The following is a 115,343-nucleotide window of genomic DNA, read 5'->3' on the forward strand; positions in this document are numbered from 1 at the left end:
CTTCAACGACCACAAGCAGTGGCGAGGGATCGCCACCCGCTACGACAAGCTGGCTGTCGTCTACCGAGGCGGCGTCGTGCTCCGCACCATCACCATCTGGCTACGCGAATAACCAGACACTCCCTAGCCGCGATGCGCGCCCACCCCTACGGCCTGGGCGCGACCGCCATCGGCACCGTCGTCGAGGAGCACCCGCGGATGGTCGTCGCCCGCACCGGCCTCGGCGGCACCCGCGTCATCGACCTGCCCATCGGGGAGCAGCTGCCGCGCATCTGCTGAGGCCCCGCCGGCTGAAGGGGCGGGCGGACGAGGGGATACGACCCACCACATGCGTGGTTTTGCGTCGGCAGAACCACGAATGTGGTGGGTCGTACCCCGTACGGCCCGCACCCACCCGTCCCGCCGAGGTGACCGCGCGTCCGATCAACGGTCGCGCTCGTCCGATGAGAGGACTGAAGTCCCTGCCCCGCCTTTACCTTCCTGGGGTTCGCTGGAGCCCAGGACGAGAGCGGCCCAGGACGAGGGGCCGAGGACGGGGCAGCACGATGAGCGTGGACATCTCCACCGAGACCAGCACCAGCCAGGACACGGGCCAGGACAGGGGCCAGGACACGGCCCAGGACACGGCCCAGGGCATGGGCCAGGACACCGCCGGCCCCGTGAGCGTGGCCGCCGTCAACGAGGCGCTCGACGTCGGGCGGGTGACGAACCCGTACGTGCGCGCCTACGTGCAGTACTGGGCGACGATCACCGAGCCGGCGCGCGTGGAGGTGGTCTCGGCCCTCGACGACGCGCGACTGGTCGCCGAGGCGCTGGACGCCGGTGAGCTCCAGCCGGCCGGGCACGGCCTCTACTACTCGCGCAGCTACTCCAAGGACACCGCGCGCAGCGAGGAGCGCACGATCGTCGCCACCGACGACGAGACGGACGCCGGGGTCTACAACAACTGGCGGCGCGGCGACGAGATGGTCGCGGCGCAGATCCACCGGATGGCCGGGCAGTCGGCCGGCCGCACGATGTACGTGGTGCCGTACCTGATGAGCCCGGAGGGCTCGCCGCTGGCGCAGTACGCCGCCGGCGTCCAGCTGACCGACAACCGCCCCGTCGTGCTGCACATGATCCGCATGGCGCGCGTGGGCATCGAGCACCTCGACGAGCTGCCCGACCCGATGGACTTCGTGAAGGCCGTCCACGTCACCGGCGACCTGCCGAACCTCGGCCAGGGCACCCCGGAGGACCAGCGGTACTTCGTCACCGTCGCCGACCGGCGCACGATCCTGCACTTCGGCTCCAGCTACGGCGGCAACGCCCTGCTCGGCAAGATCGCCCACGGCCTGCGCCAGGCCTGCTTCGACGGGCGGGCCAGCGCCGAGCACGGGGTCGGGGGCGGACGCGGCTTCCTGGCCGAGCAGTTCATGCTGCTCGGCATCACCGACACGGTCACCGGCAAGCGGTGGCACGTGGCCGGCGGCTTCCCGAGCGCGTCGGGCAAGACCAACCTCGCCATGACGCTGGCCCCCGACGCCCTGGGCGAGCGCTACCGCGTCGACTTCTACGGCGACGACATCGCCTGGCTGTGGGTCGGCGACGACGGCCGCCTGTACGCGATGAACCCGGAGTTCGGCGTCTTCGGCGTCGCGAAGGACACCAACGCCGCCACCAACCCCACCGCCCTGGAGGCGATCACCCCGGGCAGCGGCGCGATCTTCACCAACGTCGCCTACAACCCCACCACGCAGGAGGTCTGGTGGGAGGGGCGGACGCCGGAGCCGCCGACCGACGTGACCGGCTGGCTGGACTGGAAGGGCGAGGCGATCGCCGACCGCGAGCCGGGCGACACCTCGCCCTGGGCCCACCCGAACAGCCGGTTCACCACCACGCTGGCGAACGTGCCGAACGTGGCGGCCGACTTCGAGGCCCCGGCGGGCGTGCCGGTCGACGCGATCATCTTCGGCGGCCGCACCCGCGACCGCGAGCCGCTGGTGCGGGCCGTCACCGACCTGGCCGAGGGGGTCTACGACGGGCTCACCCTCGGTGCCGAGGCCACGTTCGCCGCCGACGGCCTCGACGGCCAGCTGCGCTACGACCCGATGTCGATGCGCCCGTTCCTGGCCTACGGGGAGGGCGACTACGCCCGGCACTGGCTCGAGGTCGTCGGCGCGGCCACCGAGCAGCCGATCTTCGCGCACGTGAACTGGTTCGCCAAGGACCCCGAGGACGGTCACTTCCGCTGGCCCGGCTACCGGGAGAACCTGCGGGCCCTGCTGTGGCTGCTCGCCCTCAAGGACGGCGAGGTGACCGGCCACCGGACGCCCGTCGGGATCGTGCCCACCGCCGAGGAGCTGGACCTGACCGGCCTGGAGGTGCCGGAGGCGGACCTCGAGGCGCTGCTGAGCATCGACACCGAGCGGTGGCGCCAGGAGATGGCCTTCCGCGCCGACCACCTCGCGCAGTTCGAGCGGCTGCCCGAGGAGATCTGGGCGGCGCACCGCCGGGTCGCGCAGGCGCTGGAGGACGCCGCCGAGACCGCGGCCGACCTGGAGGAGTAGAGCCGGAGCGACGGACCCCGAGGAGCGGGCCTACAGCCGCGCCGGCAGCGTCGCCCACCCGCGCAGGATGCGGGTCGGGCGGCGCCGTCGGTCGCTGCTCAGCACCAGGTCCGGGTGGGTCTCGAGCAGGGTGCGCAGCCCCACCTCGCCCTCCATCCGGGCCAGCGCCGCCCCCAGGCAGTAGTGGCGGCCGCCGGAGAAGGAGACGTGGTCGCGGGCGTTGGCGCGGGTGACGTCGAAGGTGTCGGGGTCGGTGAACACGGCGGGGTCCCGGTTGGCCCCGGCGAGGACGGCGGAGATCATCTCGCCCGCGCGGACCTGCTGCCCGGCGACCTCCGTGGCCGTCGCGGCCGCCCGTCCGGTGAGCAGCACCGGCGGGTCGAAGCGCAGCACCTCGTCCACGGCGTTGCCCCACAGGTCGGGGTCGGCGGCCAGGGCGGCGCGGGCGGCGGGGTGGCCGGTGAGCAGCACGAGCCCGTTGGAGAGCAGGTTGACCGTCGTCTCGAACCCGGCGGCGAGCACCAGGCCGGCGGTGGCCAGCAGCTCGTCCTGGCTCAGGCCCTCGCCGGTCTCCTCGTCGCGCGCGGCCACGAGCCTGCTCATGAGGTCGTCGCCCGGGTGCTCGCGCAGGTGCTCCAGGTGGCCGACCAGCCAGGTGCGGAAGTCGTCCAGCGCCACCTCGACCCGGCGCATCTGCGCCCAGCTCAGGCCCAGGTCGAGCGACGGCGCGGCGGCCTGCCCGAAGGCCAGCACCCGCTCCCGCTCCTCGGCGGGCACCCCGAGGATCTCGCAGATCACCGTGACCGGCAGCGGGGCGCAGTAGGCCTCGACCAGGTCGACCTCGCCGCGCGCGTCGACGTGGCGCGGCAGGTCGGCGGCCAGCTGCGCGGCCACCTCCTGCGTGCGCGCCCGCAGCGCCTCGACGGCGCGGGCGCTGAACACCCGGGTCACCAGCCGGCGGTAGCGGGTGTGGTCGGCGCCGTCGGTGACCAGCAGTGACGGCGGCGTCAGCGGGCCCAGTCGGTCGGGCTCGCCCGCCCAGGCCGCCAGCCGCGCCACCGGGCCGCGCTCGGGCTCCGGGAAGCCGCTGCGCAGGTCGGGGTGGGCCAGCACCTCGCGGACGACGGCGTGGTCGGCCGTCGTCCACGCGTACCGCGAGCGGTGCAGCGACGCGCTCTCGCGGATGTCGCGGGCGATCTCGTAGGGCGCCTCCAGCGAACCCGCGGTCCGGGTGACCATCAGGCCCTGGAGGTCGCCGTCGGCGGCCGCGCGACGCAGGACGGCGGCGGCCAGACCGTGCTGGGTGGCCCACCGGACCGTGCGTCGCAGCTCGGCGCGCGGCGAGGGCAGGGCGGCGAGGGCGGCCCGGGCGGCGCGCGGCCCCCGGGTCGCCCAGCTGAGCACGGGGGCGGTGGTCGGGGTGGTGCGCAGGGGGGAGAGGTGCACGGCTGCTCCTGTGGGGACGGCGTCGTCATCCTGCCTCGCGGGGCCGCGGACGTCACGCGTCCCGCTGCGACGGAGGCCCGACGGGGGTGGTGGCACCACCCCGGCCCCGTCCCCCGGGCGCGTGGAACGGCCGGGCAGCGGGGTGGCAGAAGTGGTCCGGACCTGAGGTCCAGTCCGCGCGAGACCTCCCACGGGACCCCCGCAGATCCGGGCTGATCGTGACGAACGTGCAGGTGAGGGGCGGATCAGCCTGCCCCGAGACCCGCGCCCCCCAGGGTGCATGACCCGATCGGGCCATGCGCCCGGCCGGGAGTGATCAGTCACGCTGGCCGAAGAGGGGACGTAAGTCCCTACCGGCGGGATAAAGAATGGACAGCAGGAGATGCAGCCGCGTCTCGCCCTCCGCCCCGTCCGAACCGGGGCCGACCACCGGAGCACGACCGTGACCGACCCCGACTCCCCCCAGCCCGTCCAGCACGACCTCGACGCGCCCCCGCCGGGTGCGCAGGCCGTCGCCCGCGACCCCGAGGCCGGCCTCCGCGTCACCTACACGTTCCTCATCGCCTCGATGGTCGTGCTCGGCCTCGGCCTGGTGATGGGCTCGGCCGCGCTGGGCGCCTCGGTGGTCATCACCGTGCTCGCCGGCATCGTCGTGCTCGCCGGGATGAGCAGCGCCCGCACCTGGACGATCATCGGCTCCTCGCTCCTGGCGCTCGCGATCTGCATCGTGATGATCAGCTGACCCCTCCTCGAGCCACGCCGCCGGGGCCCCGCAGCCTCGGCGCGCATCCCTCGTGCCGCCGCCGCCCGACCCGGGTGGCACCGCTCCCTCCGCGGCACCCACGACAGCGGGCCCGCACCAGCGGGCCCGCTGTCGTGCGTCCGGGTCAGTCGGCGAGGTGCCGGGGGCTCCCGGCCTGCTGCCTGCTCCGGCCCGGGCGGGCCGGCCACCAGAACCGCTCGCCGAGCGTGAGCACGAGCGAGGGCACGATCACCGTGCGCACCAGCAGCGTGTCGAGCAGCACGCCGATGCCGATCACGACGCCGAGCTGGGCGAGCACGACCAGCGGCAGGACGCCGAGCACGGCGAACACCGCCGCGAGCAGGATGCCGGCGCTGGTGATGACGCCGCCGGTGGCCGACAGGGCGCGGAGCACGCCCTCGCGGGTGCCGTGCCGCTCCGCCTCCTCACGGGTGCGGGTGATGAGGAAGATGTTGTAGTCCACGCCCAGCGCCACCAGGAACAGGAAGGCGAACAGCGGCGTGGAGACGTCCAGCGCCGAGAAGCCCAGCACCTGCGTGAACAGCAGCCAGCCGAGGCCGAGCGCACTGCCGTAGGTGGCCACCACGGTCGCGACCAGCAGCAGGGGTGCGACCAGGGAGCGCAGCAGCAGCACGAGCGCGACCAGGACGAGCAGCAGCACGAGCGGGAAGATCACCAGCCGGTCGCGCCCGGCCGCGGCCGCCTCGTCGATCCGCTCCGCGTCCGAGCCGCCCACGTAGGTGCCGTCGAGGCCGGCGTCCGCGAGGTCGGCGCGCAGGGTCTCCACCGCCGTCCCGGCGGCGTCGCTGCCTGGCTCGGCGTCCAGGACGGCGTCGACCTGGGTGACGCCGTCGCCGCTCGCGCTCGGTTGGGCCGAGCTGACCGCGGCGGAGGCCTGGACCGTCGCCAGCACGGTGTCGGCGTCGTCGGTGCTGACCACGGTGGCCGGCTCCGAGGAACCGGAGGGGAAGGACTCCCCGAGCCGCTCGGCGGCGCTGATCGACTCGGGGGTGTCGAGGAACTGCTCGGCGGCCGAGAGGCCGGTGCGCAGGCCGAGCGCGGGGGAGGCGGCCAGCGCGATCACCACGACGCCGGCGGCCAGCACGGCTCGCGGGCGGCGGGCCACGGCGCGGCCGACACGGCCCCAGACCTTGGCGGTCTCCTCCGAGGTGGGGGTGCCCACGTGCGGCACCTTCGGCCAGAACACCCAGCGCCCGAACAGCACGAGCGCGGCCGGCAGCGCGACCATCACCATCACCGCGGCGACCACGACGCCGACGGCCGAGGCCAGGCCGAGCCCGCGGGTGGTCGGGGTGAGGGAGAGCAGCAGGCACAGCACGCCGACGACCACGGTCGAGGACGAGCCGAGCACGGCCTCGGCGGTGCGGTGCAGGGCGCGGGCCATCGCCCGGTGCCGGTTCTCCTCGCGCCGCAGCTCGTCGCGGTAGCGCGAGATGAGCAGCAGTGCGTAGTCGGTGCCCGCGCCGAACACGAGCACCGAGAGGATGCCGGTGGTCGACTCGTCCCACGCCAGGCCGGTGGCGGCCATCGCGTGGGTGGCGAGCACCGTGGCCAGCCGGTCGGCCAGGCCCACGACCACGAGCGGCACCACCCACAGCACGGGGCTGCGGTAGGTCAGCACGAGCAGGATCGCCACCACCGTCGCGGTCGTGGCCAGGAGGGTCACGTCGGCCCCGGAGAAGACCTCGGCGAGGTCGGCCTGGATGGCGGCGGGGCCGGTGACCGCCACCGAGACCGCGTCCGGCACGTCGGCGCGCAGGGCCTCGCGCAGCGCGGTGACCTGGTCGGCCACCGCCGTCGCCGAGCCGCCGGTCAGCGCCACGGGCAGGAACGCCGCCGTGCCGTCGTCCGAGGGGAGGGGGGAGCCCAGGGCGGCCTGCGCGTCGTCGGGGAGGTCGCCGAGCGAGGAGGCGAGCGCGGCGACCTGGTCGTCGGTGAGCTCGCCCTCGTCGGCGGTCCACAGCACGATCGCCGTGGCGCCGGTGTCGTCGGGCAGGGAGGCGGCCAGCGTGGCGGCCTCGGTCGAGCCGAAGCCCGCCGGCAGCGTGTCGGTCTCCGCGGAGGTCCGGGTCGCCGTGCCCAGCCCCACGATCAGGCCGGCGGCCACCAGCAGCGGCACCAGCGCGGCGACCCACGCCCACCCGCGCCGGGTGGTCCAGGTCGCCCAGGAGGGTGTCTCGCCCATGTCACACTCACCTGCATCATTCAGTCCGTTGATTGCTAAGCAGGTTAAGGAAACGATGGACGACGGCACGCCGGCCTCACCCGGACGGGGACCCGCGTCCTCCTCGGACGACTCGGGGGGCCCGGGCAGCGCGGGCGCCTCGGGCTTCGTCGACCGCTGGCAGCAGACCGACGCGCTCCTCGCCCTCCGTGCGGCCGTGCGAGCGGCGGGGCGCGTGCGGCCGGCCGTGGCCCGCCGCGCCGGGCTCGGTGAGTCCGAGCTGATCGCGCTCGAGCGACTCGTGGACGGCCCGGCCGGGCCCGCCGAGCTCGCCCGCCTGCTCGGCGTCTCCACCGCGGCCGCGACCGGCCTGGGCGACCGGCTCGAGGAGCACGGGCACGCCGAGCGGCGCCCCCACCCCAGCGACCGCCGCCGCGTGGAGCTGCACGTCACCGACGCCGGCCGCGAGGAGGTGCTCGGGCACCTGATGCCGATGTTCGCGGTGCTCGCCGAGCTCGACGCCGGCTTCAGCGACGACGAGCGCGCCGTGGTCGCCCGCTACCTCGACGGGGCACGGGCCGCCTTCGAGCGGATGGTGGAGCCGGACTGAGCCCGCCCAACGGGCTACCGGTCTCCGGGGAAGACCCACCGGTGGTAGGCGTAGAACCGGAACAGCGTGCCCAGCCCGACGCCGACGAGGTTGCCGCTGATGTTCTCCGCCAGCGGCGAGTCGAGGCCCAGCACGTAGGTGGAGAAGGCCAGGCAGCCCACGCCGAGCAGCAGCGAGACCCCGTTGACCAGCCCGAACATCAGGTAGGCGTGGTCGGTGCGGCGCTGCCGACGCTCGGCGAACGTCCACGAGCGCGACCCCACGAACGCCACGGTGGTGGCGAGCAGCACCGCGATCGTCTTCGAGGTGACGGGCCCGAGCTCGAGGGCGTGGCGCAGCAGGTTGTAGCCGCCGGCGTCGACCACGAACGAGAGCGCGCCGACGGTGCCGAAGCGGGCGAGCAGCCGGTAGCCGCCCTGCAGGAACCGCGTGGGGTCGAGCCGGCGCGCCGTCGCGGCCGCGCGGGCGGGCCTGGGGCTCACGGTGCCCTCGCCCGGGGTGAGGGTCTCCTCGTCGGTCCTGGCGCTCATGCGCCCTCCTCCGCGGCCGTCGCGTAGACGACCAGGTTGTCCTGGTAGCCGCCGGCGTCACTGTCGTAGTCGCCGGAGCAGGTGATGAGTCGGAGCTCCTCGTCCGGGGTGGGCCCGTAGACCGCGCGGGTCGGGAAGGAGTCCTTCGGGGAGTCGGCGAGCCGGGTCACGACGAAGACGTGCCGCGTGCCGGCCGCGTCCGTGACCACGACCCGGTCACCCGGGGCGATCGCGGACAGGCCCGTGAACGCCGCCGGGCCGGTGGGCGAGTCCACGTGCCCGGCGATGACGGCCGGGCCGGTCTCGCCGGGTCGGGGGCCGCCCGCGTACCAGCCCGCCCGCTGCCAGCGCGGTGGCGCCTCGAGCACGCCGTCGTCGCGCAGGCCCAGACGGCCGACGGCGACGTCGATCCCGAGGGCGGGCACCTCGACCCGGACGGGCCGCCCCGCCGCGTCCTCCTGGCCCTGGACGCTCAGGTCGTCGGGGGCGCTGCTCGCCGAGCCGCTCGGGGTGCTCGTCGCGGTGCCCGCGCCCCGGCTGGCGCCCGTGCCGGCGTCGGTGGGCGCCCCGGAGGTCGAGCCGCACGCCGTGAGCGCGAGCAGCAGCCCCGCGACGAGGACGGCGAGCGGTGCGCGAGCAGGACGACGACGGGCGGGCGCGCCCGTCACGGGCCGTCCCCGCCCAGCGGCGGGCAGCCGCCGAGGGCATCGGTGGTGAGCATCAGCGGGCCGAGCGCCGCCCAGGCGGCGCCGTAGTAGCTGGGCGAGGAGGCTTGCACGTCACGGGCCTGCTGGAGCCGGGCGTCGGCGGTGGCGGTGTCCCCACGGACCGCGGCCCCGGCCGCCATGCTCACCGCCATGAGGCTGGAGAGGTCGCCGGTCTGCGGCTGGGCGTCCAGCGAGTAGCTGCCGTACGGCTCACCGGTGCCGAGGACGCCGACCAGCGCGTCGGCGATCTCCCGGTCGGCGTCGCGGCACGACTCCGCGTTGCGGACGATGGTGCGCGCCGCGTCGTAGGAGAACACCGGCGCGGAGCCGTCCGGCGCCGAGGTCGGCCACGCGTTGCCGCTGTCGTCGACCTGGGCCCAGTCCGGCGTCAGCTGTCCGTCGACCGTGGCCGCACGCACGGCCTGCGCGGAGCCCTCCTCCAGCTGGGTCCAGCGCGGGTCGTCGTCGACGGAGGCGAGCACCTGGGTGGCCGCGGGCGAGACGTAGGAGGGGTTGAACCAGTACGGAGCGGACGAGGTGGCCCACTGGCCCGCCACGAGCACCAGCCCTGCCGGGGTGCTGACGGTCTCGTGGTCCAGGATCGCCTGGCCGAGGCTCACCCCTGCCTGCGTGTAGCCGTCGTCGCCCCAGAGCCGGCCGGCCAGCACCAGGGCGCGGGCGGCGTCCAGGTCGGCGTCCGAGGCGGACGAGGGGTCGGCGACCGCGCCGTCGGCCCAGCGCCAGGCGAGCAGCCCGTCGTCGGCCCGCACGAGGTGCTCCTGCGTCCAGGACCAGACGGCGTCGAAGGTGTCGCGGTCGTCGGTGCCGACCGCGACGAGCATCGCGTAGGCCTGGCCCTCGCTGACCGTGTCGCCGCCCTGGTCGTGGCGCACCACGCGGCCGTCGTCCTCCACGTAGTCGTCGAGGAACACCTCGGCCGCGGTGGGCGCGTCCGTGGCGGTGCTCGAGGCGGGCGCCGGGGCTGCGGAGTCGTCCCCCGCGGTCAGGACGAAGCCGGCGACCCCGACCACCAGGACGAGGCCGACGACCAGGATCGTCCAGGCGGGCGCGTTGATGCGGCTCATCGTCGGGCGCCTCCCGGGTCGGGTGCCCGGCGGCCGCGGGCGAGCGCCGGGGTGAGGGAGGCGGCGACGAGCGCGACCAGTGCGGCCAGGGCGGCCGTGCCCGCCACGGCGGCCGTGGAGGTGCCGGTGGTCGAGGCGTTCGCGGAGGTGTCGGCGGCGAGACCACCGCCGCCGGTGTCGACGCCGCCGGTGGGCATCGTGGAGGTGCCCTGGCTGTCGCGGACCGCCATGAGCTCCAGGCCGCCGTCGCCGTCGTCGAGGGCGAAGAGGGTGTAGACGCCGCCCGCGCGGACGGTCACCCGGCCGGACGCGGTGGCGTCACCGGAACGGGCGGAGAGGTCGATCGTCCACGCCTGGGCGGGGACCTCGGCGTACCCGGTGGCCCCGCCGGTGTTCACCGACCGCGCCAGCAGCGGGCCGTCGACGACCTGGGCGGTCACCGGCACCGTGGCACCGGAGACCAGCCGCACCTTGGCGTTGCCCGACGACGGGGGAGTGAGGTCGTCGTAGACGACCTGCACGCTCGCGTCGCCCTGGGCGCCGGTGGCGACGACGGTGGTGGCGGACTGCGCGCCCACCCGGATGCTGGAGCGGATCATCGGCTGGCTGTCCTCCCCGGAGCCGGTCGCCCGGAAGGCGACGGAGTAGGTGCCGGTCGGCACCTGCACGTAGTCGGTGACGTCACGGTACGAGACGTCCCTGAGCACCACCGGCTTCCCGCCCGAGAGCGGAGTGAGGGTGATGTCCGCGTCGGGCGTGCCCGGGGCGAGGTGCCCGGCGCGCACCCAGCCGGTGCGGTCGGCCGCCGCGGCGGGCGCGGCCAGCCCGGGCGCGAGGGCGACCAGGACGACGGCCAGCGCCGTGACCAGCAGGTTCCGGGCACGACGGGACGAGGAGCGGCCCGCTGCCGGCACGCCGCGGGGAGTGCGGTGGGGCTCGTGGTGGGGCTGGTGGAGGGACGTGGAGAAGCGGTGCACGGGGATACCTCCGGGCAGGGGTCGGGTGGTGCGGATCACGGGGTCGGTCACGGGGCCGGTCACGGGGTCGGTCACGGGGTCGGTCACGGGGCGGGCAGCAGGTAGTCGGGAGCGCCGAGCGGGAACGTGACCAGCAGCCCGTCGGCCGTCTCCTCCACGGAGGCGGGCGCGTACGAGCCGGTCTGGGCGCGCACCTGGGCCGCCAGTCGGCGGCCGGCCGCCGAGTCGAGCGGTCCGCCGTCGACGCCGGTGAGGAGCAGGCGGTGGGCCGGCAGCTCGTCGGTGCTCTCCCCGGCGGCGACGGGGAAGCCGCCGACGGTGAGGTCGAAGTCGGCCGAGAGCTGGGCCAGCAGCAGCACCGAGCGGGCGTCGGCGGTGCCGCGACGCAGCGCGCGGGCCGCGTCCTGCGAGAACGACAACGCCGGGTTGTCGAGCAGCTGGCGGCCCGCCGCGGTGCGGGCGCGCTCGTCGTAGTCCTGCGCGGCGTAGAAGGCGTCGATGCCGTCGGGCATGACGCGGACGACGTCCACGGTCTCCGGCCCGCCGTCGCCGAAGGAGGCCACGACGACGCCGTTGTCGCGGGCGGAGTCCATCACCGGCGAGGAGCCGGCGGCCTGCCGGACTCCTTCGGTGACCAGGGCGTAGTCGTAGTCGGACCAGCCGTCGGGGGCGAGGTCGTAGACGGCCGGGTCGGTGTCGGCCTTGTAGTACCAGACCACGTCCTCGCGGGGGATGCCCGCGCGCACCAGGTCCAGCCAGGCGGCGTCGTCGACCAGGATGCGCTGGCCGTCGGTGAGGTTGCCCTCGACCCAGGCCTCCGCCGAGCGCAGCGGGGCGTCGTCGTCCGCCGTCCACAGCCGCCCGAGCGCGGACGGCCAGGTGAGGGCGGCGCCGGCGAGCACGGCGAGCGCGAGGACGCCGGCCAGGCCCCCGGCCGCGGTGCGCCTGAGGGTGCCCGCGGAGCCGCGGGCGTGCCGCAGCCCGGCCTCGACCACGGCCGGGACCAGCAGCGCGGCCAGCGGCAGCAGGGCGATGACGTAGGGCACCGGGAGGTAGCCCGGCTTGAGCACGATCGCGGCCAGCACCAGGAACGCGGCGGCGTAGGGCCGCAGGCGACGCACCAGCAGGCCGCCCGCGGCGGCGGCGGTGCCGCCCAGCAGCAGCGGTGCACCGAGGTCGAGCCACGTGCGCAGCGACTGGCCGGCCTGCGTGGAGGCGGACAGGACGCTGCCCGAGGAGTCACGACCGACCAGCTGGAAGTAGATGCCGTCCCACAGCGAGACCCGGCCGGCGCCCGGCAGGAGCTCGCCCTTGAGCAGCGCCAGGGCCAGGTAGCCGACGCCGGCGAGCACGAAGAGCGCTCCGGCCACCGACAGCGTGTAGCGGCGCGTGTCGGGGGTCGCCGAGCGGAGCAGCTGCCAGACCAGGAACGGCAGGAGCAGCAGCGTCGTCTCCTTGGTCAGCACGGCCACCGCGAAGCAGAGGGCCGCCGCGGCGAAGGAGACCAGCTGGTGGCGGCGCGAGAGGGCGAGGACGAACGCGGCCAGCACCCACGGGGTCGCCACGTTGTCGAGGTAGACGGTGCGCGAGTACTGCACGACCAGCGGCGAGAGCGCGAACAGCAGCAGCGCGGTGGCCGCGGCCGGCCGGGACAGCCCGAGCCGGCGTCCGAGCACCCAGAGGAGCGCCGCGGAGACCGTCGCCGCGACGACCATCGCCTCACGCCCGGCGAGCACGCTCACCGAGTAGCGGCCGAAGCCGTCGGTGAGCGCCGTCCATCCGGCGATCTGGATCCAGCCGAGCGGCGGGTGGTCGTACCAGTAGGTGTAGTGGCCCAGCTCGCCGAGCGTCTCGACCGCCCACGCCTGGGCGACGTAGGTGCCCTCGTCGTCGATGCGCTGCGGGGAGCCGCCCATGTTCACCAGGCGGGCGACTGCGGTGAGGACCAGCAGGGGAGTCAGCCACGACGCGGAGGTGCGGTGGCGCGAGAGCCAGCCGCGGGCCCGGGCGAGTCGTCCGGGGCTCGTCGGCACGGCGGACGCGGCGGGGCCCTGCGTCCGGGGCGGGGTCAGCAGTGCGGTCATCGGGCAGCCACCTCCGGGACGGGTGCGGTGCCGGCGTCCGGGACGACGTGGGCGCCGGTGTGCTCGGTCTTCTCCCAGGAGGAGTCGCCGCGCAGCTCGCGCCAGGCGGCGCGCAGGGCGGCGAAGGCCAGGAGCACCTGGTAGGGGAACGTGCCGAGCACGAGCCGCAGGTAGTCCCACGGCCGCAGCCGGACGCCGTACGCGCGGGCGAACTCGCCCAGCCCGGCGGCCTCGACCACGATGGTCACGAGGGTCGGCACGACCGGCACGAAGCTCAGCAGCGCGACCAGCGTCGGGACCTTGGCGAACAGCACCAGGCCGATCGAGACCGGGATCATCACCCCGGTGAAGGCCTGCAGGAACGGCATGGCGAGCGTGTACCGGGCCAGCAGCCGCTGCCGGCGCGTGGGCAGCTGCTTCCAGATGCCCTTGCCGAGCACCTGGAGGAAGCCCTGGCTCCACCGGGTGCGCTGCTTGACCAGCGAACGGACCGAGCCGGGGGTCTCCTCGCGGGTGACGACGTCGGTGTCGTAGGCGACCGCGACGGTGGCACCGCCGGTCGAGAGGCGCACGCCCAGCTCGCAGTCCTCGGCCAGGCAGTCGCCGTCCCACCCGCCGGCCTCGCGCAGCAGGTCGGTGCGGACGAAGATCGTGTTGCCGCCCAGCGGGATGAAGTGCTGCTCGGCGTGGAAGTGCAGGCGGCTGCGGAACCAGAAGTAGTACTCCAGGCAGTTGCGCAGGCTCCACCAGGTGGTCTGCACGTTCATCAGCTGCACGCCGCCCTGCACCAGGTCGGCCCCGGTCTCGGTGAAGCGGGCGTCGACCAGGCTGAGCAGCCGCGGGTGCACCTCGTCCTCGGCGTCGAAGACCCCGACGACGTCGCCGGTGACGTGCGGCAGGGCGGTGTTCATGCCCCGCGGCTTGTTCTTGGGCTCGGAGTGGTCGATGACGACCTTCACCAGCGTCGGGTGCCGCTCCTCGGCGGCCCGGGCGACGGCCTCGGTACCGGGGTCGTCGTGCCCGATGATCACGATGATCTCGAGGTCGGGGTGGTCGGAGGCGGCCAGCCGGTCGATGGTGTGGCCCAGCACCTGCTCCTCGTGCCGGGCGGGCAGGAGCACCGTGAAGCGGCGCTGCGGCGGCACCGGCGCGGCCGCGAAGCCGGTGGTGCGCAGCGACTCCGTGCTGCGCCACGCGTGCAGCATCCACAGCAGGGTCGTGCCGGCCACGAAGGTCATCACGGCCGAGGCGAGCAGCAGGACGGCCCAGCCGGCGCGGGCGGCCCAGGAGGTGGTTCCGGCCTCGGCCGGGGCGTTCCCGGTGACGGAGCCGGTGCCGGTGCCGGTCTGGGTGTCGGTGTCCGGCTGCACCCGGACGCCGTCCTGGCCGTCGGGCAGCAGCGGCGTGCTGTCGGCGACCGGCTGGGCGGCTGCCCCCCGGTCGGCGGAGCCGGTCGTGGTGGACTCCGCCGCGCTCGCGGCGGGTGCGAGGGCAGCGGCGAGGGCCGCGAGCAGCAGCGCCGTCGCGGCGAGGAGGCGGGCGGGGCGATGCGCCCGGCGCGGGTGGAGGGCGTCGTGGCGACGCCGAGGAGGAACAGGCACGTGAGGGTCCTTCGGGGACGAGGACGGGCGGCCGCGGCCGGGCGCACAGGCGCGCCGGCGGGCCGGGGAGGCGGTCGCGGGACCGCGGGGGTCGACGGGGGTCGACCGTGGGTGGAGGTGGGCGGGCGCGGCCCGCGTCACCGGTGCCGCGGCAGCGCGACGACGGGCGCGGCCACCGGGACGGCGCGGGCGCGGCCGCGACGGTGCAGCCGGTCGGCCAGGCCCCACACGCTGACGCGCCACAGGGCCTCGCGGACGATGTCGCCCGTCATCTTCGAGGCGCCGTGCTCGCGCTCGTGGAAGTCGATCGGTACCTCGCGGACGGCGAGGCCCGCTTGGAGCACCCGGCGGGCGAGGTCCACCTGGAAGCAGTAGCCCGCGGAGGCGATCTCCGTGAGGTCCAGCGAGCGCAGGGCCTCGGCGCGGTACACGCGGTACCCGCCGGTCGCGTCCGTCAGCGGCACGCGCAGCAGGGCGCGGACGTAGACGTTGCCGCCGCGCGAGAGCAGCTCGCGGTGCCGCGACCAGCCGTGCACGGCGCCCTCGGGCAGCCACCGGGAGCCGAGCACGAGGTCGGCCCGGTCGAGGGCCTCCAGCAGGCGCGGCAGCTGCTCGGGCAGGTGGGAGCCGTCCGCGTCCATCTCGGCCACGACGTCGTAGCTGCGGCCGGCGCTGCGGTCCAGCGCCCAGGCGAAGCCGGCCAGGTAGGCCGGCCCGAGCCCGTTCTTTTCCGTGCGGTGCAGGACGTGGAGCCGCGACTCGCTCGCGGCGAGGGCGTCGGCGATCTCGCCGGTGCCGTCGGGGCTGCCATCGTCGACGACGAGCACCTCGACGTGCGGACCGACGGCGAGCGTGCGCCGCACGATCCTGGTGATGTTCTCGGCCTCGTCGTACGTCGGGACGACGACGAGCGTGCGTGGGTCGGTGAGTGGTGCGTGCGTGGTGTTCCCGGTCATGACGTTCCCCCCAGGTCGGCGGTCATGTGTCGGTGCGCGTACCGGGAAGTTCGGTGCGCCGGTGCCGGGCGGATGGGTGCCGACGGCACCTTTTCGTGGGCCTCGCCGCGAGCACGGCCCTCTGTGGCTCGGGAGCGGGGACGTCGCGGTGGGCCTGACCTGCACGAAGCCGACATCTGTCCCCTAGATGGGGGATCTGCACCTGTGGGAAGCCTGTGACCTGGCCGGTCCGCTTCTCACCCTTTGGTGGAGGGTGCTGAGGTGGCGGCATGAGCGAGAGCCCCCTCGTCGTCTCCCGGTCCGTCCTGCTGCGCACCGGCGCAGGTCTCGGCGGCCTGGCCGGGCTCGGCCTGCTGGGCGCCTGCAGCGCGGAGGAGTCGTCCGGTCCGGGGGCCTCGTCCACGTCCGGCGCGCCCTCCTCGAGCACGTCCGGCTCGGCGTCCGGCTCGGGGTCCGCCTCGCCATCCGCGTCCACGAGCACGAGCGCGAGCCCGACCGAGGACGCGACCGAGGACGCGGTGCCCCGCCGCGTCCGCGTGCGCGTCGCGAGCACGCTCGTGACCGGGCTCAACGTGCCGTGGGGCCTCGCGTTCCTGCCCGACGGCAGCGCCCTGGTCTCCTCGCGCGACACCGGCCGGGTGCACCGGGTGGGCCCGTCGGGGCGCCGCCGGACGATCGGTGAGGTGCCGAGCGTCTCCAACGTCGCCAGCGCCGGCGAGGCGGGCCTCCTCGGCCTCGCGCTGCACCCCGACTTCCCACGCCGGCCCTGGCTCTACGCCTACCGGTCGACGGCCACCGAGAACCAGGTCGTGCGGATGCGGTTCACGCCCCGCGGCGCCGGCGGCGGCACGCTCGGACGCCCGCAGGTGCTGCTCGACGGGATCGCGAAGTCCGTCCACCACAACGGTGGCGCCCTCGCCTTCGGGCCGTCCGGCCACCTGTTCGTCGCCACCGGCGACGCCGAGGTGCCGTCGTCCGCCCAGGACACCGGCTCCCTCAACGGCAAGGTGCTGCGCCTCGAGGCCGACGGCTCCGTGCCCGCCGGCAACCCCTGGGGCAACCCCGTGTGGTCGCGCGGGCACCGCAACGTCGAGGGGCTCGCCTTCGACGGTGCCGACCTGTGGGCCTCGGAGTTCGGCGAGAAGACCGCCGACGAGCTCAACCGGATCGTCAGACGCGGCAACTACGGGTGGCCTGACGTCGAGGGGTCCGACGGACGCGGCGGCTACCGCGACCCGCTCGTGCAGTGGGCCACCGACGACGCCTCGCCCGCCGGCATCGCGGTCGCCCACGGCCGTGCGTGGCTGGCCACGCTCCAGGGGCAGTGCCTCTACGCCGTCACCCTCCGCGGCCCCCGGAAGGGTCGCGTCGAGCGGTTCCTCACCGGCCGCTACGGCCGCCTGCGCTCGGTCGCCGCCGCGCCGGACGGCAGCCTGTGGCTCGGCACGTCCAACACGGACGGCCGCACCACCCCGTCGGCCGGGGACGACCGGCTCCTGCGGCTCGCCGTCCGGTGATCGAAGTGCGAGGCCGCGTGGCCGTCCGGTGATCGAGGTGCGAGGCGGCTCGCCGTCCGGTGATCGAGGTGCGAGGCCGTCCACGGCCGAGCCTCGAGATCGCCGCACCCGATCGTCGGTGCCCGACCCGCCGGTCTCGAGGCTCGTCGCCGGGGCTCCTCGCACCCCGACCACCGGTGGGCGGCCGCTGGTCGAGGAGGCCGTCCACGGCCGTCGCGAGACCGAGGCCCCGCGACCTCAGGTGACGAAGCGGAAGAGCGGGGAGTCCGGCTCCACGGGGGTCACGACCAGCGGGCTGGCGTCCATCCGCTCGAGCAGCCCCGCCAGGTCGGTGGCCGCGCCCAGCTCGACGCCGACGAGCGCGGGGCCGGTCTCGCGGTTGTTGCGCTTGACGTACTCGAACAGCGTGATGTCGTCGTCGGGGCCGAGCACCTCGTCGAGGAAGCGGCGCAGCGCCCCCGGCTCCTGCGGGAACTCCACCAGGAAGTAGTGCTTGAGCCCTTCGTGCACGAGCGCCCGCTCCACGACCTCGGCGTAGCGGGAGACGTCGTTGTTGCCGCCGGAGACGATCGCGACGACCGGCGAGCCGGGCGGCAGGTCCAGCCCGGCGAGCTGCTCGAGCATCCCGACACCGGTGGTGGCCAGCGCCCCGGCGGGCTCGGCGATGATCCCGTCGGAGGAGTACAGCGCGAGCATCTCCACGCACAGCGCGCCCTCGGGCACGGCCAGCATCAGGGGCGGGTGCGCAGCCACGACGGCGTAGGTGGTGGCCCCGACGCGGCGGACGGCGGCACCGTCGACGAACCCGTCGAGCCGCTCGAGCTCGACAGGCTCACCCGCGTCCAGCGCGGCCGCCATCGAGGCGGCACCGGCCGGCTCGGCCGCCACGACCTGCACGTGGGGCGCGCGCTCGGCGAGCACCGTGAGGCAGCCGGCCGCCAGGCCGCCGCCCCCGACGGGGACGACCAGCGCCGCCGGCGTCCCGACCCCCGCCTCGGCGAGCTGGGCGAGCACCTCGAGCGCCACCGTGCCCTGCCCGGCCACGATCCGCGGGTCGTCGAACGCGGGCACCGGGGTCGCACCGGTCTCGGCCGCGAACGCGGCGCTCGCGCGGGCGGCCTCGTCGTAGGTGTCCCCGCCGATGACGACGTCGACCAGGTCGCCGCCGAGCACCGCGACCCGCTCACGCTTCTGCCGCGGGGTGGTGCGCGGCAGGTGGACGCGCGCCCGGACCCCCGCCCGCGCGCAGGCCAGCGCCACGCCTTGGGCGTGGTTGCCGGCGGAGGCACAGGTGACCCCGCGGGCCTGCTCCTCGGCGGAGAGGCCGGAGATCAGGTGGTAGGCGCCGCGTACCTTGTACGAGCGGACCGGCTGGAGGTCCTCCCGCTTGAGCCACACCTCCAGGCCCGTGGCCTCGGAGAGGCGGTCGCTGCGGTGCAGCGGGGTCGGGGTGAGGACGCCGGCAAGGCTCTGCGCGGCGGCGTCCACGTCTGCGGCGGTGGGGAGGTGCACCCCGCCAGCCTCTCAGAGGCGCGCGGCGTGGTTCAGCGGGGCGCCATCCGCAGGGCGCCGTCCATGCGGACGGTCTCGCCGTTGAGGTAGTCGTGCTCGACGAGGAAGAGCGCGAGGTCGGCGTACTCGGACGGCTTGGCCAGGCGCTGCGGGAACGGGACGCCGGCGGCCAGCCCGGCCCGGAACTCCTCCGAGACGGTGGCCAGCATCGGCGTCTCCACGATGCCGGGCGCGATGGTGTTGACCCGGATGCCGTGCTGGGCGAGGTCGCGCGCGGCCGGCAGCGTGAGGCCGACGATGCCGCCCTTGGAGGAGGAGTAGGCGGCCTGCCCGACCTGCCCCTCGAACGCGGCGACGCTGGCGGTGTTCACGACCACGCCCCGCTGCCCGTCCTCGAGCGGCTCGGTCGCGGCCATGGCCTCGGCCGCGATGGTGAGGACGTTGAAGGAGCCGATCAGGTTGACCTGCACGACCTTGGCGTAGAAGTCGAGGTCGTGGCGGCCCTTGCGGCCCAGGATGCGCATCGACGGCCCGATGCCGGCGCAGTTCACCGCCACGCGCAGCGAGAGGCCGGACGCGACGGCCCGCGCCACCGCGTCGTCGACCTCGGCGGGGACGGTCACGTCGGTGGGCACGTAGGTGACGCCGTCCACCTCCGGCGCCGACTCGATCGAGGCCGGGAGGTCGAGCGCGAAGACCTGTGCGCCCGCGCCGGCGAGCCGGGCGGCGGTGGCCGCCCCGAGCCCGGAGGCGCCTCCGGTGACGATCGCGGCGGTGTCGGTGACCTGCATGGGTGTCCTTCCTGGACGGTTCGTGCTGTCGGTTCGTGCTGTCTGCTCGTGCTGGGCGACGCGGGGAGGCGTCAGTGGGCGAGTGCCGGCACGGGCAGCTGCTCCACCACGCCGGTGTCGCACCGCGCATCCTTGTCGAGGGAGCGGCTGATGACGACCCGCTGGATCTGGTTGGTGCCCTCGAAGATCTGCATCACCTTCGCCTCGCGCATGTACCGCTCGGCGGGGAAGTCGCGGGTGTAGCCGTAGCCGCCGAGCACCTGCACGGCGTCGGTGGTGACCTTCATGGCGTTGTCGGTCGCGACGAGCTTCGCGACGGAGGCCTCCCGGCCGTAGGGCAGCCCGGCGTCGGCGAGGCTCGCGGCGGAGAGGTAGGTCGCGCGGGCCGAGACGACGGCCGCCTCCGCGTCGGCCAGCAGGAAGGCGACGCCCTGGTGGTCGAGGATGCGCTGCCCGAAGGTCTCGCGGTCGCGGGCGTAGCCGAGCGCCAGGTCCAGCGCGCCCTGGCCGAGCCCGGTCGCCACGGCGGCGATGCCCAGCCGGCCGGCGTCCAGCGCCGCCAGGGCGATCCGCAGGCCCTCGCCCTCGGCGCCGATGCGGCGCTCGAGCGGCACCCGCACGCCGTCGAGCCGCATGGTGGCCGTGGCCGAGCCGGTCAGGCCCATCTTCCGCTCGGGCTTGTCGGCCGAGAGCCCCGGCGCGTCCGCGGGGACGAGGAAGCAGGAGATGCCGGTGCGCTCGTCGGAGGTCCGGGCCATGACCGTGTAGAAGTCGGCGTGGCCGCCGTGGGTCGTCCAGGCCTTGGCGCCGTCGAGCACGTACTCGTCACCCTCGCGGCGGGCGGTGGTGCGCATGGCGGCCGGGTCGGAGCCGGCGTGCGGCTCGGAGAGGCAGTAGGCCCCCAGCCGGTCGCCGGCCAGCATGTCGGGCAGCCAGCGGGCGCGCTGCTCGTCGGTGCCGAACCGGGCCAGCGGGAAGCAGGAGAGCGTGTGCACGGAGACGCCGACCGCCACGGAGGCCCACACCGAGCCCAGCTCCTCGAGCACCTGGAGGTAGGCGCCGTAGGGCAGGCCTGCACCGCCGACGTCCTCGGGGTAGGGCAGGCCGAGCAGGCCGGTGCGGCCCAGCGAGGCGAAGACGTCCCGGGGGAACGCCTCCTCGGCCTCGGCCTCGGCGGCGCGGGGCGCCAGCTGCTCGTGGGCGATGGTGCGGACGAGGCGCAGCAGGTCGACGGTGGTGTCGTCGGCGAGGACGCGGCGAGCGGGCATGGGTGGCCTCCCGGGCGGCTGGCGGAGCGGAGCGGTCGAGAACGTGAGGAGTACCACAGTACGCATCTCAGTACTGGCTGACCAGGTGGCTGCGCGGCCTACCCGCGGGTAGCCCTACAGTCGTGTCCCATGACCGCGCATGACCCGGACCCGGCGGCGCCGCCGGCGTCCGCCCGTCGGGGGGCGCGCCGCGACGAGCTCCTGGCCGCGCTGGTCGACCTCTTCCTCGCCGAGGGCTTCCTCGACCTCGGCATCGGCGACCTCGCCGCCCGGCTGCGCTGCTCGCGCACGACGCTCTACCAGGTGGCGGCCTCGAAGGAGCAGATCGTCACGACCGTGGTGGGGCGGTACTTCCGCGAGGCCACCCGGAAGGTCGAGCAGCGCGTCGCGGCCGAGCCCGACCCCGGCCTCCGCGTGACCGCCTACCTGCTCGCCGTCGCCGAGGCGCTCGCGCCGGCGGGGCCGCGCTTCTACGCCGACCTGGCCGCGCACGCCGCGGCCGGCGAGGTCTACCGCCGCAACACCGAGGCGGCGGCGGCCCGGGTGCGGCGGCTCGTCGAGGAGGGCGTGGCGGCCGGGCGCCTGCGGCCGGTCGACGGCGCCTTCGTCGGGGCCGCGGTGGCGCACCTGATGGAGGGCATCCAGGTCGGGACGCTGCGGGAGCGGACCGGCCTGGACGACGCCACCGCCTACCGGGCGCTGGCCGACCTCGTGGCTCGGGGCCTGGCGCCGGCCGCGCACTCCTGACAGGCCCCTCCTGCGTCCGCCTCCTGTCGGTGGCAGGGAGTGGCCGCGCCTGAGGAGAAGGGTGCGGGGATCGGTCACACCCGTTGCCTGTGAGGGCCCTGTAGCGCCCGTCACACGACCTCTGACCAGGGTGGACGCCCGTTCCTGTGCCCGAGTGACGGCATCGGTGACCGGTTTGGACCGGTCAGAAAAGTAAAGGCCTGCCGTTCCAGTCGGCGCGCTCCGCTGGGAGAGTGGTTGCCGAACCGCCACGTGGGGAGGCGGTGGGAAGGCCGCCAGGGCATGGTCACGGAACAGGCGCGAGGAGCTCCGCTCAAGCCGCTCGAGGACACCACACCGCTCAACGGTGCCGCCCTCGACGTGCCCGTGCGCGTGGGCTGGCTGCTGCGGATGGCCCGGCTGACCGCTGGTGACGCCGCCGCGTCCCGCCTCTCCGACATGGTCGAACGCCTCGGCGACGAGGGCCTCGCCACCAGCTCCTCCTCGCTCCACCGGCTCGAGACCGGGGTCGTGCGCGACGGTGGCCTGGTCGACGCCTACGAGCGCGTGCTGCACCTCCCGGCGTCCTCGCTGCGCGCGGCCGTGGACGTCATGTGCCGGGCCTTCCCCTACTCGCCCGCCGACCGCGACCCCGGCACGCCGGCCGGCACCGTCGAGGAGATGCAGCGCCTGCACGCGCCGGTGCTCGACGGCAGTGCCGCCGGGCACGAGTGGCTGGCCTGGGCGCGGGCCATGGCGCTGCCGGGCAACATCGGCCTGCCGCGCGGCCTCTCCCTCGACCTGTTCGGTCAGCTGCTCTCCGAGGCCGGCCGCGCCGTCGGTCGCGGCTACGCGGCCCGCTACGACGCGCTGTCGCTGCTGCGGCGCAGCGCGTACGGCGGGCTGGTGGTCGAGGCGGTGCGCGACTGCGTGGCCGACCCGCACGTGCAGGTCGTCAATGACCCGCTGGCCGTGGTCGGCCAGGCGGTCGACGACCCGACGACGGCCTGGGCGCTCGACCTGATGGAGGACCAGCGGCCCTGGGTCGTCCAGGGTGCCTGCCTGGCGCTGGAGACGATGGCCGAGGTCTCCGGGGACCGCGGCTTCTGGACCCCGCACGTCGAGCGGCTGGCCCTGGCCTACAACGAGGCGCACCCCGGCACCGGCCCGTGGCGCTGGCTCTCGCACCTGATGCGGCTGCTGCCGGCGTCCGACCTGCAGCGGGTGCGCGGGCGGCTGGCGCACGCACCCAGCCCCACGGTCGCCGCGCCCGACCCGGCCAACCGCACCGCCAACCCCGTGTGGCTGGCCTGCGAGCAGCAGAGCAACCAGGTCTGCGACCGGCTCGGCGTGCCGCCGCAGCCGCTGCTGACCCGCCTGCTGTGGGAGATCGTGGCCGGCGGGCCGGAGAGCCGGGCGTCGGCCGCGTCCTTCCTGTGCACCTCCATCGAGCCGCTGCGCGCGGCCGTGGCCGACGCCGTCGCGGAGATCGCCGTGACCTCCCCCGACCCCGCCGTGCGTGAGCGGGCCGGCCGCCGGCTGGTCGGCCTGGTCGACGTCCGCGTCCCCCGGGTGCTCACGGGGTGGGCGGACGACGCGGGCGACCGGCACCGGCTCGGGCTGCTCGTCTCCGGGGTGGCCGGCGAGGTGATGCCCGAGCACGTCCTCCTGGCCGCCGTCGAGACCCCCGGCAGCGCCCGCGCCGCCACCTACTCGGCCGGCATGGCCGCGCACCCGCTGCTGCCGCGGCTGGCCGCCAGCCCGGACCCGGACGTGGCCGGCGCAGCCTGCTGGTGGCTGGCCCACGGCTCGCGCGTGCGCGACCGCGACCTCGTCGTCCGCTGAGCCCACCCGGTCGGTGGGCTGGGCCGCCGGACCCCGGTCACCTACACTCATCCGTGAGGGGAGTACCCCGCCCAAGCTCGACCCGGTCAGTACGTCGGTCTCCACGGACCGACCCGGGCGGCGCCGGCAACCGCGCCGGTGGGGGAGACCTCAGAGATCGCGCAGCGCCTCGTGGCTGCTGCGCCGACCCCTGAGGAGCACGTCCCGTGACCACCCTTGCCGCACCGATGGCGATCGAGTCCATCGGCACCCCGACGCTGTGGGCCGCCACGATCGGCGCCGTCGTCGTCCTGCTGGTCCTCGACTTCATCGCCACCCGCAAGCCGCACGAGGTCTCCTTCAAGGAAGCCGTCGGCTGGTCGCTGTTCTACATCGCGCTGCCGGTCGCCTTCGGCGTCTTCATCTGGACCCAGTACGGCGGCTCGATCGGCACCGAGTACTACACCGGCTACATCGTCGAGAAGTCGCTCTCGGTCGACAACCTCTTCGTGTTCATGCTCCTGCTCGGCGCGTTCTCGGTGCCCCGCGAGCTCCAGCAGCGGGTCCTGCTCTACGGCATCATCGGCGCGCTCGTCCTGCGTGGCATCTTCATCGCCCTCGGCGCCGCCGCGCTGGACAAGTGGAACTGGGTCTTCCTCGTCTTCGGCGCGGTGCTGCTCTTCACCGGCTTCAAGCTGCTGCGCGACGCGCTGACCGGCCACGACGAGCAGAACGTCGACGTGGACGAGATGAGGATCGTCCGGCTCGTGCGCCGCGTCATGCCGGTGACCGACACCTACGAGGGTCCGCGGATGACGGTCAAGCAGGCCGGCAGGCGCGCGCTGACCCCGTTCGCGCTGGTCACCATCGCCGTCTTCGCCACCGACATCGTCTTCGCGGTCGACTCCGTGCCGGCCGTGTACGGCATCACCGGCGATCCGTACCTGGTCTTCGCGACCAACGCCTTCGCGCTGCTCGGCCTGCGAGCCCTGTACTTCGTGATCGAATCCGCGCTGGCCAAGCTCGTGCACCTCTCCTACGGCCTCTCCGCGATCCTCGTCTTCATCGGCGTGAAGCTGGTGCTGCACTGGGGCCACATGACCTGGTCCTCGGTGCCCGAGATCCCGACCGTCACCTCGATGCTCGTCATCGTCGGCATCCTCGTGCTCACCACGATCACCTCGCTGGTCGCCTCCTCCCGCGCGGAGAAGGCGGAGGAGCAGGACGAGATCTCGGCCTGAGTCGGTCTGCTGGTGACACGACCCCCTGCCCGCACGTCGGGCAGGGGGTCGTGTGCTTCTTCCTCGTGGTGAGGGGCTGCCTCAGGCCGGCGTGTGCTCGCCGGCCAGGTCGGCCTCCACCTCACGGTGGGCGAGGACGGCGGCGGCCCGCTCGGCTCGCACGGCCCACACGATCCCCGCGACCCAGGCGACGGCGATCGTGCCCGCGAGCACGGCGACCTGCGTGCCCGTGGCGCCGAACGCCTCGGCGAGCGTCTTGGAGTTGGTCAGCACGATGAGGCCGCCCGCGGCCACGCCCAGCACGCGCGGGGCCAGGATGCGGACCAGCCAGGCCGCGACCGGGGCGGCGACCACGCCGCCGGCCAGCAGCGCGCCCGCGTAGCCCCACGGGATGCCCTGGCTGCTCAGGGCGATGATGAAGCCGAGCGAGCCGCCGATGGCGACCACGAACTCCGAGGTGTCGATCGAGCCGACGACCTTGCGGGGCTCGAGGCGGCCGGAGGAGAGGAGCGTGGTGGTGCCGACCGGGCCCCACCCGCCGCCGCCGACGGCGTCCAGCGCACCGCCCACGAGGCCGAGCGGCGCCAGGAGCGCGGCGTGCGGCCGTCGTCCGAACTGCGGGCGGCGGCCACCCAGGGCGAGGAAGCGCCAGATCACGTACAGGCCGAGGCTCAGCAGGATGCCGGCGACGACCGGCTTGGCGAGGGCCCCGTCGAGGTTGGCCAGGAACGTGGCGCCGGCGAACGCGCCCACGAAGCCGGGCCCGGCCATGATCGCGACGGTGCGCCAGTCGACGTTGCCGAGGCGCGCGTGCGAGGCGCCGGAGACCAGCGAGGTGCCGATCTCGGAGAAGTGGACCGCGGCCGATGCCGCTGCCGGGCCCACGCCGACGGCGAGCAGCAGGGTCGTGGACGTGACGCCGTAGGCCATGCCCAGCGAGCCGTCGACGAGCTGGGCGAACAGGCCGACGAAGCCGACCAGCAGGAGTGTGCGCACGGGGCGCTCCTTTCGAGGGGGAAGCCGATCGGCTTGTCTTGTAAGTCGATCTGTTTGGTCAACTTAAATGACAAAGGGGTCGGCGTCCAGCACCCGCCCCTGTGACCCGGCCCCTGGCAGGCTGGTGTCGTGCGGCGGCTCTGGATGGTCGGCCTCGGCTGGCCGCTGGTGGTCGGCGGCGTGGTGCTCTACCCGCTGCCTGGCCCCGGCCTGCTCCTGATCGCCCTCGGCGTGCCCCTGCTGGCGCGCTACGACGAACGGGCCGCACGGTGGCTGCGGCCGGCGCAGCGGCGCGCTGCGCGAGACCGCGCGGGCGGTCGAGACGTGGCCGCGGACGCTCGTGAGCGCGCTCGTCACCGCCCTGGTCGGGCTGGCCGGCGTGCTGTGGCTGCTCGAGCCCGCTCAGCCCGCCTGGTGGGGGCTGCCCGCCTGGACGTGGCTGCCCGGCGGCTGGTGGGCCGGGGTCTCGCAGGTGGCCTCGGGCGTGGTCTGCCTGGCGCTGGTGGCCTGGGCGCGGGTGGTGCTGGGGCCGGGGCGCACGCCGGCGTCCGCCCTGAGGTCGGGGGAGCTCAGCGAGGAGTCGCGTCGATCCGCAGCGTGAGGAAGGTGCTCAGCGGGTCCGGGGCGTAGTCGGCGAAGGGCTCGGTGTCGACGAACCCGTGGCGGCGGTACAGCGACCTCGCGGGGGCGAAGAAGTCCTCCGAGCCCGTCTCGAGCGAGATGCGGGTCGTGCCCTGTGCGCGGGCGTGCTCGAGCACGTGGGCCAGCACCTGCGCGCCGATGCCCTCGCCGCGACGGTGGGGTGCCGTCCGCATGGACTTCAGCTCCAGGTGGCCGTCCCCGAGGTCCTTGAGCGCGGCGGTGCCGAGCAGCTCGCTGCCTGCCCCGTCGTGCGCGACGAAGAACGTGATCTCGGGGCGCCGCAGGCCCTCGACGTCGAGCGCGTGCACCGACTCGGGCGGGGAGATGCTGCGCATCTGGGTCACGTGGGCCTCGAGGAAGGCGATGACCTCGGGGTCGTGGACGTCGTCGGTGCGGATGGTCAGGGCCACGACGGGAGCGTACGGGCGTGCCTGCTCACCCGGAACGGCTGGGAGCCTCCTGTCAGGATGGAGCCATGACGCGGGCCGCGAAGATGATCGTGATCGAGGTCCTCGGCTGGCTGCTGGTGCTGGCCGGCATCGCCGCCCTGGTGCTGCCGGGGCCGGGCCTGCTGATGATCTTCGCCGGCGTCGCCCTGCTCTCCCAGCGCTACGCCTGGGCCGAGCGCAGGCTCGCACCGATCAAGTACCGCGCCCTCAAGGGCGCGGCCGACTCGGTCGACAACAAGCTGCGCGTGGCCGGCTCCGTCGTGCTCGCGATCTGGCTCCTGGCCTGGGGTGTCGTGTGGATCTGGTCGCCGCCGGCCCCGTCGTGGTGGCCGGTGGCCGACTCGTGGTGGCTGATCGGTGGCGCCGGCACCGGCGTGACCCTCATCCTCTCCGGCCTGCTCGCGATCTTCCTGATCGTGTGGAGCATCCGCCGCTTCCGCGGCCACCCGGAGGCTCTCGAGGCCGTCGAGGCGGAGTACGCGGAGCACAAGCGCCGCTCCTGACCTCTCCCGGCCCGGTGGTCGAGGTGTGAGGAGCGCCAGCGACGAGCCTCGAGACCCCCGCACCCGCAGCGCCCGGCGGTCGAGCAGCGAGGAGCCCCGGCGACGAGCGCACGTCGAGACCACCCCCCCCGACCAGGCCACCCACTCTCCACAGGCCCCCGAGCCGCCCCGCTCGTCCCCAGCATCGGAGACGTTCGGACGCCCCTATCGGCGGCCTCGCCTAGTCTCCACCTCGATGCCGCTCCACCTGCACCGTGCCGCCCGCACCGACCTTCTCGCCGACGCCCTCGGCGGGCTCCTGGCGAGCCCGCTGCCGGACCCCTTCGCCGAGGAGGTCGTCGTCGTGCCCGCCCGTGGGGTGGAGCGCTGGCTGACCCAGCGGCTCTCGCACCGCCTCGGCGCAGCCGAGGGTCGGGAGGACGGCGTGTGCGCCGGCGTCCGCTTCCTGGCACCGCGCTCGCTCGTCTCCCTGCTGCTGGGGCGCGAGAAGGACGACCCGTGGGACCCGGAGCGGCTGGTCTGGCCGGTGCTCGCGGTGGTCGACGACTCGCTCGGCGAGCCCTGGTGCGCCGCGCTGTCGCGCCACCTCGGCCACGGCCTGACGGGCGAGGCCCGCGCCACCCGTCGCCAGCGGCGCTGGTCGGTGGCCCACCACCTGGCTCGGCTGTTCGCCGCCTACGCGGTGCAGCGCCCGGCGATGCTGGCGGCCTGGTCCGCCGGCGGCAGCGGTGACGGGCTCGGCCACGACCTCCCGCCCGACCTGGCCTGGCAGCCGGAGCTCTTCCGCCGCGTCTGCGCGCGGGTGCGCGCCGAGAGCGGTGCCGCCGCCCCGCACGAGCGGCACGCCGCCACCCTCGCGGCGCTCGAGGTCGGCGGCGACGGGCTCGACCTGCCGGCCCGGCTCTCGCTGTTCGGCCACACGCGGCTGCCCGAGACCGAGGTGGCGCTGCTGCGCGCCCTCGCGGCCCACCGCGACGTCCACCTGTGGCTCCCGCAGGCCTCCGAGCCGCTGTGGCAGGCGCTCCAGCCGCTGGGCGGCCCGGTCCCGCGCGCCGAGGACGACAGCGACCTCCTGGTCGGCCACCCGCTGCTGGCCTCGTTGGGCCGGGACAGTCGCGAGCTGACCCGCACCCTGCACGGGGTCGCCGACCACGAGCACGTCCACGACCGTACGGAGCCCGCGGGCACCACCCTGCTCTCCCGGCTCCAGGGCGACCTGCGGGCCAACCACGCCCCCGACGCCGCGGAGCGGGCGGCGCGACCCGTGGACCCGGCCGACCGCAGCCTCCAGGTGCACGCCTGCCACGGCCCCGCCCGCCAGGTCGAGGTGCTGCGCGAGGTGCTCGTCGGCCTCCTCCAGGACGACCCCACCCTCGAGCCGCGCGACATCCTCGTCATGTGTCCGGACGTGGAGTCCTACGCCCCGCTCGTCTCGGCCGCGTTCGGCCAGGGCGGCGGCGAGGGCACGGACGACGCCGTCGCCGGTCACCCGGGCCACCGGCTGCGGGTGCGCCTGGCCGACCGGGCGCTCTCGGCGACCAACCCGCTGCTGGGCGTGGCCGCGTCGCTGGTGGAGCTGGCCGGCGGCCGGGTCACGGCGTCCGAGGTGCTGGACCTGCTGGCCACCCCCGTCGTCCGCGCCCGCTTCGGGCTCAGCGACGACGACCTCGACCGGGTCTCCCGCTGGGTGGGGGAGGCCGGCGTGCGCTGGGGCCTGGACGCCGCCGGCCGCGCCCCGTTCTCCATGGACCGCTTCGAGATGAACACCTGGCGCTGGGGCGTGGACCGGGTGCTGCTGGGCGTGGTGATGTCCGGCGACGAGCTGGCCCACGTGGGCGACGCCCTGCCGCTGGACGACGTGGGCAGCTCGGAGGCGGGCCTGGCCGGCCGGCTCGCCGAGGCCCTCGACCGTGTCGGAGCCTGCCTCGAGGGCCTCACCACCGCCGTGGGGGTCTCCCGCTGGGTCGAGGTGCTGCGCACCGCGGTCCGCGGCCTGACCCTCGCCGACGACGACGCGGCCTGGCAGCTGCCGCAGCTCGAGCGTGAGCTCGCCGGGATCGCCCAGGACGCGGCGGAGCCGGCAGCCGGACCGGGGGCACGCGCCGGTGAGGAGCCCGAGCTGGCGCTCGCCGACGTCCGTGCCCTGCTCGCCTCGCGGCTCTCGGGCCGCCCGACCCGCTCCAGCTTCCGCACGGGGACGATCACCGTCTGCACCATGGTGCCGATGCGCTCGGTGCCGCACCGGGTCGTGTGCCTCCTCGGGCTCGACGACGGCACCTACCCGCGCAGCACCGCCGCGGACGGCGACGACGTCCTGACCCGCACCCCGCTGACCGGTGAGCGCGACCTGCGCTCCGAGGACCGCCAGCTCATGCTCGACGCGGTGCTGGCCGCGTCCGAGACGCTGGTGCTGACCTACACGGGCGCCACCGAGCACTCCGGGTCCGCGCGCCCGCCCGCCGTACCGCTCCAGGAGCTGCTCGACGCTGCCGACCGCACCTGCGCCGAGCCCGTGCGCGAGCACGTCGTGGTCCACCACCCGCTCCAGCCGCACGATGCGCGCAACCTCGTGCCGGGTGCCCTCGTCCGCGAGCGTGCCCCCCGGCCGTTCAGCTTCGACGTGGCAGCGCGCGCCGGCGCGCAGGCCGCCCACGGCACGCTGACCCCGGTGCCGCTGCTGGTGCCGGCCGGCGGGCTGCCCGAGCACCCGCTCACCGAGGTCTCCCTGGCGGACCTCGTCGACTTCGTCAGCCACCCGGTCCGGCACTTCCTGCGCCGCCGTCTCGACGTGGGCTCGCCGCTGCGGGCCCGCGAGGTCGAGGACGCCATGCCGGTGGAGCTGGACGCCCTGGAGAAGTGGGGCGTCGGCGACCGGCTGCTGCACGAGATCCTGGCCGGCGCGGCCCCGGGCACGGCGTTGGAGGCCGAGCGACGACGCGGCGGCATCCCGCCGGCCGCCCTGGGCGACCTGGTGCTGGCCGACGTCGAGTCCCAGGTCCGCGCGATCTTCGACGCCACCCGCGACCACCGGTCGGCTCCGGCCCGGTCGGTCGACGTGGACGTCGAGGTCGGGGGCGGACGCCGGGTCACCGGCACCGTCTCGCCGGTGCACGGCAACCAGCTGCTGACGCTCGGCTACTCCCGGTTGAAGGCCCGGCACCGGCTCCAGTCCTGGGTGCAGCTGATCGCCCTGGCGGCCGGTCGTCCCGACGAGCACTGGATCGCGCGGGCCGTCGGCAGGACCAAGGCCGGGCCCCAGGCGGCCCTGGCCGGTCCGCTCGACCACCGGGCCGTCGCCTGGCTCACCGACCTCGTGGACCTCTACGCCGAGGGGCTGCGCCGGCCGTTGCCGCTGCCGCCCGAGACGTCCCTGGCCTGGGCCACGGCGGCCGTCGCCCGGGAGGGCGGGGACCCGGACGCGGACCCGTCCGCCGCCGCGTCCCGCGCGTGGGTGACCGACCCGCACGACCGGTTCGGCATCGAGGGAGAGGACAAGGACGTCTCCCACCGCACCGTCTTCGGTGAGGACGCGCACCTCGACGTCCTCGTCGACGCCGGCCTGCCCGAGCTGGCCCTGCGGCTGTGGCGACCGGCCATCACGACCGGGGAGCGGGTGGGCCCGCTGTGAGCACGCACCCGACCGACCCCGCCCACGCCGTCCCGTCCGCACCGGAGCGCCACGCCATGGAGACCTTCGACGCCCTCGGGCCCCTGCCGGGGGTCGGCACGACGCTGCTCGAGGCCAGTGCGGGCACCGGCAAGACCTGGACGATCGGCGCCCTGGTCACCCGCTACGTCGCGGAGGACGGGGTGCCCCTGGCCGAGATGCTCGTCGTCACCTTCGGGCGGGCCGCCAGCCAGGAGCTGCGCGAGCGCGTGCACGCCCAGCTCAGCGAGGCGGCCGCGGCCCTGGCCGAGGACGCGCCGGAGCCCACCGAGCCGCTGCTGCGCCGGCTGCGCGAGACCACCCCGCAGGAGCGGGCGGTGCGTCGCCGTCGCCTGGCCCGGGCGCTCGCCGACTTCGACGCGGCCACCATCGCCACGACGCACCAGTTCTGCGGCCTCGTCCTCGACTCGCTGGGCGTGGCCGGAGACACCGACGCCCGCGCCCACCTCGTCGAGGACCTGGAGGACCTGACCCGCGAGGTCGTCGACGACCTGTACCTGCGCGCGTTCGGCCGCCGCGACGACCCGCCGGTGTTCAGCCGCAAGGACGCGCTCGAGCTGGCCCGCGCGGCCGTGGGCGACCCGCAGGCGCACCTGCTGCCCGAGGCGGGCGACGAGAGCGTCCCGGCGATCACGGGGCGGCGCGCCTCGTTCGCCCGGGCCGTCCGCGCCGAGGTCGAGCACCGCAAGCGTCGCCTGGGCGTGCTCTCCTACGACGACCTCCTGGCCCAGCTGGCCGACGCGCTCGAGGACGAGGATGCACCGGCCCGCCGGCGCATGCGCGACCGGTGGTCGGTGGTGCTGGTCGACGAGTTCCAGGACACCGACCCCGTGCAGTGGCAGGTCCTCGACCGCGCCTTCACCGGGCACGCGCGGATGGTGCTGATCGGCGACCCCAAGCAGGCGATCTACGCCTTCCGCGGCGGCGACGTGCACACCTATCTCCAGGCCGCTGCGACGGCCGGGACGCAGCAGACGCTCGGCACCAACTGGCGCAGCGACGCCGGCCTGGTCTCGGCGCTCCAGGTGCTGCTCGGCGGGGCGGAGCTGGGGGACGAGCGGATCACCGTCCACCCGGTCGACGCCCACCACCGCGAGGCGCGGCTGCGCGGTGCGGACGGGTCCGCCCTGCCGCCGCTGCGCCTGCGTGCCCTCGACCGTGACCTGCTGAAGGTGTCCCCGCGCACCACGCCGTCGGTGAAGAAGGCGCGGCCCGCGATCTGGACCGACGTCGCCCACGAGGTGCAGTCCCTGCTCTCCTCCGGCGCCACGTGGCGCGGTCGGCCGCTGGTCGCCGGCGACGTGGCAGTGCTGTGCAACCGGCACGCCGACCTCGCCGCCGTGCAGGCCCAGCTCGAGCCGCTCGGCATCCGGGCCGTCATCGCCGGCGGGGAGAGCATCTTCACCACGCCCGCGGCGCGGTACTGGGCGACCCTGCTGGAGGCCCTGGAGCAGCCGCACCGCAGCACCCGTGTCCGCGCCGCCGCGCTCACCCCGTTCCTCGGTCGTGACGCCACCTGGCTCGACGGCGCGGGGGACGAGGCCACCGACGAGGTCGCCGACCTCCTGCGCGAGTGGGCCGACCTCGTCGCCCGGCGCGGGGTGGCCGCGGTGACCGAGGCGGCCACGACCGCCGGCATGCCCGCGCGGGTGCTCGCGCGCGTCGGCGGCGAGCGGCTCCTGACCGACCTGCGGCACCTCGGCGAGGTGCTGCACGAGACCGCCCAGAACGAGCGGCTGGGCGTGGTCACGCTGCTGGCGTGGCTGCGGCGTGAGGTCGCGGAGGCCGAGGAGGGGCGCGTCCAGGAGCGGGTGCGCCGCCTCGACAGCGACGCCGCCGCCGTCCAGCTCGTGACCATCCACTCGAGCAAGGGCCTGCAGTACCCGGTGGTGCTGCTCCCCACGCTGACCGACCGCTGGGTGCCCACGATGACGCAGGCACGCTTCCACGACGAGGCGGGCCGACGCTGCCTGGACGTCGGCGGGCCCACCCCGCGGCGCGAGGACTGGCGCGGTCACGAGCGTGCCGCGCAGGCCGAGGACGCGGGGGAGTCGCTGCGGCTGGCCTACGTGGCGGCGACCCGGGCCCAGAGCCAGGTCGTGCTGTGGTGGGCACCCACGAAGAACACCGAGTCCTCCCCGCTGCACCGCTTGCTCTCGCGGGTGCCCGGCACCGCGGAGGTGCTGCCTACCCGCGCCGTGCCGCCCGACGACCTGCTGCGACAGGGCCTCGGCATGTGGGAGCAGGCCGGCGGCCCGGTCGTCGAGCGCGCCGAGCCCGCCCCGCTCGGTGCCCTGCCCGAGAGCCCGGCGCCCGGGGAGCTGTCCGTGCGGAGGTTCGACCGGGTCGTGGACACCGCCTGGCGCCGCACGTCCTACTCGGCGCTGGCGCACGCGGCGGACGCCGGTGGCCCCGTGGTCGGCGGCGCCGACGGCGCCCCGGGCGTCGGCAGCGAGCCGGAGGCGCTCGGCAAGGACGACGAGGTCGACCTCGCCGAGACCGTGACCCGCGAGGAGCCCCCGTCCACGGAGCTCGCGCTCGCCTCCCCGATGGCCCGGCTCCCGGTCGGTGCGACGTTCGGCTCGCTCGTGCACGCGGTGCTCGAGCACGCCGACCCGGCCGCGCCCGCCCACGGCGGTGACCTGCGGGCCGAGCTGTCCGCCCACGTCGCCGAGCAGCGTGGGTGGTGGCCGGTCGATCTCGACGGGGACGAGCTCGCCGAGGCGCTCCTGGCGGTCTGCGACACCCCGCTCGGCCCGGACGCCGACGACCGGACGCTGCGCAGCCTGGGCCTGCGGGACCGGCTGCGGGAGATGGACTTCGAGCTGCCCCTGGCCGGCGGCGACGTCGCCCGCGCGGGCTCCGGGGCGTCGCAGGTGCGGCTCGCCGACCTCGCACCTGTGCTGCGCCGCCACCTGCCGGAGGGCGACCCCGTCGGAGGCTTCGCGGACTCCCTCGAGACCCGCCCGGGCGGGCCTGCCACGCCGTTGGGCGACCAGCCCCTGCGCGGCTACCTCACCGGCTCGGTGGACGTCGTCCTCCGCGTCGGCACGGCCGAGGAACCGCGCTACCTGGTGGTCGACTACAAGACCAACTGGCTCGGGCCGCGGGAGGAGCCACTGACCGCCCACGCCTACCGGCCGGCGGCGCTGGAGGAGGCGATGGGGCACTCCGACTACCCCCTCCAGGCGCTGCTCTACGCCGTCGTCCTGCACCGGTTCCTGCGCTGGCGCCAGCCCGGCTACGACCCGGAGCAGCACCTCGGCGGCGTCCTGTACCTCTACGTCCGCGGCCTGTGCGGCCCCGAGACCCCTCGGGTCGACGGGCAGCCCTGCGGCGTCTTCAGCTGGCGCCCGCCGATGGCGCTGCTGGAGGACCTGTCCGCGCTCCTCGACGGGAGGCTCACCCGATGACCGCCGCGACCCCGACGCCGACGCCGATCCAGGCGCCCCGTGTCGCCTCCGCACCACTGGCCATCCACGAGCCCTTCGAGGCGCACGACGCCCGGCTGGCAGCCCGGGCCACGGGCACGCCGGCCGTCCTGAACGCCGCCGGCGTCCTGGAGGCGACCGACGTGCACGTCGCGACCCGCCTCGCGGCCGTGGGGGGCGAGGACGACCAGGCCGTCGTGCTCGCCGTGGCCCTCGCCGTGCGGGCGCTGCGGCGCGGCTCGGTCTGCGTCGACCCGGTGGCCACCGCCGCCGAGGTCGCCGCCGAGCTGAGTGCCGCCCTCGAGCCGGACCAGGACGCTGCCGGGTCCGAGCCGGAGCCGGCGGCGCGCGCCGCGGTGCGCGCCGCGTCCGCGGTGACCTGGCCCGAGGCCTCGGCCTGGCGTGCGGCGCTGGCCGCCAGCCCGTTGGTGGCCCAGGGCGCCCTCCGGCTGGAGGGCGACGACCTCTACCTCGACCGCTACCACCGGCTCGAGACCCAGGTGGCCGACGACCTGCTGGCCCGGGGTGCCGCCCCGGCCCCCGAGGTGGACGAGACGGTGCTGGAGGCCTCGCTCGTGGGCGTGCGTGGCGGCCGGTTCAGCCCGGAGCAGGAGGCGGCGGCCGTCCAGGCCGTCCGCTCCTGGACGACGGTGCTGACCGGCGGGCCCGGCACCGGCAAGACCACCACGGTCGCGCGGACCCTGGTGCTCCTCGCCGCCCAGGCGGCGGCCGCCCCGGAGCGCCACGGACGACCGCTGTCCGTGGCGCTGGCGGCGCCCACCGGCAAGGCCGCGACCCGGCTCGAGGAGGCGGTGGCCGCCGAGCTGGACGCCCTGGGGCCCGACGCGGCGGACGGGCTGGGCCCGCTGGCCGGCGTCACCCTGCACCGGCTACTGGGCTGGCGCGCCGACAACCAGACCCGCTTCCGGCACGACCGCGGCAACCGGCTGGGCCACGAGGTGGTGGTGGTCGACGAGTCCTCGATGGTGGACCTGACGCTCATGGCGCGGCTCCTGGAGGCCGTGCGGCCGACCTCCCGCCTGCTGCTCGTCGGCGACCCCCGGCAGCTCACCTCGGTCGGCGCCGGTGCCGTGCTCGCGGACGTGGTGCGCGGCCTGAGCGTGGACGCGGGGTCGGATGCGGGGTCGGAGGCGTCCACCTCCCCGGTGGCGGCGCTGAGCACCAACTTCCGCAGCACCGAGCACATCAAGGCGGTGGCCGAGGCGCTGCGTGCCGGCGACGCCGACGAGGTGGTCGCGCAGCTGCGCGCGACGAGCGCGGAGGTCGAGCTGGTCGAGGTCGAGGACGACGAGGACCCCTCGGACCTGTTGCGGCCCTCCCTCGTGGCGCACGCCCGCGAGCTGCGGGAGCTGGCGGCGGCGGGCGAGCACGCGCAGGCGCTGCGGCTGCTGGACCGCCAGCGGCTGCTCTGCGCGCACCGCGACGGCCCTGCGGGGGTGCGGACCTGGAACCGCCGGGTGGAGACGTGGCTGGCGGAGGAGGTCGGCCCGCTGGCCGTGGGTCGCGGGCTCCCGGGGTGGTACGCCGGCCGTCCGCTGCTGGTGGCCAGCAACGACTACGCCCTCGACGTCTACAACGGCGAGACCGGCGTGGCCGTGCTGCGGCCGGAGGACGGTCGTCTGCGCGCGTGGATCAGCGGGTCGGACGGTGCGCGCGAGCTGGCGCCCGGCCGGCTCCAGGACATCGAGACGATGCACGCGATGACCGTGCACAAGGCCCAGGGCAGCCAGGCGGAGTCGGTGACCCTCCTGCTGCCGCCGGCTGGGTCCCGGCTGCTCACCCGCGAGCTGTTCTACACCGCGCTCACCCGGGCCCAGCGCCACGTGCGGGTCATCGGGTCCGAGGCCGCGGTGCGGGCGGCGGTGGCCACGCAGGCGCAGCGCGCGACCGGCCTGGCAGCGCGGCTCCGGGCAGGGACGCGGTGACGTCCGGGTCTCGGCGGTTCAGACCAGTGGTCGGCGTCCACCTGGCGGAGCCTCCGGTTCGTCGGCGGACGTGGGCGGCTAGGGTCGTGCCGTGTCCTTCCTGATGCGCGTGGAGCTGCCTGACGTCCCCGGTTCGCTGGGTCGTCTCGCGACCGCGATCGGTGAGGCCGGCGGCGACATCGAGGCCATCGAGATCGTCGAGAAGCGCTTCGACGGCACCGCGCTGGACGACGTGCTGCTCGACATGGAGCCCGGCGTCATGCCCGACTCCGTCGTCTCGGCCTGCAACGCCGTCGAAGGCGTCCGCGTGGTCTGGGTCAGCCGGTACGCCGCGGGCGGCAACCTGTTCCTCGACCTCGAGGCGGTCGAGGACCTCACGGCCGAGCCGGCCGCCGCGATGGACCGCCTCGTCCACCTGCTGCCCGTCACCTTCCGCGCCGACTGGGCCGCCCGCGTGAACCGGGTCGACGGCATCGTCACCCACACCGAGGCGGCGCCGTCAGACCTGCCGTTCCTCGACATCGTGGGCACGGAGCGCCTCGAGCCCGAGGAGGGCTCGCCCGACGTGGTCATCGCCGCCCGTCTCGGCGGCAACGACATCGTCGTCGTCGGTCGCCGCGGTGGTCCGGCGTTCCTGGACTCCGAGCTCGCCCGCGTCGGCCACCTCGCCGGCCTCGCGGTCTCCATCGCCCGCCCCTGACCGCCGAGCGCCCACGCCGCTGGTCGAGGAGGCCGGCCACGGCCGTCGCGAGACCGAGGCACCGTGCCCGGTAGCGTCCGCACCATGAGCGCGATCGAGGGTGTGTCCGACACGTTCGACCCGGACGCCTGGGACGTCGTCCCCGGCTTCGAGTCGCTGACCGACCTGACCTACCACCGGGCGAAGGCGCACGGCACGGTCCGCGTCGCGTTCGACCGGCCGGACGTGCTCAACGCGTTCCGCCCGCACACCGTCGACGAGCTGCTGACGGTGCTCGAGCATGCCCGCACCAGCGCGGACGTCGGCTGCGTGCTGGTCACCGGCAACGGGCCGTCCCCCAAGAACGGCAAGCACTCCTTCTGCACCGGCGGCGACCAGCGCATCCGTGGCAAGGCCGGCTACCAGTACGAGACGGACGGCCACGTCGTCGAGGCCGAGGCGCCGAACCCGATCGACAAGGCGAAGCTCGCCCGGCTGCACATCCTCGAGGTGCAGCGGCTGATCCGGTTCATGCCCAAGGTCGTCATCGCGGTCGTGCCCGGCTGGTGCGCCGGCGGCGGCCACTCCCTGCACGTGGTCGCCGACCTGACCCTCGCCAGCGCCGAGCACGCCGCTTTCAAGCAGACGGACGCCGACGTCGGCTCCTTCGACGCCGGCTACGGCTCGGCCTACCTGGCCCGCCAGGTGGGGCAGAAGTTCGCCCGCGAGATCTTCTTCCTCGCCGACACCTACTCGGCCGAGGACGGCGTCCGCATGGGCACTGTCAACAAGGCCGTGCCGCACGCCGACCTCGAGGGCGAGGCGCTGGACTGGGGCCGCAAGATCAACGGCAAGTCCCCCACAGCCCAGCGGATGCTGAAGTACGCGTTCAACGCGATCGACGACGGTCTCGTGGGCCAGCAGATCTTCGCCGGTGAGACCACGCGCCTGGCGTACATGACGGACGAGGCCCAGGAGGGCCGCGACCAGTTCCTCGAGAAGCGTGACCCCGACTGGTCGCCCTTCCCCTGGTACTACTGAGCCCCGGTCCGCCGAACCTCGGGGTTCCGGCCGGACTGGACGTCCTTGCCCCACCCACGCCGGCTGCTAGCGTCGAGAACGTACAGCCGGCCGCACGAGGTGCAGGAGGCACGGGGTGGGGCCGCCACGAAGGGTGGGCGCCGTGAGTGCCTCCGGCTCGTCATACCCGTTTCGCGCGAGCGACCCTCTGGGCCACCTGCGGCTGCGGGTCAAGCCACCTTGCGTCGCCGCTGAGGCGGACGGCGTGTGGCTGCCCTACGGCAGGGACCTGACGCGGGAGGCCGCCCACCTGGTGGACGAGTTCCCCTCCACCCGTGGGCGCGTGGACCGCGTCGTGTACGCGCCGGGGGACTGGTCGGTCGTCAGTGACGAGGTCTGGACCCGGTACGGACGGGTCAAGGTCGGCTACATGACCGCGGCGCGCGGACGCGCACTGGTCCTGGTGAGGCTCACCAGCGGCGAGGTGCTCAAGATCCGGGTCGCCTGGCCGGGAGCGGCAGTGCTGCGCCTCGTCCGCTGATCCCGTCCTGGTAGTACTGGGCCACCGGCACTCGCCGGCAGGACACCCGGGGGAGCAGCGTGAGCGACGAGCAGTTCTGGCAGCAGGCGGACGAGCACCTCATCCGCTACGGCACGCAGTGGACGCCGCGGATCATCGAGCGCGGAGCGGGCTCCTACGTCCACGACTCCGACGGCCGGAAGATCCTCGACTTCACCTCCGGCCAGATGAGCGCCGTGCTGGGCCACGCCCACCCCGACGTCGTCCGTGCCGTGAGCGAGGCCGTGAGCACGCTCGACCACCTGTACTCCGGCATGCTCAGCCGTCCGGTCGTCGACCTCGCCGCCCGCCTGAGCGCCACGATGCCCGAGCAGCTCAGCCGCACCATGCTGCTGACGACCGGCGCCGAGGCCAACGAGGCCGCGATCAAGATGGCCAAGCTCGTCACCGGCCGCTACGAGGTAGTCTCCTTCGACCGCTCCTGGCACGGGATGACCTCGGGTGCCGCGGCCGCCACCTACTCCGCCGGGCGCGCGGGCTACGGGCCGACCATCCCCGGCAACCTGACCCTGGCCACGCCGAACGCCTACCGGTCGATCTTCCGGCACGCCGACGGCAGCCACGACTGGAGGGCCGAGCTCGAGTACGGCTTCGGCCTCATCGACCAGGCCTCCGCCGGCAGCCTCGCCGCCTGCATCGTCGAGCCGATCCTCTCCTCGGGCGGCATCATCGAGATGCCGGTCGGCTACCTCGCCCGGCTGCGCGAGCTGTGCGACGAGCGCGGCATGCTGCTCATCCTCGACGAGGCGCAGACCGGGCTCGGCCGCACCGGCACGATGTACGCCTTCGAGCGGGACGGCGTCACGCCCGACATCCTGACGCTCTCCAAGACCCTGGGTGGCGGGCTGCCCGTCGCCACGGTCACCACCAGCGCCGCCATCGAGGAGCAGGCCCACGAGCGCGGCTTCCTCTTCTTCACCACGCACGTCTCCGACCCGCTGGCCGCCAGCGTGGCCCTCACCGTGCTGGGCGTCGTGCAGCGCGACGGGCTCGCCGAGCGCGCCGGCGTCCTCGGCAAGCAGCTCAACGCGAGGCTCACCGGCCTGCAGGACGAGCACGAGGTCGTCGGCGACGTCCGGGGCCGCGGGCTGCTCCAGGGCATCGAGCTCGTCCTCGACCGCGAGACCAAGGAGCCCGCCGACGCGCTCGGCAACGCCGTCACCCGCGCCTGCCTCGACCGCGGCCTGCACCTCAACATCGTGCAGATGCGCGGCATGGGCGGCATCTTCCGGCTCGCCCCGCCGCTCACCGCCTCGGAGGCCGAGATCGACGAGGGCATCGACATCCTGGACGACGCGCTCGCCGCCGTGCTCGCGCAGGGCGCCTGAGTCGCGACCCCAGCGCAGCCCGGCACAACCCGTGGAGCCGGGGCGCTCGTCACTGACCAGGCCGGACGAGGGTGACTAGGGTGGACCGCGTGATGGCTGGACGGATCGTGGTGCTGACCGGGGCGGGCATCTCCGCCGAGAGCGGGGTGCCCACCTTCCGCGACGCCGACGGCCTGTGGGAGGGCCACCGGGTCGAGGACGTGGCCACGCCCGAGGCCTACGAGACCAGCCCGTCCACGGTGCACCGCTTCTACGACGCCCGCCGCCAGGCGTTGGGCGCGGTCGAGCCGAACGCGGCCCACCATGCGCTCGCCCGCCTCGAGGAGCACCTCGGCGACGACCTGCTGGTGGTCACCCAGAACATCGACGACCTGCACGAGCGCGCGGGCTCGCGGCACGTGATCCACATGCACGGGGAGCTCCGCAAGGCGCTGTGCCGCGCGTGCGAGGGTCGGTTCGAGTGGACCGGTGACCTCGGCGACTTCCCGCCGTGCCCGGGTTGCCAGCACTCCGAGCTGCGCCCCGACGTCGTCTGGTTCGGCGAGATCCCCTACGAGATGGACACCATCATCGAGGCGCTCGCCGACGCCACCGCCTTCGTCTCCATCGGCACCTCGGGCGCGGTCTACCCCGCCGCCGGCTTCGTGCAGCAGGCCCGCCGGTTCGGCGCCGACACGCTCGAGCTCAACCTCGTCCCCTCCGACGGCACGCCCTGGTTCGCGCGGGCCCGCCACGGACGCGCGGGAGAGCTGGTGCCGGCCTGGGTGGACGAGGTCCTCGCCGGTCGCGGGCTGCTCACGAGCTAGCCGCGATCCGCTCCCGCGCCAGCGCGACGAGGCGCGGGGCGTCCTCGGCCAGACCCAGGTCTGGCGCGAACCGGGCGATCGTGGAGAGGAACAGCTCGCCCGAGGCGAGCAGCCGCGCGTCCACGTGCCCGAACACCTCGAGGGCGACCACGCCGTAGAGCTGCGCCCAGCCCTGCATCGAGACCCAGCCGAAGCCGCGCTCGTGCTCGGGCAGCAGGTGCTGCGGCCCGGGGATCGCCGGGTCGAGGACGGCGGTGCGCACCGCGTCGGGCAGGTCCTCCACAGCCGGCACCGCGAAGCCGGTCGCGCGCCACACGTCGTGCAGCAGCACGGTGAACAGCTCGGCCGACGCGGCGGCCGTGAGCGGCTCGCCCGGCCGACAGCCCGGCTCGGCGACGGGGTGCGCGAAGACGAGCGAGAACTCCCGTGGCGAGCCCATCGCCCAGGTGCGGAACTCGGTGACCGCCAGGACGAGGCGGGCGGCCGGGTCGTCGGGGGCGGCCTCGTCGGCAGCCGCCGCGAAGCGCACCGTCGCGGCCTGGTCGATGCGCAGCGCCACGAGGTCGACCAGCTCGGAGTAGGAGCCGACGTACCGGTACAGCGCCGGGGCGGTCATGCCCATCCGCTGGGCGACGGCGCGCAGGGAGAGGTCCTCGTTCTCCCGCAGCAGCACCAGCGAGGTCTCCACGATCTCGGCGTAGGTCGCCTCGCGCTGCTTCTCCCGACGCGTGGGCTCGGGCGCAGCACCGGGACCCGAGTGGGGAGCGGACGCCGGCACAGACACCTCCGAGGGGCGCAGGGATTGATCGTTGACCGTTACGTTAACACCGTTTACCGTGAATGGCGTTCACGGAAGTGACAGGCCATCACGACAGGGAGTCGTCAGATGCTCGACCGTTGGGGATCGTTCGTGGGGCACCGCCCCGTCCGGGTGCTCGTCACCTGCATCGTCCTGCTGGTCGCGGCCGCCGCCTACGGCGCCGGCGTCTTCGGCGGCCTGGTCAACGGCGGGTTCGAGGACGCCGACGCGGAGTCATACCAGGAGCTGGCGGCCGAGAACGAGGCGTTCGGCAACCGCACCGTCGACGTCGTCGCGGTCTACACCTCCGAGACGCTCACCGCCGACGCGGAAGCGTTCCAGGCGCCGGTCCAGCAGGCCCTGGCCGACCTCCCGAAGGGCACGACCGCCGGCGTCGTCCCGTGGTACGCGGACCCGTCCGGCTCGCTGGTCAGCGAGGACGGCCACGCCGCCCAGGTGCTCATCTCGCTGGCGGGCGAGGGGGAGGACGAGTACCTCGAGCACTACGACGAGATCGCTGACCTGCTGCGTGACGCGGACGAGACCGGCGCCGTCGAGGGCCACCTGGCCGGCACGTTCGCCACCTACGACGACGTCAACGAGCTCACCGCGGAGGACCTGGAGCGCGCCGAGCTCATCTCGCTGCCCGTCGTCCTGCTGCTCGCGCTGGTCATCTTCGGCAGCGTCGTCGCCGCCCTCATGCCGGTGATGGTCGGCATCACCGCGGTGCTCGGCTCGCTGGCCGTCCTGCGACTGATCTCCGAGGTCGCCGACGTCTCCGTCTTCGCGGTCAACATCGTCTCCCTGCTCGGCATCGGCCTGGCCATCGACTACGCGCTGTTCGTCGTCAGCCGCTTCCGCGAGGAGCTGGCGGGCGTGCCCGACCTCGGGCGGGGGCAGCCGGACGCCGTCGCCGCCGCGATCGAGCGCACCGTGTCCACCGCCGGCCGCACCGTCATGTTCTCCGGGCTCACCGTGGCCGCGTCGCTGCTCAGCCTGTTGGTCTTCCCGCAGTCCTTCATGCGCTCGATGGCCTACGGCGGCGCGGCCGCGGTGCTGGTGGCGATGGTCGCCAGCCTCACGATCCTGCCCGCCGTCCTGCGTCTGCTCGGGCACCGCGTCGAGGCCGGCCGGATGCCGTGGCGCCGTCGGTCCACGGCGCTGGTCTCCGACACCGGACGCTGGGCGGCGCTCGCGCGCGGCGTGATGCGTCGGCCCGTGCTGGTCGCGGGCGGGGTGGTCGCCGTGCTGCTGATCGTCGCCAGCCCGTTCGCCGGCGCCACGTTCGGCTCGATGGACTACCGCGCCCTGCCGGCCGACGCCCCCAGCCACGAGGCCGCCGACATCCTCGCCACCGAGTTCGGCGGCGAGGTCTCCACCGCCAACCTGCTGCTGCAGGGCACCAGCGACGCCGACGTGGCCGCCTAGACCGAGGAGGTCGCGGCACTCGACGACGTGCTGGGCGTGGAGCCCGTCGACAGCGCGGACGGCACCACGCTGCTGCGAGCGTCCTGGGAGGGCAACAGTCAGACCGAGGCGACCAGGACGTCGTCCGGGCGATCCGCGAGGTGGAGCCGGCGTCCGGCGAGGTGCTGGTCGGCGGTCTGACGGCCAGCACGGTGGACCTCATCGACTCCGTGGCTGACCTGCTGCCCTGGATGGGCGTCATCGTCGTCCTGGTGATGTTCGTGCTGCTGTTCCTGGCGTTCGGCTCGCTCGTCCTGCCGGTCAAGGCGGTGGTGATGAACCTGTTCTCGATCACGGCCAGCTTCGGCGTCATCACCTGGATCTTCGCGGACGGCAACCTCGCCGACGTCCTCGGCTTCGTGCCCCAGGGCTTCCTCGACGTCACCAACCCGATCCTCATGCTGGCGATCCTGTTCGGCCTCTCGATGGACTACGAGGTCTTCCTGCTCAGCCGCGTGCGCGAGGAGTGGGACGCCAGCGGCGACAACGACCGCGCCGTCGAGGTCGGCGTGCAGCGCACCGGCCAGATCATCACCAGCGCCGCCCTGCTCCTCGGCGTCGTCATCGGCGCCTTCGGCCTCTCCGGCCTGGTGTTCATGAAGATGATCGGACTCGGCATGCTCGTGGCGCTGCTGCTCGACGCCACGATCGTCCGCGCCCTCCTCGTGCCCGCCACCATGAAGCTGCTCGGCCGCTGGAACTGGTGGGCCCCCGCCCCCATGGCCCGCTGGTGGGAGAAGCACGGTCTGCGCGGCCACTGAAGCCACTAGTGCGCGACGAAATGGCTGCCCCCGGGCCCGGATCCGGTGCTTTTCGTCGCGCACTATGGGAGGTCACGGGAGGACGACCACGCGGCCGCGGACACCCCCGGCGGCGACGGTGCGGACCGCCTTGTCGGCCTCGGCGAGGGGGAGCGTGGCGTGGACGCGGGTGTCGAGCAGGCCCTCGGCGGCCTGGGCGAGGAGCGAGGCGAGCCGCTCGCCGTCGGGTGCGGCCATGACGGCGGTGGTGGTCACGCCGCGGACGCCCTCGGGCACCGCCACGGGGATGACGCCGGCGTAGCGGCCACCGTCGACGACCGCGGCCACGGCCACCTCGGCCAGCACGGCGGTGTCGGCGACGGCGTCGAAGGTCGGCGCCTCGGGCAGGGCCGAGGTGAACGTGGCGCCGGCGGACTCCACGTAGTCGCGGTCGGACTCCCGGGCCAGGCCGGTCACCGTCCAGCCGAGACGAGCGGCCAGGCGCAGCGCGTGCCCGCCGACGGCGCCGGCCGCACCCGTGACCAGCAGCGTCGCACCCGGGGTCGGGGTGCCGAGCAGGTCGAGCAGCTGCGCGGCGGTCAGCGCGTTGAGGGGCAGGCTCGCCGCCGCCACGAGGTCGAGGGTCTCGGGCACGAGCGCCACGGCGGACGCCGGCAGCAGCACGTGGTCTGCCGCCGACCCGACGGCGTGGTCGACGCCCGCGTGCAGGCCGGCGACCCGGTCGCCGGCCGCCAGCGCGGTGACGGCCGAGCCGACGGCGAGCACGGTGCCCGCGACGTCCCACCCGAGACCGGTGTGCTCGGTCTGGGTGATCGCGCCAATCGAGTGCCAGAAGCCGGAGACGACGGCGACGTCGACCGGGTTGATCGTCGCGGCGGCGACGGAGACGAGCACCTCGTCGGCCGCCGGTGCGGGCAGGGTGACGATGGCGAGCTCGACGGTGCTGAGCTCGGCGGGGGCGTCGGCGCCGGGGGTGCGGACGACGGCTGCGGTGGTGGTGTTCACGGGGAGGCCCTCCAGTGGCGTGGACGTCGGCTCTTGTGCCGACGTCCTGGTGTGCTCCACTCTGGAGGGGTTGCTCCCTTTCGGTAAGTAGGCACCTGGAAGTGCGTAACCCACCCGCACCCGCACGAGGAGGCCCCGTGCCCACCATGACCGCCGCCCAGCGGCGCGAGCTGGAGAAGATCCAGTTCGACGCCTACCTGGCCGAGTGCAAGTCCCGCGAGCTGCTCGAGACGCTGTCGAGCAAGTGGGTGGCGCTCGTGCTCAGCGCGCTGCGTGAGAAGGGCGCGCTGCGCTACTCCGAGATCGCGCGCACCATCGCCGGGGCCAGCCAGAAGATGCTCACCCAGACCCTGCGCGCCCTCGAGCGCGACGGACTGGTCAGCCGCGAGGTCGAGCCCACCGTCCCCGTCAGCGTCACCTACGAGCTCACGCCGCTGGGCGACTCGCTCTCCGGTCTCGTCCTGTCCGTCAAGGCCTGGGCCGAGGCGAACATGGTGGACGTCATGGTCGCCCGCGCGGAGTACGACGACCGCACCTGAGCAGCCGAAGTCCCCGCCGGCTTGTGGGATCCGGGGATCAGCGGCGCCGCAGCACCAGCGAGACGAGGCCGAGCACGAGCACGGCGGCCAGGCAGATGACCGCCGTGATCGCGGTGCTGCGCCACAGGCTGTCGAGGAGGGCGTCCCAGGTCGGCTCCAGGAACTGCGAGCCGCCGGACGCGGCGTTGACGGCGTCGAGCACCGTGGGCCGGGCCGAGGCCAGGAAGATCGCGAGCAGCCCCGTGCCGAGCAGCCCGAGGACGCCGGCGACGAGGAGTGCTCGTAGCCGCTTGGTGGTGATCACGACGGCCGCGACGACGAGAGCGACCAGGATCCAGGGCAGCCAGCGGTCCATCTGCTCGACGACCACGTAGACGTCGTGCACCCGGTCGAGACGGTCCGGGCGGGCCACCTCGACCTCCACCTCGGGCGCCCGGTTGCGGGCGATCCGCGGCAGCACGTCCCGGCGCACCAGCACCGCGACGACCTGGTCGAGCACCGGCGTGAGGTCCAGGGTGATGACGTCCGGCGGCACGTCGTCCGTGATCGCCTCCGACAGCCCGGCGTGCACGCTGCGATTCGCCGCCGACCACAGCCCCGGGAAGTCCTCGGACTCGACCACGCTCTGCGTCACCCGGTCGACCGCCTTGTCCACCGCCGAGCCCGACAGGACCGGCAGCTGGTCCTCGATGGCCTGCTGGAGGGCGCCCGACACCCGGGAGGCCACCGCGTCCTGCACCTCCGGCTCGTCGGCCAGCGGTGCCACCGCCTCCACGTAGGCGTCGGTGTCGGTCACCAGCGACGTCGTCCACGACGACACGAGCCACACGGGCAGCAGCAGGGCGGCGACCAGCAGCAGGACGAGCGAGAACGCGCGACGCGGGAGGCTGAACACGGGGACATCCTGGCAGGCCGAGCGCGGGACGTGGTCTCGACGCCCGGTCGTCGCCTGGGCTCCTTCCTGCTCGACCAGCGGGGGCCTCGGTCTCGCGACGGTTGCTGCGCAACCTCCTCGACCAGCGGAGGGGCGTCAGGGCAGGCGCAGCAGGACGCCGGCGTGGCCGGCGAGGCTCAGGGTGGAGCCCGAGACGCTCACGTCGGAGTCGGCCGGGTCACCGGTCCTCGCCAGCACGACCGCACCGTCCGGCACCTCCACGCTCGCCGGCAGGGGCGCCAGGTTCAGCACCAGCCGCACGGGCGCACCGCCCGCGGACGACGTCCGGTCGAGCGTGAACAACCGCTCCGCCTCGTCCGCGTGGGCCGTGACCGAGCCGAAGCCGGGGTCCGTGAGCGCGGGCTCGCTGCGCCGCAGCGCCCCGAGCAGCCGGTAGAGGTCCAGCAGCCGCGCGTGGTGGCCCGAGCCGGCCTCGGCCCAGTCCAGCTTCGAGCGGGTGAAGGTCTCGGGGTCCTGCGGGTCCGGGACGACGGCCGGGTCCCAGCCCATCTCCGCGAACTCGGCGATCCGGCCCTCGGCGGTGGCCTTGCCGAGCTCGGGCTCGGTGTGGGAGGTGAAGAACTGGAACGGCGTGGTGGCGCCCCACTCCTCGCCCTGGAACAGCATGGGCGTGAACGGCCCGGCCAGCGTCAGCAGCGCCGCGGACCCGAGCTGGTGCTCGTCGAGGTGCTCGGTGAGCCGGTCGCCGATTGCCCGGTTGCCGATCTGGTCGTGGTTCTGGTTGCAGACGACCAGCCGCCACGTGGGCATGTGCGCGGTGTCGACGGGCACGCCGTGGTCACGCCCCCGGAAGGAGGAGTACGTGCCGTCGTGGAAGAACCCGCGCTCACACACCTTCGCCAGCGCCGAGAGCGGTTCGAAGTCGGCGTAGTAGCCGGTGGTCTCGCCGGTCAGGGCGACGTGCACGGCGTGGTGGAAGTCGTCGCTCCACTGCGCGTCGAGGCCGTAGCCGCCGGCCTCGCGCGGGGTGATGAGGCGCGGGTCGTTGAGGTCGGACTCGGCGATCAGCGTCAGCGGACGCCCGAGCGTCGCCGAGAGCGCCGCGGTCTCGATCGCCATCTCCTCCAGCAGGTGCCGGTGGGCGGAGTCGCGCAGCGCGTGCACGGCGTCCAGGCGCAGGGCGTCGACGTGGTACTCGGCGAACCACATCCGCACGTTGTCGAGGATGTAGCGGCGCACCTCGGCCGAGCCGTCCTCGTCGAGGTTGAGCAGGTCGCCCCACGTGTTGCGACCGGTCTTGAGGTAGCCGCCGAACATCGGCAGGTAGTTCCCGGACGGACCCAGGTGGTTGTAGACGACGTCCTGCACGACCCCGAGGCCGCGGGCGTGGCAGGCGTCCACGAAGCGCCGGTAGGCGTCGGGCCCGCCGTAGTTCTCGGTGACCGCGAACCAGCCGACCCCGTCGTAGCCCCAGTTGTGGGTGCCGCCGAACGCGTTGACGGGCAGCGGCTCCACCAGGTCCACACCGAGGTCGACGAGGTGGTCGAGCCGCTCGATCGCGGAGTCAAGGGTGCCCCCGGGCGTGAACGTGCCGACGTGCAGCTCGTAGATCACCGAGCCGGCCAGCTGCCGGCCGGTCCAGCCGGAGTCGCCCCACGCGTACGGCTCGTCGGCGGACCACCGCGAGAGGCCGTGGACGCCGGCGGGCTGCTGCGCCGAGCGCGGGTCGGGGCGCGGGGTGTCGTCCTCGTCGAGCAGGTAGCCGTAGTCCACCGGGCCGTCGGTGGGCACCGGCGCCGCCGGCGTCCACCACCCGTCCGAGCCCCGCGTCATCGCCACCGTGGTCATCGGCACCGTGGAGCCGTCACCGAGACGCAGCGAGACGGCGGAGGGCTCGGGTGCCCAGACGTCGAACGGGCCGCGTCCGGGCTTGGTCAGCGGGGTGGCCATCAGCGGATCAGGGCTCCTTCACGAGCAGGGCGACGGGATGGGTGGCGAGCAGGCCGGCGAGCAGGCCGTCCGTGCCGCGCCGGGTGAGGGCGTCGTGCCAGGCGTGCGCGCTGCCCTGCCCGGAGGCGGCGGGGGCGTCCTGGGTCGAGGGCAGCAGCAGCCGGGTGTCGCCCCAGCCACCGCGCTCGGCCAGCTTCTGCGGCATCCGGGTGACCACCGTGATCGCGCCGCCCCGGTCGAACGCCAGGACGTGCTCGGCGGCCTCGCCCGTCACCTCGACGGGCGTGTAGCCGGTGAACAGGTCCGGGCTGTCGCGGCGCAGGTGCAGCGCGGTGGTGACCACGTGCAGCTTGTCGGCGGCGTCGTCCCCGGTCTGGCCGGCCAGCACCGCCGCCCGGTGTGCGAAGTCGACGCGGCGCCGGTTGTCGGGGTCGACGAGCGACTGCTCGAGCAGCTCCGAGCCCTGGTAGACGTCGGGCACGCCCGGCATCGTCAGGGCCAGCAGCTTCGCGGCGAGCGTGTTCGACCAGGCGGCCGGCAGCAGGTCGGCGACCAGCCCGTCGAGCAGCTCGCGGGCCTCGGGGTGGTCGAAGGCGGCGTCGACGGCCGCGTGCACGGCCGCCTCGTAGGCCTCGTCCGGCTCCGTCCAGGTGGTGCGGTCGCCGGCCTCGCGCATCGCCTTCATCGCGTACCCGTGCAGGCGCTCGCGCAGGACGTCGTCGGGGTCGCTGCCCCACGCGCCCAGCACGGCCTGCCACAGCAGGTTGCCGAAGACGGGGTCGGGCAGCGGGGACGCGGCCAGCAGCACGTCCAGCACCTGCGACCAGCGCTCGGGCACCTCGGCCAGCGCCGTGATCCGCGCGCGGACGTCCTCGCCGCGCTTGGTGTCGTGGGTCGAGAGCGTGGTCATCGCCAGGGGCCAGTGCTCCTGGCGGGCGGTCATCGCCTCGTGCCAGCCGCCGACCGACAGGGAGAACTCGGCCGGGTCGCCGCCGACCTCGGTGAGCGAGGTGAGCCGCGGGTAGCGGTAGAACGCGCAGTCCTCCACGCCCTTGGCCATCACCATGCCCGAGGTCTGCTGGAACCGCCGGGTGGCCGCCAGCGCCGGGTCGTGCAGCCACGGCTCGAGCACGTCGAACGTCTCGGCGAGGTCCGGGCGGTGCTCGCGGGCCGCGGCGAACGCGGCGTCCAGGTGCTCCACCCCGGTCAGGTCCGGCTCGTCGGGCGTGGGGCCGAGCGCCAGGTAGGAGCGGTAGACCGGGAAGCAGCTGAGCAGCTCGCCCACCGCGTCCTGGCAGCGGTAGGGCGAGAGGGTCGGCAGGAACCGGCGCAGCTCGCGCACCAGCCGGTTCACCTCGCTGTGCAGGATGCCGTCGGCGACCTCGCGCTTGAGGTCGTGCACCATCGCGTGGAAGTCGGCAGGCTCGCCGCCGCGCAGCCGGGCGTCCAGGGCGGTCAGCGGCTCCTCGCCGGCGGGGTCGACCAGCACCCGCTCGACCATCGCGAGCGCGTCGTAGCCGGTGGTGCCCTCGGTGGCCCACGCGGACGGCATCTCCTCGCCGGGCTCGAGGATCTTCTCGACCAGCACGTAGGCGCCGCCGGTGAGCTCCGCGAGGTCCTCGAGGTACTTCTTCGGGTCGCGCAGGCCGTCGGGGTGGTCCACCCGCAGGCCGTCGACCAGCCCCTCGCGGAACCAGCGGCCGATCTCGACATGGGTCTCGGCGAAGACGTCCGGCTCCTCCACCCGCACCGCGGCGAGCGTGTTGACCGCGAAGAACCGCCGGTAGTTCAGGGCGTCGTCGGCGCGGTGCCAGTCGACCAGCTCGTAGTGCTGGCGGGCGTGCACGGCCACCGGGTCGTCGTCCACCCCGGAGGCGGTGCCGGGCGCCACGGGAAAGGCGTTGTCCCAGTAGTGCAGCTCCAGGCCGCGCTCGGTCTCCACGAGGGAGAGGTGGTCGATCGTCCCGTCGGCCCGGACGTCGTCCGTGCCCACCACCGGCATCTGCAGCCGCTGGCCGGAGGCGTCCCAGTCCACGTCGAAGGCGTGCGCGTGGGGGGCGTCGCGGCCCAGCATCAGCACCTCCCACCACCACGGGTCCTCGGACGGAGTGGCGACGCCGACGTGGTTGGGCACGATGTCGACGAGCACGCCCATGCCCAGCTCACGGGCCTTGCGCGAGAGCGCCGCCAGGCCGGCCTCGCCGCCCCGGGAGGCGTCGAGGTGGTCGTGGGCCACCACGTCGTAGCCGTGCGTCGAGCCCGGCTCGGAGGCCAGGATCGGCGACAGGTAGACCCAGTCGACGCCGAGGTCGCGCAGGTAGGGCAGCCGCTCGGCGGCCGCGAACAGGTCGTCCTCGGCGGTGATCTGCAGCCGGTAGGTCGAGGTGGGGGCGGACGTCGGCCGGGTGCTCATGCCTCGTCGTCCCCCTCGTCCGGGGAAGCGTCCGGGGCGGGCTCGGCGTCGGGTGCCGTGTCCGCGAGCTCCGCCTGCTCCGCCTCTGCCTCCGCGTGCTCGGCCAGGGCGGCGATCGAGGCGTCGACGGAGTGGTCGACCTCGACCGGGGGAGCGGTCCACTCCTGCAGCACCACCATGCTGCGTCCCTTGAGCGTCAGCCCGTGGTCGCAGCGGACGGTGTCGTGCTCGTCCTTGGAGCCGGCGGTGTCGAGCGCGACCACCCAGCGCGAGGAGAACTCCTCGGGCGGCAGGGTGATCTCCACGTCGTCGTGCCAGTTGTTGAAGTACAGGAGGAAGTGGTCGTCGGTGATGGTCTGCCCGCGGGCGTCCTTGCCGGCGATGCCGTGCCCGTTGAGGTACATGCCGATGACGTGCTCCTCGGTCTCCCAGTCCTTCTCCTCCATCGGTCGGCCCTCGGGGCCGAGCCACACGATGTCGTTGAGCCGCTCCTCGCCCTCGGGCCCGGTGCGGACCTCGGTGCCGGTGAAGAACCGCTTGCGGTGGAAGGTCGGGTGCTCGCGACGCAGTCGCGCGACGGCGGCGGTGAACTCGACCAGCGGCCGGTCCATCTCCTCCCAGTGCATCCAGGAGATCTCGGAGTCCTGCGCGTAGGTGTTGTTGTTGCCGCCCTGGGTGCGGCCGCCCTCGTCGCCGTGCAGCAGCATCGGCACGCCCTGGGAGAGCAGCAGCGTGGCGAGGAAGTTGCGCTGGGCGCGGGCGCGCAGGCGCAGCACCTCGGCGTCGTCCGTGGGGCCTTCGACGCCGTGGTTCCACGACCGGTTGTGGCTCTCGCCGTCGTTGTTGTCCTCGCCGTTGGCGGCGTTGTGCTTCTCGTTGTAGGAGACGAGGTCGCGCAGCGTGAAGCCGTCGTGGGCGGTGACGAAGTTGATCGAGGCGAACGGACGACGGCCCGAGTGCTCGTAGAGGTCGGAGGAGCCGGACAGGCGGCTGGCGAAGTCGCCGATGCCACCCTCGCCGCGCCAGTAGTCGCGCACCGTGTCGCGGTACTTGCCGTTCCACTCCGACCACTGGGGAGGGAACCCGCCGACCTGGTAGCCGCCGGGGCCGACGTCCCAGGGCTCGGCGATGAGCTTGACCTGGCTGACGACCGGGTCCTGCTGCACGAGCTCGAAGAAGGTGGCGAGCTTGTCGACGTCGTAGAACTCGCGGGCCAGCGTGGAGGCGAGGTCGAAGCGGAAGCCGTCGACGTGCATGTCGGTGACCCAGTAGCGCAGCGAGTCCATGATCAGCTGCAGCGAGTGCGGGTGGCGCACGTTGAGGCTGTTGCCGGTGCCGGTGTAGTCCATGTAGTACCGCTGGTCGTCCTCGACGAGGCGGTAGTAGGCGGCGTTGTCGATGCCCTTGAACGACAGGGTCGGCCCGAGGTGGTTGCCCTCGGCGGTGTGGTTGTAGACGACGTCCAGGATCACCTCGATGCCCGCCTCGTGCAGGGCCTTGACCATGCCCTTGAACTCCTGCACCTGCTGGCCGCGGTAGCGCTCGTCGCGGGCCCAGTAGGAGTAGTCGCCGTGCGGGGCGAAGAAGCCGAGCGTGTTGTAGCCCCAGTAGTTGCGCAGGCCCTTGTCCAGCAGGGTGGAGTCCTGGATGAACTGGTGCACCGGCATCAGCTCGATGGCGCTGACGCCGAGCTTGACCAGGTGCTCGATGACGGCGGGGTGGGCGATGCCGGCGTAGGTGCCGCGCATCTCCTCGGGCACGTCGGGGTGGAGCATCGTCAGGCCCTTCACGTGGGCCTCGTAGACGATCGACTCGTTGTAAGGGGTGTTCGGACGGCGGTCCCCCTCCCAGTCGAAGAACGGGTTGATCACCACGCCGAGGGTCATGTGCGCCGCGGAGTCGGCGTCGTTGCGGGAGTCCTCCTCGCCGAAGTGGTAGCCGAAGAGGCTCTCGTCCCAGTCGATCTCGCGGTAGGTGGCCTTCGCGTACGGGTCGAGCAGCAGCTTGCTGGGGTTGCAGCGCAGCCCGGCCTCGGGGTCCCACGGGCCGTTCACCCGGTAGCCGTAGCGCTGGCCGGGCTGGACCGTCGGCAGGTAGCAGTGCCACACGTGGGCGTCGATCTCGGTGAGCTCCACCCGGGTCTCGACCAGCGCGCCGTCGTCCGCCGGCGACTCGGGGTCGTCGAACAGGCACAGCTCCACGCGCTCGGCGACCTCGCTGAACAGGGCGAAGTTCGTGCCGGTGCCGTCGAACGTGGCACCCAGCGGGTACGCGTTGCCGGGCCAGATCTCCATGCGGTGCCTCCTCGTCCTGCGCGGTGGCGCACCGCGCGGCCGGGTGACGATCGCGACCCGGCGCCACGCAGGTACCCCTGTGGGCCCCCACTCAAGCAGCCGAGGGCAGCGGTGTGCGTCACCGCCGGGTGAGGCGGGAGGTCCGGTAACCGCGACAGGGTGTCCACGACACGGACGCCGTCGGTCCTCTGCGGTGTGACCTGCGCGATCGTCTACGGGCACCTGACTGGTTAGATGCATCGACATGAACAGCGCACCCGAGAACGACGGTGAGACCTACGCCGCCGTGGAGCAGACCACCACGGGGAAGATCTGCTCCTTCTGCGGGCGCGGTGCCACGGCCGACAGGCCTCTCGCGGGTGGCTACGGCGCCATGATCTGCCGCGCGTGCATCGACGGTGCACGCGACATGCTCGACGACCAGGCCTCGCCCCCGGCCGGCGGAGAGCTGCGGAGCTACTGGGAGGACGGCACCGACGGTGACGTCCTGGCCGGCCTCCGCATCATGAAGGCCTCCGCCCGCCAGGCGGACGAGTTCCTCTTCACCTGGGTCGCCATCGCCCGGGCCCACGGCAACTCGTGGGCGGCCATCGGCGACGTCTTCGGCACGACGCGGCAGGCTGCCTGGGAGCGCTTCGCCCGCCGTCTGCCCGACGTGACCGACCTGCTCGCGGGCGAGGGCTCCTCCACCGACTGAGCGCGTGGCCGGTCGGCCGGGGCTACACCGTGAGGACCACCCCGACGGGGTCCGGGTGGCCCGGACGGGCCTGCCAGGTCGCTGTGGACATCATGTGCATCTGGCCCTGACGGGTCACGTGTCGCTCGATCGGGTGATTCGTGGTGCATCATCGTGGTGTGACTCCCCGACCGTCCGACCAGGACCAGCGCGCGACTCGGGACCGCGCGCTCAGCGACAACCAGACCACCTGCAGCTTCTGCCTCGAACCCACCCAGGGTGCCCCGGTGTACCCCGGGTTCGCGGCCAGCATCTGCGCCGACTGCGCGGCGGAGGCCGCGCGCAGCCTCGCCGCCGGCGAGGTGACCGACCGCTGGGCGGGCACGGACCTGCTCACCGGCCTCGCCCGCTGCCTCTCGTCGACCCGTCAGGCCGAGCAGATGCTCGTCACCTGGGTCGGCCGGGCGCGGGACGGCGGGCTCAGCTGGGCCCGCATCGGTGGCGTGGTGGGCACGACCCGCCAGGCCGCCTGGGAGCGCTTCGCCAAGCGCCTCCCCGACGCCGAGGCCGAGCACGCCGACGAGCGTGCCCACGCCGGCGTCTGACCCTCTCCCGACCACCCGCCGGACGGACGCCCTCGGGGAGCGTCCGCCCGCACCACACCTCGCCTCAGCGCACGCCGACGGCCACCCACGTCATGTCCCGACGTGGGTGGCCGTCGGCCGTCCGGAGCCCGGCCGCCGGCACTGGGAGGACGGACATGTTCTCCACGACCCCTGACGTGCGCCCCGCGCTCTGTCATGATCGGACCCGCGGGTTCCGGGTGCCACGCGTTCAGCTCTTCCTGACCGAGGCGCTCACGTCGCCTCCCCCTTGGACGATCGGTGTGACATGGACCCCTTCGAGAGACGCGAGCGACCCCTGCTGCTGACGCCCGAGGGCAAGACGTGCAGCATGTGCGGCCGCACCGGTGGTGCCGGCGACCGGATGGTCGGCGGCTTCGGTGTCGTCGTGTGCGCCGACTGCGTCGCCGACGCGCACCGGCTCGTGACCGGCGGCGCCGAGCCCGACGCGGCCGACGTGCCGTGGAAGGACCGCTCGCAGGCCGAGATCCTCGAGACCCTGCCCCGCATCGTGGCTGCCTCCCGGCAGATGGAGCGCTTCCTGTTCACCTGGGTCGCCGTGGCGCGACAGTCGGGCATCTCCTGGGCCCACATCGGCCGCACCCTCGGGGTCACGCGCCAGGCCGCGTGGGAGCGCTTCGCCAAGCGCCTGCCCGACGTCCCGGCCGCCGACCAGGACGTCGCGGAAGAAGTGGTTACCGAACAGTAGCCTTCCGGCGTAGTCTGGGTCACATGGAGCGGACGATCTACGACGACGACCACGAGGCCTTCCGAGACTCGGTGCGTGAGTTCCTGCAGCGGTCGGTGGTGCCGCACGTGGAGGAGCACGCCGAGCAGAAGGCGCTCCCGCGCGAGTTCTGGCTCGAGGCCGGCAAGCAGGGCTTCCTCGGCCTGGAGATCCCCGAGCAGTTCGGCGGCGCCGGCGACCTCAAGGACGGCGACTACCGGTTCAACGCGGTGCTGATGGAGGAGCTCTCCTTCGTCAACGCCGCGCTCTCCAGCTGCGTCGGCATCCACGCCGACATCGTGGCGCCCTACCTCGTCGAGCTCGGCACCCCCGAGCAGCACGAGCGGTGGCTGCCGCAGGCCGCCAGCGGCGAGCTGCTCTGCGCCATCGGCATGACCGAGCCCTCCGGCGGCTCCGACCTCGCCGCGCTGAAGACCACCGGCGTCAAGGACGGGGACGGCTGGGTGGTCAACGGCTCGAAGACGTTCATCACCAACGGCTACTCGGCCGACCTGGTGGTCACCGCCGTGCGCACCAGCCCCGAGAAGGGCGCCCGCGGCATCACGCTGTTCGGCATCGAGACCTCCGCCGAGGGCTTCAGCCGCGGCCGCAAGCTCGACAAGGTCGGGCAGGACGAGTCCGACACCGCCGAGCTGTTCTTCGAGAACCTCCGCGTCACCGAGGCCGACGTCGTCGGCCAGGTGGACGGCGGGTTCATCCACATGATGCAGAAGCTGCCGCAGGAGCGGCTGGGCTGCGCGATCTCCAACCTCGCCCACGCCAAGCAGATCCTGCTGGAGACCCTGGAGTACACGAAGGAGCGTGCGGCGTTCGGCTCGCCGATCGGCTCCTTCCAGCACAACAAGTTCCTGCTCGCTGAGCTCTTCACGCAGGTCGACGTCACCCAGGCCTACGTGGACCAGTGCGTGCTCGCCCACTCCCAGAAGCAGCTCACGCCCATCGACGCGGCCAAGGCGAAGTGGTGGACGTCGGAGATCCAGAACTCGATCCTCGACCACTGCGTGCAGCTGCACGGCGGGTACGGCTTCATGAACGAGTACCGGGTCGCCCGCGCCTGGCGCGACGCCCGCGTCTCCAAGATCTGGGCCGGCTCCAACGAGATCATGAAGGAGCTCATCGGCCGCGACCTCGGCCTCTGACCCCGCGCCGGAGGTTGAGGAGGTTGCGCAGCAACCGTCTCGAAACCACCGGCGGCCGGTCAGCCGGCACCGCGGGTCTTCCGGTGATCGAGGCGCGAGGCCGTCCACGGCCCTTCCGGTGATCGAGGTGCGAGGCCGTCCACGGCCCTTCCGGTGATCGAGGTGCGAGGCCGTCCACGGCCGAGCCACGAGATCCGTGCACGCGACGTCGGCGTGCGCCACTGACGAGGTGCCGGGGTCTCGTGGCTCCTCGCCGCGGCTCGTCGCACCTCGACCTCCGGATCGTCGGGGCTCGTCGCACCTCGACCACCGGATCGCCCGGACACCGGTGAGCCGGGACGACGGGAATGGTTGCCACCGGCGACCGGTTGCGGCTGGTCGTGACCACCACCGCCGGCAGCCGGCCCACCCGCGCCTCCGTGGGCCTGCGCTCCGAGCGCGGCCCCGTCCTGCTGGCCGTCATGCTGAGCGTGGCGTTGGTGGCGGTGGACGCCACGATCCTGGCGACCGCGGTGCCGGCGGTGGTCGACGACCTGGGCGGGTTCACCCAGTTCCCCTGGCTGTTCAGCGTCTACCTGCTGGCCCAGGCGGTCAGCACGCCGCTGTACGCGAAGCTCTCGGACCAGTTCGGCCGCAAGCCGATGGCGATGGTCGGGATCGGCCTGTTCGTGCTCGGCTCGCTGCTGTGCACGGTGGCGTGGGGGATGGTCCCGCTGATCGTCTTCCGGGCCGTGCAGGGGCTCGGCGCCGGCGCCATCCAGCCCGTCGGCATGACCATCCTCGGTGACCTCTACTCGGCCGCCGAGCGGGCCGTCGTCCAAGGCTACGTGGCCGCCGTGTGGGCTCTCTCGTCCGTGGTCGGCCCGACCCTGGGCGGGATCTTCGCCGACTACCTGTCCTGGCGGTGGATCTTCGCGATCAACCTGCCGCTGGGCCTCGTGGCGGCCGTGGTGCTGCTGCGCAACTTCGACGAGAAGGTGGCCCGCACCCGGCAGAAGGTGGACGTCCTCGGCTCGGCCCTGCTGGCCGTCGGTGGCGTGGCGCTGCTGCTGGCGCTGCTCGAGGGTGGCGTCCACTGGGCGTGGTCCTCGCCGACGAGCCTCGGCCTGCTCGCCCTTGCCGTCCTCGCGCTGGTGGCGTTCGCGCTGGTGGAGCGCCGGGCTGCCGCGCCCGTCCTGCCGACCTGGGTCTTCACGCACCGCGTCGTGCTGGCCGGCGTGCTCGGAGGGGCCGTGGTGGGCGTGCTCATGCTCGGCCTCACCACCTACGTGCCGCTCTACGCCCAAGGGGTGCTGGGCCAGGGCGCCCTGGTCTCCGGGCTGGCGCTGGCCGCGATGCTGCTCGGCTGGCCGATCGCCGCGAGCAACGCCGGCCGCCTCTACCTCCGCTTCGGCTACCGCGCGACCATGCTCACCGGCGCGGTGATCGCCACGGTCGGTGGGTCGCTGCTGCTGCTCGTCGGCCCGAGCAGCCCGCTGCTCATGCTGGCCCTGCCGTGCTTCGTGCTGGGGCTCGGCTTCGGCCTCGTGATCAGCCCCTCCATCGTGGCGGCGCAGACCAGCGTCGCCTGGCAGCAGCGGGGCGTCGCCACGGGCACTCTCGTCTTCTCCCGGTCCCTGGGCAGCGTGCTGGGCACCGCGGCCTTCGGTGCCCTGGCCAACGCGGTGGTCACCTCCCGGCTCGGCGGCGCCGCCCCGTCCCTGGAGGCCGTGGGGGCGGACGTGCTGCACCCCGCCGTCCGCACCGTCTTCGTGGCCTCCTCCGTGGTCGTGCTGCTGCTCTTCGCGGCCGGGCTCGTCATGCCCCGGCACGCCGCCCAGGAGCAGGCCCAGGAGCAGGCCCAGGAGCCCGTGCCGGAGCCCGCCCCGGAGCCGGGGACGTGACGACGCGGACGGGTGAGGCCAGCCTGACCTGCGTGGACGCACACCCCGTCGACGCAGGATGATCGCCCCATGACCTCCGCACCGACCTCCGGGACCCTCGACGAGGGCGCCGAGGGCGCCACCCACGACGAGCCCCACGACGACTCGCTGCACGCCCGGCTGAACTGGCTGCGGGCGGCCGTGCTGGGCGCCAACGACGGGATCGTCTCCACCGCCGGCATCGTCGTCGGTGTCGCCGGAGCGACCACCGACCGGGGCGCGCTGGTCATCGCCGGTGTCGCCGGCCTGGTCGCCGGCGCACTGAGCATGGGCGCCGGCGAGTACGTCTCCGTCAGCACCCAGCGCGACTCCGAGAAGGCCGTGCTGGCCGTCGAGCGGCAGGAGCTGGCCGAGACCCCCGAGGAGGAGCTCGACGAGCTCGCCGGGATCTACGAGGGCAAGGGGCTGACCCCCGAGCTGGCGCGCGAGGTGGCCGTCCAGCTCACCGAGCACGACGCCCTGCGGGCCCACGCCGAGGCCGAGCTGGGCATCGACCCCGACGACCTCACCAACCCCTGGAGCGCGGCGTTCGCCTCGATGGCGTCGTTCACCGTGGGCGCGCTGCTGCCGCTGCTGACGATCGTGCTGGTCGTGGCCTCGTGGCGGGTGCCGGTCACGGTGGTCGCCGTGGCGGCGGCGCTGGCCGTCACCGGTTGGGCGAGCGCCTGGTTCGGCGAGGCGCCGCGGACGCGGGCGATCCTGCGCAACGTCGGTGGCGGCCTGTTCGCGATGCTCGTGACGTTCCTGATCGGCACCCTGCTCGGCACGCACGTCTGAGGTCGCAGGTCGGGTGCGGCGGTCTCGAGGCTCGTCGCTCGCGCTCCTCGCACCTCGACCACCGATCGCTCAGTCGGCCAGGTGCTTGAGGGCGTCGCGCAGCGCCTCGTCCCCGCCCTGGCCGCCCTGGAGCCGCGCGACCACCTCGGCGGGCAGCGGCTCGAGGCCGCGGATCTCCTGGTGCAGCCCCTCCATGGTGGTGTCGAGGCTGGCGGCGGTGTCGGCGGCCTGGCGCAGCCCGTCGAGCAGGTCGCCGGGCACCTCGCGGCGGTACTTGTAGTAGATCTTGTGCTCGAGGCTGGCCCAGAAGTCCATGGCGATCGTGCGCAGCTGCACCTCCACCAGCACGGGCACCTGGCCCGCCGAGAGGAACACCGGCACCTCCACCAGCGCGTGCAGGCTGCGGTAGCCGTTGCCCTTGGGCGCGGTGATGTAGTCGCGCACCTCGCGCACGGTCACGTCGCTCTGCGCCGTGAGCAGGTCGAAGACGTGGTAGACGTCGGAGACGAAGCTGCACACGACGCGGACGCCGGCGATGTCGGTGACCCGCTCGCGGATCTGCGTCATCGACGGGCCGGACTCGGCCGCGATGCCCTTGCGCTGCATCTTCTCGACGAGGCTGGGGATCGACTTCAGCCGCGAGGAGACGTGCTCGATCGGGTTGTCGGTGTGCAGGTGCGCGAACTCCTCGCGCAGGATCGACAGCTTGGTGACGACCTCCTCCATGCCGAAGCGGTGCTCCAGCATGAACCGGCGCATGTCCTCGGGGGACGGGCCGCGCCACCACTCGGGGACGACGACCGCGAGCGGTGGTTCGTCGGCGGGTGTCACCGGGTCAGCGTACGTGGCGGGTGCCCGGCACCCGGCCGGGTGAGCGCGTCAGTGCGCGATGCCGTAGAGGCGGTCGCCCGCGTCGCCGAGGCCCGGGACGATGTAGCCCTTCTCGTTGAGCCGCTCGTCCATCGCCGCGGTGACGACGGTGACCGGCACGTCGATGTCGGCGAGCTCCTCCTCGAGCCGCTGGGTGCCCTCCGGGGCGGTGAGCAGGCAGATCGCGGTGATGTGGTCGGCACCCCGGTCGACGAGGAACCGGATGGCCGCCGCCAGGGTGCCGCCGGTGGCCAGCATCGGGTCCAGCACGTAGCACTGGCGGCCGGCCAGGTCGTCCGGCAGCCGGTTGGCGTAGGTCGAGGCCTCGAGGGTCTCCTCGTTGCGGACCATCCCCAGGAAGCCGACCTCGGCGGTCGGCACGAGCCGCATGAAGCCGTCCAGCATGCCGAGGCCGGCGCGCAGGATCGGCACGACCAGGGGCTTGGGCGAGGCCAGGCGGACGCCGGTGGTCGGCGCGACCGGGGTGGTGATCTCGACCGGGACGACCCGGACCTCGCGGGTGGCCTCGTAGGCCAGCAGCGCGACGAGCTCGTCGGTGAGGTGCCGGAACGTCGGGGAGTCCGTGCTCTCGTCCCGCAGGGTGGTGAGCTTGTGGGTGACGAGCGGGTGGTCCACGACGTGGGTGCGCATGGGCGGCAGCCTACGGGGCCGCGGCCGTCGCGCGCCCGTCCGCGTGACGTGCGCGCACGTGCCCGGGCCGGATCGCCCCGACGCCGGCGTTGCGGAAAGCACTGGCCCCCGTCGTCGGTCTCTGTCACATTGGTGGTGCCGGTGGGCGCCGGTGCGTGCTGGGTGAGCGGAGGCCCGAGCGTGGACGAGCAGAGCGTGGTCGACGTGAGCGACGACCTGGGCGAGGTCGACGTCGCCCTCGTGGCGTACCGCGAGGACGGCTGGTGGACCGTCGCCGAGCTGGCCGAGGACGACCTCGAGGACGTCGAGGACGTGGCCGACGCGCTGTCCGAGATGGGCACCGACGCGGTCGCGATGATCGCCGTCGCGGACGAGTTCTTCGTGCTCGTGCGCGTGGCCGGCCCCGAGACCCGGGTGCTGCTCTCGGACGGCTCCGCCGCCGAGGACTACGACCTCGCCGCCTCGGTGCTGGACTTCCTCGACGTCGACGACCAGGACGACGACGACCTGGGCGACCCGGTCGGCCACCTCGACGTGCTCGGCGACCTCGGCATCGGGGCGCCCGAGATGGAGGACCTGCTCGACGACACCGCCGACGCCGAGTACCTCGACGAGGTGCTCTCCGACCTCGCGCGCCGCCTCGGGTTCGGCGAGCTGTTCGACGACGCGGTGGGCCTCAGCCCCGCCTGACCCGCCTCCGGTCGTCGAGGTACCACCGCCGGCCTCGCACGTCGGTCACCGCGGGCTGGGAGGATGGGGCCATGCCGCCGTCCGACCGCTTCGAGCCCGCGATGCGCCTCGCCCTGGCGCAGGCGCGCCTCGCGCCCGCGGGCGGTGACGTGCCGATCGGCGCCGTGGTGGTCGGCCCGGACGGCGAGGTCTGGGGCCGCGGGCACAACCTGCGCGAGGCCACCGGCGACCCGACCGGCCACGCCGAGGTGGTCGCGCTGCGCGAGGCCGCCCGCACCCGCGGGGAGTGGCGTCTGAGCGGCGGCACGCTCGTCGTCACCCTCGAGCCGTGCACGATGTGCGCCGGCGCGGCCGTGCTGTCGCGGGTGGACCGCGTCGTCCTCGGCGCGTGGGACGACAAGGCCGGCGCGGCCGGGTCGCTGTGGGACGTCGTCCGCGACCGCCGGCTCAACCACCGCCCCGAGGTGGTCGGCGGGGTGCTGGAGGCGGAGTGCGCCGCCCTGCTCACCGACTTCTTCGACGGCCACCGCTGAGCGTCCTCGGTCTCGCGACGATTGCTGCGCAATCTCCTCGACCAGCGGAAGGCCGCTGAGCGTCCGAGGGGCCGCTGAGATCAGGCCAGGACGACCGGCACCTCGAGCCGGTCGGACAGCGCGGAGAGCGTGGTGCCCGACAGGTCACGCACCAGCAGTGCACCGTCGGCGCGCCCCCGCGACGCGGTGATCTCGAAGGTGGCCAGGTCGGTGTAGACCCGGTCCACGCAGGCCAGGCCGGTCAGCGGGTACGTGCAGGCCGGGACGACCTTGGGCGAGCCGTCCTTGGCGAACAGCGTCATCATCACCCAGACCTGCTCGGCGCCGATGGCGAGGTCCATGGCGCCGCCGACCGCCGGGATCGCGTCGGGCGCGCCCGTGTGCCAGTTGGCCAGGTCGCCGTTCGCCGACACCTGGAAGGCGCCGAGCACGCACACGTCCAGGTGGCCGCCGCGCATCATGGCGAAGGAGTCGGCGTGGTGGAAGTACGCCGCCCCCGGCAGCTCGGTGACGGGGATCTTGCCGGCGTTGATCAGCTCCTCGTCCACCTCGTCCTCGACGGCAGCCGGCCCGAAGTTCAGCATCCCGTTCTCGGTGTGCAGCACGACGCCGGAGCCGGGCCGCAGGTGGTCCGAGACCAGCGTCGGCTGGCCGATGCCGAGGTTGGCGTAGGCGCCGTCGGGGACGTCGCGGGCGATCGCGGCGGCCAGCGTGTGCTTGCCGCGCGGGGCGGTCCCGGTGGACGCGGGGGTGCTCATCGGTCAGGCCTCCTGGGCGCCGGGGCACACGACCCGGTCGACGTAGATGCTCGGGGTCACGACGGTCTCGGGGTCGAGCCCGCCGACCTCGACGACGTGCCCGACCTGGGCGATCACGGTGCGGGCCGCGGTCGCCATCACGGGGCCGAAGTTGCGGGCGGTCCTGCGGTAGACGAGGTTGCCCATCCGGTCGGCCGTGTGGGCCTTGATCAGGGCGACGTCCCCCTTGATGGGGTACTCCAGGGCGTAGGCTCGGCCGTCGATCTCGCGGATCTCCTTGCCCTCGGTCAGCGGCGTGCCGACACCGGTGGGGCAGAAGAACGCGCCGATCCCGGCGCCGGCCGCGCGCATCCGCTCGGCGAGGTTGCCCTGCGGCACGACCTCGAGCTCGATCTCGCCGGCGCGGTAGAGGCCGTCGAAGACCCACGAGTCGCTCTGCCGCGGGAACGAGCAGATCACCTTGCGCACCCGCTTGGCGGCCAGCAGCGCGGCCAGGCCGGTGTCCCCGTTGCCGGCGTTGTTGGACACGATGACGAGGTCCTTCGCGCCCTGGTCGATGAGGGCGTCGATCAGCTCGACGGGCATGCCGGCCATGCCGAACCCGCCGACCAGCACGGTCGAGCCGTCCGCAACGTCGGCGACCGACTCCGCGTAGGAGTCCAGCACCCGGGCGCTCATCGCTGCGGCCCCGTCACGTTCTCCAGCACCACGGCCAGGCCCTGGCCGACGCCGATGCAGATGGCGGCCACGCCCCAGCGGCCGCCCGACTCCACCAGCCGGGCCGCGAGGGTCGCCAGCACGCGGGCGCCCGAGGCGCCCAGGGGGTGACCGAGCGCGATCGCCCCGCCCTTGGCGTTGACGATCTCGGGGTCGACCTTCCAGGCGTCCACGCAGGCCAGCGACTGCACCGCGAAGGCCTCGTTCAGCTCGACGGCATCGACGTCGGCCCAGGTGATGCCGGCGCGGGCCAGGGCCCTGTTGGCGGCCTCGACGGGCGCGAGGCCGAACTCCTGCGGGGCGAGCGCGTGCACGCCACGGCCGGCCACGCGGGCGAGCGGTGCCAGGCCCAGGGTGTCGGCAGCGGCCTCGGAGCCGATCAGGACGGCGGCGGCCCCGTCGCTCAGCGGGGAGGCGTTGCCGGCGGTGATGGAGCCGTCCGTGCGGAAGGCGGGCCTGAGGTCGGCGAGCGTCTCGGGCGTCGAGCCGGGGCGGATCGACTCGTCCCGGTCCAGGTCGACGCCGTCGACGGGCACGACGAGGTCGTCGTAGAACCCGGCGTCCCAGGCGGCCGCGGCCAGCGTGTGGGAGCGGGCGGCGAAGGCGTCCTGCCGCTCGCGGGAGATGCCGTGGTCGTCGGCGACCTGCTCGTTGCACTCGCCGAGCGAGGCGGTCCACTCCGCCGGCATCCGCTCGTTGACCAGCCGCCAGCCGAGCGTCGTGGAGACGGCGGTGACGTCCCCGGCCGGGTAGGCGCGCGACGGCTTGGGCAGCACCCACGGTGCACGGGTCATCGACTCCACCCCGCCGGCCACGACGACGTCCGCGTCGCCGGTCTCGATCGCGCGGGAGCCGCTGATCGCGGCGTCCAGGGAGGACCCGCAGAGCCGGTTGACCGTGGTCGCCGGCACCGAGACCGGCAGGCCGGAGAGCAGCACGGCCATGCGCCCGACGTTGCGGTTGTCCTCGCCCGCCTGGTTGGCGCAGCCCCAGACCACGTCGTCGACGGCCGCGCCGGTGGCCTGGCCGTCGCCGGTCAGCCCCGGCGCGCGCTGGAGCACGGCGCGCAGGGCGGTGGCCGCCAGGTCGTCGGGGCGGACGTCGGCGAGCGCACCGTTGAAGCGTCCGAACGGCGTCCGGGCGGCGGTGTAGAGGTAGCTGGCGGTCACGGGTCCGACGGTGGCACCGCCGATTGATCGACGCCAATACGAAGTTGGCCTCTATTGATACTGGTGACTTATCAGCGCTGGTGGCAGGCTGGCCACGTGGAGCTGCGTCACCTCAGGTCGTTCGTCGCGCTCGCCGAGGAGCAGCACTTCGGCCGCGCCGCCGCCCGGCTGCACCTGGCCCAGCCGGCACTCTCCCAGCAGCTCCAGCAGCTGGAGCGCGAGGTCGGCGTGCGGCTGGTCGACCGCTCCACGCGCCGGGTCGCGCTGACGGACGCCGGCCGGCTGCTGGAGGAGCGGGCGCGGGCCGTCCTCGGGGACCTGGAGCGCACCACCGCGGACCTCGCCCAGGTCGCGGCCGGCCGGCTCGGCCGCTGCTCGGTGGGCTTCGTCGGCACGGCCACCTACGACGTCCTGCCCCGCCTGGCCAGACGTGCCCGGGAGGACCTGCCGGGCGTGACGCTCGACCTGCGCGGCGAGCAGCTCGCCCCCGCGCTCCTGGACGCGGTGCGCGAGCGCTCGCTCGACCTGGCGGTGCTGCGGCCCGGTGCCGAGCCCACGCACGACCTGGTCGTCACCCTGCTGCGGGCCGAACCGCTCGTGGCCGTCCTGCCGACCGCCCACCCCGCGGCGGCCGCCGGGGTCGTCGACCTGGCCGACCTCGCCGACGAGGTGCTCGTGACCCACCCCTCCGGCCACCGCTCGGCCATGCACGGCCGGGTGCTGGAGGCCTGCGCCCGCGCCGGCTTCACCCCGCGCGAGGTGCTGGAGGTGGGGGAGACCGCCACGCTCGCGGTCTTCGTCGCCGGCGGGCTCGGCGTGGCGCTCGTGCCCGCCTCGGTGCAGGCGCTGCGGCTCGACGGGGTCGCCTACGTGCCGCTGGCTCGGGCCGAGGACGTCGACCTCGTCCTCGCCCACCACGCGGACGCGGGCCCCGCCGCGCACGCGGTCGCCCGCCTCGTCCGGGACGTGGCGGGGGGCTGAGCCCGCCCGAGGCGACCGCTCACCTGCTCGTCACCCGCCGGTCACCGGGCCGCCCTAGCCTCGCCCGGGTGATCGCCTCCGCGCCCGGGCACGACCTCGCGCCCCGCTCCGCCCGCACCCGCGTCGGCCGTCGGCTCAGCCGGGCGCTCCAGCGGAGCACCGAGCGGTTCGCGTGGGTGGCGATGCTCGCGGTGTTCGTGACCGTGGGCGCGGGCGTCGGCGCCTCGCTGGCGGCGCGCCCCGGTGCGGTGCTCGGCGGGCTGCTCGCCCTGCTCGCGTTCTGGCCCTACCTCGTGGTGGCGCTGGCCGTCCGGCTCGCGGCGTTCCTGCGCGGGGAGCCGGCCGCCGTCCACCACTGAACCGCCGAGTCGGCAGCACGTTGCTGCCGACTCGGCGGGTGGGGAGGCTGTGCGGGGTCAGTGGCCGGGACCACCGGAGCCGCCCGGGCCGCCGCCGGAGCCGCCGGGGCCGCCACCCATCCCGCCACCCATGCCGCCGGTGGCCTCGCCGGCCGTGCCGGTGCCGAGGTCGTCACCGCCGGAGACCACGGTGTAGGTCTCGCCGTCGGTGACGTCGCTGGAGGAGAAGACCCAGCTCGAGGCCTGCTTCGCGGTGGTCACCTCGGCCACGACGTTGCCGTCGGCGTCCTCGAGCTGGAGGGTGGTGCCGGCCGGGACGGTCGAGAAGGTCACCGACACGAACGACTGCGAGGAGTCCGCCGAGGGCGACTGCGCCATGCCGCTGGAGCCGACCGCCGACAGGGTGCCGCCGGAGACGTCGAGCGTCTGGTCGACGTCGACGGCGCCGTTGCCGTCGCTCTGCGGACCCTGGACGACGACGGACCCGCCGGTCATGGTGGCGCTGCCGTTGGCGTCCAGGCCGTCGCCCTCGGCGTCGATGGTGAGCGCGCCGCCGCTGATCGTGAGCATGGCGTCGGCGGTGTCGCTGCCGACCACGTTCACCCCGTCGTCGGAGGAGGTGACGTCCATGGAGCCGCCGGTCAGCTCCATGGTGCCGGCCTCGAGGCCCTCGTAGGACTCGGTGACCACCACGGTGCCGTCGGAGATGGTCAGGTCGCCCTCGGCGTGGATGCCGTCGTCGCCGGTGGCGAGCGTGACCTCGCCCCCGGAGACGGAGACGACCGAGTCGGAGTGGATCGCGTCGTCGGCGGCGTCGACGTCCACGGTGCCGGAGGAGATGACGACGCTGACGTCGCCGACCAGGCCCTTGGCACCGGAGTCCTCGCCGCCCGCGGACGCGCCGCCGCCGGCGGTCACGGTGAGGCTGCCGCCGTCCACGACCACGTCGGTGGTGGCGGTGGCGCCGTCGTCGCCGGAGACGACCGCGGTGCTGCCGCCGAGCAGGGCGATGAAGCCGACGGTCGCGTCGGCGTCGCCGTCGGACTTCAGCCCGTCGCCGCCGGCGTCGACGCTGATCGTGCCGCCGCTGATCTCGAGCCAGTCCTTGCCGCGGATGCCGTCGTCGTCGGCGTCGACGGTGAGGGTGCCGCCGGTGATGGTGAGGCCGTCCTTGCTGGTGATGCCGTCGGCGTGCGAGGTGACGGTGAGCGACCCGGTGCCGGCGATGGTGAGGTCGGCGGTGGAGAAGAGGGTCGCGTTGACGGCGTCGGTCTCCTCGTCGTCCGCGGTGGAGCCCGCGCCGTCGGCCAGGGTGTTCTCGCTGCCGTCGGCCAGCACGACGACCGCGGCGTCGGCGTTCTCGACCACGAGCGGGGAGTCGTCGGAGGAGGTGAGGTCGACGCCGTCGAGCACCAGGCGCACGGTGTCGTCGTCGCCCGCGTCCACGACCACCTGGCCGTCGGACAGGCTGCCGGAGAGCACGTAGGTGCCGGCGGCCGTGATGGTGACGACGTCGCCGTCGACGGTCACGGCGCTGTCGTCGGAGGCGCTGCTCGCGCCGTCGGCGAGGGTGATCGTCACGGCCTCGGAGTCGTCGTAGTCGGCGTCGCCGGTCTCGACCTCGGCGTTCTCGGCGAGCGTCTCGCTCGCGGTGATGCCGGCCTCGCCGGCGGCCTCGCCGGCGGTCACGGCGGCGGTGTCGGCGCTGGTGGCGGTGCTCGCGTCGCCGGCCGAGCAGGCGGCGAGGGCCAGCACGGCGGTCGCGGAGACGACGGCGGCGGCCAGACGGCCGCGCAGGCGGCGGGCGGGGGTGCGGTGAGAGGTCACGGATGCTCCTGGGGATCGTCGGTGATCGGGTCAGGCGGGTCGGTCAGGTCGGTCGGAGGGGGGTGGTGGCGGCGGCTCAGCGCCGCGGCAGGCCGAGGTCGCGCTCGAGCACCCGGTGCCACCGCAGGCGGGGCAGGGCGGGGTCGAGGGCGGCGAGGCCGGTGCCGAACTTCGAGATGCGGACGGGGCGGTGCCCGCGCGCCCACAGCAGCCGGTCGAGCGCGGAGGGGGTGGAGCCGGTCTTGGTCTCCACCACCACGCGGTCGGTGACCGGCAGGCGGGACGCGTGGGCGCCCGGCAGGGCCCAGACCAGGTCGGTGTCGAGGGTGGCGCGGCTGTCGGTGCCGGGCTCGTCGCCCGCGAGCAGCAGCGTGGTGCGCCGGTAGCTGCTGACCAGGGCCGGGGCGAGACCCTCGACGCGGACGTGGTCGGGCACCCGCGCGGCACGCAGCCGCTCGTCGAGGAACTGCTGCTCGCCGTCGTCCAGCGGCCCGCGGTGGGCGCGGAGCACCCGCTCCTTGAGGTTGGTGCCGCGCGGGCCGGGGACCTTGACCTCCAGGTACGTCGTGCCCGTGTCGAGGTAGGTGCGCTCGCGCACCTTGAACCGCCGCCGGCGGCCCTGGCCGGCGAGCCAGAACGCGTCGAGCGCCGGGGTGTCGAGGTAGTCCGAGCGGTAGCCGAACGCGCGGCTGCCCTCGATCTCGAGCACGCGGGTGCGCTCCGGCACCGCGGCGAGCAGGTCCGGGAGCTCCTGCTCGGGCACGACGTACTTGCGGTCGACGCGGGTCAGCAGCGCCGCGGTCTCGACGAGCTCCTCGAGCCCGATGGGTGCCAGGTGCGCCGTCCAGCCCTGGGCGCGGTGCCCGCTGTGGTGCCGGGTGGCGTGCGTGGCGCGGCCGTCGACGCCGGGGCCGCCGGGCCGGTCGGAGAGGGCCGTCATCGGCCGACCTCGCGCAGCCCCGCCCCCTGCGCGAGGCCCGGGGCGGCGGAGGCGCCGCCGGTGTGCCGCGGCCCGGCGGGGCGGTGCCGCACGGTGACGGTGGTGGTGTCGTTGACGAGGTTCGTGCTGGTCACGCGCGCGTCGAGCACCTCGGCGCCGAGCAGGCCCTCGAGGTGGGCGGTGAGGCCGGCCATGTCGGTCCAGGCCCGGTCGAGCACCATCTCCTGGGTGCGGGCCTCGGGCGCGAGCCGCGGGTGGTCGCCCACCCACAGGGCCACGAGGACGGCGGCCATCAGCCCGACCACCAGCACCGACGGCGTCCCCGCGACCCCGGCGACGAGGCCGAGCGTGAGGGCCGCGAAGTAGTAGGCGATCTCGTGGTGGGCCAGCTCGGTGGAGCGCAGCCGGATGATCGAGAGCACGCCGAACAGACCGAGGCCGAGGCCGGCGCCGACGGTGCTGTCGGCCAGCACGGCGGTGACGGCCAGGACGCCGACGTTGACCGCCAGGTAGGCGCCCGCCAGCTCCGGGCGCCGGTGGCGCAGCAGGAACAGGCCCACGAGGGCGAGGACGGCGACGAGGTCGATGGCGAGCATCGGCAGCTGGGTCATGACGGACTCCGGTGGATGAACGTGCGGTGACGCGGAGGCGTCACCCGGACGTCCACCAGGAAGCCGGGCGGGGCTGCGACGGCCGTGATGGGGCGCTGTGCGGTTCCTGTGAGGGGCGTTCCCTCAGGGAAGTCGGGACGTTCGTCCCAGGTCAGGGGAGTAGTGCCGGCCCAGTGCCGTCACCCCGGTGCCGTCACCCCGGTGCCGTCACCCCGTCGTCGCCCCGGTGTCGTCACCAGGGGGCGTCAGCCGAGCGTGGACGCCCGCGCCACCAGCTCGGGGGTGAACAGCACCCGCTGGTGGGTGTGCTCGCCGCCGGCGGCCTCCTCGAGCACGAGGTCCGCGGCGGTGCGGCCCAGCTGCTGGCGCGGCTGACGGACCGACGACAGCGGGACGGCGGCGGCCGCCGCGTACTCGACGTCGTCGTAGCCGAGGATCGCCAGGTCGGCGGGGCAGCGCAGCCCCGAGGCGATGACCTGCTGGAGCAGGCCGAGGGCGATGAGGTCGTTGACGCAGAACGCGGCGGTGGGGCGGCGCGAGGAGGACATCCCCGCCAGGCGCTGACCGGCCTCGCGGCCGTCGGCGACCGTGAGGTCGGCCGTGCTGAGCAGCACGAGGTCCTCGGGGTCCAGCCCGGCCTCCGCCCAGGCGGTGCGGGCGCCGGCGAGACGGTCGCGCACCTGGCCGAGGTCGGCGGGGCCGCCGATGAAGGCGACCCGGCGGTGGCCGCGGTCCAGGAGGTGCTCCATCGCGACCCGGCCGCCGAGGACGTCGTCGACGGCCACGGAGCAGAAGTCGTCCCCCTCGCGGGTGCGGTCGACGATCACGACGGGGGTGCCGCGGCGGGCGATCTGGTCCAGCAGCGGGGAGTCGGGGTCGACGGGCGTGACGAGCAGGCCCTGCACGCGCTGCTGCTCGAACTGGTCCAGGTGGGCCTGCTCGCGCTCGCGGCGGCTGCCGGAGTTGCCCAGCACGACGGTGAGGCCGTGGGCCTCGGCGGCGGTCTCGATGCCGGCGGCGACGTCGGTGAAGAACGGGTTGCCGGCGTCGAGCATGACGTAGGCGAGGGTGCGGCTGACCCCGGAGCGCAGCTGCCGGGCGGACTCGTTGCGCACGAAGCCGAGGTCGGCCATCGCCCGCTGCACCCGGGCGCGCGTGGCCTCGCTGACCCGGTCGGGGCGGTTGAGCACGTTGGAGACGGTGCCGAGCGAGACCCCGGCCGCGGCGGCCACGTCCTTGACGGACACGGAACGACCCGGAGTGGATGGCACGTGCGCCTCCTGGACGAGCGGGACGGGTGGTCCAGACCGATGTGCGGGCCCGGTCTTGAAACGATCAAGCGGCATCTTACGAGAGTGTGGCCCGAGTCACCGCCTCCGCGACCCGGTCTCTTCACATCGAGACTTCGATCACTGCTTGACGCGTGTGACCGCCCTCACCTACGGTTCCCTGCGTTCGCCGTTAAAACGTTTCAACTCTTGAACGGAGGAGCCCGATGGCTGCCGCCACCCTGGTGCTCGAGGACGTCAGCAAGTCCTTCGGTGCCGTCCGCGCGCTGCGCTCCGCCAGCCTCACCGTCCAGCCCGGTTCCATCCACGCGCTGGTCGGCGAGAACGGCGCGGGCAAGTCGACGCTGATCAAGATCGTCGCCGGCGTCCACCGCCGCGACGGCGGCGTCTTCGAGCTCAACGGCGAGGCCGCCGACTTCTCCTCCACGGCGGAGTCGAAGGCGGCCGGCGTCGCGGTGATCTACCAGGAGCCGACGCTGTTCCCGGACCTCGACGTCTCCGAGAACATCTTCATGGGCCGCCAGCCCGGCAGCACGCTGCGCATCGACAAGCAGCGGATGTACGCCGAGGCCGCCGCGCTGTTCGAGCGCCTCGGCGTCGCGATCGACCCCCGGCGTCCGGCCAAGGGCCTCTCCATCGCCGACCAGCAGATCCTGGAGATCGCCAAGGCGATCTCGCTGGACGCCTCGCTGCTGATCATGGACGAGCCGACCGCCGCCCTCTCGGGCGTCGAGGTCGAGCGGCTGTTCACCGTGGCCCGCCAGCTGCGCGACGAGGGCCGCGGCATCGTGTTCATCTCCCACCGCTTCGAGGAGGTCTTCGACCTCTGCGACACCGTCTCGGTGATGCGCGACGGCGAGTACGTCTCCACCGAGACGATCGCCGAGACCAGCGTCGAGGCGATCGTGGCCAAGATGGTCGGCCGCGAGGTCGCCGAGCTGTTCCCCAAGACCCCCGCCGAGATCGGCGACGTCGTCCTCGACGTGCAGGGCCTCACCTCGCCCGGCCAGTTCCGCGACGTCACCTTCCAGGTCCGCGCCGGCGAGATCGTCGGCCTGGCCGGCCTCGTGGGCGCCGGCCGCTCCGAGATCGCCCGCGCCGTCTTCGGCGTCGACGGCTACTCCGCCGGTCGCGTCTCGCTGAACGGCGCCGCGGTGGCCAAGCAGAACCCGCGCTCCGCGATCAGCGCCGGCATCGCCTTCATCCCCGAGGACCGCCGCAAGCAGGGCCTGGTCACGGAGGGCTCGGTGGCCCGCAACGTCGCCGGCGTCATCCGCACGGGCCTCTCCCGCCTCGGCGTGCTCACCTCGCGCGCCGAGAACCGCGCCGCCGGCCCCTGGGCCGCCAAGCTCGAGGTGAAGACCTCCGCCCTCGACATGCGCGCGGCCACGATGTCCGGCGGCAACCAGCAGAAGGTCGTCATCGCCAAGTGGCTGGTCACCCAGCCGAAGCTGCTGATCATCGACGAGCCCACCCGCGGCATCGACGTCGGCACCAAGTCCGAGGTGCACCGCCTGCTCTCCGACCTCGCCGGCCAGGGCATGGCGATCCTGATGATCAGCTCCGAGCTGCCCGAGGTGCTCGGCATGGCCGACCGCGTCCTCGTCGTCTGCGAGGGCCGGATCACCGCCGACATCGCCCGCGACGAGGCGACGCCCGAGAACGTCATGCACGCCGCCACCCACCGCGACGGCCACGTGGCCGGCGCGACCCACAGCGCCGCCGCCGGCAGCGCCGACTCCCAGGAGGTCACGGCGTGAGCGCCACCCTCGTCCAGCCCAGCAAGGCCGGGCTGCTCTCCACGATCCTGCGCTCGCGCGAGCTGGCGATCGCCGTCGTGCTCGTCGCCCTCGTGCTGGTGGCGACCGCCAAGACGGAGTCGTTCCTGTTCAGCGCGGACGGCTGGCGCAACGTCCTGCTGAACCCGGCGATGCTCGTGGTGCTGGCCATCGGCCAGGCCTGCGTGATCATCACCCGCTCGGTCGACCTCTCCGTCGGCTCGACCCTGGGCCTGACCGCCTACTTCGCCGGCCGGCTGTTCATCGACTTCCCGAGCCTGCCGATCGTCGTGGTCGTCCTGCTCGCCGTGCTGCTCGGTGCGCTGCTGGGCCTGGTCAACGGCGTGCTGGTCTCCTTCGCCAAGGTGCCGGCGCTCGTGATCACCCTCGGCACGATGTACATCTACCGCGGCATCTTCCTCACGTGGGCGGGCTCCAGCCGGATCACCGCCGACCAGATCCCGCGGTCGTTCTCCCAGCTCGGCACCCAGCAGATCGTCACCATCCCGGTGCTCACGATCGTGGCGCTGGCCGTGCTGGGCGTGGCCGCCTACTTCCTCTCCTCCACCCGCCCGGGCCGCGAGCTGTACGCCATCGGCTCCGACCCGGACGCGGCCGACCTCTACGGGCTCCCGGTGCTGCGCCGCGTCCTGCTGGCCTTCGTGGCCTCCGGCGCGCTGGCCGGCCTGGCGGGCGTCATGTTCCTGGCCCGCTACGGCACGGTCTCCTCGCAGGCCGGCCAGGGCATCGAGCTCCAGGCCGTCGGCGCGGCCGTCATCGGCGGCGTCGCGATCTTCGGCGGCAGCGGCTCGGCGCTCGGCGCGGCCGTCGGCGCCTACCTGCTGGTGACGATCAACTCGGTGCTGCCGATCCTGGGCATCTCCGACTTCTGGCAGCAGGCCGTGGTCGGCGCGCTGATCCTCGGCGCCATCGCCCTGGACCGCTTCCTCTCGCTGCGGCAGGACGCCGCCCTGGTGGCCGCCCGCGACCAGGCCCCGCCGTCCGGCGGCGGCGGGTCGCCCGGCAACCCCGGCTCCTCCGCCCCGTCCGCCCCGACCAGCCCGCAGGTGACCGCATGAGCACGCTGACGCAGGCCCCGACGACCGAGGGCCGCACCTACCCGTCCTACTCCCGGTCCCTGGCCCGCCGCGTGCTGGCCACCCGCGAGTTCGCCGTCATCGGCCTGTTCGTCCTGGTCTACGTCTTCTCGACCGCGACCATCGACAACTTCTCCAGCCCGCTGACCCTGTACTACCTCTTCCTCGACAACATCCCGATCCTGCTGATCGCGCTGCCGATGGCGGCCGTGATCGTCACCGGCGAGATCGACCTGTCGGTGGCCAGCATCGTGGGGCTCTCCTCGTGCCTGGTCGGCCTCCTGCACGTGGACGCCGGCCTCTCGATGGGCGCCGCGATCGGGCTGGCCCTGCTCGCCGGTGTCGTGGCGGGCGCCTTCAACGGCTTCCTCGTCGCCTACGTCGGGCTGCCGTCGCTCGCGGTCACCATCGGCACGCTGGCCCTCTACCGCGGCATCGCGGAGGGCCTGCTCGGCACCCAGGCCAAGACCGACTTCCCGCAGGGGTGGAAGGACCTGGCGACCGCCCAGCTCGGCAACGCCTCGCCCTACCCCGTCGTGCTGCTGCTCGTCGCGGTGCTCGCGGTCCTGTTCGCCTGGATGCTCCACTTCTCCTCGTTCGGCCGCGGCATCTTCGAGATCGGCCTGAACGACGAGGCGGCCCACTTCACCGGCGTGAACGTGGCCCGCACCAAGCTGACCCTGTTCGTCCTCTCGGGCGTCGTGAGCGCCCTGGCCGGCGTGTACTACACGCTGCGCTACGGCAGTGCCCGCGGCGACAACGCCACCGGCATGGAGCTCCAGGTCATCGCGGCCGTGCTCCTGGGCGGCGTCTCCATCTTCGGCGGTCGGGGCGCGCTGCACGGCGTCCTGGCCGGCGTCCTGCTCATCGGCGTCATCCGCTCCGCGATGACGCTCGAGGGCCTGACGGTCAACGTCACCAACATCGTGATCGGCGCGCTGCTCGTGGCGTCGGTCATCTCCACCAGCCTCCTCGCCTGGTTCGCCACGGTGCGGGCGAGGCGAGCCAGCGGGTCGCGCAGCGGCCCGACGACAGCTGCCGGCAAGCGGTCACTGTCGAACTGACACCCCACTGAAAGGGAAGAACGATGAAGTTCCTCAACCGGCGTACGTCGGCCGTCGCGGCCGTCGTGCTCAGCGCCACCCTGGGTCTGACCGCTTGCGGCAGCACCACCGACGCCAGCTCGGACTCGGGCTCCTCGTCCTCCGACGGCGGCGACGTCTCCGTCACCTTCCTGCCCAAGAACCTGGGCAACCCCTACTTCGAGACCTCGGACGCCGGCGGCCAGAAGGCCGTCGAGGAGTTCGGCGGCGAGTTCACCGAGGTCGGCCCCGACACGGCCACCCCCGACGGGCAGGTCTCCTTCATCCAGACCGCCGCCCAGCAGGGCGTCTCCGCGCTGGTGCTCTCGGCCAACGACCCCGCCGCCCTGTGCGACAGCCTCAACCAGGCCCGCGACACCGCCGACGTCAAGGTCGTCACCTTCGACTCCGACGTCAACGCCGACTGCCGCGACCTCTACGTCTCCCAGGCCGACTCCGAGGGCATCGCGACCGTCGAGGTCGACATGATCGCCGAGCAGATCGGTGACGAGGGCCAGATCGCGATCCTCTCCGCGTCCGCGAACGCGACCAACCAGAACGCCTGGATCGACATCATGAAGCAGGACCTGGCGGACAACCACCCGAACATCGAGCTCGTCGACGTCGTCTACGGCGACGACGACGACCAGACCTCGTTCGACAAGACCGCCGCGCTGCTGCAGACCTACCCGAACCTCAAGGGCATCATCAGCCCGACCACGGTCGGCATCGCCGCGGCCGCGCGCTACGTCTCGACCTCCAACTACAAGGGCAAGGTCGCGATCACCGGTCTCGGCACCCCGAACCAGATGCGCGAGTACGTCAAGGACGGCACCGTCACCGAGTTCGCCCTCTGGAACCCCGAGGACCTCGGCTACCTGGCCGCCTACGCCGCCAAGGCGCTCGTCGACGGCGAGATCACCGGCGCCGAGGGCGACTCCTTCTCGGCCGGCGACCTGGGCGACTACGAGGTCGGCGCCGACGGCACCGTCCTGCTGGGCGACCCGTTCCGCTTCAACGCCGACAACATCGACGACTTCGACTTCTGAGTCGGAGTCCTCGTCCCGGGTGCCCCCGCCGCCGTGCCGCGGCGGGGGCGCCCACCCCCGGCCCTCCCGATAGTGCGTGACGTCCTGCAGGCGACACGCCGACGAACGCCTGCAGAACGTCACGGACTACCCGCCGGACACCGACACCCGAGAAGGACGCCCGCCGTGCCCCGCTACTGCTTCACCTCCCAGGTGGACCCGGCCCACCTCGAGGCGTACGCCGAGGCGCACGCCCACGTGTGGCCCGAGATGTGCGAGGCGCTGGACGCCACCGGCTGGCGCAACTACTCGCTCTTCCTGCGCGAGGACGGGCTGCTCATCGGCTACGTCGAGTCCGACGACATCGAGGCCTCGCTGGCCGCGATGGGCGAGACCGAGGTCAACGCCCGCTGGCAGGCCGAGATGAGCCGGCTCTTCTCCGACGGCGACACCCCGCCCGACGAGGGCTTCCGGTTCGTCCGGGAGGTCTTCCACCTCGCCGACCAGCTGCCCCGCGGCTGAGCAGCAGCCACACCATCCCCCGCGTGACCCGCCACGGTGCGGACGGGGGGCGAGCCCGCGCAGGACGCGGGAGCGCGCCCCGTCCGCACCACGTGCGGCCCGGCTCGACAACCGAGCCGGGACGGGTCATCCTTCGTAGTGAAACGTTTCAGAATGGAGAGACCATGACTGACTTCGCCGCCATCGCTCCGCTCCTGGAGGGGCAGGCCATCGAGCTTCCCTCGTGGGCGTTCGGCAACTCGGGCACCCGCTTCAAGGTGTTCGGCACGCCGGGCACCCCGCGCAGCGTGGAGGAGAAGATCGCGGACGCCGCCCAGGTGCACCAGTACACCGGGCTGGCGCCGTCGGTCGCCCTGCACATCCCGTGGGACCTCGTGGACGACTACGCGAAGCTGCGCGAGTACGCCGCCGAGAAGGGCGTCTCGCTGGGCACGGTCAACTCCAACACCTTCCAGGACGACGACTACAAGTTCGGTGCCCTGACCCACGTGGACGAGAAGATCCGCCAGAAGGCGATCGACCACCACTTCGAGTGCATCGACGTCATGGACGCCACCGGCAGCCAGGACCTCAAGATCTGGCTCGCGGACGGCTCGAACTACCCGGGCCAGGCCGACATCCGCGGCCGCCAGGACCGCCTCGCCGACTCGCTGGCCAAGATCTACGACCGGATCGGCGACGACCAGCGCCTCGTGCTCGAGTACAAGTTCTTCGAGCCGGCGTTCTACCACACCGACGTGCCGGACTGGGGCACCTCGTACGCCCAGGTCAGCGCCCTGGGCGACAAGGCGATGGTCTGCCTGGACACCGGCCACCACGCGCCGGGCACCAACATCGAGTTCATCGTGATGCAGCTGCTGCGCCTGGGGAAGCTCGGCTCCTTCGACTTCAACAGCCGCTTCTACGCCGACGACGACCTGATCGTCGGCTCAGCCGACCCGTTCCAGCTGTTCCGCATCATCTTCGAGGTGGTCCGCGGCGGCGGGTACGGCCCGGCCAACCCCGACGGCACCAGCCCGGTCGCGTTCATGCTCGACCAGTGCCACAACGTCGAGGACAAGATCCCCGGCCAGATGCGCTCGGTGCTCAACGTCCAGGAGATGACGGCGCGCGCGCTGCTCGTCGACCGCGACGCCCTGAGCGCCGCGCAGGCGGCCGGCGACGTCCTGGGTGCCCACCAGGTCTTCATGGACGCCTTCTACACCGACGTCCGCGCCGACCTCGCCGCCTGGCGCGAGGAGCGCGGCCTGCCGGCCGACCCGATGAAGGCCTACGCCGCGTCGGGCTACCAGGCCGAGATCGAGGCCGCCCGCGTCGGCGGCACGCAGATGTCCTGGACCTGAGCCGGTCCGTCCACACCGTCACCACCGACACGTCCACTCCGACGAGGGAAACGAGACATGACGAACCCCGCAGCCGCCGACCTGATCGCGCGCTCGAACCGCCTGGGCGCGGACCCGAAGAACACCAACTACGCCGGGGGCAACACCTCCGCCAAGGGCACCGAGACCGACCCGGTCACCGGTGAGCAGATCGAGCTGGTCTGGGTGAAGGGCTCGGGCGGTGACCTGGGCACGCTGAAGGAGTCCGGCCTGGCCGTCCTCCGCCTCGACCGGATGCGCTCGCTGGTCGACGTCTACCCGGGCATCGACCGCGAGGACGAGATGGTCGCGGCGTTCGACTTCTGCCTGCACGGCAAGGGTGGCGCCGCCCCGTCCATCGACACCGCCATGCACGGCCTGGTCGACGCGGCCCACGTGGACCACCTGCACCCCGACTCCGGCATCGCGATCGCCACCTCGGCCGACGGCCAGGAGCTGACCACCACGATCTTCGGCGACAAGGTCGTCTGGGTGCCGTGGCGCCGCCCCGGCTTCCAGCTTGGTCTCGACATCGCCGAGATCAAGGAGAAGAACCCGCAGGCGATCGGCTGCATCCTCGGCGGCCACGGCATCACGGCCTGGGGCGAGACCTCGCAGGAGGCCGAGACCAACAGCCTCTGGATCATCGACACCGCTGCCGCCTACATCGCCGAGCACTCGAAGGCCGAGCCCTTCGGCCCCGCGATCGCCGGTTACGGCGCCCTGCCGGAGGCCGAGCGCCTGGCCAAGGCGGCCGCGCTGGCCCCCACCATCCGTGGCATCGCCTCCGCGGACGCCCCGATGGTCGGCCACTTCACCGACGCGCAGGTCGTGCTCGACTTCCTCGAGGCCGAGAACCACCCCCGCCTGGCCGAGCTGGGCACCTCGTGCCCCGACCACTTCCTGCGGACCAAGGTCAAGCCGATGGTGCTCGACCTGCCCGCCGACGCGAGCGTCGAGGACTCCATCGCCCGCCTCAAGGAGCTCGCGGTGGCCTACCGCGAGGACTACGCCGGCTACTACGAGCGCAACGCGACGCCGGACTCCCCGGCGATCCGCGGCAAGGACCCGCTCATCGTCCTCGTGCCCGGCGTCGGCATGTTCTCCTTCGGCAAGAACAAGCAGACCGCCCGTGTGGCCGGCGAGTTCTACGTCAACGCCATCAACGTGATGCGCGGCGCCGAGGGCCTCTCGACCTACGCGCCCATCGACGAGTCGGAGAAGTTCCGCATCGAGTACTGGGCGCTGGAGGAGGCCAAGCTCCAGCGGATGCCGAAGCCGAAGCCGCTGGCCACCCGCGTCGCGCTCGTCACCGGCGCCGCCTCCGGCATCGGCCTGGCCACCGCCAAGAAGCTCGCCGCCGAGGGCGCCTGCGTCGTTATCGCCGACCTGAACCTCGACAAGGCCATCGAGTCCGCCGCGGAGATCGGCAGCACCGACGTCGCCGTCGGCGTCCAGGTCGACGTCTCCTCCGCCGAGGCCGTCAAGGCCATGGTGGACGCGGCGGTGCTGGCGTTCGGTGGTGTCGACCTCGTCGTCAACAACGCCGGCCTCTCGCTCTCGCGCTCGCTGCTGGAGACCACCGAGAAGGACTGGGACCTCCAGCACGACGTCATGGCCAAGGGCTCCTTCCTCGTCGCCCAGGCCACCGCCAAGGTCATGATCGAGCAGGAGATGGGCGGCGACATCGTCTACATCTCCTCGAAGAACTCGATCTTCGCGGGCCCGAACAACGTGGCCTACGGCGCCGCGAAGGCCGACCAGGCCCACCAGGTGCGCCTGCTGGCCGCCGAGCTCGGCGCCCACCAGATCAAGGTCAACGGTGTGAACCCCGACGGCGTCGTGCAGGGCTCCGGCATCTTCGCCGGCGGCTGGGGCGCCAACCGCGCCGCGGTCTACGGCGTCGAGGAGCAGGACCTGGGCAAGTTCTACGCCCAGCGCACCATCCTCAAGCGCGAGGTCCTCCCCGAGAACATCGCCAACGCCGTGTTCGTCCTGTGCTCCGCGGAGATGTCCCACACCACCGGCCTCCACATCCCCGTGGACGCCGGCGTGGCGGCCGCGTTCCTGCGCTGACCCACCCCGCTCCCGCCCGGCGACGGCCGGGGGAGGACCGCACCACCCGCACCCGCCGAGCCGGCCCCCTGACCCGGGCCGGCCGGCGGGTGCGGCGCACCGCCCACCGAAGAACTGCGAGGACCGAGCACCATGAGCAGCCCCAGCACCGCGATGCGTGTCGCGGCCGTCGACCTCGGCGCCACCAGCGGCCGGATCATGGTCGCGACGGTCTCGCCGACGTCGCTGCACCTGGAGGAGGTCCACCGCTTCCCCAACGGGGGAGTGCGCGCCCACGACGGCCTGTTCTGGGACGTGCTGGGCATCCACCGCGAGATCCTCGTGGGCCTCTCCAGGATCGTCGCCACCGGACGCCTCGACGCGATCGGCATCGACTCCTGGGCCGTCGACTACGGCCTCCTGGACCGCGACGGTCGGCTGCTGGGCAACCCCTACACCTACCGCGACAGCCGCACCGACGGGCTGGCCGAGCAGCTGCTCGCCGACCCGGGCTCCGGCTTCGACGCGGCCGAGCTCTACGCCACGACCGGCCTGCAGCAGCTGCCGTTCAACACGCTGTGGCAGGTCGCCGCCGCCCGCGGCACCGCGGCGCTCGAGCAGGCCGAGACCCTGCTGATGCTGCCCGACCTGCTCGGCTACTGGCTGACCGGCGCACAGGGCGCCGAGCGCACCAACGCCTCGACCACCCAGCTCTACGACGCCACCACCGGCTCGTGGGCGGCCGACCTGGTCGAGAAGGTCGGGCTGCGCCCCGGCGTCCTGCCCCCGCTGCGGGACCCGGGCTCGGTCGTCGGCCACCTGCTCCCCGGCATCGCCGAGGCCATCGGGCTGCCGGAGGGCGCGCAGGTGCCCGTCGTGGCCGTGGGCAGCCACGACACCGCCTCCGCGGTGGTGGGCGTTCCGGCCGCCGACGAGGACTTCGCCTACGTCTCCTCGGGCACCTGGTCGCTGGTCGGCCTGGAGCTGGACGAGCCGGTGCTCACCGAGGAGGCGCGGCTGGCCGACTTCACCAACGAGGGCGGCGTGGACGGCACGATCCGGTTCCTCAAGAACGTCATGGGCCTGTGGGTGCTCTCGGAGTCGATGAAGCGGTGGGCCGAGCGAGGCGTGCCGGGCACCGACCTGGTCAGCCTGCTCGCCGCCGTCGAGGACGCCGAGCCCCTGCGGACCGTGGTCGACATCAACGACGCCCGCCTGCTGCCTCCCGGGGACATGCCGGCCCGCATCCAGGACCTGGCCCGCGAGGCCGGCGAGCCGGTGCCCGAGACGCCGGTGGAGATCGCGCGGACGATCCTGGACAGCCTCGCCCTGGCCTACCGGGTGCAGCTGCGCACCGCCGCCCGCATCGCCGGCCGCGGCTTCTCCGTCGTGCACGTCGTCGGTGGCGGCTCGCACAACCAGCTGCTGTGCCAGCTCACCGCGGACGCCTGTGGGGTGCCGGTGCTCGCCGGGCCGGGTGAGGCCGCGGCGCTGGGCAACGTCCTCGTGCAGGCCCGGGCGCTCGGCGTGGACCTGCCGGACCTGGCCGCGATGCGCGCGCTGGTGCGCCGCACCCACGAGCTGGGTCGCTACGAGCCGGCACCCGGCCTGGACTGGGACGCCGCGGAGGCCCGGCTCGCCCGCTGACGGGCGACGGCCGGAGGACGAGGTGGGCGTCGGCACCTGCGCACCGCGCAGCGACTGCGGCTCGGGCGCCGGTGCGCGTCGCGAGCCGTGGCGACCGGACCGCGAGGACCTGCGGCTGCTCTCGCTGATGGCGCAGGGGCTGACGATCGAGGCGGTGGCCCGCGAGGTGGGCATGTCGGTGCGCACCGTGCGCCGCCGCGTCCGTGCCGTGGGGGAGCACCTCGGGGTCGAGACGACCATGGAGTCGGTCGTGTGGGCCGTGCGCGCCGGGCTCATCTGAGGTCGCCCTCCCCGGGCTGACCCCCGCCCCTCGCGCGCCCTACCCTGTGACCGCCGCCACGGGGGCGGCGCGAGAGGAGCAGCCGTGAGCGGGTGGACGACGGCGGCCGACGGCGGCCGCGAGCGCAACTGGTCGGGCAACCACCGCTACACCCGCGGCGCGTTCGTCGAGCCCGCCGACCTCGACGAGCTGCGCCGCGTGGTGGCGGGCTCGGCCCGGGTGCGGGTGCTCGGCACGGCGCACTCGTTCAACGAGGGGCCGGACACCCCGGGCAGCCAGGTCTCCCTCGCCCGGCTCGACCACGTGCGGGTCGACGCCGAGGCCGGCACGTGCACGGTCGGTGGCGGCACGGCCTACGTCACCGCCCTGCCCGCCATGCACGAGGCCGGCTGGGCGCTGCCGAACACGGGCTCGCTGCCGCACATCAGCGTGGCGGGCGCGGTCTCCACCGGCACCCACGGCTCGGGCGTGGGCAACCGGGTGGTGCCCTCGTCCGTCACGGCGCTGAGCGTGGTGCTGCCGGACGGCGACCTGCACACCGTGCGCCGGGGCGAGCCCGGGTTCGGCGGCATGGTCGTCGGCCTCGGGGCGACCGGCGTGATCGCCGAGGTCGAGCTCGCGCTCCGGCCGACCTACGACGTCGTGCAGGACATCCACCCGGGCGTCACGTGGGAGACGCTGCTGGCCGACCCGCTGGCGGTGCTCGGCGCCGGCTACAGCGTCAGCGTCTTCACCCGGTGGCGCGACGAGCCCGTGCCGGGTGGGGGCGAGGGGGCCGTGGGCGACGTCATCGTCAAGCACCGCACCGACGACCGCCGCCCACCCGAGGAGGTCGAGGCGCTGCTCGGCCCCGCCCAGCCCGACCGCGCGCCGTCCGCGCTGCTGGGCGCCGACGAGCACCTGACCCCGCGCGGCAGCGTCGGCCCCTGGTACACCCGGCTGCCGCACTTCCCGCCCGACGGCGACCCGAGCTTCGGCCACGAGGACCAGTCGGAGTGGTTCGTCCCGCTCGGGGACGCCGCCGGGGCGATCGCGGCCGTCCGCGCGCTGGAGCCGCTCCTGGCCCCGGTGCTCTCCACCTCCGAGCTGCGCACCGTGGCCGCCGACGACCTGTGGCTGAGCGGCTCGGCCGGCCGGCACTCGCTGGCCGTGCACTTCACCTGGCGCGACGTGCCCGAGCGCTGGGCGGTGGTCGCCGCCGTCGAGGAGGCCCTCGCGCCGTTCGCCCCGCGCCCGCACTGGGGCAAGACGTTCACCCGGCCGGTGGACCTCGGCCTGTGGGAGCGCGCCGGTGACTGGGTCACCCAGCGTCGGGCCCTCGACCCCGACGGGTGCTTCACCAACGCCTACCTCGAGCGCCTCGGTCTCGTCTGAGCGGCCCACTTGACCGTGTGACCGCGCTCACCTAGGGTCGCAGGCAGGCTTGTAACGTTTCAACGCGCGTACGGTGGACGCGTCGGCCGCCCCGGGGCTCCCGGGTGCGGCCCCGAGGAGAGGAGTGCCGTGCGGGTCGCCCTCATGGTCACGTGCATCAACGACGCGATGTTCCCGGACACCGGGAAGGCCGTCGTCCGGCTCCTGCGCCGGCTGGGGGTGGACGTGGAGTTCCCGGCCTCGCAGACCTGCTGCTCGCAGCCGATGGTCAACACCGGCTACCTGGACGAGGCAGTGCCGGTGGTCCGCACGTTCACCGAGGCCTTCGCCGGCTACGACGCGATCATCACGCCGTCGGGCTCGTGCGCCGGCTGCGCTCGGCACCAGCACGGGCTGGTCGCCGAGCGCTCGGGCGACCCGGCGCTCCAGGCGGCGGTCGCCGAGACGTCCCCCAAGACGTACGAGCTCTCCGAGTTCCTCGTCGACGTCCTGGGCGTCACCGACCTGGGCGCCTACTTCCCGCACACCGTGACCTACCACCCGACCTGCCACTCGCTGCGGATGCTGGGCGTCGGTGACCGCCCGAAGCAGCTGCTGGAGAACGTGCGCGGGCTGCGCCTGCGCGAGCTGCCCGGCGCCGAGGAGTGCTGCGGCTTCGGCGGCACCTTCGCGGTGAAGAACAGCGACACCTCGGTGGCCATGGGCTCCGACAAGGCACGTCACGTCCGCGAGACCGGCGCCGAGGTGCTGGTCGCGGGCGACAACTCCTGCCTCATGCACATCGGCGGCACGCTCTCGCGCCAGCAGGCCGGCGTCCGCGTCATGCACCTGGCGGAGATCCTGGCCAGCACGGAGGACGCCCCCGCAGCCGTTCCGAGCGAGGACGGGGTGAGCGCATGAGCGGCACCTTCGTCGGCATGCCGGCCTTCCCGACCGCGGCCCGCGCCGCGCTCGGCGACACCCAGCTGCGGCACAACCTGGCGCACGCCACCGGCGTCATCCGCGGCAAGCGCGCCCGGCTCGTCGAGGAGGTCGAGGCCAGTCACGCCGCCGGCGCCCCCGGCGGCTGGGAGGACCTGCGCCTGGCCGGCGCCGCCGTCAAGCAGCGCGCGCTCGACGACCTGGGCACCCACCTGGTGCAGCTCGAGGAGTCGCTGACGAGGGCGGGCGCGATCGTCCACTGGGCCCGCGACGCCGCCGAGGCGAACGCGATCGTGGCGGCCGTGGCCAAGCAGCACGCGGCCGAGGAGGTCGTGAAGGTCAAGTCGATGGTGACCCAGGAGATCGGCCTCAACGAGGCGCTCGAGGCCGAGGGCATCGCCGCCTGGGAGACCGACCTCGCCGAGCTCATCGTCCAGCTCGCCGACGACCTGCCCAGCCACATCCTCGTCCCCGCGATCCACCGCAACCGCGCGGAGGTCCGCGAGATCTTCCTGCGCCGGATGAAGGACGTCGGACGCCCCGCGCCGGCCGACCTCACCGACGAGCCCGCCGTGCTGGCCGCTGCCGCCCGCGAGCACCTGCGCGAGAAGTTCCTGCGCGCGAAGGTCGGCGTCTCCGGCGCCAACTTCGCCGTCGCCGACACCGGCACGCTGGTCGTCGTCGAGTCCGAGGGCAACGGTCGCATGTGCCTCACCCTGCCCGAGGTCCTCGTCAGCGTCGTCGGCATCGAGAAGGTCGTGCCCACCTTCGCCGAGCTCGACCCGCTGCTGCGGCTGCTGCCGCGCTCGTCCACCGGCGAGCGGATGAACCCCTACACCTCCACCTGGTCCGGCATCACTCCTGGTGACGGCCCGCAGGAGGTGCACGTCGTGCTCCTCGACAACGGCCGCACCAACGCGCTGGCCGACCAGGTCGGCCGCCAGGCGCTGCGCTGCATCCGCTGCTCGGCGTGCCTCAACGTCTGCCCGGTCTACGAGCGCGCCGGCGGCCACGCCTACGGCTCGGTCTACCCCGGCCCGATCGGCGCGATCCTCAACCCGCTGCTCAAGGGGCAAGGAGACAAGCAGAACGACTCGCTGCCCTACGCGTCCTCGCTGTGCGGGGCCTGCTTCGAGGCGTGCCCCGTGCGCATCGACATCCCCGAGGTGCTCGTCCACCTGCGCACCAAGGTGGTGGACGGCCACCGCGGGGACTTCCCGCCCAAGGCCGAGGCCATCGCCATGAAGGGTGCGGCCTGGGCGTTCAGCGACGCCTCCCGGCTCGGCCTGGTCGAGAAGGCCTCCGGCCTCTCCGGCAGGGTGCTCGCGCGGCTCTCGAAGTCGTCCTACCCGGGCGGCCGCCCCACCGCCGGCCGCCTCGCGGGCCCGGCTGTCGCCTGGACGGGTGCCCGCGACCTGCCCGCCCCGCCCGCCGAGTCCTTCCGCGAGTGGTGGGCACGCACGGACGGCGGCACCACGACCGGCACCTCGACCGGCACCGAGACGAAGGGGGAGGGGCGATGAGCGCCGCCCGCGAGGCCATCCTGGGGCGCGTGCGCAGTGCGCTCGCCGACGTCACCCCGACGCCCGAGCCGGTCGTGCCGCCGGTGACCTCCGCGCTGACCGGCGCCGAGGAGGCCCACGTGCTCGACGTGTTCGTCGAGCGGGTCGTGGACTACAAGGCCGTCGTCGAGCGGGTCTCCGCTGCCGACCTGCCCGCGCACCTGGAGGGGCTCTTCGCACCCGGCCAGAAGGTGCTCGTGCCCACCGGGCTGCCGGTCGAGCTGGCCGCCGCCCTGCCCGTGCCGGTCACGGAGGACGAGGGACTGCTCAGCGCGGCCGAGCTGGACGGCTGCGACGCGGTCGTGACGCTCTCGGCCGTGGGCATCGCCGAGACGGGCACGATCGTGCTCGACCACACCGCCGGCCAGGGCCGTCGGGCGCTCAGCCTCGTGCCCGACCGGCACGTGTGCGTCGTGCGCACCGACCAGGTCGTGCCCGACGTCCCCGAGGCCGTCGCCCGGCTCGCGGGGGCGGTAGGCGCCGGACAGCCGCTCACCTGGATCAGCGGCCCGTCCGCCACCAGCGACATCGAGCTCGACCGGGTCGAGGGCGTCCACGGCCCCCGCACCCTGCACGTCCTGCTGGTCGACGGCGAGGCCTGAGTCTGGGCGTCGGTCACGTTGACCGACAGGTGTGCCCGATCGGGGTCCGACCGGGCGTGCCGGCCCCCGGTCGCGCCCGATCCCGGCCACGGCGCAGATGACCGAACGGGCGTCGTCGGGCCCGCGAGCCTGAGAATCGGGTGAGGTCTGTACCGGCTCCTCACGCTCAGCAGCGGCAGCGCGTGTTTCAACCAGGCACCACTCGGGCACGCCCATCCCCGCTCTCGGACTGGTCTGTGGCCCAGGTCACGGCGCATACTTCTCGGGCAGTGACGCCGATCACGCGGCCCGGATGACCGTCCGGGCGTGATCGGTCGCAGAGCGGTCCGGGGGGACCGGACGAGCCGGGGAGGTGACCATGCACGAGGCAGTGACACGACAGCGGGAGATCCTGGCCCGCGCCCGTGCCGAGGGCCGCGTCGACGTCGCCGTCCTGGCCACCGAGCTCGACGTCGCGCCGGAGACCATCCGCCGCGACCTGCGCCACCTCGCCGACCGCGGCGTGGTGCAGCGGGTGCACGGTGGGGCCTACCCCGTGGAGAGCGCCGGCTACGAGACCGACGTCGTCCAGCGGGCCACCTCCCAGGTGATCGAGAAGCGCCGGATCGCCGCGGCCGCGGCGGAGCGGCTCCAGGGCGCCGAGACCGTCTACGTCGACGAGGGCGTCACGCCCCAGTTCGTCGCCGAGGCGCTCGTGCCCGATTCCCCGATCACGGTGGTCACCTCGTCTCTGCTCACCGCGCACGCCCTCGCCAAGCAGGCCGAGGTCACCGTGCTGCTGCTCGGCGGTCGGGTGCGCTCGCGCACCATGGCGACCGTCGACCACTGGGCCACCCAGATGCTCGACGGCCTGGTCATCGACCTGGCCTTCCTGGGGGCCAACGGGGTCAGCCGCGAGCACGGGCTGACCACGCCCGACCCGGCCGTCGCGGCCGTCAAGAGCCTGGTGGTCCAGCGCTCGCGCCGCCGGGTCTTCATCGGCACCAGCAAGAAGTTCGGCGTCTCGAGCTTCTGCCGGTTCGCCCGCATCACGGATTTCGAGGCCCTGGTGACCGACACCGGCCTCAGCTCGAGCGAGACGCAGAGGTACGCCGCGCTCGGGCCGCAGGTGGTGCGCGTCTAGCGCCCCTGCACCGCACACCTCCCCGCCGGCACGACGGGGAGCCATCGCAACACCTGGTCCGGCCGTGGCACGACGGCCGGCCGGGGGGGGGCGGCGGGGCCCCGGGGCCCGGCCCCCCGAGGGGGGCGCCCCGGGGGCCCCACCAGCAGCTGCTGGGCCCCCCCCCCCCCCCCCCCCCCCCGGGCCGGCGGGCCCCCCACCCCACCCCGGGGCCGGGCGGGGCCCCGCCGGCCGCCCGGCCGGTCGCGCCTGCGACCGGGGACCCTGACCGAGGAGAGGGAAGCAAGTGGGCAACTCGAAGAAGAGGATCGCCACCCTGGCCGTGGCCGGCCTGGCCGCCGGGATGACGCTGACGGCCTGCGCCGGCGCGGGCGGCGGCGGCTCGGCCGGCACCGACGGTGCCGACGAGATCACCGTGATCATGGTCGGCAACCCGCAGATGCAGGACATCGAGCAGCTGACCGAGGACACGTTCACCGCCGACACCGGCATCTCCGTGAACTACACGATCCTCCCGGAGAACGAGCTGCGCGACAAGGTCACCCAGGACGTCGCCACCCAGGCCGGGCAGTACGACGTCGTCTCCGTCGGCGCCTACGAGGTGCCGATCTGGGCCCAGAACGGCTGGCTCAAGCCGCTCGACTCCTACGTCGCCGACGACAGCGACTACGACGCCGACGACCTGCTCGAGCCGATGGTGGAGTCGCTGTCCTACGACGACGCGCTCTACGCCCTGCCGTTCTACGGCGAGTCCTCCTTCCTGATGTACCGCAAGGACGTCCTGGAGAAGGAGGGGCTGACGATGCCGGAGCGTCCCACCTGGGACGAGGTCGCGGACGTCGCGGCGAAGGTCGACGGTGCCGAGAAGGGCATGAAGGGCATCTGCCTGCGCGGCCTCCCGGGCTGGGGCGAGATGTTCGCGCCGCTGACCACGGTGGTCAACACCTTCGGCGGCACCTGGTTCACCGAGGACTGGGAGGCGCAGGTCGACAGCCCCGAGTTCACCGAGGCCGTGAACTTCTACGTGGACCTGGTCAAGAAGCACGGCGAGGCGGGCGCCTCGCAGGCCGGCTTCACCGAGTGCCTCAACGCCATGAGCCAGGGCAAGGTCGCCATGTGGTACGACGCCACCTCGGCCGCCGGCTCCCTGGAGGACCCGAGCGTCTCCGGCATCGCCGGCAACGTGGGCTACGCCTTCGCCCCGACCATGGAGACCGACTCCTCGGGCTGGCTGTGGACCTGGTCCTGGGCGATGCCCGAGACCACCCAGAACGCGGACGCCGCCGCCGAGTTCATGAAGTGGGCGACGTCCTCGGAGTACGAGCAGATCGTCGGTGAGCAGCTCGGCTGGTCCCGCGTCCCCGCCGGCAAGCGCGAGTCCACCTACTCCATCCCGGAGTACGAGGAGGCTGCCGGTGACTTCGGCCCGATCACGCTGCAGTCCATCGAGGAGGCCGACCCGATCAACCCGGGCGTGCAGCCCCGTCCGACCGTCGGCGTGCAGTTCGTCGGCATCCCGGAGTTCGCGGACCTCGGCACCAAGGTCAGCCAGGAGATCTCCGCGGTGATCGCGGGCGACGGCACCGTCGAGGACGCGCTGGCCGACGGCCAGGCCCTCGCCGAGGAAGTCGCCGCCAACTACCGCTGACCCGGCCGCGTGACGTCCCTGACGCGCTGACGCCCCGACCCGGCCCGGGTGCGGTGGGAGACCCCGCCGCACCCGGGCCGTCCCAGCCGACCCCGGCTGAATCCGGCTGAATCCGGCTGAACCCGCAGTTCCACCGCCCGCGCTCCCCGGGAGGAAGCACCCATGACCAGCACCCTCGACCGCGAGGTCGAACCCACGCCCGACCAGCCCCCGGCACCGCCCGCGCGCCAGCTCTCCAGCCGTGAGCGCTGGACCCGCCGCGGCCCGCTGATGCCGGCCCTGATCTTCACCATCGTCGTCACGCAGCTGCCGTTCCTGCTGACGATCGCCATCTCCACGCTGAACTGGAACGTCCTGCGCCCGGGCGACAAGAACTTCCTCGGGATGGGGAACTTCGAGTCGTTCGCGGGCCTCGGCAACTACGCCACCGTCTTCACCGACTCCCGCCTGCGCGACGCGGTGATCAACACGATCGTGCTGACCGTCTCGGTCGTCGTCGTCTCGATGCTGCTGGGCCTGCTGCTCGCCGTCCTGCTGGACCGGAAGTTCCCGGGCCGCGGCGTGGCCCGCACCCTGCTCATCGCCCCGTTCCTGGTGATGCCGGTGGCCTCCGCGCTGATCTGGAAGCACGCGCTCTACAACCCGGACTACGGCCTGTTCAACGGCGTCCTCAACTGGGTCTGGCAGCTCTTCGGGGCCGAGGAGGGCCCGGTGATCGACTACGTGTCGGGCACCCCGATGATCGCGGTCGTCGCCGCCCTGGTGTGGCAATGGACGCCGTTCATGATGCTGATCCTGCTCGCCGGCCTGCAGTCGCAGCCCACCGACGTGCTCGAGGCGGCCCGCCTCGACCGCGCCTCCGGCATGCAGATCTTCCGCTTCATCACGCTGCCGCACCTGCGGCGCTACATCGAGCTGTCGACGCTGCTGGGCTCTATCTACGTGCTCCAGACGTTCGACGCCATCTTCACCATCACCCAGGGCGGGCCCGGCTCGGCGACGACCAACCTGCCCTACGAGATCTACCTGACGATGTTCCGCAAGTACGAGTACGGCGAGGCCGCCGCGGCCGGCGTCGTGGTCGTCATCGGCACGATCATCGTCGCGACCTTCGCGCTGCGCACGATCTCGTCCCTGTTCACCGAGGAGCACAGCCGATGAGCACCCTGACTCCCTCCACGAGCCCGACCCTGCCCGACACCAAGGCCGCCACCCCCGGCGGTCGCAAGCCCCGCAAGGGCGCCGACCCCGAGCGCGCCGGCTGGCGCTGGGCGACCCTGGCCTGGGTCCTCACGCTGCTGTTCTTCGCCCCGGTCGGCTGGATGGTGCTCACCTCGCTGCACCGCGAGGTCGACGCGGCCACCAACCCGCCGTCCCTCTTCGCGCCGGTGAGCCTCGACAACTACCTCGCGGTCTTCGACCGAGGTGCGGGCGTCTACCTGCTCAACTCGCTGATGGCGAGCGTGATCTCCACGGTCCTGGTGCTGGCCCTGGCGGTGCCGGCGGCCTACGCCCTCTCGATCCGGCCGATCGAGAAGTGGACGGACGCGATGTTCTTCTTCCTCTCGACCAAGTTCCTGCCGCCGATCGCGGCGCTGCTGCCGATCTACCTGATCGTCAAGCAGGTCGGGATGCTCGACAACATCTACACGCTGGTCATCCTCTACACGGCGATGAACATGCCCATCGCCGTGTGGATGATGCAGAGCTTCCTGGCGGAGATCCCGAAGGAGGTGCTGGAGGCCGCGCAGGTCGACGGCGCCGGCTTCCTGCGGACGATGTGGAGCATCGTCACGCCGATGATCAGCCCCGGCCTCGCGGCCACCGCCCTGATCTGCTTCATCTTCAGCTGGAACGAGTTCATGTTCGCGGTGAACCTCACCGCCACCGTCTCGGCGACGGCGCCGGTCTTCCTGGTCGGCTTCATCTCCAGCCAGGGCCTGTTCCTGGCCAAGCTCTGCGCCGCCGCGACGCTCGTGTCCCTGCCCGTCCTCATCGCCGGCTTCGCGGCCCAGGACAAGCTGGTCCGCGGTCTGTCCCTGGGAGCCGTCAAGTGACCACCCACCTCTCGCACCAGACCCTCGACGAGATCGCCGGGCTCGGTGTCCCCGTGCCCGGCTACGACCGCTCGGCGGTGACCACCGGCATCGTCCACGTCGGCGTGGGTGGCTTCCACCGCGCCCACCAGGCCATGTACGTCGACCGGTTGATGCAGGCCGGTGGCGCGCAGGACTGGGGCATCACCGGCGTCGGGGTGCTACCCGGCGACGCCCGGATGGCCGAGGTCATGGCGGTCCAGGACGGCCTCTACACGCTCGTGGTCAAGCACCCGGACGGCTCCCTGGAGCCCCGCGTGATCGGCTCGATCGTGGACTACCTGCACGCCCCGTCCCGGGGCCAGGAGGTCGTCGACCTCATGGCCGCGCCGAGCACGCGGATCGTGTCGCTGACCGTCACCGAGGGCGGCTACCACGTCAACCAGGTCACCGGTGAGCTCGACGCCGAGGACGACGGTCTCCAGCACGACCTCGCGGTGCCCGTCGGGGACGCGACCCTGCCGGTGACCGCGTTCGGCTTCGTGGTGGAGGCTCTCGCGCGTCGCCGCGCCGCGGGCGTGCCGCCGTTCACCGTGATGAGCTGCGACAACATCCAGGGCAACGGCGAGGTCGCGCACAAGATGATCGCCGCCTTCGCCCGGCTGCGCGACGCCGACCTGGCGGACTGGATCGAGGCCGAGGTGGCCTTCCCGAACTCCATGGTCGACCGGATCACCCCGGTCACCACCGACGCGGACCGTGCGGCCCTGGCCGAGCGCTTCGGGGTCGAGGACGGGTGGCCGGTGGTCTGCGAGCCGTTCACGCAGTGGGCGCTGGAGGACCACTTCCCCCTGGGTCGCCCGGCCTTCGAGGAGGTCGGCGTGCAGGTCGTGGAGGACGTCGTCCCCTACGAGCTGATGAAGCTGCGGCTGCTCAACGCCTCCCACCAGGCGCTGACCTACGTCGGCTACCTGGCCGGCTACCGCTACGCCCACGAGGTCTGCACCGACCCGCTGTTCGTGGACTTCCTGCTGCGCTACATGACGAACGAGGGCACGCCCACGCTCGCGGAGGTCCCCGGGGTCGACCTGGCCGCCTACCGCCGGCAGCTGATCGAGCGCTTCGCCAACCCCGAGGTGCGCGACACCCTCGCCCGCCTGTGCGCGGAGTCCTCCGACCGTATCCCGAAGTGGCTCGTCCCGGTGATCACCGCGCGGCTCGCCGCCGGCGGGGCCGTGGACGAGGCGGCGCTCGTCGTCGCCTCGTGGGCCCGCTACGCCGAGGGCGTGGACGAGGCGGGGCAGTCGATCGACGTGGTCGACCGTCGCAAGGAGCAGGTGATGGCGCGCGCCGCCCGGCAGACCGGGCCCGACGCCGACGAGCTGGCCTTCCTGCGCGACCCGGCGCTCTTCGGCGACCTCGCCGAGGACGAGCGGTTCACCGGCCCCTACCTCGAGGCCCTGCGCAGCCTGCACGAGCACGGCGCCCGGACGACCCTGGAGGAGTGGGCCCGGCGCTGAGGAGCGGCCGCTGGCGCCCGACCCTGCATCCGGGCAGGTCAGCGGTCGGAGGACGCCCCGCACGGGCCCCGGGAGCGGGTCCGTGCGGGGCGTCGTCGCGTCCGGGGGGCATGAATTTCACTGCATTTCCGTGCCGATCCAGTGGTGGTCCAGACCGGTGGTCGTAGGGCCCGCGGGAGGCCCCGTTCGTCCGGAGGTCGGACGTCGGTGAACGACTGTCGGGACAAGGGGGCCCCTCGGTACTGGCACGTGCTACCAGCGGAAACCCCCAGGTGAGAGGTGGGTCACAGAAAGTGGGGGTCGCAGGGCCCCCGGCGACAGGCCGAGAGTCACAGGGTCCGGTAATGGAAGGCATGGCTGAGGTATCGGACGTCGTCCTGATCGGCGGTGGCATCATGAGCGCCACCCTGGGCACGCTGCTGCGGCAGCTCGAGCCGGAGTGGAAGATCCGTGTCGTCGAGCGGCTGGACGCGGTCGCCCTCGAGAGCTCGGACGCGTGGAACAACGCGGGCACGGGCCACGCCGCCCTGTGCGAGCTCAACTACACGCCGCAGAACGCGGACGGCTCCGTCGAGATCGCCAAGGCCGTCGACGTCAACGAGCAGTTCCAGGTCTCGCGCCAGCTGTGGTCCTTCCTCGTGGAGTCCGGCAAGCTGCCCGAGCCCTCCTCCTTCATCCACCCGACCCCGCACATGAGCTTCGTGTGGGGCGCCGAGAACGTGGAGTACCTGCGCCGCCGCTACGAGGCGCTGCGCGAGCACCCGCTGTTCGTGGGCATGGAGTACAGCGAGGACCGCGCCACCATCGCCGCTTGGGCGCCCGCCCTCGTCGAGCAGCGCGACCCGTCCGAGCCCATCGCCGCCACCTGGACCGCGGCCGGCACCGACGTCGACTTCGGCTCCCTCACCCGCCACCTCACCTCGGCCATGGTCGACGGTGGCGCCACGCTCGACCTGGGCACCGAGGTCCGCTCCGTCACCCGCGGCGACGACGGGCTCTGGGAGGTCGCCTGCCGCCCCACCGACGGTGGCGAGACCGTCGTCCACCGCTCCCGCTTCGTCTTCGTCGGGGCCGGTGGCTACGCGCTCCAGCTGCTCCAGGGCTCCGGCATCCCCGAGATCAAGGGCTTCGGCGGCTTCCCCGTCTCCGGCCAGTTCCTGCGCACCACGAACCCCGAGCTGGTGGCCCAGCACCACGCGAAGGTCTACGGCAAGGCCGCCGTCGGCGCCCCGCCGATGTCGGTGCCGCACCTGGACACCCGCGTCGTCGACGGCGAGCCGTCGGTCATGTTCGGCCCCTACGCCGGCTGGTCGCCCCGCTTCCTCAAGTCCGGCTCCAACCTGGACCTGATCCGCTCCGTGCGGCCGCACAACATGTGGCCGATGGTGCAGGTGGGCCTGCGCAACCTGTCGCTGCTGGTCTACCTGGTCAAGGAGGTGCTGGCCGGGCGCCGCAAGAAGCTCTCCGAGCTGCGCAACTTCGTCCCGGCCGCGCAGGCCGACGACTGGGAGCTGATCACTGCCGGCCAGCGCGTCCAGGTCGTCAAGAACGTCCCGGGCAAGGGCGCCGTCCTGCAGTTCGGCACCGAGGTCATCACCTCCGCCGACGGCTCGATCGCCGGCCTGCTCGGCGCCTCGCCGGGCGCCTCGACCGCCGCCCCGATCATGCTGACCGTGCTCGAGCGCTGCTTCCCCGAGCAGTGGGCCGGATGGAAGCCCGCGCTGGAGGCCATGGTGCCCAGCCACGGCGAGCGTCTCTCCGAGGACCCGGCCCGCGCCCACGAGATCATGACCCGCACCGCCGAGAGCCTCGGCCTGGCGCTCCCGCCGGAGCGCGTGCGGGACGCGGTTCCTGCCTGATCCGCCGGGCCTGGTCTGCCGGGCCTGAACGCACCGAGACCCCCGGGAGCACGCTGCTCCCGGGGGTCTCGTTCGTGCCGGGGCCGGTACCCCTGGTGCCCGGCGGGGCCGACGGACGCCGCGCGTGCTCAGCCGTGCACGCGCAGCGCCTCCTCGTCGGTCATGAGTCGTGAGCGGATGAGGAACCGGACCCCGTGCGGGGCCTCCAGCGAGAAGCCGGCACCCCGGCCCTTCACGACGTCGATGGTGAGGTGGGTGTGCGACCAGTACTGGTACTGGGCCTTCGACATCCACACCGGCACGGCTCGCTCGAGCCCGACGTCCAGGTCGCCGATGTGCACGTCGGAGTCGCCGAGCATGAAGTCCCCGTCCGGGTAGCACATCGGCGCCGAGCCGTCGCAGCAGCCACCGGACTGGTGGAACATCACCGGCCCGTTCGCCTCGGTCAGCGTGCGGACCAGCTCCGCGGCCGCGTCCGTCACGTCGACCATGTCCAGCGTGCTCCGGTCAGTCATCGGTTCCTCCTCGCTCGACCACCATCACAGGTACTTCGCTGCGCTCAGTACCTGTCAGAAGAACCCGAGGGCGTCGGGGGAGTAGCTGACGAGCAGGTTCTTGGTCTGCTGGTAGTGGTCGAGCATCATCTTGTGGTTCTCGCGGCCGATGCCCGACTGCTTGTAGCCACCGAACGCGGCGTGGGCCGGGTAGGCGTGGTAGCAGTTGGTCCAGACGCGGCCGGCCTTGATCTCCTTGCCGGCGCGGAAGGCCTGGGCCCCGTCACGCGACCACACGCCGGCGCCGAGGCCGTAGAGAGTGTCGTTGGCGATCTTGAGCGCGTCCGCCTCGTCGTTGAACGAGGTCACCGACACGACCGGGCCGAAGATCTCCTCCTGGAAGATCCGCATCGAGTTGTCGCCCTCGAAGATGGTCGGGGTGACGTAGTAGCCCTCCGCCAGGTCACCGTCGAGCACGTTGCGCTCGCCACCGGTGAGGACCTTGGCGCCCTCGTCCTTGCCGATCTGGATGTAGGAGAGGATCTTCTCGAGCTGGTCGTTGGAGGCCTGCGCGCCGATCATCGTGTTCGTGTCCAGCGGGTTGCCCTGGATGATCTTCTCGACGCGGGTGACGGCGTCGGACATGAAGTCCGCGTACATCGACTGCTGCACGAGCGCCCGCGACGGGCAGGTGCAGACCTCGCCCTGGTTGAGGGCGAACATCGCGAAACCCTCCTGCGCCTTGTCGTAGAAGGCGTCGTTGGAGGAGGCGACCGAGTCGAAGAAGATGTTCGGGCTCTTGCCGCCCAGCTCCAGGGTCACCGGGATGATGTTCTGCGAGGCGTACTGCATGATCAGGCGGCCGGTGGTGGTCTCGCCGGTGAACGCGATCTTGGCGATGCGCGAGCTGGAGGCCAGCGGCTTGCCGGCCTCGACGCCGAAGCCGTTGACGACGTTGACGACGCCGGCCGGCAGCACGTCGGCGATCAGCTCGATGACCTTCAGGATCGACCACGGGGTCTGCTCGGCGGGCTTGAGCACCACGCAGTTGCCGGCGGCCAGGGCCGGCGCGAGCTTCCAGGTGGCCATGAGGATCGGGAAGTTCCACGGGATGATCTGACCGACGACGCCGAGGGGCTCGTGGAAGTGGTAGGCCACCGTGTCGGCGTCGATCTCGCCGATGCTGCCCTCCTGGGCGCGCAGCACGCCGGCGAAGTAGCGGAAGTGGTCGACCGCGAGCGGGATGTCGGCGGCGAGGGTCTCGCGGACCGGCTTGCCGTTCTCCCAGCACTCGGCGACGGCGATCGTCTCGAGGTTCGCCTCCATGATGTCGGCGATCTTGAGCAGGACGTTCGCGCGGTCGGTGGTGGAGGTCTTGCCCCACTTCTCGGCTGCGGCGTGGGCGGCGTCGATGGCGGCCTCGATGTCCTCGGCCGTGCCGCGGGCGATCTCCGTGAACGGCTTGCCGTTGACCGGCGAGATGTTCTCGAAGTACTGACCCTTGACCGGGGCCACCCACTCGCCGCCGATGTAGTGGTCGTAGCGACTCTTGACGGACACGAGGGAGTCGGGGGCTCCGGGCGCTGCGTAGACGGTCATCTTCATGCTCCTCGTACGAGTGGACGCGTCGTCGGCTGTGACGACAGTCACACACTACGACCGGCCAGGTTGCGCGGACGTTGCCGGCGATCAGCCCAGGTCAGAGGCGTCCAGGTCAGAGGCGCCCAGGTCGCGTGGAGGAGTCAGCCGAGCTCGGCGTCGAGGCGCGCGATCTGGCCCTCGATGAGCGGGAGCACCGGCGAGGTGCGCCCGACGGCGGCCCGCTGGGCGATCCACATCTCGTAGTCGTCGCGGCCCCAGGCCGAGCGGGTCCACGTGGACATCAGGTCGGGCTCGTGGCTGCGCAGCAGCGCGTGGCGCAGCGAGTGCTGCAGGGACTCGCGCAGGCGGACGACGCCCGGCGCCGTCGAGCGCAGCAGCATCGGTCCGCGGTAGGAGCGCATCGCCCCGCGCAGGTCACCGGCCGCCAGCTGCGCCTCGACCGCCAGCCAGTCGCTGCTCACGCCGGCCGCGAGCCGGTAGGGGCGGGAGGCCAGCAGCTCGTCGCCCAGGAGGCCGCGAAGCCGGTTCAGCTCCGCGCGCAGCGTGGAGGAGGCGCCGTCGTCCTCGTAGAGCAGGACGGAGAGCTCGTCTCCGGACATGCCCTGGGGTGCCGCGGCCAGCAGCGTGAGGATCTCGCTGTGCCGGGGGCTGAGCCGCAGCGTGGAGACCGAGCCCCGTCCGTCGTCCACGGTGACCAGGGCCTCGGCACGGCCGAGGGCCTCGATCATCAGGCGCAGCCCGTGCTGCGAGACCGGACGCGGCGCGGCGGCCTGCTCGCGGGCGAGCTCGGCCTCGGCGAGGCGGGCGGCGGCGCGGACCATCGCCATCGTCTGCGGCACGACCACCTGGTCGCCGCCGGTGATGTCGAGGACGCCCAGCAGCTGCGAGGTGGCCGGGTCGTGGATCGGGGTGGCCACGCACGACCACGGCTGCACCGCCGAGCGGAAGTGCTCGCGCCGCGTGACGGTGGCCGGGGCCCCGGTGGCCAGGGCCAGGCCGGGCGCGTTGGTGCCGGCGAGCCGCTCGTCCCAGTTGCTGCCCTCCACGAAGCCGATCGACTCGGCCTTGCGCAGCGTACTCGTGCCGCCGCACAGCCACAGCAGGTTGCCGCTGGCGTCGCCGACGGCCATCACCGCGTCGCAGTCGCGGACCGCCTGGCCGAGCACGTCGTCGAGCAGCGGGAAGACCCGCGCGAGGGGGTGCGCCTCGCGCATGTCGCGCAGGTCGGAGTCGGTGATGAGGACGGGTGCCTCCACCGCGTCCGAGCGGACGCCGGCGGCGGCGGAACGCTGCCAGGACTCGGCCACGTCGGCGCGCATGCTCTCGCCGCCCGACTGCTCCGTCATGGTCACAGTGAACATCAGGACGCGCCTCCCCGCCATGGTTGCGTGTGACCGCGGTCTCACGTTCCTGGGCCGAGGGTGCGGGCCGTGTGGTTGCGTCGACGTTGCAGCCCGGGGTCGCAGGGGGCCGTGCAGGGAGGGCGGGTGGCGCCGGGGCCCGATTTCGCCCGACCTGCGCTCTCCCGTAATGTTCTCCGCGGTGGCGTGTCCGAGAGGCCGAAGGTGCATCACTCGAAATGATGTGTGGGGAAACCCACCGTGGGTTCAAATCCCACCGCCACCGCAGCCAGCACAGGAGCCCCGGACCGACCTCGGTCCGGGGCTCCTGCCGTTCCCGGGTGAGCCGGGTCTCGCAACATCTGGTGGTTCACCGGCGTTGTGCCGGGGTACCGGTCGCTGAGCCGACCCGACCTCGATCCCCGGAGGAGCCCCCGATGCGCCCGCCCGTCGCCCCCGTCCGTCAGCGCCGCACCTCGCACCGCCCGCCCCTGGGGCGTGCGCTCGTCGGCGGCGTCGTCACCGGTGGCGTGACGGGCTACCTGCTCGCCCGCGGGGCGGGCCAGGCGCGCACCGTCGCGATGGGCGCCCTCGTGTGGGCCGCCCGCGCCAGCGTGCCCGCCCGCGGCTGAGGCTCGGCGTCGGGGCTCCCGGGGTCAGGGACAGCTACGGGAACGGACCGCGAAGGACGTGGGTGAACGGAAGACCTGCTGGACCCGCTCGCCCGCCTCGTCCGTGTAGCTGACCTCGTACCCGGTGAACGCGCCGGTGAGGCCGTCCACGACGGCCCCGCCGGGGATGCGCTGCACCTGGACGAGGAACGTGCCCTCCTCGCCGGCCTCGAGGTCCCGCTGACCCGTGGACAGGTCGGTGCCCGCCGCGTAGTCGAACGGGTACCGCACGTCCTGCCTGGTCAGGACCCGCTCCCGAGCGGCCCACCGGACCGTGCCGCTCACGGGGAAGGAGAACTCCGTGGCCGGCATCCAGCGGCTGTCGGGGCTGGTGACGCCGGTGGCGTCCGCCAGCGAGACCCGCACGTCGGTGGCCGGCTCGGTCAGCTCGGTGGTGATCTCGTAGAAGCCGAGGTCGAACGGTCGGTCGCCGCCGGACAGGCACTGGGACGTGTCGCCGTCCTCGGACCAGGAGAACGCGGTGCCCTCGGCGGTGCCCTGGGCGGGGTCCGATGCCTCGCTGCTCGGGGACGAGTCCGACGAGCCCGACGAGCCCGACGAGGAAGTCGAGGGAGCCGAGGGGAGCGCGGCCGTCGTGCCGCCCGGGTCGCCGTCGGCCGTGCCGTCGCCGCTGCAGGCACTGCTGAGGACCAGGACACCGACCAGGGCCAGCGAGCCGAGCAGGCGCTTCGCGGTGGGGCGCTGCCCGGTGTGGTCGTCCGGGGAGAGGTGCGAGGTCATGGCGGCGGGTCCTGTCCGAGACGGTGGGTCCCCGATCCTCGCACGCGCGTCAGGGTGGCCGGACGGTCGGGTGCTCCGGCTCGCGAGCCCGGACGGCAGCCGGGGCGGGGACGCGTCGCGCGCCCCCGCCCCGGCCGACGGCCTGCGGCTACCGGTGCTCAGCGACCGTGCGGTGCCACCACGGCACGCGCGGAGAGCTTGCCGTCGTGCAGGTCGTGGTAGGCCTGCAGCGCCTCGTCCATGGCGTAGACCTGGACGTCCGGCTCGATCTTGCCGGCGCGGTAGAGGGCGACCACCTCGTGGAGCTCCTCGATGGTGCCCCAGTAGGTGTTGGCCAGCTCGGTCTCGTAGGGCGTGGTGTAGAAGTTCCACTGGTAGTTGCCGCCGGCGATGCCGACGACGGTCACGCGGCCCTGCGAGGCGGCGACCGACATGCCGAGCTCGATGGTCGGGCCGACGCCGACGAGGTCGACGACGGCGTCGACGCCCTTGCCGCCGGTGATCTCGCGGATCTTCTCGGCCTGGCCCTCGCCCCCGGGCACGATGACGGCGCCGCGGGCCTCGGCGGCCTTCATCGCCTCCTCCTTGGTGTCCGTGGCGATGACGGTGGCGCCGGTCAGCGCCGTGAGGATCTGCACGGCGAGCTGACCGAGGCCGCCCAGGCCGATGACCAGCGCGAACTTGTCACCGCCGCCCAGCAGGTGCAGCGACTTCTTGATCGCGTGGTACGGCGTGAGGCCGGCGTCCGAGAGGGGCGCGGCGGCCACCGGGTCGGCCTCGCCCAGCGGCACCAGGTTGCGGGCCGGGACGACCATGTACTCGGCCATGCCGCCGTCCCGGCCCAGGCCGGTGCCCAGGTAGCGCATGCCGGCGGCGTTCTCGCAGTAGGTGTCCTGGCCGCGGGAGCAGGCCTTGCAGTGGCCGCAGCCGATCGGGCCGTAGACCAGGAAGGCGTCGCCCTTCTCGAAGCCCTCGACGCCCGGGCCCATCTCCTCGATCCAGCCGGAGTTCTCGTGGCCGAGCGTGAAGGACGGCTTCATCTGGGCCGGCCCGAAGTCCTCGGTGAACTCGCTGAAGATCGCGACGTCGGAGTGGCAGGCGCCCGCGCCGGCGACCTTGAGGAGCACCTCGCCCGGGCCGGGGGTCGGCTTCTCGACGTCCTTGAGCGTCGGGAAGGTCTTGAACTGGTCGAAGACGACAGCCTTCATCGTGGGTCACCTCGGTGTGATGTCGGGAAAGTATCTCGACATCAAACTACATCTGTCGGAGAAAAAGAGGTAGAGGCCTCTGTCCCGGATCGGCCGGACGTGCGTGCTCACCGGCGCTCCACCTGCAGGACCCGGGTGCGTGTCGCGGCCGTGCCGGTGAGGAACCCGGCCTCGCGCAGCTGCGTCAGCGCCTGCGTCACCGACGGGTGCGTCGAGGCGTCGGCCGCGCCCGCGACCCGCCCGTAGGCCTCGAAGCCGTGGTGGCCCGTGACGCCGGCGCCGCCGCCGTCCGCGACGACGGTGACGTGCCCCGGGTCTGCCGGGTTGGCGCCGCCGTCGGTCTGCGGCACCACGTCACCGGCGTTCTCGAGGCTGAGCACGAGGCTGCCCGGTGGCACGTCGGTGCCGGCCACCGGGGCGCCCAGAGTCACGGCACGGTCGAGCGCGAGCCCGGTCTCCTCGGCGTGCGCCACCAGCTGCGCGGCCACCAGCCCACCCTGGGAGTGCCCGGCGAGCAGCACCGGCTCGCCCGGCCGCACGCCGGCCTGTCGCAGGGCCTGGACGACGCCGTCGGCGTAGCCGTTGGGCAGGCCGCCGACGAGCCGCAGGTTCGTGCCCATGTCGCGGACGTCGGCGTCGGCGGTCCACGGCAGCGTGGTCATGTCGTCGGTGCCGGGCAGGTAGGCCACGTGCCGCACCGTCCCGTCGGTGGCGGTGAAGGTCTGCACCTCGAGGGTGCCGTCGTTCTCGGGGTGCGCGGCGTCGGAGAGGGCGCTCAGCTCCCCGAGGCGCGCCACGACGTCGCGCAGGTCGCCCGCGTCGCGCGAGCCCTCGCGCTCGAGGTCGGGCCGGCGGTGGACCGTCACGGGCGGGTCCGCGTAGGCGAGCCCCAGCGCTCGGGCGGCGGCGGCCGTGCCCAGCGGTCCGGGGGCGGTGGCGAAGGCGTCCTGCACGAGGCCCGGGTGTCGCGTCAGCGCGTCCGGGTCGCCCAGTGCCGTGGCCACGCCCAGCGCGCCCGCGGCCGGCACCACGCACCAGCCGAGCCGGGCGAGCAGCGACTCCTGGAGCAGCCGGGCGCCGGCGTCCGCCGTGCGCAGCAGCAGGAGCACCCGCTCGAGGGCCTCGGCGTCGGCGTCGTAGCCGGCCGCGCACGACCGGGTGGCCAGGGCCGCCTCCGCGAGTGCCGCCTCCGCCCTGGCCCCCGAGACGGGGCTGACGGCGAGGCTGCCCAGCAGGGCCGGGTGGGCAGCGTCCGCGAGGGTCGCGTCGGCCAGGCCGGCCAGGGCGGCGGCCAGCCCTCGCTCGGTGGCGGCCAGGTCCTCGAGCCGGTCCCAGGTGGCCTCGAGGCCGGCGACGCCGCCGGTGACGTGCGGCTCGCTCACGCCACGCCCCGCACGGCGCCCTCCACCAGCTCGCGGGCGGCGAGCAGGCTCGCCCGCAGCCGGCGCAGGTCCTCCACGTGCCGGTCGAGCACCACGGCCGCGGCCCGGTGCAGCGCCGCGCACCGCTCCAGCTCGTCCAGCCGGTCCCGGGCACGCGCCGACCAGGCGCGCTCGGCCTCGCCCGCCCACCCGGGGGCGGCCAGCCCACCGCGCACGTGCTCGCCCTCGAGGTCGAGCACCGCGGCGCGCGAGCGCAGCGTCGCGGCGACGGCGGACAGGTCGCCGGGCAGGTCCGGCAGGGGCAGGTCCAGGGGTCCGGCCACGGGGCACCTCGTCTCCTCCGCCCGGCGTCACGGGCTCGGCCCGTCGCTCGGGTCGTGCCTCCAGGCTCCGCCGCCACGCCTCGTGGCGGCAGGGGTCGGGGCAGTGCGGGGGAGAACCGTGCTGCGGGGGCCGCCTGTGGACGACGGGTGGCTCAGGCGCGCAGGTGCGGCGCGAGCCGCCGCAGCCCCTCCTCGACGTCGGCACGGGTGCCGGCGAAGCTGAACCGCAGGAAGCGGTTGCCGTGCACCGGGTCGAAGTCGACGCCGGGCGCCAGTGCGACGCCGGTGGTCTCGAGCAGGTGCCGGGCGTAGGCCAGGGAGTCGTCGGTGCGGTGGGAGACGTCGGCGTAGACGTAGAAGGCGCCGTCGGCGGGCGCCAGCCGGTCGCCGAGGCCGAGGTCGGTGAGGCCCTCGAGCAGCAGGTGCCGGTTCTCGGCGTAGCGGTGCACGTGCCCGTCCAGCTCCGCGTAGGCGTCGTCGGTGAACGCGGCCAGGCTCGCCCGCTGGGCCAGCACCGGCGGGCAGATCGTGAAGTTGCCGGTGAGCACGTCGACGGCGCGACGCAGGCCGGCGGGCACGAGCATCCAGCCGATGCGCCAGCCCGTCATCGAGAAGTACTTGGAGAAGGAGGAGAAGACCACGGCCTCGCGGGAGGTCTCCCAGGCCGTGCGAGCCAGCGGCGCTCCGCCGTCCAGCGGGGCGTACTCGATGCCGTGGTAGATCTCGTCCGAGATCAGCCGCACGCCGTGCTCCTCGCACCAGGTGGCCAGCGCCGCGAGCTCCGAGGGCAGCAGCATCGTGCCGGTCGGGTTCGCGGGGCTCGCCACCACGAGGCCCTGCACCGGGCCGGCCGCCTCGAGCATCTCGACGGTCGGCTGGAAGCGGGTCTCCGGCCCGGTCGGGAGGTCGACGACCTCGCAGCCCAGCGCCTGGAGGACGTTGCGGTAGCAGGGGTAGCCGGGGCTGGCCATCGCGACGCGGTCGCCGGCCTCGAAGGCGGCGAGGAAGGCGAGCAGGAAGCCGCCGGAGGAGCCGGTGGTCGCCACCACGTCGTCGGGGGAGACCTCGATGCCGTGCACCCGGGCGTGGTGGGCCGCGATGGCCTCGCGCAGCTCCAGGACGCCCACGGCCGGGGTGTAGCCGAGCGGGTCGCCCGACCGCAGCAGCCGGACCGCCTCGTCCGCCACCGCCCGGGGTGCGCCCGTGCCGGGCTGCCCCGCCACCATGTCGACCACCTCGAGACCGGCCCGGCGGCGGGCGGCGACGGCCTCGAGCACGTCCATGACGTGGAAGGGCGGGACGTTGGCGCGGGAGGCGACCTCGAAGCGGCTCACGCCCGCAGGCTACGACCGGTGGACACCCCCGTCGGTGCCGCACCCGCGCTGGCTAGGATCGGACCCCGTAGCCGAGACCGCCAGGGGTGCCCCGTGAGCCTCGACGTCCACCAGCTCGACAGCTTCCTGCTCGTCGGGTCGGCCGTGACGCTCCTGGCCATCCTCGCGGTGCGGGTCTCCTCCCGCGTCGGGCTGCCCTCGCTGCTGCTCTACCTGCTCATGGGCGTCGCCCTGGGCGAGTCCGGGCTCGGCATCCAGTTCGAGGACGCCTCCGCGGCCCACGCCCTCGGCTTCGCCGCGCTGGCGGTGATCCTGGCCGAGGGCGGTCTCACCACCGGCTGGCGCGACCTGCGCGGCTCGCTGCGGATCGGCGTCTCGCTGGCCACCGTCGGCATCGGTGTCTCGGTGACGATCATGGCGCTGGCCGGGCACTACGTGCTGGGGCTGTCGTGGCCCGTGGCGATCCTGCTGGGCGCGGTCTGCTCGCCGACCGACGCCGCCGCGGTGTTCTCGGTGCTGCGCGTCGTGCCGCTGCCGCGCCGCCTCACCGGTGCGCTGGAGGCCGAGTCCGGCCTCAACGACGCCCCCACGGTCGTGCTGGTCACGCTCGTCTCCACCGGCGCCGTGGGTGACCACCACCCGCTGGTGGTGGGGCTGATCATCCTCGCCGAGCTCGTCGGTGGCGGGCTCGTCGGCTTCCTCGTCGGACGCGGCGGGGCGCTGCTCATGCGCCGCGTCGCCCTGCCCACGGCCGGCCTGTACCCGCTGGCCGTGATCACGCTGACCTTCCTGGCCTACGGGCTGGCCGCCGGCCTCCACACCAGCGGGTTCGCGGCGATCTACGTGGCCGCGCTGGTGCTCGGCAACTCCGAGCTGCCGCACCGCGGCGCCACCCGCTCGTTCGCCGAGGGCATCGCCTGGCTCTCCCAGATCGGGCTGTTCGTGATGCTCGGCCTGCTGCTCTCGCCGAGCCGGGTCACCCTCAACGAGGTGCTGCTGGGGCTGGCGGCCGGGCTGATCCTCACGCTGGTGGCCAGGCCGGTCTCCGTGGCGGTCAGCTCGCTGGCGCAACCGATGCGCCCCCGCGACCTGGCCTTCCTGTCGTGGGCCGGGCTGCGCGGTGCCGTGCCCGTCGTCCTCACCACCATCCCGCTGGCCGAGGGGGTGGGTGGCTCGGAGCGGCTCTTCGACCTCGTCTTCGTGATGGTGGTCGTCTACACGGCACTGACCGGCCCGACGCTCCCGTTCGTGGCCCGGGTGCTCGGCGTCGCGCTCACGGAGCGGCACCGCGACCTGGAGCTGGAGGCGGCGCCGCTGGAGCGGCTGGCCGCGGACCTGCTGCAGGTGACCATCGCGGACACCTCGCGGATGCACGGCGTGGAGGTGGCCGAGCTGCGGCTGCCCGTGGGGGCCTCGGTCTCGCTCATCATCCGGGGGGACCAGATGGTCGTCCCCGAGCCGCGGACCGTGCTGCGGCACGGCGACCACCTGCTGCTGGTCACCCCGCGCGCGGTGCGCGAGGACGTGGAGCGCCGGCTGCGGCAGGTCAGCCGCGGCGGTCGCCTGGCGCGCTGGCTGCGGGAGGACGCGCGGCGGACGCCCGAACGCGACTGAGGCAGCGCTACCCAGGCAGCGCTACCCAGGCAGCGCGACCGAGGGAGCGCGACTGATCAGGAGGCGGCCGGCTGGCAGAGCGTGCCGGCGCGGGTGGCCTTGACCGCCTCGCGGCCGGTCGCCAGGTCGGTGAAGCCGTCACCCAGGACGACGGTGAGCGTGTCGACGTCGCGCTTGCGCACCTTCGTGCCCTTCGGCATCGAGCTCATCAGCATCTGGATGCCCGGGCCGCGGCGGGTCGGGGCCCACACCTGGACGCGGTTGACCTCGGTCTCGCTGTTGCCGGTCTCGACCCCGACGAAGCCGCGCGAGGTGAGCTGCTCCATCACGGTCGAGGCGAGGTTGGCGCGGTTGCCGCTGTTGAGCACGACAACCTCGACCATGTCGGGGGTGACCCGGTCGCCGCGGGCGATCTCCAGGGGCGCGCAGGTGCCCTCGTCGGCCGACGCGTCCTCGTCGAACGGGGTGGTCAGCGAGGACCAGCCCCACCACGCGCCGACGGCGAGGACGCCTGCCAGCACGAGCAGCGTGAGCGTGGTCTTGAGGGCCTGCGGCACGTGGATCATGCGGGGATCGTCGTCTCCTCGCCGATGGCGTGCACCCGCGCGTGCAGCACCGACCGTTGCTGGAGCGCGGCCCGCAGAGCGCGGTGCAGGCCGTCCTCGAGGTACATGTCGCCGCGCCACAGCACCACGTGGGCGAACAGGTCGCCGTAGAAGGTGGAGTCCTCGTCGAGGAGGGCAGCCAGCTGCAGGGTGTCCTTCGTGGTGACGAGCTGGTCCAGCCGCACCTGCCGCGGGGGCAGCGCCGCCCAGTCACGGGTGGCGAGCCCGTGCTCGGGGTAGGGACGACCGTCCCCCACGCGCTTGAAGATCACGGGGTGAGTCTAGGCAGTCCCGGCGCGACCGTCGGGGTGGTGGCGCCCCGGTGTCACCGGACCGTGACCTGGGCGCACGCCGCCGGGGGCCGTGGCCGCGGCGCTCAGGCGCTCCAGCGGACGGAGGCGCTGACGAAGTCGGCGAGCGCGTTGACGCCGCGCAGGTCCTCCCGCTGCTCCAGCAGCTCGGCCAGTCGCTGGGAGTGCCGCAGGCGGAGGTTCTCGCGCTGGTCGGCGAGCCGGTCGAGCCGGGCGTCGTCGGTGGTGAGCAGTGGACGCGTCTCGGCGGTCGCGGTCATGACGGGCTCCTCGAGGTGGGGGGTGGAGTCAGGTCCACTGTGCGAGCCGCGTGTAAGCGTGGCGTTGACGCGGTGTTACAGCGAGGTTGTCCGGTCTGTGACGCTCGCTGCAGTCTTCTGTCCCGGGTCGGTCCGGCCCGGCAGGAGAAACGACTGTCTCCGTCGTTTCAGCCGGCCGTCGTGCCCGGGGGTGACCAGCCGACCTGGACGGTCCGCACCCCGGCGTCCCGGGTGACGAGGCGGCCCCGCCCCGGCACGCCCCGCTCGGGGCGGGTGCTGCCGAGCAGGGGACCCTCGGCCGGGTCGGCGGAGAGCAGCAGGCCGGGGGAGGCCAGGTCGCGCAGCGTCGCCAGCGCTGGGCCGCCCAGGGCGCGGGCGGCCCCACCGGAGCGGCGGGTGACCGCGACCCGCAGCCCCACGTCGCGGGCCTGCGGCAGCAGCGGCAGCAGCGGGGTGAGCGGCGACCCGCCGGCCTCCAGCAGGTCGTGGTCGTCGACGAGCACCAGCACCTCCGCGCCGCGCCACCAGTCCCGGGCCCGCAGCCGGGCGGGGTCGACGTCCGGCCCCGGCACCCGGCGGGCCAGGTACGTGGCGAGGTCGGCGACGGCGGCCCGGGCGCGGTCCGGCGTGCTCACGTGGTCCAGGAGGTGCTCGCGCGGCAGGTCGCCCAGCAGGCTGCGGCGCGGGTCCAGCGCCAGCACCTTCAGCCCGCCCTCGGGAGCGTCGCCCGGCGTGGAGGCGGCCAGTGCGGACGTGGCCAGCGCGGAGGTGGCCAGGGACCGCAGCACCGTCGTGCGGCCCGAGCCCTGCTCGCCAAGCACCAGCAGGTGCGGCTCCGTCACCGGGTCCAGCGCGACCACCTCGTCCTCGCGCTCCTCCAGCGCCAGGACGACGGCGCCGCTCCCGGTGCCCGCCGGGGTGCCGTGCCGGGCACGCAGGTCGGCGAGGTCGACGCGGGCGGGGAGCACCCGCAGCGGCGGGGCGACGCGCCCGGGCCAGCGCGCGTGCGCCGCCGCGGTCAGCCGTGCGACCTCCGCCTCCGCACCGCCCAGGGGGCGGGCCGGGTCGTCGGGCACGGCGGTCAGGAGGGCGTGCCCGCCCTCGGGACGCCCCGGCGCGACCTGCCCGGGGGCGGTGCCCCGACCGGGCCGGTGCCGGGGCACCCGCGCGGCGGTCCGACGGTCGACCTCGGACTCGACCGGGTCTCCCAGGCGCAGCTCGACCCGCTCGGCGAACAGCTCGCGCAGGCCGGGACGCAGCTGCGCCCACCGGGTCGCGCCCAGCGCGAGGTGCAGACCGGCGGGCAGCCCGCGCGCGGCCAGCCGGGCCAGCCGGGCGCCGGCGTCGTCGTGGGCGGCCAGGAGGGCGGCAGCGTCGTCGACCACGAGCAGGGTGTGGGCGCCGTGCGGGTCCGCGGGGGCGTCCAGGCCCTGCTCGCGCCGCTCGATGGTGCGCTCGAGGTCGTCCAGGAGCCGCCGCACCAGAGTGGGGTCCTGCCCGTCGAGCCGGGAGGCGACGTGGGGCAGCCCCGCCAGCGGCGCCAGCGCGCCGGTGGGGTCGAGCAGGTGGACGTGCAGCCGGTCGGGCCCGAGCCGGTCGGCCAGCGTGAGCACGGTGCTCGCCAACGCCGTGCTGCGGCCCGTCCGCGGCGCGCCGACCACCGCGAGGTGGCCCAGGCCGAGCCGGACCCGGAGCACGTCGTGGCGCTGCTCCCGGGGCAGGTCGACCAGGCCGAGCGGCAGGTCCCAGGCGTCCGCGGTGCGGTGGGGCTGCAGGTCACGCAGGGTGGGCGGTTCCTCCAGCGGCGGCAGCCAGACCCGGTGCGCGGGCCGCTCGTGCCCCGGGACGGGGCGGGCCAGCCGCTGCGCGGTGGTGCTGAGCAGGGAGGGGCCGTCCTGGGTCACCGCGGCCTGCGACGGGGTCTCCTCCAGGCCGCGGACGCGGTCGTCCGCCGAGCCCTGCTCCTGCCGGGGCGCGGCGGGGGCCGGCCCCGAGACGTGGGCGGCGCGGAAGCGCAGCGGCGGGCCGGCGTCCGCCTGGAGGAGGCCCTCGCCGGGGCGGCGGGGCAGCCGGCCGGCGTCCGGGACCCCGAGCACGGTGCGCGACTCGGCCTCGGTGAAGGTGCGCAGCGCGACCCGGTAGGACAGGTGCGCCTCGAGCCCCCGCAGCCGACCCTCCTCCAGCCGCTGGGAGGCCAGCAGGAGGTGGACGCCCAGGGAGCGGCCGAGCCGCCCGATCGCCCCGAACGTCTCCACCATCTCCGGGCGGGCGCCGAGCAGCTCGGAGAACTCGTCCACGACCACGAGCAGGCTGGGCAGCGGCTCGGTGGTCGGGTCGTCCTGGCGTGCCCGCGCCTGCTCGTAGGCCTCGCGGGAGTCGTGCCCGGAGGCGCGCAGCACCTCCTGGCGGTGGGTGAGCTCGCCGGCGAGGGCGTCGGCCATCCGGTCCACCAGCGCCAGCTCGCCGGCGAGGTTGGTGACGTGGGCGGCCACGTGGGGCAGGTGCTCGATGCCGGCGAAGGTGGCGCCGCCCTTGAAGTCGACCAGCACCAGCTGGAGGTCGCGCGGGGAGTGCCCCGCCACCAGCGCCAGGGCCAGGCTGCGCAGCAGCTCGGACTTGCCGGAGCCGGTGGCACCGACCACCAGGCCGTGCGGGCCGGAGCCGCCCAGCGCGGACTCCTTGAGGTCGAGCAGCACGGGCTCGCCGGCGAGGTCGCGGCCCAGCGGCACGCGCAGGCGCTCGGCCGGCGGGCGGGGGGCCCAGCCCGCCCGGACCTCTGCTCCGTCCTCTGCTCCGTCCTCTGCTCCGTCCTCTGCTCCGTCGTCCGCCCCCTCGCCTGCTCCGAGCGGCGTCAGCCCGAGCAGCGCGGCGTCGCCACCCGTCGGCGCAGCGCCGCCGTACCGGGCCAGCCGGCGTGCCGTGGTGGCGGCCAGGTCGCGCGGGAGCACGTCGGGGCGTCCGGCCTCCGGGGGCGGGGCGGCGTCGTCGTCGACGACCAGGACGGTGGTGCGCCCGTCGCCGTCACCGGCCGGGACGGCTCCTCCTGCCGGCACGACGAGCAGGCGGTGCGCCTCGCCCGCGGCGTCCTCGGCCACCGCCGGTGCGGTGACGTGGTGGGGGAGCCAGGAGACCCACGACCACGAGCGCCGCGCGGACGGGGCGCCGGGCACGGCGACCGACAGGCTCGCGGGCGCCAGCTGCCAGGCGGCCTGGCAGACCAGGGCGCGGGCCGCCGGGGCGGGCAGCGTCAGCCGCGCGTGCGCGCGCAGGTCCACCAGGGCGGGCCCCGGCCGGTGCGACCACGCCGCGACCAGGCGCTCGGCCGCCCGGGCGAGTGCCGGGTCGGCCTCCTCCTCGGCGCCCGGAGGGGCCAGTGCGGGCTCGGCCAGCGTCGTCGCGCCGAGTCGCACCAGCAACGGCGACCCCTCCGGGACGAGGCGGGCCCGCGGTGGCCGCAGGGCGAGCAGCTCCGCGGGCGGGTGCGCCGCCTCGTCCCGGTGCGGGCCGCGGGCCACGAGCGCCGCCCGTACCTCGTCGAGGTGCCGCAGGTAGGAGGCGCGGCTGCGACGCAACGCCTCGCGCCGCTGCCCCCGCTGCCGCTCGAGGGCGACGACCCCGTAGGTCAGGGACGCCACGAGGAGCGCGCTACCGGCCAGGAGGGCGCGGGCACCGCCGGTGGGGCTCAGCGCCATCATCACCGCCACCGAGCCGAGGCTGCCGACGAGCGGGACCAGTGCGGTGGCCGCCGCGCCGGACTCGGCGCGCGGCAGGCTCGGCACGGGGCGCAGGGCGACGTCGGCACCGGTGGTGGCAGGGCCTCGATCACGGCGCAGGTCGGTCGTGGACATGCCGTACCGGATGCCCCGGCGCGAGCCTCGGAAACGCCCGCCCGGCGATCTGTGGACAACCGCGGGACCGGGCCGGACGCCGGCCTGTGGAGAACTCCGCGAGCCGTTTTCCGCGGCTCCCCGGGGGTAGCCAGACGGACGTCCCGGCACGCCGTCGGGGCGTCGGCGGGCCGCTCGGGCCGGCCGGCACCGAGAGAAGGGAGCACGCTCATGCCAGCTGACTACGGACAGGGAGCCGGCGCACTCGGACGCGCCGCGTCGCTGGTGTCCCAGGCCCGCACCGACCTCGACCAGGTGGGCCGTCGCCTCGAGGGTGACGTCGCGAACCTCCGCGCCGGCTGGGGCGGGCAGGGCGCGGCCGCGTTCTCCGCCCTCGCCGCCGCGTGGGACGCCCGGCAGCGACAGGTCGTGGCGGTGCTCGACCGCTTCGAGGCCGACCTGCGCACCACCGAGCAGGACAACACCGCCACCGACGACGCGCAGCAGGGCGCCATGGCACGGCTCCAGTCCGCGCTCGGCGCGCTGCCGTGACGCCGCCCCGCGCCACGGACACCACCCGCACCCACCACACCCCCGCACCCCACTGACAGAAGGAGCACCCATGAACGACCTCGACGGCATCCGCGTCGACCACGCCCGGCTCGAGGGCGGTAGCCAGGACCTCGCCCGCGCGGTCCGCGACATCCAGTCCCGCCTCGCCCAGCTCGACGGCGACCTCGCCGCCCTGCGGGGCGCCTGGGTCGGCTCGGCCCGCACCGCCTACGACACGGCCAAGGCCGGGTGGGACGAGCAGGTGGCCGGCATGCACGACCTCCTCGCCCGCACCTCCGGCGCCGTGGCGCAGGCCAACGAGGACTACCGCGCCGCCGACCTGCGGGGCGCGGCGCTCTTCGGTGCCTGACCTGGCCGCCTGACCCGACAGATCCGCCCGACCACCGGCCCCGCGGGGCCGACCAGGAGGGAACCGTGATGACCCACCCGCCCGGCTTCCTGCCGCCCCCGGACCCCGAGCCGGGGGCGGCGCCGCGCCACCCCGTCGGCGGTCGCCGTCGCGCCGTCGAGTCGGTCGCCTCCCCGCCCATCCGCCCCGGCGCCCTGCTGCGGCTGACGCTCCGGGGCCCCGGGGGAGCGGTGGACGTCGCCGTCCCCGACTCCCTCTGCCTCGTCGAGGTGCTCGCCGAGCGACCCGACCTCGCCGGGCTCGTCGGCCTGGACGAGGCGACGCTGGCGGCCGCGCCGCGCGCCCGTCTCGCAGCACGACTGGCGGACGGCACGCCCGTGCCGGTCGCGGTGCCGCTCGCCGACGGTCTCGCGGCGTCGGCGGGCCCCGCTGTGCCGGACGGAGCACTGCTGCTGCTCGGCCTGGAGGAACCGGGAGCGCCCGCGGACGACCCCGCTGCACGGGTCGCACGGGTCATCGGCGACGACCGGTCCCCCGGCCCGGGGCTCTCGGCCCCGGTCCTGACGGCGCCGGTCCTCACAGCGTCGGTCCTCAGGGCGCCGGTGCTCACGGCCTGGCTCCTCGTCGCCGGCGCCGGGCTCGCCCCCGGCGTCCTCGCGTCCGCGGCGCTCCCGACGACCGCCGCGGCCCTCGGCGCCCTGTCGCTCCTGCTGCTGGTGCGTCCCACCCGCGCCCGCAGTGCTCCGACCGCTGCCCTGGTGGGCACGGGCTCCGCCGCGCTGGCCGGGCTCGCCGCGCTGCCGGCTGCGGACCGTCTCGGGGTCCACGGGCCGGCCGCACCGGCGACCTCGGGGCTCGTCACGCTCCTCGTCGCCGGCACCGCGGCGGGCCTGCTCGGTCGCCGCTGGGGGCTCTGCCTGCCCGGGCTCGTGGCCGGCGCAGGCCTGGCCGCGGGCGCGGGCGTCGTCCTGGTCGGCGGCACCCCGGCCGCGGGGGCGAGCGTCGTCCTGACCCTCACGGTGATGGCCGGCAACCTCGCGCCCTGGTGGGCGGCCGCGCTCGTCGCCGAGACCGACGGTGCAGACCCTGGTGACGGCCCGGGACGCGGCACCCGCCCCGCCCACGACCTGCTGCTCGGCTCCGCGGCCGCGAGCGTGCCGGTGACGGCGGCGTGCGCAGCGGTCCTCGCCATCACCGGCACGCTCGTAGCCTCGGTGCTGCCGGTCCTCGCGGCGCTGCTGGTGGGGCTACGCGCCCGGCACGCCCGCGGTCCGCTCCGGATGACGGGCCTGGTCGTCGCGGCCGTCGCGGCCGCGGTCTGCGTGCTCGCGCCCGCCCTGGTCGGGCGGTCGTCGACCGCCGCGGCAGTCGTCCTGCTCGCGGCGGGCCTCGTGCTCGTGGTCGGCCGAACGCCGGGCGGCACGACCGCTCTGCGGCTGGCCCGGTGGGGCGACGCGGTGGAGTCCCTGCTCCTCGTGCTCCTCCTGCCCGCCGCCGTGCTGGCGGCGGGGCTCGGCCCCGACCTCGCGGAGCTGCTCGGCGAGAGCGGGTGGTGGCCGTGGTGAGCCGGCGCGACCTCCTCGAGGCGGAGGGCTGGCACCGCCGCCGCACCGCCGCCGCGCTCGTCGGTCGGACGCCGGGCGCCGACGAGCCGGGGCCGCCCTGGCGCCGCCTCGTCCTGGGGGCCCTGCTGGCGGTGCTGGTGGCGGTCGTGCCCGGGGTCGTCGCCGCGATGGGCTCATCGGCACCGGGCGGCGGGCCCACGGACGGCGCCGTCGTCGCACGCGAGGTCGAGGAGCTGCAGGCACCGGCGCTCGTGCTGGACGCCGCCGGGCAGGCCTACGCCCTGCTCGACGAGCCTCAGGGCGCGGCGGCCGGCGCGCCGGACCAGACGGCCGTGCTGCACCCCGTCGGCAACGCGATCGCGGCGCGGCTCGTGCTCGGCGAGGCCGCCGCGTCCCCGGTGACCGCGCCCGCCGACGTGCTCGCCTCCCTCCCGACCGGCAGGCCCCTCGGCCTCGCCGGCGCGCCCACGCGTCTCCCGGAGCCCGACCAGCTCGCGACCGGGTGGACGGTCTGCGCCGGCGCCCGGGGGAGCGCCACGCTGACGCTCACCGGGTCTGCTGCGAGCGCGGGGAGCGCGACGGGAGCGGTGCTGGTGCGCGCCGCCGGCACCGACGTCACCTGGCTGGTCACGCCCGACCGCGCGGGCGGGCTGGTCCGCCTGCGGGTGCCCCCGGGCAGCGACGAGGTGCTGGCCGCGCTCGGTCAGCCCGCCGCTCGCTGGGCCCGCGCGGTGCCCGCCGCCTGGGTCGGGCTGCTGCCGACCGGTGCGCCGCTGAGCCCGGCGGCGTTCGCCGACGTGGTGGCTGGGGGCAGGCTCGGGCGACCCGCGCCCGGCCGACCCGCCGGCGTCCGGGTCGGGGACCACACCCGCTCCGGGTCCCGGGTGGTGGACGCGGCGGGGTCGCTGCGGCCCCTGGACCGGTTCGCCGCCCGCGTGTGGGCCGCCCTGGCCGGCGACCTCCCGGCGCGGGCCACGTCCCCGGGCCGACTGGTGCAGGGCTCGGCCGGCGGCCTGGGGCCGGCGCTGCGCCCGGACGGGTGGCCGGCCGCCGTCCCCGTCGTCGGCGGGGACGCGGACCTGTGCCTCTCAGCATCCACGGACGAGGAGCCCGCGTGGGGGCTCGTGCCCGAGGGCACCGGACCCCGGGCGGCGCTGGTCGCGGCCACGGGGTGGACCTGGTTGGTCTCCGACGGCACCGGTCACCGGCTCGGCCCCGACGCGGCCGACGCGCTGGGGCTGGGGGAGGCGACGCCCCTGACGGTGTCGGCGTCCTGGCTGCGCCTGGTGGAGGCCGGCCCGCGCCTCTCGGCGGCCGCGGTGCTGCGTGGTGGCGAGCTGCGTGGTGGGGAGCTGCGTGGTGCGGAGCGGGGCGGGCGGTAGCCGGCCGGCCGGACCGCGCAGCACCGTGGGAACGACGAAGGCGCCGCACCTGCTGGTGCGGCGCCTTCGGCTGCGGCGGAGGTAGGGGGATTCGAACCCCCGAGGGCTGTTAACCCAACCCGCTTTCCAAGCGAGCGCCATAGGCCACTAGGCGATACCTCCGAGACGTAAGTTACCGGTGAGCGCCGGTGGTCGCGAAATCCGGCGGACCGAGCGGCGCGGGCCGCCGGGGACGGCCCCCGTCTTGGGCGCCCCGTCGGTGCTCGCCTAGAGTGGGGGCAACCCCCCACGTGGCGGCATCTCGCCCAACTCCCCCAGGGCGGAAACGCAGCAAGGGTAAGTGAGCTCTGTCGGGTGCGTGGGGGGCCTCTTCGTTCCTGGCCCCAGCCCCCGGTCGAGCGGCCGTCGCCGCTCCCGGCGAGGCCCCTCCGCCCGGTCCAGCGGCTGGTCCGGCGCCCTCCTCCACAGCGCTGACCTCGGCGGCACGGCGACTGTCGGTCGGGCTCGTTAGGGTCTGCGTGTGGAGTCGCCCCTCGCCCTGTACCGCCGCTACCGGCCCGAGACCTTTGCCGAGGTCATCGGGCAGGACCACGTGACCGGTCCGCTGCGTGCGGCCCTGGCCAACAACCGGGTCAACCACGCCTACCTGTTCTCGGGTCCGCGCGGTTGCGGCAAGACCACCTCCGCCCGCATCCTCGCCCGCGCGCTCAACTGCGAGCAGGGGCCGACCCCCGAGCCGTGCGGGCAGTGCGAGTCCTGCCGCGACCTGGCCCGCGGGGGTCCCGGCTCGATCGACGTCATCGAGATCGACGCGGCCTCGCACGGTGGTGTCGACGACGCCCGTGACCTGCGCGAGAAGGCGTTCTTCGCGCCGGTGAAGAGCCGCTACAAGGTCTACATCATCGACGAGGCCCACATGGTCACCACGCAGGGCTTCAACGCCCTGCTCAAGCTCGTCGAGGAGCCCCCGCCGCACCTGCGGTTCATCTTCGCCACCACCGAGCCGGAGAAGGTGCTCGGCACCATCCGCTCGCGCACCCACCACTACCCGTTCCGGCTGATCCCGCCGCGGCTGCTCTCGAGCTACCTGACCGAGCTGTGCGACCTCGAGGGCGTCGGCATCGAGCAGGCCGCGATCCCGCTCGTCGTGCGCGCCGGCGGCGGCTCCGCCCGCGACACCCTCTCCGTGCTCGACCAGCTGCTCGGCGGCGCCGGGCCCGAGGGCGTGACCTACCAGCTGGCCACCGGCCTGCTCGGCTACACGCCCGACTCGCTGCTCGACGAGGTGGTCGACGCGTTCGCCGCCGCCGACGGAGCCGCGGTCTTCGGCGTCGTGGACAAGGTGATCGAGACCGGGCAGGACCCGCGCCGCTTCACCGAGGACCTCCTGCGTCGCCTGCGTGACCTCGTGATCGTGGCCGCCGTCCCGGATGCGCCCGCCTCGGGCCTCATCGACGTCTCCGAGGACGCCGGCGAGCGACTGGTCGGGCAGGCCTCCCGCTTCGGTGCCGCCGACCTCACCCGCGCCGCGGACATCGTGGCCGCCGGGCTCACCGAGATGCGCGGCGCCACCGCCCCGCGCCTCCTGCTCGAGCTCATCTGCGCCCGGGTGCTGCTGCCCGGTGCCGACCACGGCACCGACGGCCTGGCGGCCCGGCTGGACCGGGTCGAGCGGCGCATGTCGGTCTCGGGTCAGGTCAGCGCGCCCGCGCACCACGCCCCCAGCGCCCCCGCGCAGGACCGGCCCCGGCCCGTCCCGGCGCAGTCCCACGCTCCCGAGCCGCCGGCCGAGTCGATCACCCCGGTGCTGCCGGAGGAGACGCGGATCCCCGCCGCCGCGCCGGCCCCGGCGCCGGCGCCGCAGGCTGCGGCCCAGCAGGCTCCGGCACCGCAGACCCCGGTCGAGCGGCAGCCCGCCGAGGAGACGCGGGCCCCCGCTGCCGGACCCGCGGGAGCCGTGGCGCCCACAGCCCCGGAGACCGCAGCGCCCCGGGCGCCGCAGGACGACCCCTGGGCCGTGCCCGACCGCCCGGCGCCGACCTCGCCCCCGCCTTCGGCCGCGCCCCGGCCTTCGGTCGGTGAGCCGGCCGCTGAGCCCGCCGAGCCCGCCGCTGAGCCCGCCGCGGGGCTCAGCCTGGTCGAGGTGCGCCGGCTGTGGCCCGACATCGTCGAGGCGACCAAGCAGCGGCGCCGCGTGACGTGGATCCACCTGACCACGAACGCCCAGGTCGTCGCCGTGGACGCGAAGACGCTGACCCTCGGGTTCGCGAACACCGGCGCCCGGGCCTCCTTCGACTCCGGCGGCAGCGCGGAGATCGTCCGCCAGGCGGCCATCGACGTCGTCGGGATGGACTGGCGGATCGAGACCATCGTCGACCCCGGTGCCAGCCCCGACGGTCCGGTCGTGACCCGCCCGGCCGCCCGCGCCCCCGAGCCCGCAGCCGC

The 115,343-nt window shown here is 74.1% G+C and carries 98 protein-coding genes, 2 tRNA genes, 1 other RNA gene and 2 pseudogenes (1 of these 103 running past the window's edge); 61 read left to right on the top strand and 42 right to left on the bottom strand.

Annotation, left to right across the window (positions count from 1 at the left end; all coding sequences use genetic code 11):
• The 3 genes and pseudogenes from M8330_RS22665 to M8330_RS09810 all read left to right on the top strand — a co-directional run.
• Positions 1-112: pseudogene (locus M8330_RS22665) on the top strand (IS5-like element ISMt1 family transposase); the annotation flags it as partial.
• 20 nt (positions 113-132) lie between these two features.
• Positions 133-279 carry a hypothetical protein gene (locus M8330_RS09805; RefSeq protein ID WP_250827180.1) on the top strand — a complete coding sequence of 49 codons (147 nt, stop codon included), beginning with the start codon at positions 133-135 and terminating at the stop codon, positions 277-279.
• Between the two features lie 266 nt (positions 280-545).
• Complete coding sequence (locus tag M8330_RS09810) at positions 546-2,549, top strand: phosphoenolpyruvate carboxykinase (GTP) (protein WP_250827181.1); 2,004 nt, start codon at positions 546-548, stop codon at positions 2,547-2,549.
• 30 nt (positions 2,550-2,579) lie between these two features.
• On the opposite strand, the gene M8330_RS22430 is transcribed toward M8330_RS09810, so the two are convergent.
• On the bottom strand, positions 2,580-3,995 hold the full coding sequence (locus M8330_RS22430) for a cytochrome P450 (RefSeq protein ID WP_250827182.1): 1,416 nt from the start codon (positions 3,993-3,995) through the stop codon (positions 2,580-2,582).
• A gap of 442 nt (positions 3,996-4,437) precedes the next feature.
• On the opposite strand from M8330_RS22430, the gene M8330_RS09820 reads away from it, so the two are divergent.
• Positions 4,438-4,737, top strand: coding sequence for a hypothetical protein (locus M8330_RS09820; RefSeq protein ID WP_250053672.1), 300 nt, complete (start codon positions 4,438-4,440; stop codon positions 4,735-4,737).
• A 145-nt stretch (positions 4,738-4,882) separates the two neighbouring features.
• On the opposite strand, the gene M8330_RS09825 is transcribed toward M8330_RS09820, so the two are convergent.
• Entirely contained in the window at positions 4,883-6,964 is a 2,082-nt protein-coding gene (locus M8330_RS09825) for an MMPL family transporter (RefSeq protein WP_250827183.1), read from the bottom strand.
• A 55-nt stretch (positions 6,965-7,019) separates the two neighbouring features.
• On the opposite strand from M8330_RS09825, the gene M8330_RS09830 reads away from it, so the two are divergent.
• Positions 7,020-7,553, top strand: a complete 534-nt coding sequence (locus tag M8330_RS09830) for a MarR family winged helix-turn-helix transcriptional regulator (RefSeq protein ID WP_250827184.1) — start codon at positions 7,020-7,022, stop codon at positions 7,551-7,553.
• Positions 7,554-7,567: 14 nt separating this feature from the next.
• Here M8330_RS09830 and M8330_RS09835 read toward each other — a convergent pair whose 3' ends face one another.
• From M8330_RS09835 to M8330_RS09865, 7 genes are all read right to left on the bottom strand, one after another.
• The gene (locus M8330_RS09835; RefSeq protein WP_250053676.1) at positions 7,568-8,083 is read right to left on the bottom strand and encodes a GtrA family protein; all 516 of its coding nucleotides are present in this window, start codon (positions 8,081-8,083) and stop codon (positions 7,568-7,570) included.
• Entirely contained in the window at positions 8,080-8,751 is a 672-nt protein-coding gene (locus M8330_RS09840; RefSeq protein WP_250827185.1) for a class F sortase, read from the bottom strand. Before M8330_RS09840 ends, M8330_RS09835 begins: the two co-directional genes overlap by 4 nt.
• A complete protein-coding gene (locus M8330_RS09845) occupies positions 8,748-9,875 on the bottom strand; it encodes a family 8 glycosyl hydrolase (protein ID WP_250827186.1) in 1,128 nt (375 codons plus the stop codon). The genes M8330_RS09840 and M8330_RS09845 overlap by 4 nt, the downstream gene beginning before the upstream one ends.
• A complete protein-coding gene (locus tag M8330_RS09850; protein WP_250827187.1) occupies positions 9,872-10,939 on the bottom strand; it encodes a DUF4397 domain-containing protein in 1,068 nt (355 codons plus the stop codon). Before M8330_RS09850 ends, M8330_RS09845 begins: the two co-directional genes overlap by 4 nt.
• Positions 10,936-12,936, bottom strand: coding sequence for an ArnT family glycosyltransferase (locus M8330_RS09855; protein WP_250827188.1), 2,001 nt, complete (start codon positions 12,934-12,936; stop codon positions 10,936-10,938). The genes M8330_RS09850 and M8330_RS09855 overlap by 4 nt, the downstream gene beginning before the upstream one ends.
• Positions 12,933-14,537 carry a glycosyltransferase family 2 protein gene (locus M8330_RS09860; RefSeq protein ID WP_250827189.1) on the bottom strand — a complete coding sequence of 535 codons (1,605 nt, stop codon included), beginning with the start codon at positions 14,535-14,537 and terminating at the stop codon, positions 12,933-12,935. The genes M8330_RS09855 and M8330_RS09860 overlap by 4 nt, the downstream gene beginning before the upstream one ends.
• Before the next feature lie 137 nt (positions 14,538-14,674).
• On the bottom strand, positions 14,675-15,493 hold the full coding sequence (locus M8330_RS09865) for a polyprenol monophosphomannose synthase (RefSeq protein ID WP_250827190.1): 819 nt from the start codon (positions 15,491-15,493) through the stop codon (positions 14,675-14,677).
• Between the two features lie 269 nt (positions 15,494-15,762).
• Between M8330_RS09865 and M8330_RS09870 the strand changes: the two genes are divergently transcribed.
• On the top strand, positions 15,763-17,010 hold the full coding sequence (locus M8330_RS09870) for a PQQ-dependent sugar dehydrogenase (protein ID WP_250827191.1): 1,248 nt from the start codon (positions 15,763-15,765) through the stop codon (positions 17,008-17,010).
• 237 nt (positions 17,011-17,247) lie between these two features.
• On the opposite strand, the gene ilvA is transcribed toward M8330_RS09870, so the two are convergent.
• The 3 genes from ilvA to M8330_RS09885 all read right to left on the bottom strand — a co-directional run bounded on the left by ilvA (position 17,248) and on the right by M8330_RS09885 (position 20,581).
• Positions 17,248-18,522 carry a threonine ammonia-lyase IlvA gene (ilvA, locus tag M8330_RS09875; RefSeq protein ID WP_250827192.1) on the bottom strand — a complete coding sequence of 425 codons (1,275 nt, stop codon included), beginning with the start codon at positions 18,520-18,522 and terminating at the stop codon, positions 17,248-17,250.
• A gap of 32 nt (positions 18,523-18,554) precedes the next feature.
• Positions 18,555-19,313: an SDR family NAD(P)-dependent oxidoreductase gene (locus M8330_RS09880; RefSeq protein ID WP_250827193.1), complete on the bottom strand. Its 759-nt coding sequence runs from the start codon at positions 19,311-19,313 to the stop codon at positions 18,555-18,557.
• Between the two features lie 71 nt (positions 19,314-19,384).
• A complete protein-coding gene (locus M8330_RS09885; protein WP_250827194.1) occupies positions 19,385-20,581 on the bottom strand; it encodes an acyl-CoA dehydrogenase family protein in 1,197 nt (398 codons plus the stop codon).
• 129 nt (positions 20,582-20,710) lie between these two features.
• On the opposite strand from M8330_RS09885, the gene M8330_RS09890 reads away from it, so the two are divergent.
• The 3 genes from M8330_RS09890 to M8330_RS09900 all read left to right on the top strand — a co-directional run bounded on the left by M8330_RS09890 (position 20,711) and on the right by M8330_RS09900 (position 24,372).
• On the top strand, positions 20,711-21,328 hold the full coding sequence (locus M8330_RS09890; RefSeq protein WP_250827195.1) for a TetR/AcrR family transcriptional regulator: 618 nt from the start codon (positions 20,711-20,713) through the stop codon (positions 21,326-21,328).
• Positions 21,329-21,610: 282 nt separating this feature from the next.
• Positions 21,611-23,152 carry a hypothetical protein gene (locus M8330_RS09895; RefSeq protein WP_250827196.1) on the top strand — a complete coding sequence of 514 codons (1,542 nt, stop codon included), beginning with the start codon at positions 21,611-21,613 and terminating at the stop codon, positions 23,150-23,152.
• 206 nt (positions 23,153-23,358) lie between these two features.
• A complete protein-coding gene (locus tag M8330_RS09900; protein ID WP_250827197.1) occupies positions 23,359-24,372 on the top strand; it encodes a TerC family protein in 1,014 nt (337 codons plus the stop codon).
• A gap of 81 nt (positions 24,373-24,453) precedes the next feature.
• Here the strand turns inward: M8330_RS09900 and M8330_RS09905 are convergent, their stop codons facing one another.
• A complete protein-coding gene (locus M8330_RS09905; RefSeq protein WP_250827198.1) occupies positions 24,454-25,368 on the bottom strand; it encodes a sulfite exporter TauE/SafE family protein in 915 nt (304 codons plus the stop codon).
• A 144-nt stretch (positions 25,369-25,512) separates the two neighbouring features.
• On the opposite strand from M8330_RS09905, the pseudogene M8330_RS22670 reads away from it, so the two are divergent.
• Positions 25,513-25,650, top strand: a pseudogene (locus tag M8330_RS22670) (PGPGW domain-containing protein); the annotation flags it as partial.
• 58 nt (positions 25,651-25,708) lie between these two features.
• A complete protein-coding gene (locus M8330_RS09910) occupies positions 25,709-25,969 on the top strand; it encodes a hypothetical protein (RefSeq protein WP_250827199.1) in 261 nt (86 codons plus the stop codon).
• Here the strand turns inward: M8330_RS09910 and M8330_RS09915 are convergent.
• Positions 25,938-26,420 carry a GNAT family N-acetyltransferase gene (locus M8330_RS09915; protein ID WP_250827200.1) on the bottom strand — a complete coding sequence of 161 codons (483 nt, stop codon included), beginning with the start codon at positions 26,418-26,420 and terminating at the stop codon, positions 25,938-25,940. The genes M8330_RS09910 and M8330_RS09915 overlap by 32 nt on opposite strands.
• 65 nt (positions 26,421-26,485) lie before the next feature.
• Between M8330_RS09915 and M8330_RS09920 the strand changes: the two genes are divergently transcribed.
• The 9 genes from M8330_RS09920 to M8330_RS09960 all read left to right on the top strand — a co-directional run bounded on the left by M8330_RS09920 (position 26,486) and on the right by M8330_RS09960 (position 40,419).
• Positions 26,486-26,962, top strand: a complete 477-nt coding sequence (locus M8330_RS09920) for a PGPGW domain-containing protein (protein ID WP_250827201.1) — start codon at positions 26,486-26,488, stop codon at positions 26,960-26,962.
• A 235-nt stretch (positions 26,963-27,197) separates the two neighbouring features.
• Positions 27,198-30,590, top strand: a complete 3,393-nt coding sequence (gene recC / locus M8330_RS09925) for an exodeoxyribonuclease V subunit gamma (protein ID WP_250827202.1) — start codon at positions 27,198-27,200, stop codon at positions 30,588-30,590.
• Complete coding sequence (locus M8330_RS09930) at positions 30,587-34,042, top strand: UvrD-helicase domain-containing protein (protein WP_250827203.1); 3,456 nt, start codon at positions 30,587-30,589, stop codon at positions 34,040-34,042. Before recC ends, M8330_RS09930 begins: the two co-directional genes overlap by 4 nt.
• Positions 34,039-36,006 carry an exodeoxyribonuclease V subunit alpha gene (gene recD, locus M8330_RS09935; protein ID WP_250827204.1) on the top strand — a complete coding sequence of 656 codons (1,968 nt, stop codon included), beginning with the start codon at positions 34,039-34,041 and terminating at the stop codon, positions 36,004-36,006. Before M8330_RS09930 ends, recD begins: the two co-directional genes overlap by 4 nt.
• Positions 36,007-36,097: 91 nt before the next feature.
• On the top strand, positions 36,098-36,706 hold the full coding sequence (locus M8330_RS09940) for an ACT domain-containing protein (RefSeq protein WP_250827205.1): 609 nt from the start codon (positions 36,098-36,100) through the stop codon (positions 36,704-36,706).
• 84 nt (positions 36,707-36,790) lie between these two features.
• Positions 36,791-37,726, top strand: coding sequence for a 1,4-dihydroxy-2-naphthoyl-CoA synthase (locus tag M8330_RS09945; protein WP_250827206.1), 936 nt, complete (start codon positions 36,791-36,793; stop codon positions 37,724-37,726).
• A 142-nt stretch (positions 37,727-37,868) separates the two neighbouring features.
• Complete coding sequence (locus M8330_RS09950) at positions 37,869-38,246, top strand: DUF5994 family protein (protein WP_308195979.1); 378 nt, start codon at positions 37,869-37,871, stop codon at positions 38,244-38,246.
• Positions 38,247-38,305: 59 nt separating this feature from the next.
• Positions 38,306-39,613: an aspartate aminotransferase family protein gene (locus tag M8330_RS09955; RefSeq protein ID WP_250827207.1), complete on the top strand. Its 1,308-nt coding sequence runs from the start codon at positions 38,306-38,308 to the stop codon at positions 39,611-39,613.
• A 92-nt stretch (positions 39,614-39,705) separates the two neighbouring features.
• A complete protein-coding gene (locus tag M8330_RS09960; protein ID WP_250827300.1) occupies positions 39,706-40,419 on the top strand; it encodes an NAD-dependent deacylase in 714 nt (237 codons plus the stop codon).
• Here the strand turns inward: M8330_RS09960 and M8330_RS09965 are convergent.
• Positions 40,409-41,197, bottom strand: coding sequence for a TetR/AcrR family transcriptional regulator (locus M8330_RS09965; RefSeq protein ID WP_250827208.1), 789 nt, complete (start codon positions 41,195-41,197; stop codon positions 40,409-40,411). The two genes, M8330_RS09960 and M8330_RS09965, sit on opposite strands and share 11 nt — an antisense overlap.
• A 108-nt stretch (positions 41,198-41,305) precedes the next feature.
• Between M8330_RS09965 and M8330_RS09970 the strand changes: the two genes are divergently transcribed.
• Positions 41,306-42,646 carry an MMPL family transporter gene (locus tag M8330_RS09970; protein ID WP_250827209.1) on the top strand — a complete coding sequence of 447 codons (1,341 nt, stop codon included), beginning with the start codon at positions 41,306-41,308 and terminating at the stop codon, positions 42,644-42,646.
• An 83-nt stretch (positions 42,647-42,729) separates the two neighbouring features.
• Complete coding sequence (locus tag M8330_RS09975) at positions 42,730-43,446, top strand: MMPL family transporter (protein WP_284704525.1); 717 nt, start codon at positions 42,730-42,732, stop codon at positions 43,444-43,446.
• 72 nt (positions 43,447-43,518) lie between these two features.
• Here the strand turns inward: M8330_RS09975 and M8330_RS09980 are convergent, their stop codons facing one another.
• On the bottom strand, positions 43,519-44,451 hold the full coding sequence (locus tag M8330_RS09980; protein ID WP_250827211.1) for an alcohol dehydrogenase catalytic domain-containing protein: 933 nt from the start codon (positions 44,449-44,451) through the stop codon (positions 43,519-43,521).
• A gap of 146 nt (positions 44,452-44,597) precedes the next feature.
• Between M8330_RS09980 and M8330_RS09985 the strand changes: the two genes are divergently transcribed.
• On the top strand, positions 44,598-44,990 hold the full coding sequence (locus M8330_RS09985) for a winged helix-turn-helix transcriptional regulator (RefSeq protein ID WP_250827301.1): 393 nt from the start codon (positions 44,598-44,600) through the stop codon (positions 44,988-44,990).
• 37 nt (positions 44,991-45,027) lie between these two features.
• Here M8330_RS09985 and M8330_RS09990 read toward each other — a convergent pair whose 3' ends face one another.
• From M8330_RS09990 to glgX, 4 genes are all read right to left on the bottom strand, one after another.
• Entirely contained in the window at positions 45,028-45,885 is an 858-nt protein-coding gene (locus M8330_RS09990) for a hypothetical protein (protein WP_250827212.1), read from the bottom strand.
• Between the two features lie 135 nt (positions 45,886-46,020).
• A complete protein-coding gene (gene treZ / locus M8330_RS09995; protein ID WP_250827213.1) occupies positions 46,021-47,835 on the bottom strand; it encodes a malto-oligosyltrehalose trehalohydrolase in 1,815 nt (604 codons plus the stop codon).
• A gap of 7 nt (positions 47,836-47,842) precedes the next feature.
• The gene (gene treY / locus M8330_RS10000; RefSeq protein WP_250827214.1) at positions 47,843-50,248 is read right to left on the bottom strand and encodes a malto-oligosyltrehalose synthase; all 2,406 of its coding nucleotides are present in this window, start codon (positions 50,246-50,248) and stop codon (positions 47,843-47,845) included.
• Positions 50,245-52,542: a glycogen debranching protein GlgX gene (gene glgX, locus M8330_RS10005; RefSeq protein WP_250827215.1), complete on the bottom strand. Its 2,298-nt coding sequence runs from the start codon at positions 52,540-52,542 to the stop codon at positions 50,245-50,247. The genes treY and glgX overlap by 4 nt, the downstream gene beginning before the upstream one ends.
• 244 nt (positions 52,543-52,786) lie before the next feature.
• Here glgX and M8330_RS10010 point away from each other — a divergent pair, with 244 nt between their 5' ends.
• The 6 genes from M8330_RS10010 to M8330_RS10035 all read left to right on the top strand — a co-directional run bounded on the left by M8330_RS10010 (position 52,787) and on the right by M8330_RS10035 (position 58,427).
• On the top strand, positions 52,787-53,239 hold the full coding sequence (locus tag M8330_RS10010) for a ClpX C4-type zinc finger protein (protein ID WP_250053722.1): 453 nt from the start codon (positions 52,787-52,789) through the stop codon (positions 53,237-53,239).
• Between the two features lie 158 nt (positions 53,240-53,397).
• Complete coding sequence (locus M8330_RS10015; RefSeq protein WP_250053723.1) at positions 53,398-53,823, top strand: hypothetical protein; 426 nt, start codon at positions 53,398-53,400, stop codon at positions 53,821-53,823.
• A 286-nt stretch (positions 53,824-54,109) separates the two neighbouring features.
• Positions 54,110-54,550 carry a ClpX C4-type zinc finger protein gene (locus tag M8330_RS10020; RefSeq protein ID WP_250827216.1) on the top strand — a complete coding sequence of 147 codons (441 nt, stop codon included), beginning with the start codon at positions 54,110-54,112 and terminating at the stop codon, positions 54,548-54,550.
• 23 nt (positions 54,551-54,573) lie between these two features.
• Positions 54,574-55,728 carry an acyl-CoA dehydrogenase family protein gene (locus M8330_RS10025; RefSeq protein WP_250053725.1) on the top strand — a complete coding sequence of 385 codons (1,155 nt, stop codon included), beginning with the start codon at positions 54,574-54,576 and terminating at the stop codon, positions 55,726-55,728.
• A 347-nt stretch (positions 55,729-56,075) separates the two neighbouring features.
• Positions 56,076-57,611: an MDR family MFS transporter gene (locus tag M8330_RS10030; RefSeq protein ID WP_250827217.1), complete on the top strand. Its 1,536-nt coding sequence runs from the start codon at positions 56,076-56,078 to the stop codon at positions 57,609-57,611.
• A 69-nt stretch (positions 57,612-57,680) separates the two neighbouring features.
• Entirely contained in the window at positions 57,681-58,427 is a 747-nt protein-coding gene (locus M8330_RS10035) for a VIT1/CCC1 transporter family protein (protein ID WP_250053727.1), read from the top strand.
• Between the two features lie 69 nt (positions 58,428-58,496).
• On the opposite strand, the gene M8330_RS10040 is transcribed toward M8330_RS10035, so the two are convergent.
• Positions 58,497-59,258: a GTP pyrophosphokinase gene (locus tag M8330_RS10040; RefSeq protein WP_250827218.1), complete on the bottom strand. Its 762-nt coding sequence runs from the start codon at positions 59,256-59,258 to the stop codon at positions 58,497-58,499.
• Between the two features lie 48 nt (positions 59,259-59,306).
• Entirely contained in the window at positions 59,307-59,948 is a 642-nt protein-coding gene (upp, locus tag M8330_RS10045; RefSeq protein WP_250053730.1) for a uracil phosphoribosyltransferase, read from the bottom strand.
• A 180-nt stretch (positions 59,949-60,128) separates the two neighbouring features.
• On the opposite strand from upp, the gene M8330_RS10050 reads away from it, so the two are divergent.
• Complete coding sequence (locus tag M8330_RS10050; RefSeq protein WP_250827219.1) at positions 60,129-60,638, top strand: tRNA adenosine deaminase-associated protein; 510 nt, start codon at positions 60,129-60,131, stop codon at positions 60,636-60,638.
• 101 nt (positions 60,639-60,739) lie between these two features.
• Complete coding sequence (locus M8330_RS10055) at positions 60,740-61,171, top strand: nucleoside deaminase (protein ID WP_250827302.1); 432 nt, start codon at positions 60,740-60,742, stop codon at positions 61,169-61,171.
• Between the two features lie 80 nt (positions 61,172-61,251).
• Here the strand turns inward: M8330_RS10055 and M8330_RS10060 are convergent, their stop codons facing one another.
• From M8330_RS10060 to M8330_RS10070, 3 genes are read right to left on the bottom strand one after another with little or no spacing between them, the layout of a single operon-like run.
• Positions 61,252-61,929, bottom strand: a complete 678-nt coding sequence (locus M8330_RS10060) for a 3-oxoacid CoA-transferase subunit B (protein ID WP_250827220.1) — start codon at positions 61,927-61,929, stop codon at positions 61,252-61,254.
• 3 nt (positions 61,930-61,932) lie between these two features.
• Positions 61,933-62,607, bottom strand: coding sequence for a 3-oxoacid CoA-transferase subunit A (locus M8330_RS10065; RefSeq protein ID WP_250053736.1), 675 nt, complete (start codon positions 62,605-62,607; stop codon positions 61,933-61,935).
• The gene (locus M8330_RS10070) at positions 62,604-63,815 is read right to left on the bottom strand and encodes a thiolase family protein (RefSeq protein WP_250053738.1); all 1,212 of its coding nucleotides are present in this window, start codon (positions 63,813-63,815) and stop codon (positions 62,604-62,606) included. The genes M8330_RS10065 and M8330_RS10070 overlap by 4 nt, the downstream gene beginning before the upstream one ends.
• Before the next feature lie 96 nt (positions 63,816-63,911).
• On the opposite strand from M8330_RS10070, the gene M8330_RS10075 reads away from it, so the two are divergent.
• Complete coding sequence (locus M8330_RS10075; RefSeq protein ID WP_250827221.1) at positions 63,912-64,796, top strand: LysR substrate-binding domain-containing protein; 885 nt, start codon at positions 63,912-63,914, stop codon at positions 64,794-64,796.
• A 68-nt stretch (positions 64,797-64,864) separates the two neighbouring features.
• Entirely contained in the window at positions 64,865-65,155 is a 291-nt protein-coding gene (locus tag M8330_RS10080) for a hypothetical protein (RefSeq protein ID WP_250827222.1), read from the top strand.
• Between the two features lie 57 nt (positions 65,156-65,212).
• Here the strand turns inward: M8330_RS10080 and M8330_RS21950 are convergent, their stop codons facing one another.
• The 4 genes from M8330_RS21950 to M8330_RS10100 form a co-directional block, all read right to left on the bottom strand.
• Positions 65,213-66,982, bottom strand: a complete 1,770-nt coding sequence (locus M8330_RS21950) for a carbohydrate-binding domain-containing protein (RefSeq protein WP_308196265.1) — start codon at positions 66,980-66,982, stop codon at positions 65,213-65,215.
• Between the two features lie 76 nt (positions 66,983-67,058).
• Positions 67,059-67,922, bottom strand: a complete 864-nt coding sequence (locus M8330_RS10090; protein WP_250827223.1) for a polyphosphate polymerase domain-containing protein — start codon at positions 67,920-67,922, stop codon at positions 67,059-67,061.
• Positions 67,919-68,533, bottom strand: coding sequence for a DUF4956 domain-containing protein (locus tag M8330_RS10095; RefSeq protein ID WP_250827224.1), 615 nt, complete (start codon positions 68,531-68,533; stop codon positions 67,919-67,921). Before M8330_RS10095 ends, M8330_RS10090 begins: the two co-directional genes overlap by 4 nt.
• 245 nt (positions 68,534-68,778) lie before the next feature.
• The gene (locus tag M8330_RS10100) at positions 68,779-69,804 is read right to left on the bottom strand and encodes a LacI family DNA-binding transcriptional regulator (RefSeq protein WP_250827225.1); all 1,026 of its coding nucleotides are present in this window, start codon (positions 69,802-69,804) and stop codon (positions 68,779-68,781) included.
• Positions 69,805-70,028: 224 nt separating this feature from the next.
• Here M8330_RS10100 and M8330_RS10105 point away from each other — a divergent pair, with 224 nt between their 5' ends.
• The 19 genes from M8330_RS10105 to M8330_RS10195 all read left to right on the top strand — a co-directional run bounded on the left by M8330_RS10105 (position 70,029) and on the right by M8330_RS10195 (position 93,317).
• Complete coding sequence (locus M8330_RS10105; RefSeq protein WP_250827226.1) at positions 70,029-71,582, top strand: sugar ABC transporter ATP-binding protein; 1,554 nt, start codon at positions 70,029-70,031, stop codon at positions 71,580-71,582.
• Positions 71,579-72,679, top strand: coding sequence for an ABC transporter permease (locus M8330_RS10110; RefSeq protein ID WP_250827227.1), 1,101 nt, complete (start codon positions 71,579-71,581; stop codon positions 72,677-72,679). The genes M8330_RS10105 and M8330_RS10110 overlap by 4 nt, the downstream gene beginning before the upstream one ends.
• Complete coding sequence (locus M8330_RS10115; protein WP_250827228.1) at positions 72,676-73,761, top strand: ABC transporter permease; 1,086 nt, start codon at positions 72,676-72,678, stop codon at positions 73,759-73,761. The genes M8330_RS10110 and M8330_RS10115 overlap by 4 nt, the downstream gene beginning before the upstream one ends.
• 23 nt (positions 73,762-73,784) lie before the next feature.
• Positions 73,785-74,828, top strand: a complete 1,044-nt coding sequence (gene rhaS / locus M8330_RS10120; RefSeq protein WP_250827229.1) for a rhamnose ABC transporter substrate-binding protein — start codon at positions 73,785-73,787, stop codon at positions 74,826-74,828.
• A gap of 165 nt (positions 74,829-74,993) precedes the next feature.
• On the top strand, positions 74,994-75,329 hold the full coding sequence (locus M8330_RS10125) for an L-rhamnose mutarotase (RefSeq protein WP_250053771.1): 336 nt from the start codon (positions 74,994-74,996) through the stop codon (positions 75,327-75,329).
• Positions 75,330-75,493: 164 nt separating this feature from the next.
• Complete coding sequence (gene rhaI / locus M8330_RS10130) at positions 75,494-76,672, top strand: L-rhamnose isomerase (RefSeq protein ID WP_250053772.1); 1,179 nt, start codon at positions 75,494-75,496, stop codon at positions 76,670-76,672.
• A 57-nt stretch (positions 76,673-76,729) separates the two neighbouring features.
• Positions 76,730-78,766: a bifunctional aldolase/short-chain dehydrogenase gene (locus tag M8330_RS10135; protein WP_250827230.1), complete on the top strand. Its 2,037-nt coding sequence runs from the start codon at positions 76,730-76,732 to the stop codon at positions 78,764-78,766.
• A gap of 132 nt (positions 78,767-78,898) precedes the next feature.
• The gene (locus M8330_RS10140; protein WP_250827231.1) at positions 78,899-80,392 is read left to right on the top strand and encodes a rhamnulokinase; all 1,494 of its coding nucleotides are present in this window, start codon (positions 78,899-78,901) and stop codon (positions 80,390-80,392) included.
• Positions 80,393-80,414: 22 nt separating this feature from the next.
• Positions 80,415-80,672, top strand: a complete 258-nt coding sequence (locus tag M8330_RS10145; protein WP_250827232.1) for a helix-turn-helix domain-containing protein — start codon at positions 80,415-80,417, stop codon at positions 80,670-80,672.
• A gap of 84 nt (positions 80,673-80,756) precedes the next feature.
• The gene (locus tag M8330_RS22435) at positions 80,757-82,046 is read left to right on the top strand and encodes an FAD-binding protein (protein WP_250827233.1); all 1,290 of its coding nucleotides are present in this window, start codon (positions 80,757-80,759) and stop codon (positions 82,044-82,046) included.
• Between the two features lie 129 nt (positions 82,047-82,175).
• A complete protein-coding gene (locus M8330_RS10155; protein WP_372490195.1) occupies positions 82,176-82,946 on the top strand; it encodes a (Fe-S)-binding protein in 771 nt (256 codons plus the stop codon).
• On the top strand, positions 82,943-84,490 hold the full coding sequence (locus M8330_RS10160) for a lactate utilization protein B (RefSeq protein ID WP_250827234.1): 1,548 nt from the start codon (positions 82,943-82,945) through the stop codon (positions 84,488-84,490). The genes M8330_RS10155 and M8330_RS10160 overlap by 4 nt, the downstream gene beginning before the upstream one ends.
• Complete coding sequence (locus tag M8330_RS10165; RefSeq protein ID WP_250827235.1) at positions 84,487-85,131, top strand: LutC/YkgG family protein; 645 nt, start codon at positions 84,487-84,489, stop codon at positions 85,129-85,131. The genes M8330_RS10160 and M8330_RS10165 overlap by 4 nt, the downstream gene beginning before the upstream one ends.
• A 358-nt stretch (positions 85,132-85,489) precedes the next feature.
• Positions 85,490-86,254: a DeoR/GlpR family DNA-binding transcription regulator gene (locus tag M8330_RS10170; protein WP_250053820.1), complete on the top strand. Its 765-nt coding sequence runs from the start codon at positions 85,490-85,492 to the stop codon at positions 86,252-86,254.
• A 286-nt stretch (positions 86,255-86,540) separates the two neighbouring features.
• Positions 86,541-87,902 carry an ABC transporter substrate-binding protein gene (locus M8330_RS10175; RefSeq protein ID WP_250827236.1) on the top strand — a complete coding sequence of 454 codons (1,362 nt, stop codon included), beginning with the start codon at positions 86,541-86,543 and terminating at the stop codon, positions 87,900-87,902.
• A gap of 162 nt (positions 87,903-88,064) precedes the next feature.
• Positions 88,065-89,063 carry a carbohydrate ABC transporter permease gene (locus M8330_RS10180; RefSeq protein WP_250053824.1) on the top strand — a complete coding sequence of 333 codons (999 nt, stop codon included), beginning with the start codon at positions 88,065-88,067 and terminating at the stop codon, positions 89,061-89,063.
• A complete protein-coding gene (locus M8330_RS10185) occupies positions 89,060-89,959 on the top strand; it encodes a carbohydrate ABC transporter permease (RefSeq protein ID WP_250053826.1) in 900 nt (299 codons plus the stop codon). The genes M8330_RS10180 and M8330_RS10185 overlap by 4 nt, the downstream gene beginning before the upstream one ends.
• Positions 89,956-91,458, top strand: a complete 1,503-nt coding sequence (locus M8330_RS10190) for a mannitol dehydrogenase family protein (RefSeq protein ID WP_250827237.1) — start codon at positions 89,956-89,958, stop codon at positions 91,456-91,458. The genes M8330_RS10185 and M8330_RS10190 overlap by 4 nt, the downstream gene beginning before the upstream one ends.
• A 353-nt stretch (positions 91,459-91,811) precedes the next feature.
• On the top strand, positions 91,812-93,317 hold the full coding sequence (locus M8330_RS10195; protein WP_250827238.1) for a malate:quinone oxidoreductase: 1,506 nt from the start codon (positions 91,812-91,814) through the stop codon (positions 93,315-93,317).
• 128 nt (positions 93,318-93,445) lie between these two features.
• Here M8330_RS10195 and M8330_RS10200 read toward each other — a convergent pair whose 3' ends face one another.
• The 3 genes from M8330_RS10200 to M8330_RS10210 all read right to left on the bottom strand — a co-directional run bounded on the left by M8330_RS10200 (position 93,446) and on the right by M8330_RS10210 (position 96,759).
• Entirely contained in the window at positions 93,446-93,832 is a 387-nt protein-coding gene (locus tag M8330_RS10200) for a DUF779 domain-containing protein (RefSeq protein ID WP_250053832.1), read from the bottom strand.
• Between the two features lie 54 nt (positions 93,833-93,886).
• The gene (exaC, locus tag M8330_RS10205) at positions 93,887-95,410 is read right to left on the bottom strand and encodes an acetaldehyde dehydrogenase ExaC (protein WP_250827239.1); all 1,524 of its coding nucleotides are present in this window, start codon (positions 95,408-95,410) and stop codon (positions 93,887-93,889) included.
• A 143-nt stretch (positions 95,411-95,553) separates the two neighbouring features.
• A complete protein-coding gene (locus M8330_RS10210) occupies positions 95,554-96,759 on the bottom strand; it encodes a GAF domain-containing protein (protein WP_250053836.1) in 1,206 nt (401 codons plus the stop codon).
• Between the two features lie 195 nt (positions 96,760-96,954).
• On the opposite strand from M8330_RS10210, the gene M8330_RS10215 reads away from it, so the two are divergent.
• Positions 96,955-97,039, top strand: a tRNA-Ser gene (locus tag M8330_RS10215).
• A 151-nt stretch (positions 97,040-97,190) separates the two neighbouring features.
• Entirely contained in the window at positions 97,191-97,385 is a 195-nt protein-coding gene (locus M8330_RS10220; protein ID WP_250827240.1) for a hypothetical protein, read from the top strand.
• A 24-nt stretch (positions 97,386-97,409) separates the two neighbouring features.
• On the opposite strand, the gene M8330_RS10225 is transcribed toward M8330_RS10220, so the two are convergent.
• From M8330_RS10225 to M8330_RS10245, 5 genes are all read right to left on the bottom strand, one after another.
• Positions 97,410-98,165 (bottom strand): hypothetical protein, encoded by a 756-nt coding sequence (locus M8330_RS10225; RefSeq protein ID WP_250827241.1) that lies wholly within the window; start codon positions 98,163-98,165, stop codon positions 97,410-97,412.
• A 158-nt stretch (positions 98,166-98,323) separates the two neighbouring features.
• Positions 98,324-99,373, bottom strand: a complete 1,050-nt coding sequence (locus tag M8330_RS10230) for an NAD(P)-dependent alcohol dehydrogenase (protein ID WP_250827242.1) — start codon at positions 99,371-99,373, stop codon at positions 98,324-98,326.
• Between the two features lie 107 nt (positions 99,374-99,480).
• The gene (locus M8330_RS10235; protein ID WP_250827243.1) at positions 99,481-100,755 is read right to left on the bottom strand and encodes an alpha/beta fold hydrolase; all 1,275 of its coding nucleotides are present in this window, start codon (positions 100,753-100,755) and stop codon (positions 99,481-99,483) included.
• Complete coding sequence (locus M8330_RS10240; protein ID WP_250827244.1) at positions 100,752-101,078, bottom strand: hypothetical protein; 327 nt, start codon at positions 101,076-101,078, stop codon at positions 100,752-100,754. The genes M8330_RS10235 and M8330_RS10240 overlap by 4 nt, the downstream gene beginning before the upstream one ends.
• Positions 101,079-101,230: 152 nt before the next feature.
• Positions 101,231-102,412, bottom strand: a complete 1,182-nt coding sequence (locus M8330_RS10245; protein ID WP_250827245.1) for a pyridoxal phosphate-dependent aminotransferase — start codon at positions 102,410-102,412, stop codon at positions 101,231-101,233.
• A 93-nt stretch (positions 102,413-102,505) separates the two neighbouring features.
• Between M8330_RS10245 and M8330_RS10250 the strand changes: the two genes are divergently transcribed.
• Entirely contained in the window at positions 102,506-104,026 is a 1,521-nt protein-coding gene (locus M8330_RS10250; RefSeq protein WP_250827246.1) for a potassium/proton antiporter, read from the top strand.
• Between the two features lie 56 nt (positions 104,027-104,082).
• Here the strand turns inward: M8330_RS10250 and M8330_RS10255 are convergent, their stop codons facing one another.
• The 4 genes from M8330_RS10255 to eccCb form a co-directional block, all read right to left on the bottom strand.
• Positions 104,083-104,592, bottom strand: coding sequence for a LytR C-terminal domain-containing protein (locus tag M8330_RS10255; protein ID WP_250053854.1), 510 nt, complete (start codon positions 104,590-104,592; stop codon positions 104,083-104,085).
• Complete coding sequence (locus tag M8330_RS10260) at positions 104,589-104,903, bottom strand: type II toxin-antitoxin system VapB family antitoxin (RefSeq protein ID WP_250053856.1); 315 nt, start codon at positions 104,901-104,903, stop codon at positions 104,589-104,591. Before M8330_RS10260 ends, M8330_RS10255 begins: the two co-directional genes overlap by 4 nt.
• Before the next feature lie 104 nt (positions 104,904-105,007).
• On the bottom strand, positions 105,008-105,202 hold the full coding sequence (locus M8330_RS10265) for a hypothetical protein (protein ID WP_250053858.1): 195 nt from the start codon (positions 105,200-105,202) through the stop codon (positions 105,008-105,010).
• A gap of 167 nt (positions 105,203-105,369) precedes the next feature.
• Positions 105,370-109,050 (bottom strand): type VII secretion protein EccCb, encoded by a 3,681-nt coding sequence (eccCb, locus tag M8330_RS10270; protein WP_250827247.1) that lies wholly within the window; start codon positions 109,048-109,050, stop codon positions 105,370-105,372.
• Between the two features lie 210 nt (positions 109,051-109,260).
• Here eccCb and M8330_RS10275 point away from each other — a divergent pair, with 210 nt between their 5' ends.
• The 4 genes from M8330_RS10275 to M8330_RS22440 all read left to right on the top strand — a co-directional run bounded on the left by M8330_RS10275 (position 109,261) and on the right by M8330_RS22440 (position 112,898).
• Positions 109,261-109,581 (top strand): WXG100 family type VII secretion target, encoded by a 321-nt coding sequence (locus tag M8330_RS10275; protein ID WP_250827248.1) that lies wholly within the window; start codon positions 109,261-109,263, stop codon positions 109,579-109,581.
• 70 nt (positions 109,582-109,651) lie between these two features.
• Positions 109,652-109,951 (top strand): WXG100 family type VII secretion target, encoded by a 300-nt coding sequence (locus M8330_RS10280; protein ID WP_250053864.1) that lies wholly within the window; start codon positions 109,652-109,654, stop codon positions 109,949-109,951.
• A gap of 68 nt (positions 109,952-110,019) precedes the next feature.
• Entirely contained in the window at positions 110,020-111,516 is a 1,497-nt protein-coding gene (locus M8330_RS10285) for a hypothetical protein (protein WP_443689924.1), read from the top strand.
• The gene (locus tag M8330_RS22440) at positions 111,513-112,898 is read left to right on the top strand and encodes a type VII secretion protein EccB (RefSeq protein WP_250827250.1); all 1,386 of its coding nucleotides are present in this window, start codon (positions 111,513-111,515) and stop codon (positions 112,896-112,898) included. Before M8330_RS10285 ends, M8330_RS22440 begins: the two co-directional genes overlap by 4 nt.
• 76 nt (positions 112,899-112,974) lie before the next feature.
• On the opposite strand, the gene M8330_RS10295 is transcribed toward M8330_RS22440, so the two are convergent.
• Positions 112,975-113,060, bottom strand: a tRNA-Ser gene (locus M8330_RS10295).
• 118 nt (positions 113,061-113,178) lie between these two features.
• Between M8330_RS10295 and ffs the strand changes: the two genes are divergently transcribed.
• Both ffs and M8330_RS10305 read left to right on the top strand, forming a co-directional pair.
• Positions 113,179-113,269: signal recognition particle sRNA small type (ffs, locus tag M8330_RS10300), an RNA gene on the top strand.
• A 149-nt stretch (positions 113,270-113,418) separates the two neighbouring features.
• Positions 113,419-115,343 carry the 5' portion of a DNA polymerase III subunit gamma and tau gene (locus M8330_RS10305; protein WP_250827251.1) on the top strand. 583 nt of this gene lie beyond the right edge of the window, so 1,925 of the gene's 2,508 nt are visible here — the first part of the coding sequence; it begins with the start codon at positions 113,419-113,421; the stop codon falls past the right edge of the window.

Origin of the sequence: Nocardioides bruguierae (genome assembly GCF_023656415.1) — a bacterium.
Classification (GTDB): Bacteria; Actinomycetota; Actinomycetes; order Propionibacteriales; family Nocardioidaceae; genus Nocardioides; species Nocardioides bruguierae.

Excerpts from the sequence above, each read along its gene's own strand:
- M8330_RS10160 (WP_250827234.1), top strand. The coding sequence starts at position 82,943 with ATGAGCGGCACCTTCGTCGGCATGCCGGCCTTCCCGACCGCGGCCCGC.
- M8330_RS10180 (WP_250053824.1), top strand. The coding sequence starts at position 88,065 with ATGACCAGCACCCTCGACCGCGAGGTCGAACCCACGCCCGACCAGCCC.
- rhaS (WP_250827229.1), top strand. The coding sequence starts at position 73,785 with ATGAAGTTCCTCAACCGGCGTACGTCGGCCGTCGCGGCCGTCGTGCTC.
- upp (WP_250053730.1), bottom strand. The coding sequence starts at position 59,948 with ATGCGCACCCACGTCGTGGACCACCCGCTCGTCACCCACAAGCTCACC.
- M8330_RS09920 (WP_250827201.1), top strand. The coding sequence starts at position 26,486 with ATGACGCGGGCCGCGAAGATGATCGTGATCGAGGTCCTCGGCTGGCTG.
- M8330_RS10285 (WP_443689924.1), top strand. The coding sequence starts at position 110,020 with ATGACCCACCCGCCCGGCTTCCTGCCGCCCCCGGACCCCGAGCCGGGG.
- M8330_RS10200 (WP_250053832.1), bottom strand. The coding sequence starts at position 93,832 with ATGACTGACCGGAGCACGCTGGACATGGTCGACGTGACGGACGCGGCC.
- M8330_RS10170 (WP_250053820.1), top strand. The coding sequence starts at position 85,490 with ATGCACGAGGCAGTGACACGACAGCGGGAGATCCTGGCCCGCGCCCGT.
- M8330_RS10055 (WP_250827302.1), top strand. The coding sequence starts at position 60,740 with ATGCGCCTCGCCCTGGCGCAGGCGCGCCTCGCGCCCGCGGGCGGTGAC.
- exaC (WP_250827239.1), bottom strand. The coding sequence starts at position 95,410 with ATGACCGTCTACGCAGCGCCCGGAGCCCCCGACTCCCTCGTGTCCGTC.
- treY (WP_250827214.1), bottom strand. The coding sequence starts at position 50,248 with ATGAGCACCCGGCCGACGTCCGCCCCCACCTCGACCTACCGGCTGCAG.
- M8330_RS09810 (WP_250827181.1), top strand. The coding sequence starts at position 546 with ATGAGCGTGGACATCTCCACCGAGACCAGCACCAGCCAGGACACGGGC.
- M8330_RS10275 (WP_250827248.1), top strand. The coding sequence starts at position 109,261 with ATGCCAGCTGACTACGGACAGGGAGCCGGCGCACTCGGACGCGCCGCG.
- M8330_RS09805 (WP_250827180.1), top strand. The coding sequence starts at position 133 with ATGCGCGCCCACCCCTACGGCCTGGGCGCGACCGCCATCGGCACCGTC.
- M8330_RS10225 (WP_250827241.1), bottom strand. The coding sequence starts at position 98,165 with ATGACCTCGCACCTCTCCCCGGACGACCACACCGGGCAGCGCCCCACC.
- M8330_RS10135 (WP_250827230.1), top strand. The coding sequence starts at position 76,730 with ATGACGAACCCCGCAGCCGCCGACCTGATCGCGCGCTCGAACCGCCTG.
- M8330_RS10265 (WP_250053858.1), bottom strand. The coding sequence starts at position 105,202 with ATGACCGCGACCGCCGAGACGCGTCCACTGCTCACCACCGACGACGCC.
- M8330_RS09870 (WP_250827191.1), top strand. The coding sequence starts at position 15,763 with ATGAGCGAGAGCCCCCTCGTCGTCTCCCGGTCCGTCCTGCTGCGCACC.
- M8330_RS09835 (WP_250053676.1), bottom strand. The coding sequence starts at position 8,083 with ATGAGCGCCAGGACCGACGAGGAGACCCTCACCCCGGGCGAGGGCACC.
- M8330_RS10010 (WP_250053722.1), top strand. The coding sequence starts at position 52,787 with ATGAACAGCGCACCCGAGAACGACGGTGAGACCTACGCCGCCGTGGAG.
- M8330_RS10140 (WP_250827231.1), top strand. The coding sequence starts at position 78,899 with ATGAGCAGCCCCAGCACCGCGATGCGTGTCGCGGCCGTCGACCTCGGC.
- M8330_RS10255 (WP_250053854.1), bottom strand. The coding sequence starts at position 104,592 with ATGATCCACGTGCCGCAGGCCCTCAAGACCACGCTCACGCTGCTCGTG.
- M8330_RS10210 (WP_250053836.1), bottom strand. The coding sequence starts at position 96,759 with ATGACGGAGCAGTCGGGCGGCGAGAGCATGCGCGCCGACGTGGCCGAG.
- M8330_RS10185 (WP_250053826.1), top strand. The coding sequence starts at position 89,060 with ATGAGCACCCTGACTCCCTCCACGAGCCCGACCCTGCCCGACACCAAG.
- M8330_RS09880 (WP_250827193.1), bottom strand. The coding sequence starts at position 19,313 with ATGCAGGTCACCGACACCGCCGCGATCGTCACCGGAGGCGCCTCCGGG.
- M8330_RS09845 (WP_250827186.1), bottom strand. The coding sequence starts at position 9,875 with ATGAGCCGCATCAACGCGCCCGCCTGGACGATCCTGGTCGTCGGCCTC.
- M8330_RS10220 (WP_250827240.1), top strand. The coding sequence starts at position 97,191 with ATGCGCCCGCCCGTCGCCCCCGTCCGTCAGCGCCGCACCTCGCACCGC.
- M8330_RS09945 (WP_250827206.1), top strand. The coding sequence starts at position 36,791 with ATGAGCGCGATCGAGGGTGTGTCCGACACGTTCGACCCGGACGCCTGG.
- treZ (WP_250827213.1), bottom strand. The coding sequence starts at position 47,835 with ATGGCCACCCCGCTGACCAAGCCCGGACGCGGCCCGTTCGACGTCTGG.
- M8330_RS10095 (WP_250827224.1), bottom strand. The coding sequence starts at position 68,533 with ATGACCCAGCTGCCGATGCTCGCCATCGACCTCGTCGCCGTCCTCGCC.
- M8330_RS10105 (WP_250827226.1), top strand. The coding sequence starts at position 70,029 with ATGGCTGCCGCCACCCTGGTGCTCGAGGACGTCAGCAAGTCCTTCGGT.
- M8330_RS10035 (WP_250053727.1), top strand. The coding sequence starts at position 57,681 with ATGACCTCCGCACCGACCTCCGGGACCCTCGACGAGGGCGCCGAGGGC.
- M8330_RS09855 (WP_250827188.1), bottom strand. The coding sequence starts at position 12,936 with ATGACCGCACTGCTGACCCCGCCCCGGACGCAGGGCCCCGCCGCGTCC.
- M8330_RS10230 (WP_250827242.1), bottom strand. The coding sequence starts at position 99,373 with ATGAAGGCTGTCGTCTTCGACCAGTTCAAGACCTTCCCGACGCTCAAG.
- M8330_RS09830 (WP_250827184.1), top strand. The coding sequence starts at position 7,020 with ATGGACGACGGCACGCCGGCCTCACCCGGACGGGGACCCGCGTCCTCC.
- M8330_RS10115 (WP_250827228.1), top strand. The coding sequence starts at position 72,676 with ATGAGCACGCTGACGCAGGCCCCGACGACCGAGGGCCGCACCTACCCG.
- M8330_RS09970 (WP_250827209.1), top strand. The coding sequence starts at position 41,306 with ATGCTCGACCGTTGGGGATCGTTCGTGGGGCACCGCCCCGTCCGGGTG.
- M8330_RS10025 (WP_250053725.1), top strand. The coding sequence starts at position 54,574 with ATGGAGCGGACGATCTACGACGACGACCACGAGGCCTTCCGAGACTCG.
- M8330_RS10165 (WP_250827235.1), top strand. The coding sequence starts at position 84,487 with ATGAGCGCCGCCCGCGAGGCCATCCTGGGGCGCGTGCGCAGTGCGCTC.
- M8330_RS10060 (WP_250827220.1), bottom strand. The coding sequence starts at position 61,929 with ATGAGCACCCCCGCGTCCACCGGGACCGCCCCGCGCGGCAAGCACACG.
- M8330_RS09985 (WP_250827301.1), top strand. The coding sequence starts at position 44,598 with ATGACCGCCGCCCAGCGGCGCGAGCTGGAGAAGATCCAGTTCGACGCC.
- M8330_RS10090 (WP_250827223.1), bottom strand. The coding sequence starts at position 67,922 with ATGACGGCCCTCTCCGACCGGCCCGGCGGCCCCGGCGTCGACGGCCGC.
- M8330_RS09825 (WP_250827183.1), bottom strand. The coding sequence starts at position 6,964 with ATGGGCGAGACACCCTCCTGGGCGACCTGGACCACCCGGCGCGGGTGG.
- M8330_RS09960 (WP_250827300.1), top strand. The coding sequence starts at position 39,706 with ATGGCTGGACGGATCGTGGTGCTGACCGGGGCGGGCATCTCCGCCGAG.
- glgX (WP_250827215.1), bottom strand. The coding sequence starts at position 52,542 with ATGGAGATCTGGCCCGGCAACGCGTACCCGCTGGGTGCCACGTTCGAC.
- M8330_RS10280 (WP_250053864.1), top strand. The coding sequence starts at position 109,652 with ATGAACGACCTCGACGGCATCCGCGTCGACCACGCCCGGCTCGAGGGC.
- M8330_RS10065 (WP_250053736.1), bottom strand. The coding sequence starts at position 62,607 with ATGAGCGCCCGGGTGCTGGACTCCTACGCGGAGTCGGTCGCCGACGTT.
- recD (WP_250827204.1), top strand. The coding sequence starts at position 34,039 with ATGACCGCCGCGACCCCGACGCCGACGCCGATCCAGGCGCCCCGTGTC.
- M8330_RS09895 (WP_250827196.1), top strand. The coding sequence starts at position 21,611 with ATGGTCACGGAACAGGCGCGAGGAGCTCCGCTCAAGCCGCTCGAGGAC.
- M8330_RS10020 (WP_250827216.1), top strand. The coding sequence starts at position 54,110 with ATGGACCCCTTCGAGAGACGCGAGCGACCCCTGCTGCTGACGCCCGAG.
- recC (WP_250827202.1), top strand. The coding sequence starts at position 27,198 with ATGCCGCTCCACCTGCACCGTGCCGCCCGCACCGACCTTCTCGCCGAC.
- M8330_RS10195 (WP_250827238.1), top strand. The coding sequence starts at position 91,812 with ATGGCTGAGGTATCGGACGTCGTCCTGATCGGCGGTGGCATCATGAGC.
- M8330_RS10030 (WP_250827217.1), top strand. The coding sequence starts at position 56,076 with ATGGTTGCCACCGGCGACCGGTTGCGGCTGGTCGTGACCACCACCGCC.
- M8330_RS09865 (WP_250827190.1), bottom strand. The coding sequence starts at position 15,493 with ATGACCGGGAACACCACGCACGCACCACTCACCGACCCACGCACGCTC.
- eccCb (WP_250827247.1), bottom strand. The coding sequence starts at position 109,050 with ATGTCCACGACCGACCTGCGCCGTGATCGAGGCCCTGCCACCACCGGT.
- M8330_RS09885 (WP_250827194.1), bottom strand. The coding sequence starts at position 20,581 with ATGCCCGCTCGCCGCGTCCTCGCCGACGACACCACCGTCGACCTGCTG.
- rhaI (WP_250053772.1), top strand. The coding sequence starts at position 75,494 with ATGACTGACTTCGCCGCCATCGCTCCGCTCCTGGAGGGGCAGGCCATC.
- M8330_RS09890 (WP_250827195.1), top strand. The coding sequence starts at position 20,711 with ATGACCGCGCATGACCCGGACCCGGCGGCGCCGCCGGCGTCCGCCCGT.